Raw genomic sequence first — 115,343 nt, 5'->3', positions numbered from 1 at the left:
ATGGACGGCTGCGGCTGGCGACGCGACGCGGCAAGCAGTTCAATAGCATCGTACAGCGCCAGCGCGATCCGTTGACCGGGGCGCTCCGCGAAGATGTGCTGATGAATCAGGACGACGCGACGCGACTGGGTATCGCTGACGGCGATGCCGTCGTCATCGAGAGCCAGGCAGGCAGGATGCGGGGGCGCTGCCACATCGCGCCGATTGCCGCAGGCAACGTTCAGGTACACTGGCCGGAAGGCAACGTCCTGTTGACGCGCGGCGTTTGTGACGACGAGTGCGGCATTCCAGATTACAACGCTGAAGTCACGATTCGTCGCGACGAAGAGCCGTCGCATCAGTAGGGATCATCCGAGCGCGGCGTGAGCAACTCGATCTTGCGCGCCCAGTTCTTGCCGCCGCGTTGCGTATAGCGGACGCTGGCCGCCGCGCCCTGAGGAATGCTGGCCGGCGGCACGGCGCGTCCCGATTCGACGATTGCCGTGCGCTCGTCAAAGTCGAACGTCACTTGCTTGTCGCCATCCACCAGGGTCAGCGTCCGTGTATCGGTATTGACCGTGCCGATCTGGCCTTCGACGGTTTGTACGTCCGAGTTGATGGGTGATTGAGGCGGGCCGGCGGGCGCGTCGTTGACGCGCAGGCGGAAGATCAACATGCTCGCCAGCGCGAAGGCGCAAAGGATGATAACGATAATTCGTATGAGCTTGCTCATGCGACCCACCTGCTAATGCCATTATAGCGCAGCACGGCAAAAACAAGAGCGGGCCAGCCCGAGCATTGGGCCGACCCGCCGATGTCGTTACAGAATGCTTCGAGCAAATTACATATTCTTGTTGGCGGCCTTTTTGGCGGATCTCCTGTGGCGTTTCTTGTGATGCTTCTTGCCACCCATCTTCTTGCCTGAAGAGGCTGCTGCCGGCTTCGCGTTCTTGTTCTGGGTCGTGGTGGCTGCAAATACCGAACCGCCGGCCAGCGCCAACACCATCACTGCTGAGAGAATAATTTTCTTCATTAACTGTCCTCCGTGCGAGATTTTAGTTAGCCGATTGAATGTCGCGGCCAGGCCGCTCATCTCAACTAGCTTGCGATTACTGACTAGAGCAACGTCCGTGCCGCGGCTGCGGCCTACACGGTTGGGTGACAAATCGCCAAAAATCAGGACTTTTGCAAACGCATTGGGCGCGGCAGGTTTGCGCCCACCCCTTTCGCGTGTGGCTCTTTTGTCGGCGCAAGCAAAACAGCCACAGCACGCCCGATGAAATAGCGGTTATCAATCGCGAGTAGCGCAAGGCGGTTAGCTTGCGCGAGCCGCTGCGCAAGCTAACCGCCTTGCGCTACATGGCAAACCCATCTGAGGCCCCTCGGTCATCACTCATCACTTCCTACCGGGTCGGCTTGGGGTCAACCAGAACGGTGATTGACGAGCTGAGGTTGCGCGCGCGATAGACGCGCTCCGTGGCTTTCTGAAAATCCGCCGCCGCCGCTTTGGGAATGTCCATGAACTTCTGCGGGTTGCGATCAACCACAGGGAACCATGAGCTTTGCACCTGCACCATCATGCGATGGCCTTTGCGGAAAGTGTGATAGACATCCGGGGTCGCGAAATGAATGGCCGCCGGCTGACCGGGGACGAACGGCTGCGGCTTGTCAAAACCGTTGCGGAACTTACCGCGAAACGGCTCGCCGCGCACCAGCTGTTGGTAGCCGCCCATGCGGACTGTGTTGGCCGGCACCGGCTGACCTTCGGGCGCGGGCGGCTGGGGATAATCGCCGGGATAGACATCGATCAGCTTCACCACAAAATCACTATCGGTTCCCGAAGTCGAGACATTGAGATTGACATGAAGCGGGCCGGCTATGGTCACGTCCTCGTCGAGCGGCTCGCTTTTGTAGACCAGCACGTCAGGCCGCTCGGCGGCGAAGCGCTGATCTTCAGTCAGGTAATCCGAAGTCATGCCTTTGACGATGTAACCGAGATAAGGCACGGGGCGATTTGGATCGCTGACGTATTCATCAAATGTGCCCTCGCCCGTAGGCGCGTCACCGCCTAACCGCCCGCCGGCTTGAAAGTACATGGTCCGAGGACTTGCATCTTTCGGCGGCCAATCCGACAGCGCGCGCCATTCGTTGAGGCCGGTCAGAAACATATAGGCTTCGGGCAAAGTGGCCGGCTTGTCTTTCAGATAATGCATGAAAAACGGGAACTGAATCTGCTCGCGGAAAAACGCCGCCGTCTTGACGCCGAAGTTGAGGTTGCCGAGTTTGTCGCCATCGCCACGCGCCCAGCCGCCATGCGACCACGGCCCCATGACCAGCAGATTGGTCGCGCCGGGATTGTTCTTTTCGACGGCGCGGTAGGTGTGAAACGGCCCCATCGGGTCTTCGGCATCGAACCAGCCGCCGACGTTCAACACGGCGCACTTGACGTTGTTCATAAAGCGCCACAGCGAGCGCGGCTTCCAGAACTCGTCATAGTTGGGGTGGTCAATGATCTCCTGCCAGTACCCGGCTTCGCCGTTGAGCAGCCTTTGATTAACCTCGGCGAGCGGGCCAAGGCGCAGGAAGAAATCATAACCATCGGGCGTGCCGGAATCGAAAGGCGGGCGCTGCACGGGGGGTTCCGGCCCGCCTCTGCGCGGCCTGAATGACGAATAGAACCAGAAATTCGCCGCCAGCATGAACGCGCCGTTGTGATAGACGTCGTCGTTCAGATAATAGTCGGCGGTCGGCGCTTGCGGCGATGCGCACTTGAGCGCCGGGTGCGTGTCCATCAAGCTGGCGGCGACATGAAAGCCCGGCTGCGAGATGCCGACCATGCCGACACGGCCATTGTTGTCGGCGACGTTCTTCAACAGCCACTCGATGGTGTCATAAGTGTCGGTGCTCTCGTCTATGTCTTTCGGGCCGCGCTTGTCCGGCTTGAAGGGGCGCACCTGCTGAAACTCGCCTTCCGACATATAGCGACCGCGCGCGTCTTGATAGACGAAGATGAAGCCCTCCTTCTCGAATTCGGGCGAAGGGCCAAGCGTCGCGCGATAAAAGTCAACGCCATAGGGCGCGACGCTGTAGGGCGTGCGGGTCAGCAGGAAGGGATACGCTTGCGACTTGTCTTTCGGGACGTAGACCGAGGTGAATAGCCGCACGCCATCGCGCATCGGGACCAGGTACTCGTACTTCGTATAATGCGCCCTGACGTTATCAGCGGTTTGCGCCGCGCCGACCGAGAACATGGCGAGCAGAATCATCGCCGCCGCCATAAGCGTTTTGTAAGCTTTCATCCAACTCACCTCTAGCGATTGACCATGCCCATCAGCGCTTCAGGGTAGCGGGTGCCGGCAGCCGCTCCCTGAGGCGCGATCTCATCAATGCGGCGCAGATCATCGGCGCTCAATTCGATGTCTAGCGCGGCGATGTTCTCTTCCAGGTAAGCCCGGCGCTTGGTTCCCGGAATCGGTATGATGTCTTCGCCCTGTGCCAATGTCCAGGCCAGCGCGAGCTGTGCGGGGGTGCAGCCCTTCTCGTGCGCCATCTCTTCGATGCGCCGCACAAGGTCGAGATTCTTGGCGAAGTTTTCGCCTTGAAAGCGCGGCGCGTGGCGACGGTAATCGTCCGCCGCCAGGTCGTCGAAGCGCTTAATCTGGCCAGTCAAAAAGCCGCGCCCAAGCGGACTGTAGGCGACAAAGCCGACGCCAAGCTCGCGACAGGCCGGCAGGATTTCGTCTTCAGGGTCGCGGCTCCACAATGAGTATTCAGTCTGCAAGGCGCTGACCGGGTGCACAGCGCAGGCGCGGCGCAGCGTTTCGGCGGACGCTTCGGATAGGCCGATGTAACGAACCTTACCTTCATGAACGAGGTCAGCCATCGCGCCGACCGTCTCTTCGATGGGCGTTTGCAGATCAACGCGGTGCTGGTAGTAGAGATCAATGGTGTCGATGCCGAGCCGCTTCAGGCTGCCTTCGCAAGACCGGCGCACATAATCAGGCTTGCCGCTGACGCTGCGCACGGCGGGATTCGCCGGGTCGCGGACGATGCCGAATTTCGTGGCGATGATGACTTCATCGCGGCGGCCGCGGATGGCGCGCCCGACCAGCTCTTCGTTGGTGTAAGGGCCGTACATATCGGCGGTGTCCAGAAAGTTCACGCCCAGCTCAAGCGCCCGGCGAATCGTCGCCAACGATTCGCTGTCGTCGCCCTTGCCGTAGAACTCCGACATGCCCATGCAGCCCAGGCCGAGGGCTGAAACTTCCAGGCCGCTTTTCCCTAGATTTCGCTTTTGCATTGTTCTTCTCCAGTCGAATGGTGATTGCTGACGGTTGCCTCGCAGCTTGAAAAAGCATGCACGGTTTTCACTGTAACCGGCGGCTGCCGAACTGGCAAGAAGCGTGCCCGCCGTGCGTTGTCAGGCTGGTTAGCGAGCCGGCAAGAATGATAGTCTGACGCCTATGCCCAAGCTACGAAATCAATCCTTACTTCAACTTTTCGTTATCGTCCTATTCGCCGTGGCGGCGTTGGCGTGGGCCATCGCCGCGCCGCCGAGCCGTGCTGATAATGATGCGGAAACCGCCTCCAGCGAGTGGCCGACGCATGGCGGCAACCCTGCGCATACACAGTACTCGCCGCTCGCCCAGATCAACACGACGAATGTCAGCCGCTTGAGAGTCGCCTGGGTCTATCACACAGGCGATCACCGCGAAGACAACCGCTCACAGATTCAATGTAACCCGATCATCGTTGACGGCGTCTTGTACGCCACGTCGCCGCAGATCAAAGTCTTCGCACTCGAAGCAGCAACCGGTAAAGAGCTATGGACGTTCGACCCGTTCAAAGCCGGCGCGCAGGCCAGTTCTTTAGGCGCGAATCGCGGCGTGACTTACTGGGCAAGCGGTGACGACCGGCGCATCCTGGTCTGCGCCGGCGAGCGCCTCTATGCGCTCAATGCGCGCAACGGTCAGCCCATCGCGTCGTTCGGCAAACAGGGCAGCGTTGACCTGACCGAAGGGCTGGGCCGCGACATCAAGGGACTGTTCGTTTTGTCGAACACGCCGGGGGCGATTTACAAAGACGTGCTAATTCTCGGCACCCGCGTCAACGAAGGCCCAGGCCCCGCGGCTCCCGGTCACATTCGCGCCTACGACGTGCGGACGGGCAAGATTCGCTGGACGTTTCACACGATTCCCTGGCCCGGCGAGTATGGCTATCAGACCTGGCCTAAGGACGCGTGGCAACGCATCGGCGGCGCGAATGCCTGGAGCGGCATCAGCGTTGATACCAAACGCGGCATCGTCTTTCTGCCGACCGGCTCGGCGGCATTCGATTTCTATGGCGGCAATCGCAAAGGCGCTAACCTGTTCGCCGATTGCCTGCTGGCGCTCGACGCGGCGACCGGGCGCAGACGCTGGCATTACCAGTTCGTGCATCACGACCTCTGGGACCGCGACCTTCCCGCCGCGCCCGTTCTGGTCACGCTGCGGCGCAATGGACGATTGATCGATGCCGTCGCGCAGACCACCAAGCAAGGCTACGTCTTCGTCTTCGAGCGCGCCACCGGCAAGCCTGTCTTCCCGATCACCGAGCGGCCCGTGCCGCCCTCAGACCTTGCAGGCGAGCAAGCCAGTCGGACGCAGCCGCTGCCGGTCAAGCCGCCGCCGTTCGCCCGGCAGACCTTGACCGAAGAGAGCGTCACGGACATTTCACCCGAAGCCCGCGCCGCGATTCTGGCGCGCTTGAAAGGCACGCGCACCGGGCGCCAGTTCATCCCGCCGAGCAAAGAAGGGACGGTGATCTTTCCGGGCTTCGACGGCGGAGCCGAATGGGGCGGCGCGGCGTATGATCCGGCGAGCGGGCGGCTCTACGTCAACGCCAACGAGATGGCATGGATTTTGACGATGGTCGAGGTCGCACCGAAGACCGCGGGCGAAGCCGTTTACCGACAGAACTGCGCCTCGTGTCATGGCATTGATCGGCGCGGCGCGACGCAACAGAACGCCCCGACGTTGATCAACCTGGCCGAACGCATGCGGCACGACCAGGCGCAGCGGATCATCGAGCACGGCCGCGGCTGGATGCCTTCGTTCGCTTATCTAGCCGACGCGCAGAAGCAAGACCTGTTGCGTTACCTCTACGACGAAGAAACGGCGGGCGTCGCCTCGCCGACGAAGCCGAATGGCGAGAGGGCTAGCGACATGCCTTTCACGATCACCGGCTATAATCGCTTTCTCGACCCGAACGGCTACCCGGCGGTGAAGCCGCCGTGGGGCACGCTCACCGCCGTCAACCTGAACAGCGGCAAGATCGATTGGCAGATACCGCTTGGAGAATTCGCCGAGCTGACGAAGCGCGGCATCCCGATCACCGGGACCGAAAATTATGGCGGGCCGATTGTCACGGCGGGCGGCTTGATCTTCATCGGCGCAACCAAAGACGAAAAGTTTCGCGCCTTCGACAAGCGCACAGGCAAGCTGCTCTGGGAGACGCAGCTCCCGGCAGGCGGATACGCGACGCCCAGCACCTATGAAGTGAACGGCAAGCAATTCGTCGTGATCGCCGCGGGCGGCGGCAAGATGGGCACGAAGTCGGGCGATGCTTACATCGCCTTCGCCCTTCCAGATTAAAGGCAAGCCGCCTGGGTTTTGGAGGTGGTGAAATGTTTGATGAATACAACCAGCGCAATGAGGAACAGGAAGAGGACGAGAAAATAGACCCGCATTGGCAGATCGTCCTGACGGCGCTTTACGCGGTGGCGATGCTGGCCGCCGGCTATGTCGTACTGAGCAGATATGGCTGGTGGGTCGCGGCCATCGGCAGCATCGTCTTAACGCTTGCCGTCTTTGCCGCTTACCAGTGGATTAAGGTTTGGCTTAACGTGCGGCGGCAGGAGCGTGGTCCAGAAGATGACGGCTCGCCGATCTCACTGAATCTCAGCTCACCAGCCGCCAGCCGGTCAGAGTCGGATGACAAATAAGCGTCGGGCTCGCGCTTCAAGCCAGCAGCTTCTCGACGACTTCGCCATGCACGTCGGTCAATCGAAAATGGCGGCCCTGAAACTTGAAGGTCAGGCGTTTGTGGTCTACGCCGAGCAGATGCAGAATCGTCGCCTGCAAATCAAAGACGCTGACAGGGTCGGCGACGGCGTTATAACTGAAGTCGTCGGTTTCGCCCATCACCATGCCGCGCTTGATGCCGCCGCCCGCCAGCCACATCGCGAAGTTGCGCGGGTGGTGGTCGCGCCCGTAATTGCCTTCGGTCAGCTTGCCCTGGCAATAGACCGTGCGCCCGAATTCCCCGCCCCACACCACCAGCGTGTCGTCGAGCAGGCCGCGCTGTTTCAAGTCTGTAATTAATGCCGCTGTCGGCTGATCCGTGCCTCGACATTGCAGCGCCAGGTCGCGCGGCAGATCGTTATGTTGATCCCAGCCGCGATGGTAGAGCTGAATGAAACGCACATTACGTTCGGCGAGCCGCCGCGCCAGCAGACAGTTCGCCGCATAGCTCCCCGGTCGGCGCGATTCCGGGCCGTACATTTCAAAGACCGAATCCGGCTCCTTCGACAAATCCATCAGGTCGGGCACGCTCGTCTGCATGCGATAAGCCATCTCGTACTGCGCGACTCGCGTTTCGATCTCCGGGTCGCCATACTCCGCCGCCTTCATCTTGTTCAAGCGCCCCACGGCGTCGAGCATCTGCCGCCGCGTCGTCTTGCTCACGCCGGGCGCGTCGTCCAGGAACAGCACAGGCGTTGCGCCGCCGCGAAAGCGCACGCCCTGATAATTCGACGGCAAGAAGCCGCTCGACCACAAACGCGAAAACAACGGCTGATCGGTGTTCAAGGCATGCGCCTGCGACAGCAGCACAACGAACGCCGGCAGGTTCTGATTCACACTGCCCAGGCCATAGCTCACCCATGCGCCCATGCTCGGACGGCCCGGTTGTTGAAAGCCTGTTTGGATGAACGTAATCGCCGGGTCGTGGTTGATCGCGTCGGTATGCATGGTCTTGATGATCGCCAAATCATCAACCACCTTCGCCGTGTGCGGCAGCAGTTCGCTCACCCACGCGCCCGACTGGCCGTGCTGGCTGAACTTGAACAGCGAGCGAACGCATGGCAGTGACGACTGCCCCGAAGTCATGCCGGTGATGCGCTGCCCCTGGCGCACCGATTCGGGCAACTCCGTGCCGTGCAGGCGTTCGAGCGGCGGCTTGTAATCGAAGGTTTCGATCTGCGAAGGGCCGCCCGATTGGTGCAGGAAGATGACGCGCTTCGCCTTTGGCGCAAAGTGCGGCAGGCCGGCTAGACCGCCGGTCTTCGGGTCACGCGCCGTTCCCTCATCGCCGCCGATAGCCGCAAGCATTTCAGGCTGGAGTAATGATGCCAGCGCGGCAATGCCTATGCCTTTCGCGCCGACGCCGAAGAACTGCCGTCGCGTCATGCCCAGCGCCAGCTCTCGCTCGATGGCCGCGGCCTGGTTATCTTCCTTACACATCGTGCTACTCCCTGGTGATGGTTTCGTCGAGGTTCAATATCGCTGACGTAACGACCGTCCACGCCGCCGTTTCAGCCACGTCAAGCTGCGGGTCGAGCGGCGATTCGCCGACCTTCAATAAAGCGAGCGCCGCTTTGTTGTCGCGCCGATAAGCAGCCATCTGCTTTGCCAACAACTCGCGCAAGAGGGTAGATTCCTGCGCCGTCGGCCAGCGCGCCGTCGCCAGCCGAAAGGCGTAGCGCAAACGGCTCGCCGTGTCTTTGCCGCCTTCGCGCGCCGCGCGCACGGCCAGCGCCCGCGCCGCTTCGATATAGGTCGGGTCGTTCAGCAGCACCAGCGCCTGCAATGGCGTGTTGGTCACGGCGCGGCGCGCGACACATTTCTCGCGGTCGGGCGCGTCAAACGTCAACAGCGAAGCCGGCGGCACCGTGCGCTTCCAGAAGGTGTACATGCTGCGGCGATATAAATCCTTGCCGTGCGCCTGCTGATAAGCCTGCGCCGAGAAGCCGTCGCCAAAGGCCATCTCTTCCCACAGCCCTGCCGGTTGATACGGCAAAACGCTCGGCCCGCCGACTTGCTCGTTGAGCAAGCCGCTCACCGCAAGCGCGTTGTCACGCACCAGCTCGGCCTGCAAACGCGAACGCGGGCCGCGCGCCAGCAAACGATTCTCCGGGTCGCGCTCGCGCAGTTCCGCCGTCAGCTTCGACGATTGGCGATAGGTGGCCGAGGTGACAATCTCCTTCAGCAGCGCCTTCACATCCCAGCCGCCGCGAACGAATTCGCCGGCCAGATAATCGAGCAGCTCAGGATGCACGGGCGGCTCGCCTTGCGAGCCAAAATCTTCGCTGGTCTTGACGATGCCTGTGCCGAACAACATCTGCCAGAAGCGATTGACCGCCACCCGCGAGGTCAATGGGTGCTGCGGGTCTACGAGCCAGCGGGCGAGCGTCAGCCGATTCAACGCCGCGTCTTTCGGCAGCGGCGGCAAGACCGCGGGCACGCCGGGCGCGACCTTTTCAGTCCGGTTGCGATAATCGCCACGCCCCAGCACGAAGGTTTCGCGCGGCTTGGCCATCTCGTCCATCACCATCGTCGTGACAATGGCTTTGTCGAGCGTCTTCTTCTCTGCCCGCAAGCGCTTCAGCTCGGCATAGTGCTGGCGGTAAGCCTCGCTCGCCGCAACATTCAAAAAGTAATCGCGCACCTGCTCGGCTTCATCCTTCGAGCGTTTGCCGTTGACCGCTGACAGAATCACCATCACCGGATAGCGAATGGCTAAATCCGCGATTTCCTTTTCCGCCAGCTCGCGGTCGTAGAGGCGCAGGTCGTCGAGCTGCCCCTTGTACGGCTTGCCGAATGGCTTATAGCCGACCCGCAACGCCGCGTCCGTGGCGCACGAGCCCACGAGGTTATCTTTTAAGACTTCGACCGCTGCCGGCTTGCCATCAATGAACAGTCTGAGGCCCGCGGCTTTCGCCGTCCCCTCATAGGTGAGCGCGATGTGATGCCAGTCGCCGAAAGAGACTCTCTCGGTCGTGCGCAGGTGGATGATCTCGTCCGGCATAGTGGCGACGACGCGCACATTGAGCCGCGCCGCCCAGTGCTGAATGCCGACCAGTCCCATGTCGTCAAAGAACATCTCCCAGCCGCGCCGGTCGCTTTCGCTCGCCTGTTTGTGCATCAGCGTCAGCGGCACGTTGCTGTCGACCTTCACCCAGGTCGCGACGGTGAAATGGTCGCCGCGATTAAAGCCGCCGACTTTCCCGAAGCTCACCTGGGTTTCGCCGTCAAAGCGCACGGCAGGACCGATGCGGCCGCTGCCGAAGGTCGGGTCGCCCTTCACCGTCGTCCCGTGTTGATAGCGGCCCGATATGTCCGAGAGGCTGCCATCGAGCGGGTAATGCGCCGCCAGCCCTTCGCGGTTGGATTCGGCAACGCGCCCGACATAGGCTTTCTCCCACTCGGCTTGCGCCGAGGCGACCGCTTCGCTTTTCAGCTCGGCGTCGCGGGCGGCGATGGCTTTCGTTAGCTCATCCTGTCGCGCCTTCTGCTCCGCGGTCGGCAGCGGCAAGGTCGGTTTGGCGTTGCCTTCGCGGCCATCCAGCCCTTCCTCCGAAACCGTGTTGAAGAAGGCGAAGAACTGATAGAACTCTTTCTGCGTCAGCGGGTCGTACTTGTGCGAATGACAGCGCGCACAGCCGAGCGTCATCGCCATCCAGGTGGTCGCCGTCGCTTCCAGGCGATCCACGACGTACTCGGTTTGGTACTCTTCGGGAATCGCGCCGCCTTCAAAGTTAATCATGTGATTGCGGTTGAACCCCGACGCGATGCGTTGCTCGGTGGTCGCGTTCGGCAGCAGGTCGCCCGCCAGTTGCTCGACCGTGAATTGATCGTAGCGCTTGTTCTGATTGAAGGCTTGAATCACCCAATCGCGCCACGGCCACATATCGCGGTGGCTGTCTATGTGATAGCCGTGGGTGTCGGCGTAACGCGCCAGGTCTAACCACATCAGCGCCATGCGCTCGCCGTAGTGCGGCGAGGCGAGCAAGCGGTCGACGGCCTTTTCGTAGGCGTCGGGGGATTGGTCGGCGAGAAAGGCGTCCAGGGCTTGCGGCGTCGGCGGCAAGCCCGTCAGGTCGAGCGACACGCGGCGCAGCAAGGTGGCGCGGTCGGCTTCCGGCGATGGCTTTAAGCCTTCGCGTTCGAGTCGCGCCAGGATGAAGCGGTCAATGGCGTTGCGCGACCATGGGGCATTAGTTACAGCAGGCGGCTCAGGGCGAGTGATCGGCTGGTAGGCCCAGTGATTGCTCCAGCGCGCGCCTTCGTCCACCCAGCGCACGAGCGTCGCGATCTGCGGCTCGGTCAGGCTGTGGCCCGAACCGAGGGGCGGCATGCGAAAGGCCGGGTCTTTCGAGGTGATGCGCTTGATGAGCCTTGAATTCTGCGCGTCGCCGGGGACGATGACGCCGGGCTTTGCAAACGCGCCCTCTTTGGTGTCGAAGCGCAGGCCCGCCTGTCGCTGCTTGTCGTCGGGGCCGTGACAGGCGAAGCAGTTGTCCGAGAGGATGGGCCGCACCTCGCGGTTAAAGTCAACGGGCTTCATGCTGCTCTGCTGCGCCGCGGCGCGCGGCAGAAAATAACTCGCGGCCAGCGCAGCCGCGCACACGGTTAAGGCGATCAGGCGTATCGAGCGCTTCATGGTCAATCTCTGGCTGTCGTGTGGAATCCGGCTCGAAGAGTTTTACTTGAGAACCGCGGCGCGCGTCAATGCGCGGAGGGCCACTACCAGGGCCTATTCATTCTCGAATAACCATTGGGGGATGAACCGCCAAGACGCCAAGACCGCCAAGAAAAGCTCTGTGTTCTCTTGGCGTCCTTGGCGTCTTGGCGGTTTAAGTCCGGAGAATGAATAGACCCTAGGGCCACTACCAATCTTAATCGCCAAGCACCCCCGAAAGGCGTAAAATAAGAAGCGCACCAGATTTGCTCTCTTCATCTTCAAGTTTTCTTCATACGGTCGGAGGCTGCGACGGTGCGCCAAGCTTCCGCCTGCGGCAATGCGACAACCGGAAGCGGTTGCTCTAGCACCAAGTATGGAAAAGAAGAAACGCGAATCGCGCAAGCAGCCAACGATCAACGAAGACCTCGCCGAGATGAAGAAGCCGGGCGGCTTCATCCTGGTCGGCATCGGCGCGTCGGCGGGCGGCTTCAAGCCGATCATGGAACTGCTGCGCCGCCTCCCCGCCGACAGCGGCATGGCCTACGTCGTCATCCTCCACCTGTCGCCGACGCACAAGAGCAGCTTAGACGAGGTGCTGCAAAACGAAACCGCCATGCCGGTCACGCAAGTCCAGGACGCCGTCAAGGTCGAGAAGAACCACGTCTACGTCATCCCGCCCAACAAGAATCTGTTGCTCGAAGACGGCGTGATCCGGCTCCGCGAACCGGATCACGCCCGCGGCGACCGTGTGCCGATTGACCTTTTCTTCCGCTCGCTGGGCGAGGTCTATCGCAATAACGCCATCGCCATCCTGCTGTCGGGCGCCGGCGCCGACGGCATGCTCGGCATGCAGCGCGTCAAGGAGAAGGGCGGGCTGACCATCGTGCAGGACCCGCGCGAGGCCGTGCAGGCGAGCATGCCCAATAGCGCCATTCACGCCGGCGTCGTCGACTTCGTGCTGCCGGTGGCCGAAATCCCTGACAAGCTGATGTCGCTGTGGCAGAATGCCCAGCGAATCGTCCTGCCGCCTGCCGACGCCGCCGCGCCGCGCGACAAGGCCGACGAGGCGTTGCGCGACGTGCTCACCCTGGTGCGCTCGCGCACAGGCCATGACTTCACCAACTACAAGCGCTCGACCATCCTGCGCCGCATCGAGCGCCGCTTGCAGGTCAACGGCGTCAGCGACCTGCCCGCCTACCGGCAATTCATCTACGAACGCCCCGACGAGGTGCTGGCGCTACTGCGCGACCTGCTCATCAGCGTCACCAACTTCTTCCGCGATCACAAAGCCTTCGAGTGCCTCGCCGCTGACGTCATCCCCAGCCTCTTCGACGGCAAGAACAGCAGCCAACAGGTGCGCGTCTGGGTGACCGGGTGCGCCACGGGCGAAGAGGCTTACTCGATGGCCATCCTGCTGCACGAGCACGCCGCGCGGCTGACCGACGCGCCGAAGTTGCAGGTCTTCGCCACGGACATAGACGAAGAGGCCATCCAGCGCGCCCGCTATGGGCTTTACCCGGAAACCATCACCAACGACGTGTCGCCGGAGCGCCTGAAGCGCTTCTTCACACGCGAGGATAGGCACTACCAAATCCGCAAAGAGGTGCGCGAGACGGTGCTGTTTGCGCCGCATAACATCCTGCGCGACCCGCCGTTTTCCAAGCTCGATCTCATCACCTGTCGCAACCTGCTGATCTACCTGACGCGCGACATCCAGGATCGGGTGCTGGATATCTTTCACTTCGCCTTGCGCGACGAAGGCTTCCTGTTCCTTGGCTCGTCGGAGACGGCTGAAGGCAGGGCGGGGCTGTTCACGCCGTTCAACAAGCGCTTCCGCATCTACCGGCAGCGCCACCAGAATGGGGAAATGCCCGGCCTGCCGCTGATGCCGCAGGCCGGACGCTGGGAGGCCAGGCCCCATCGGCGCGCTGTCGCCGGCGCTGCCAGAGGCCAGTCCATCGCCGACCTCCACCAGGAGTGGCTGATGACGCATCACGCGCCCGCCAGCGCCTTGATCACCGATGATCTCGACATCGTCCACCTCTCGGGCAACGCCGGGCGCTACTTGCAATTCACCGCCGGCGAGCCCTCGCGCAACCTGCAAAAGGCGATCAACGAGGCGCTGCGCTTCGAGCTGCGCGGCCTGCTGATGACCACCCGGCAGAGCGGCGCGCCGGTCGAATCGCGGTTCGTGCGCGCGCAAATCGCCGGCGAGACGGTTCTCGTCAAACTGATGATCGAGCCGGTTTCGGTGCCCGATTCGGCGCAAACCTTTCTGATGGTCGTCTTCAACGAGTTGAAAGAGACCACCCAAGACGGCTCGCCGCTCCTGCCCGCCGACGCCGCCGCGACGAGCGCGGAACCGGCGATGGAGCCGCTGCTGCGCAACCTGGAGGACGAGCTAAACCGCACCCGCGAGCAGTTGCGCGTCACGGTCGAGCAGTACGAGACCTCGAACGAAGAGCTGAAGGGCTCGAACGAAGAATTACAGGCCCTCAACGAAGAGCTGCGCTCGGCGACCGAAGAGCTGGAGACCAGCAAGGAAGAGTTGCAGTCGGTCAACGAGGAGCTGACGACGGTCAATCATGAGTACAGGGAAAAGCTCGAAGTGATCAGCCGCACCAACTCCGACCTGAAAAACCTGATGGCCTCGACCGAAATCGGCACCATCTTCCTGGACCGCGCCCTCAACATCAAGCGCTATACGCCCGGCGCCCAGCATGTCTTCAACATCATCGCCTCTGACCTGATGCGTCCGCTGGCGCACATCACTCATAAGCTCGATTACGACAAGCTGGACGAGGACGCCGAGCATGTCATGGCGACGCTGCAAACCGTCGAGCGCGAAGTGGCGAGCGCCGACGAACACTATTACATTGCCCGCCTGGTGCCGTACCGCACCCCCGAGGACCGCATAGACGGCGTCGTGCTGACGTTCATCGACATCACCGACCGCAAGCGCGCCGAGCAGGAGCGCGAGCGGTTGTTGGCCGAGCTAGACCGGCAGCGCGGCTTTATGGAGGCGATTGTGCGCCAGATGCCGGTCGGCATCATCATCGCCGAAGCGCCGCTGGGCCGGCTGATTCTCGGCAACGAGGAGGGCGAGCGCATCTGGCGGCACGCCTTCATCGCCTCGGACGCCGTCGCCGATTACGGCGATTATAAAGGCTTCTACGCCGGCGGCCACCCCTACAAACCGGAGGGGTGGCCGCTGGCGCGCTCGATCCAGAAGGGCGAGGTCATAAGCGGCGAAGAGATAGATTACGAGCGCGGCGACGGCTCCCGAGGCTGTATGGCGGTCAGCTCGGCGCCGATCTACAGCCCAGAAGGCGAGATGGTGGCCGCCGTCATGGCCTTCTACGATATCCCCGAGCGCCGCGCCGACCGCCGGCGCCGCCAGGGCATGCACATGCTGGTGTCGGCGCTGGAAGACGAGCGGCGGCGCATCTCGCGCAACCTGCATGACCAGCTCGGCCAGCAGTTGACGGCGCTCAAGCTGCGGCTCGAATCCCTGTTCGCGGAAAGCGGCTACGCCGCTTTCCGCGAAGACATCCGCAAGGTGCAGACCCTCGTCGAAGCGATTGACCGCGACCTCGACTTCATGGCCTGGGAGCTGCGGCCTATGGCGCTCGACGATCTCGGGTTGCCGGCGGCGCTGGCGAATTTCGTTCAGGAGTGGGAAACGCACTCGCGCGTCCGCACCGAGTTTCACGACAGCGGCATCGGCAACCCGCGCCTCTTGCCCGAAGTCGAGACGATGCTCTATCGTATCGCCCAGGAAGCGCTCAACAACGTCGTCAAACACGCCCAGGCGAGCCGCGTCGAGGTGATGCTCGAACGGCGGGCTAATCAGGTGATACTGATTGTCGAGGACGATGGCATAGGGTTTGACTCAAATCAGGAGTCAGACGGCGGCCCCCGCGCCGGGCTCGGCCTGCTCGGCATGCGCGAGCGTGCCGCCCTGGTCGGCGGGCAGTTCGAGATCGAAAGCGCGCCCGGCAAAGGGACGACCGTCTACGTGCGTGCGCCGTTCCAGACCGTCGGCGAGGAGAAATGAAGCTATGACAAAGTTACGAATCCTGATTGCCGAAGACCATGAAACGATCCGCGAAGGCATTAAGCTCCTGATTAACTCGCAGCCCGACATGAATGTCGTCGGCGAAGCCGGCAACGGCCTCATGGCCATACAGAGCGCCCAGACGCTGCTGCCCGATGTGGTGCTAATGGACGTTTCGATGCCCGGCGTGACCGGCTTTCAGGCGACCGAGAAATTGAATGAGACCTGTCCGCAGGTCAAGGTACTGGCGCTGACCAGGCACCGCGACAAGGCTTACTTGCAACAACTGGTGCGCGCCGGCGCCGACGGCTACGTGCTGAAGCAGAGCCCCGCGGAAGAACTGCTGCGCGCCATCCGCGCGGTCGCCGCCGGCGGCCAATATCTGGATGCATCGCTGACCGGCAAGGTACTGGCCGGGTATGCCAGCGAACAGCGGTCGAAAGATGCCCGTCGCCAGTGGATCAGCCAGCGCGAGGAGGAAGTCATCAAGCTGATCGCCTGGGGCCACAGCAACAAAGAGATTTCCGCGAAGCTCGACATCAGCGTCAAGACCGTCGAGGCGCATCGCGCCAACGCCATGCGTAAGCTCGACATGCACAGCCGCATAGACATCGTGCGCTTCGCCCTGTTGCAAGGCTGGCTCGAAGAATAACGGGCCGCCGGGACAATCCGCGATAGATAGCCTGAAATCGCCGCCGGGCTGTCTGCCTCCCAACTCGCAAATAAACGTCAACAATATACTTATTCACCCTCCTCCCCCCTCCGGGGAATTCCCTTAGGCTTCTTCCCATGTTCCCTATTCTCCCACTTCGCCAACAAGCGCATAATCAATTTGACGCGCGGTTTCCCCTTATCGGTAACGATTATAAAAATTGGTCGCTTTGGCAGAGGAGAGGTGGCATTAAGGTTTCCTTGGCGCGTCATACCCCCCGGCGGAGATGCCATCTTGTCAGGTAGGGAATCAAACCGATGAAACAGACACCTGAAAGAATGCAGGATGACCCTGTCATAGCGGATGCCGTCAGTGGGCGGTTAGCGCGAATCGCAGAGTTGAAAGAACTATTAAAAATGGTCCGCGGCATCCCCGAAGAGATGTCGCTGCTGCATGATCTGACACAAGAGATCAGCGCCCTGCGTCAGCTTCTCGAACTACGGTATCATTGAGCGGTCATCAAGGTTTATTCAATCCGGAGTCCAGGAGAGCAACCTTGGCGAGCAATTTGGGACGCGAGAAGGGTTCCGCCAAAGGGCGGATACTATTCATTGACGATGACGACGACACCTGCGAGATGGTCAAGGTGGTGCTGAACCAGGCAGGTTACGAAGTCAATGCCGGGCGCAGTGTCGCCGAAGGCTTGTTGTTGGTCCGCAAGAAAAAGTTCGACCTGATTCTCATGGACTGGTATTTCAGCGATGGCACAGGCATCGAGCTCTGCCGCGCGGTGCGCCAGTCCGACGCGCGGACGCCGATCTTCTTCTACACAGGGATGTCTCAGGAGCAGCAAATCCAGGCGGCGCTTGAGGCCGGCGCGCAGGGTTGCTTCATCAAGCCGGTCGAGATAGAAACTTTGCTGAATACGATTGCCGCGCAGATTGACACGCGCCCGCCGAATAATGACTGAGCCGCCGGCTCTGGCCCGCAAAGCGGCGCGCTACGTTGGAACCTGTGTTTGAACGATTGGCTCAGAAGCGCCCGCTCCAGTCTCATTATACGCCCCGATCCCTGCCACACAATCGAGTCACGGAAGATCGCCACACACTCTGACGACGCATTACAGGGTTATGCCGGCATGAGCTGTTGCACGTGTTGCGGCTCGTCGCCGAGCCATTCGGGATGCTTGGCGGTGCCGTCGAAGATCGAAGAGGTCTTGAACGGTTCGAACTCGCCGCGCGCCGCCGCCCTGGCAGTCTTTGCCAGCAAAGTTGACACGTCGTCGTCACTCAGCGGGCGGAAGGTGCGCGCCGCCTCGAAGGCTTGATCGAGAATCTCAAGACTATCGATGCCAGTGATAACCACCGAAGTCGGCAAGTGCAGCGCATAATGCAGACATTCAATTGGCGTAACCGTTCCCGATTTCAGCAGAATGCCGTTGGCCATGCACTTCATCCCCAGCACGCCAATCTGTTGCTTGATCAGTTCCGGCAGGACGAGCTTTTCAAAACTGCGGTAGTGCGCGTCCATGACGTTAAGCGGCATCTGCACGGCGTCGAACTTGAAACCGTGCTCGGCGGCGACCTCCAGGGTGTAGGCATGGATGCGCGGGTCTTTGTGGCCCGTAAAGCCAATGTAACGCAGCTTACCGGCACGGCGGGCGTCTTCGAGCGCGGCGTTGGCGCCTTGCGGGTCGAAGATGCGGTGCGGGTCTTCAAAGCGCAGGACTTCGTGGTGCTGCACCAGATCGATGTGGTCTACCTGTAGGCGGCGCAGCGATTCGTCAAGTTGCTCGGTCGCGGCTTTCTTCGAGCGGCCATCAATCTTAGTCATCAGGAAGACGCGGTCGCGATAGCCGTCCTTCAGCGCGCGGCCCATGCGAATCTCGCTCTGGCCGTCGTTATAGTCCCAGCAGTTGTCCATGAAGTTGATGCCGCGATCAATGGCGGCGCGAACGATGCGGATGGCGAGCGCTTCATCAACATGCTTCAGCGCCAGGTGCCAGCCACCCAGGCCGATGGCTGAAACCTGTTCGCCGGTGCTGCCCAGTGTTCGATAGAACATCTCTGTGTCGGACATGATTATCCGCCTGCTCCCTTCCCCGTAATCTGCCGAACACTCTCGTCTGGAGTCTAGCAAACCGATAGCTGCTGAAGCACGGCGAAAATAGCGGAACCGGCGTTGACTCAGGCGCGTTGGTGCTTCCGCAGGCGATTAAGGCGGGTGAATGATAGCGCGTCACTGACTGTCCGCTTGTGAGTTTTCACCGTCATTGTCAATATTACTTCAGTGGGCGCAGCGGCAAGAAATAAACTGAAATATCCCCCGCGCGGGGAATTGTTTCAGGGGCCAAAGCGGCGTATCTTTGGCACCGAGGTTGCGGATAGATTCGACGGATGAAGGGTCGCGAGAGCAACGGAAGCCCATTTCCGCTCGCCGCCCAAAACTTGAGCAGAAGAGGTGATTAAGGTGAGCAGGAGTGTCCTTGCCCAGCCTGTAAGGCTGCACAACACGCGGCTGTTTATGTACGTTCTTCTTTCGCTGCTGATGTCGGGCTATGATGCAGTGGCAACCATGGAACATATTCGCCGCGGCGTCGCCACCGAAGGCAATCCTCTGATGGATTCGCTGATCCAGCACAACGCCGTGCTTTTCTTCTTCGTCAAGATGGTGATTACGGCGCTCGGCCTGATGTTCTGTTATAACTTCGCGCAGCGCCGCGTCGCGCAGTTGGGCATCAAGGCGGTCGCCGGCATCTACGCCTTCATTTGCATCTACCACACGTTCATCGTCTTCTTCGAATAATCCATTCTCGGCAGCCGGCCTTCACAGCGACTTGCTCTGGAAGACTTGCTGCCAGTTGAGCGTCCGGCGCAAGACGGCAAGCTCCGAGCCCGACTGATCCCCGAACAACGCTTCGAGCTGATCGAGCACGGCCAGCAACAACTGCGGCGCAAACTGCCGCGCGTGCGTCAGGACGTGTGAGTAATAGCGTATCGCCAGCCGCTCGCGCCTGTCCGTGTGAAAGGCTCGCACCTCTTCATCACTCATCGTCGTCACGTCCGAGTTCACAGGGATGACCGTGCGCGGAATGCCCTGATGCGGAGCGCCCTCGCTTTCTGTCCATCCGACCAGTAGCAGGCCGATGAAGATGCCTTGCTCATTGACCAGATCGGGACTGAAGACGGCATTCATCTCCGCGGAGCTAGAGAGTCGCGGCCCCAGCCTGCCAAATTCGGGATTGATGAGCTGCGAGTTGTAGATCAAACCGACCATCGTCGTTGCGCCCGTTGGGATCGCCACGAACTGGCCGAATTGGAAATGCTCAGGCGCGGGCGGCTCGGTGGTTTCCAAGCGGTCAAGCACCCGCCCGATGTAATCCACATGCGAATTCGATTTTATGATCCGTGCAATTTTCATAGTTAGGGTCGGAGGTCAGGGGCCAGGAGTCGAGGACAGACAGGCATATCTCGACTGCCGGCCCCCGCCCCTGAGCCCCGGCCCCTATCTCCTGTGTGCTTTGCTTGCGGCCTTGCGGGCGACGCGCAGGCGCAGCCGTTCACGCTCGGCGAATTCCTGAAAGAGCGAGTAAAAAGCTTCGCGGTCGCGGGCGCTCAAGACGGCGGCCTGGTCTGCCGCTTCAATCGCGTACGGGTAGCCGTTGCCGACGACAATTTCGCCGCGCACCGTATCCACAACGTAATCGAGCAGGCCCTGTTCATAAACCCACATGGGCATGTCGAGGCGCGACGGCGGCGCATCGGCGCTGGTCTGCAAGTAGGTGAAGCCGATGCCACGCCGCCACGCGTCGCCATACGATTCAAGAATGCCGCGCCGCGCGCAACCGAAGAACGCCGTCCGGTCGCCCCACTCCATGCGGTCTGAAAGCAGCGCCGCGTCGTGAATCTTCTGGGCATCCGGCAGATCAAATGCCGCTTGCAGCATATTCACCAGATCGCGCGCATAGCTGGTGTCAATGTAGCCGACCAGCGGCACGCCCGTTTGCTTTGAGGCGTCGAGCAGCGAGGTGATCTCCGCGACATAAAACTCGCGCTGCTCGTCGGGCAATAATTCCGCGAACGAGATGACCAGCAAGCTATCAAAGAAGACGACGGGCGGCTTCGCGACATCAAAGCCACGCGCCGCCACGCCATGCATGTAGCTGCGCAACGCGGCGGCCTCCATGCCATAGCGTCGCTTGTGAACTACCTGCTCGGATAGCTCGGTTGCGCCGCCCGTGCGCACAAGAATTTCGGTCGGCGGCAGTATCTCGAAGGTGACGTCTTTGACGTAGCCGCCGGCGGGCGTGTGCGGGTTCTCGAACCAGGCCACCTGAACGGCGGCGACCGGCACAGAGTAATCTTTCGAGGGCAGAATCTGACTGCCGTCGGCGGCAAAGGTCGTGCGGCCCGCGAGCGTTTCAAGGCTCCAGCGCCGCGCGTCTTCCTGCGCCCGCCAGTCGTGCGCGAAGCGGGCGATCAGCGAGCCATTTTGCTCAAGCTCCGCTGTCGGCAATGCGCCGGGCGCGTCTACGCCGTCAAGGCGGGCGCGCAGCTCATCACCGGAAGTGGCGACGAGCGTGTCAAGCGCCTCGGCATAGAGTTTCATCTGTTCGCGAAACTCTGTGTCGAAGTGCGCAAAGTCGGCGCGACGGTTTTCGAGAGCCGTCATGATTTTTTCGCGGTAAATCATATTTCGAGATTCAAGCCGTGAGTTGTCGGACAATGGCAAACGCCGGGACGCCGACGAAGAAGCCTAAGCGCCCGGTTGCGATAAGTCAAACGCGCCGCCGCCGCGGCTCGCTGCCTCGCGCCGCGGCCTCATTAGACTGGTGCGTGCGGCGGGCGGTTGGCGTATAATGAACTTGACCTGAAGGCCAGGTAGTTCACCCATGCCAGTTTGCGCGGATTGACAAAACCAGTCTGCTGGCCAGGAAATGACGATGTGGCCGAGATGGCTAAAAGCGAAGACCAATCGCAGCGAGGCCCTGATGGCAGCGACGACTCAGCCCGTGGTCGGCGAGATGACCGAGATCGATATCAATGAGTGCTGGCATTTGGACCAGCGCTGTTTTTCGGACGGCGAGGCATATGACCGCGAGACGATCCGCTACTTGCTGTCGCATCAGCAGGCGGTCTGTTACAAAGCCGTTTCGTCGAGCAATGAAATGCTCGCCTTCGTCGTCGGCATGATCGAGCCCGACCGTACGGGTCACGTCGTTGCGCTTGGGGTTGACCCTGAGCATCGCCGCCTCGGGCTTGGCCGCGACTTGATGCGCGCTGTCGAGCAGGGCTTTTTCAAAAATGGCATCACCACCGTCCGCCTCGAAGTCCGCACCAGCAACGATGCGGCGCAGAAGCTCTACTTCAACATCGGCTACAAGATCGTCCGCCGCATGCCGCGCTATTACACCAGCGGCGACGACGGCTATTTGATGGTCAAGAACCTCTCGTGAATTTGGATTTTGCATTTTAGATTTTGGATTTTGGATTAAGGGATAAGGCCCATCAATCTAAAATCCAAAAGGATTAAATTCTCGACAACTTTGGGCATTACTGATAGGATTAGCCTGTTCGCGGTGACGGCGGGCGTGGCCGTCGCAAGGTGTTAGATTCGAGGAGCGCGTCTTCTCTGTTCGGAACGGTCTGCTAGCTTGACTCTGATCAACTTCCGCCCGGATAGCCAGCGCGAGTTCCTTCCAACCAGTTTCTGAAGAAACTCAGGAGAGACAATGAGAATATTCGTAGGTAATCTGTCGTACACGACGACAGAAGATCAACTGGCCGATCTGTTTTCTGAGGTTGGCGCGGTCGAATCGGCGACTATCGTGACTGACCGCGAGACCGGTCGCTCGCGCGGCTTTGCCTTCGTCGAGATGGACACGGACGCCGGTAATCAGGCCATTGAGCGGTTCAACGGCACCGAGTTCAATGGTCGGACGATCAACGTCAACGAAGCGCGGCCTCGCGCCGAACGCAGCTTTGGCGGCGGCGGCGGCGGTGGCCGTGGCGGCTTCGGCGGCAACCGCGGCGGCGGTGGCGGTGGCGGTGGACGCGGCGGTCAACGCCGTGAGCCACGGTGGTAAGCAATCTACCAAAGAAAAAGCCCGGAAATTCCGGGCTTTTTCTTTGGTAGAAACAAGATGACGCGGAGACACGGCGACGCGGTGAAAGGAAGACAAGCTATTAGCCTCTGTCTTTTCCCCTCACCGCGTCGCCGTGTCTCCGCGTCTCCGCGTCACGCTTCCCGCGTCCCCGCGTCACGGCTTTAGCATCGCTTCACGCTTGGCCTTAAACTCGGTGCCCGGCTTCCACTCCGGGTACTTGTCGGCGTTGGCGACGCGATAGCCAACCGTCATCAGCAAGCGCGCATCTTCGACCGCGCCCGCCAGGTTCCAGTCCGGCTTAATCTCATCCGACGGTTTGTGGTAATCGTTCTCGGTGTACTCGTCGCGTTTCTTCATGCCCCAGCCGGCGGGCTTGCCGATGTAATCAATGCCGCCTTCGGGATCGAGCGCCGGCACACCTTGTTTGGCGAAGTTGAAATGATCCGAGCGGTAGTAAAAACCCTTTTCGGGCTCGGCATCCGGGCGCAGGACGCGCCCTCTTTCTGCGGCGGCGGTTTGCAACACGTCGTCCAGGGTTGAATTGCCGAGGCCGATCACCGTCATGTCCTTAGTCGTCCCCCACTGATTCAAGCCATCCATGTTGATTTCAGCGAGCGTCTTGGCCAGCGGATAGATCGGATTCTCGGCATAGTACTTCGAGCCGATCAAACCCTTCTCTTCGGCGGTCACGGCGAGAAAGAGGATCGAGCGGCGCGGCGGCGGCGCCGCGGATTTGAGGGCGCGGGCAATTTCGATTAATCCGGCGACACCCGATGCATTGTCGAGCGCGCCATTGTAAATCTTGTCGCCGCGCGCGTCCGGCAAGCCGATCCCTAAGTGATCCCAGTGCGCGGTGTAGATGACATATTCATCCTTCACCTTCGGGTCAGCGCCTTCGAGCTTGCCGATGACGTTATGAGAATCGATGTGACGAATCGTGCTTTCGATCTCCAGTTTCGCGTGGGCCTTCATCGGCACCGGCTGGAAATCTTTGCGCAGCGCCTGTCGTTTCAGCTCGTCAAAGCTCAAGCCGGCGGCCTGCATCAGCTCGCGCGTTTTCGGCTCGGTGATCCAGCCTTCGATGTTGACGCGCGACATATTCTTGTCCTTCGATACAAGGTCGAAGTTCTCAATGGTGAAGCTGCCCTTCGGCACAGACCACGGGTAGCCGGCGGGGCCGGAGTTGGTCTGGTTATTCCACTCGTGAACGACGAGCACGCCCGCCGCGCCCTTCTCAGCGGCAATCTCGTACTTGTAGGTCCAGCGCCCGTAGTAAGTCATGGCGCGGCCCTTGAACATCTTGTCGTCTAGCTGTTTCGGATTCTTCGGGTCGGGCACCGGCGGGTCGTTGACCAGCATGACCAGCACCTTGCCGCGCACGTCCTGGCCTTTGTAATCGTCCCAACCGTATTCGGGCGCGACCACGCCATAACCGACGAAGACCATGTCGGCGTCAAAGCCGGTCTTCTCGACGACGCGCACCGTCCGCGCCACAAAATCGTCGCCGAACTTCAACGTCATGTCGCGGCCCGCGACTTTGACCTTCATCGGCGAATCTTGTTTGGTCGTAATGCCGACGAGTGGCACTTTCTGAAAGTAAGTGCCATCGGTGTTGCCGGGCGCGAGGCCGACCTGTTTGAACTGCTCGGCGATGTAGTTAATCGATAAGTCTTCGCCGTGCGTGCCGGGGCCGCGCCCTTCGTACTCGTCAGAGGCGAGCGTCTTGATGTGGCGCATCAAGCCATCGGCGGTGATGGTGTCGAGCGCCTTGCGATCCGGCCCTTGCGCCGCGCGCCCGCCTTTCTGCACGCCGAGGGCAACGAGCGAGGTTAAGAGAACAATGCATGAGATCAACGTAAATCGCTTCATCGGTTGAGTCCCCTTCAAATGAGATGGTTTGCTGGCAGCAGATAATTATAGCCCATAGAGGCACGACACGGCGACGCGTCACTTCGCCGCCGTCTCGATGGCGTTGAACACGAAGGGCAGCGACGCGATGCTCTGGCCGCGATACTGCGGGCGGAAGCCGAACATCACGATGCGCCCGCGGCCTCGCTTGACTTCAACGATGGCTCCCTTCCCGGCGATCTTCTCTGCGCCTAGCAGCCAGCCCGACAGCAGCACCTCTTTGGCGTCGCCGTAGCGCGCAACCGTGCGCGCCTCGCTGCCTGTGGTTTCAAAAGCCGGGCCTTGCTCGAACCAGGCGATGCTCTCATCCGTCGTCCCTTCAAGCGGCGGCGCATTGCGCGTCAGCCGGTCGCTGGGGTCAAACTTGATCTTGAGGATCGAGCCGGGACAGTAGAAATCTTTCGCCGCGACGCCTTGCAGGACGTTCTTCACAGGGACCTTTAGATACTCAATGGCAAACTGCGAGGCTTCGTTGAAGGTGATGAGCGTGCCGCCTTCTTCGACAAACTTCTTCAACGCCTCGACGCCCGCCGGCGTGATGCCGCCCGCGACTTCTGCCGGGTAACGGTCACGCGACAGGCCGTTAACGATAGAGCCCGCACCCTGCGCCGGCAGAATGATGCAATCATACTTCGCCCGCAGATTACCGGCGCGCACTTCGGCGTCGAGCAATGAAGTGTAGGAGAGCTCGAACCAGTAAATCTTCTTCTTCAGTTGATCGAATATCCAGCGCGTCCAGCCTTCGTCCATCGAAGCCGCAAAACTCTTATACAAGCCGACGCGCGGCTTTGACCGGTAATCGTTTTCATTGACCGTGCCCAGCGACGGGGTTTCCTCCTTCGGCAACTTGAACGCGGAATTGACCGCAGCCACCCGGACGCCCATCAGCAGCGGCAAGGTGTGCGCCGTCACGTCATAGGGCCGGCGCGGCGGGCCGCCGGGGTATTCGCGCAAGTCCGGGTAATGTTGCCGCTCAAGCAAGGTCTTGGCGAATGCGCCATAAGGCTGCCGCATCAGAATGATCTTTGTGCCCGCGGGGTATGACTTGCCGTCGGCTTCAAACGGCTCGCCCGCTTCGGTCACCTCGACATCGCCGCGGTTCAGGATCGCGAGCAGGCGATAGTAGCCCTCATTTCGCCAGAACGAGCTCTCCATTATTGGCGGAATCAAGAAGGCGAACGGCTCGCCCGGCTGGCGTTCGCCCACCGCATCTTTGCCGACGCGATAGAAGTCTGTGAGCCAGCGCTCGCGGTAGCGCGCCGCGTTGCGCATCAAGGCGAACGCGCCCGATTGCATGTAATCAACGATGTTCGCCAGCCGCCACTCGCCGCCCGGCCAGACCAGGGGGAAGTTCCAGCTCCGCACCTTCGGGTCTACGCCGATCTGTGGCGTCAATCTGTCGAAGGGAACCGTCGTCGGCGAGGCGATGCGGCACGACGCCGTTTCGCTGAGAATGCGAATGCCGCCGTGGTAATGCTGGTAAGCGCGTGCCGGCGTCCATGCGTCGTAGACGCCGTTGATGACGACGCCGGCTTTGCCTTCAGCCGTCACCTCCCAGGCCATGGCGCTGCCCATGAGATTGACGCCCGCCTGGATCAGCGGCGGCACATTCGGCTCCCACGGCTCGGTGTATGGCGGCAGGAAGAAGCGCGAGCCGGTTTCGCCCTGCTGGTGAATGTCGTGGACGATCTGTGGCCGCCAGACGTTTTGAATCTTGTCTACAGTCATCTGCGTCTCGACTTGCGTGAAGGCGTACCAGTCGCGGTTGTTGTCGTGGCCGGTGTAATGATGATAAAGCTCCGGCGGGCCTGTGCCTTCGGCGGGCGTGCCGAGCGTCTTGTCATACCAGTTCTTGACGATGTCAACGCCATCGGGATTCAGCGACGGCACCAGCAAGACAACACACCTGTCGAGTATCTCGCGGGTTTCGGGCGAATCGTCGCTCGTCAATTTGTAGGCGATGTTCATCGAAACGAGCGGCCCGCCAACTTCTGTCGAATGGATGCCGCAGGTGATCAGCACGACGGTGCGGCCTTCGCGGATCAGGGCGTCGGCTTTGGCGTCATCGCTGCCGATTAAGCGCGGGTCGGCAAGCTGCCGCTGAATCTCCTTGAGACGGTCGAGCTTCGCCAGATTCGCCGGCGACGAGATGACGGCGACCACAAACGGGCGACCGAGCGTCGTCTTGCCGAGGTCTTCGAGCCGCAAACGGTTGCTCGACTGCGCGAGCCGCTTGAAGTAGCCGGTAATCTGCGACCAGGAAGCGAGCTTGCGGTCGTCGCCGGGCGTAAAGCCGATGACCTCGCGCGGCGGCGGCACAGGCGCGGCAGCGCGGGCCGGTCTGGGGCGCGCGGCTCTGCCGGTTTGCGCCAGCGCGCCGCTCGAATAGAGCGTAAGAAAAGCTACGAACAGGATCAGCCCGGTGAGGGGCGAAGGCCGCAAGGGGTATCGCATGGCTGTCTCCGGTTAAAAAGGTATGGCCGATCCACAGCAGCGAACCGGCCTTAAAACACTAAAGCGATCTTCAATCGGGTGTAGCGCAATCTGTTAGATTGCGCGAGTCCTGGCGCAATCTAACAGATTGCGCTACAGGGCAAACGCAATTGGAAACTGCTCTGTCCCACTGGTGAACGGTTAATCGCTCTGGCGCACGATAATCATGCCGCCGCCGACGGCCCAGACGTGCTGCGCATCCGCCGCCGCAATCCGCGATACCGGCGGGTCAAATTCCAGGTCCCTCTTCTCGCTCAACCAGGTCCTGTTGCCATCCACCGTGTGATAGACGTAAGAGCCTCTGTCGGTCAGGATCCAGCCTTCATTGGCGTTGATGAAGAACAGGTCGTGAGCGCCGGAATCAGCGACGATACGTTGCTTGGTCCAGGTTGCGCCGCCGTTTGTGGTGCCGATGATGCGGCCGGTCTCTTCTTCTTCGCGCGCCCGCGCCGCCGCATAGCCGTGATCGGCGTCCACGAAACAGATGCCATTCACGTCATACTGTTTCGCGCCTTCAGAGCCGGGCATCGTAAAGCCCTCGCCGGTCTCCAGCTCGCTTCGCTGTCTGTCCCAGGTCAGGCCGCCATTGGTCGTGTGATAGATCGCGCCCTTCGAGCCCGACGCCCAGCCGGTCGTCTTGTCGAGGAATTGAATATCATAAATCGACACCGGCAGCCGCACCTGCGCGTGCCATGTCTTGCCGCCGTCTGTGGTCATGAGCAGATCGCTTGGGCCGCCGGGGTCGCCCTCTTCGTCATCCGCGTCGACCGAAGTCGCGCCGCCCATCCATCCCGTGTCGGCGTCGGCCATGAAAATAGCGGTCGGCACTTGCTTCATGTCTGCGAGCCGCGTAAAGGCCCACGTCTTGCCGCCATCTACGGTCTTAAACATGAGGGCGTCGTTGCCTTGCGCGCGGCCGACGGCGTAACCGGTATCCGCATTGGCAAAGGCCATGCTGTTGATGCGAATGTCGGCGAGGCCGGCTTGCTCAAGAATCGTCTCTGTCCAGGTCTGCCCGCCGTCGGTAGTTTTGACGATCACGCCGACGCGGTCCTCGCGATTCTTCGGGTTTCGCATGTCGCCGCCGACGTAAACCAGGCTCGGCGAGATCACCGCAATCGAGCTGTAATAAAAACTCTCCGAGAGGTCGTTGCCCGAAAGCCCTTGCGACATCGGCGAGCGATATTGCATCACCCAGCGCGCCAGTTTCGTCGGCGCACTGGTATTCTTATTGCTATTCCCCCTGAACCATTTGCAACTGCCGGTGACAAGTGCGACACATAAGACGCAAGCAAACAGAATGAGCCGCAAGTTTCTGTGCATCAATTACCCCTCAGAAATGACTGATGAAATGAAGCGAGAGTTTAGCAGAGCAAGCATCTAAAGTGAAATCGTGATGGCCAGCTCCGTCGCCGGGCCGGTGGCATGATTTCCGGCAAAGTCTTCGGCAAAGATGCGGATCAAGTAATCGCCCGGCGCGAGCTGTGAGGTGCGCAGCAAGCCGGGCCGCGCCACGCCGTCGCGAACGCGGTTAGTGACGATGTACTTGAAGCGCGTCGGCGTGCCGTAGGCGCTGACGCCGCTGCCTGTGGCATAGGCCACGGTGACATCATCATCGCCGGGCGGCAGGCGATTGAACTCCATGTTGACGAGCGGCTGCTCGAACCCCGCGGCCGGCGAGCCGTCAGCCTTCAAGAGCTGATAACCGACACGATAGAGGCCGAGCTTACGGCTGGCGATATTGCCGTCCACACGGTCATAGGCGGCGACTCGTATCTCGATGTCGCCGCTGACGACCAGCCGCCCGCCGCGCTTCTCCTTGAACACCGCTTCGGGTTGATCGGCGGCGGCGCCCGCTTTGACCACTTCGATGCCATTCGGCTCGATCAGCGGCGCAACCGTGTCCTTGAATCCGACGAAGGGCAACTGTATGGGGTTGGCGATGGCGTTCCACGGGCCGAGATTGAGATGCACGTGGTAAAGCTGGTTGAGGGTGCCGAGAAAATCGCCGACGCGGAATCGCGCGCCGCGCCGCACACGGACACCTGCAAGCTTGCCCGATGCGTCAAGCCTTGCTTTGAATTTTTCGGGGGCTTGTAATTGCCCAGCGGCGTTGCGGCCTACGCGAATGTGGATGTACGAGAAAGCGCCGACGTGCAGCCCTTCGCCCGACTGTTGAAATCCCCAGCTCGGCAACGCGTCGGCGACCTTTTCGTCATAAACCGACAGGCACGGCTCGCCCATCACGCCGCGCACATCTAAGCCGGCATGCAGGTGATCGAGCGCCGTGCCGTTAAAGTTGCCGCGCGCTTCGCCGACGACGCCGGTGACTTCGTGCCACTGATTCTGCGGCGCGACCGGCCACGGCATTGATTGTGTAATGTTCAACACGGAACGGTCGAGCCGGGGAATGATGGCGTCGGCATTCGTAGTCAACGGCGCGGTCGCCGGCTGAACGAATGGCTCAGGAGCGGCGGCGTTATTGTCTGGCGCATCCGTTGGCGCGACCAGATCAACTTTTCTGACGAGATAATTCTGCGAATCGGCAACGAAGAGATTGCCGTCACGGTCAAGCGCGATGCCGGATGGACGATTGAACTGAGCCCCTTCGCCCGTGCCATCGGCGTAGCCGTCTCGGCTGCCGGCGACCCAGACCAACGAATCGTCAGGATTGATTCGGCCAACACCGCCGCTCTGGGCATCTGTGAAGTACACGAAGTTGTCATGCGTAGTGATCAACGCGACAGGCCGCGTGTGCCGCCGGGAGCCATTTGCGAGTCCCGCCGCCTGAGCAAGAATGTGAATGACCTGGCCGTCGGGCCTGATCTTGTGAATCTCTTCACCGCCAGTATCCGCGATGAAGAGATTGCCGAGCGCATCAACCGCGACGCCGCACGGCGTTTCAAATGAGCCGGCCAGCGTCGTGACGTTGCCATCTACTGCGATCTTGCGGACGCGGTCGTTGTAGGTGTCGGCGACATAGACGTTGCCTTGAGAATCAATGGCCACGCCGATGGGGCCGTCGAATTGCGCTTCGCTGGCCGCGCCATCCTTGAAGCCTTGCGCGCCGCTGCCGGCAATCGTCGTCACCGTCTGGTAGTCGGCGGATAATTTTCTAATCCGATTATTCGAGGTGTCGGCGATGATGAGATTGCCCGCCGCGTTAAAGGCAATCGCCGAAGGCGTGTTGAACTGCGCCTCCAGAGCCGGGCCATCCTTGTAGCCTTCGCCCGCGCCGGCAATCGTTTTTACTTCGCCCTGCGGCGTGATCAAGCGTATATGATTCGTCGCGCCATCGCTCACCAGCACATTGCCGCGCCGGTCAACGACGACGCCAAAGGGATCGGCAAAACTCGCCGCCGCGCGCGGGCCATCGGCGCTGCCGGGCGCGCCTGTGCCTGCAAAGGTGGTGACTCGGCCTCTGGTGTTGGGGTCCGTCGGTTTCGGTTTTGTGGCGTAGCGATAAATGAAGAAAGCCGCGACACTCAACAGCACGACGATGGTGAAGGCGAGAAGAGTTTTACGCATTCAGGACAGCGAGGCAGTAAGCGTTAGTCCATCGGGAGTCGCCTGGGAGCGCGGCCATCTTGCCTGCCGCGCTGCCGCATGCGAAAGCGGGCGGGCGAGACGCCCGCGCTCCCAGGCGATTGCAATCGAAATCCGCGCTAGAGGCGGCTGATGGCGTCAAGGTAGCGAACGAACATCTTTATGCCGCCTGAGGCCATGCCCCAGTCGAAGTTCTCGTTCTTGGCGTGATAGCCGTGCTCGGGCAGCGACAGGCCGAGGAAGACAATCGGCGCTTTCAAATACTGCTCCATCGTCACGACCGCGCCGATTGAGCCGCCCTCGCGCGTGAAGGCCGGCTTCTCCCCGAAGGCGTACTTCATGGCTTCGGTCGCCGCCTCGGCATAAGGCCCCTCGAACTCGCCGATGTACGGCCCCAGCGCGCCATGCGCTTCGAGCTTGACGTCCGGGTTCTTCTGGCGCACGAAATCGCGGATCAGCTTGAAGACCTGCTTCGGCTGCTGGTCAGGCACCAGCCGTGTGCTGACTTTGGCTTCGGCGCGATAGGGCACAATCGTCTTGACGCCCGGCCCCTGGTAGCCGCCGGCGATGCCGTGGACTTCAAAGGTCGGCTCGGCCATGATCGCCTTCAAGATGCGACCGGGATCATCAAAGCGCAGGTCTTTCAGCTCGTGCGCCGCCTTGAACTTCTTTGTCGTGAAGCCGGAATCCAGAAAGCTCTGCACTTCTTTGCGCGAGGCGCGGCGCACGTCATCATAGAAACCCTTGATCTTCACGCGCCCGGTATCGGCGTCGTAACATTCGGCAATCAGCTTGCACAGCTCGCCGATGGGGTTGCGCGCAGGGCCGCCGGTCAGCCCCGAATGAACGTCTTTCTCGCCGGTCTGCAAGCTCATCGTCATCGCCATCATGCCGCGCAAACCGTAAGGGATGGCCGGGCGCTTGCGCGAAATCCAGATGGTGTCGCTGACCAGGATCGAATCGGTCTCCAGGCGCGCCAGGTTGTTCTTGATGAAATGCTCGAAGTTCGGCGAGCCGATCTCTTCTTCCAGCTCCCAGATGAAATTGATGTTGAGCGGCACGCCGCTTTCGGCGGCATAGCGCGCCGCCGTCATCGCCGAAAGCGCCGGCCCCTTATCATCGGTAGTGCCGCGTCCTTCGTAACGGTCGCCGTCTTTGAAGAACGTAAACGGCGCTTTGTGCCACTCTTCGGGATTGGCGGGCTGCACGTCTATGTGGTTATAGATGGTCACGGTAGGATTGCCTGCGCCGGTCTCCAGCCGTCCAAAGACCACGGGGTTGCCCGGCGTTTCAATCACCTCGGCGCGGCCGCCGATCTGTTCCAGGTACTGGCGCGCCATCTCGGCGCCGCGGCGGATGTCCGCCTGGCGCTCAGGGTCCATGCTGATGGTCGGCACTTCGACCAGCTCGGCGAGCTTGCTCTCAAAATCATTGCGGGTGTCTTTGATGAAGGCATCGAGGGCGGTGTTGGTCGTCCCTTTAGCGGCCATGTGTCTGTCTGTCTCCTTTGGTTCAGAGATGAACTGCGGGGTCATTATGAGGAGCGCCTTCAAGCAGTGTCAAGCAAGGCGACTCGTCACAAGTCATGGTTCATCCCTGGTCAATCTTCTTTAATTCGGCGGTCTGCTCATGCTCGCCGGGCACCTCGCAGGGTTGGCAGTCGAATAAGGCGGCGCGCAATGTTTCGTAGGCGCGCTGTGCCGCTTCGCGCTCGGCTTCCGGCCCGAACAGCGCCTGTTCGCGCAGGGTTTCGAGCTTTTCAAGGTCGGGTTTTGATTGTTCATCCATGTTGCTTGGTTCTCCGCTTGGGCGTCCGCTCGAATTATATCACTCTTCGCCCGCCTTGCCGCCGCCGAGCGGCAACAAGACTGTCCCAACCATGCACTCAATCTGTCGCTCTCAGCTCGTCTGGCAGCATTTGGACGCCACGACTACAGGGAACGTCTCTTGCTCTGAATCTGGCCGTCGAAGGGACACGCCTCCACGAGAATGCTTTCCAAACCTGGGCGGAGACGCCGTTGTGAGAAAGAAGCTGCTCATAGTCGAAGATGACGCGACCGTTCGCGAGATGCTCGCCCTCATCCTCAGTGAGGCGGGTTTTTGCGTGGTCACGGCGGGAGATGGCCTGGCGGGCCTGGATTGCGCGTGGTGCGAGCGGCCCGACCTGATTCTGACCGACCTCGAAATGCCCCTCATGGATGGCATTCGGATGATCCTGCGCCTGCGCCAGGAGCCTGATTTACAGAATATTCCTGTGCTGGTGCTGTCTTCCGTACCCGCGGCGAAATTAGCGGAAGCGGTTGGCGCAGGAGCCCGCGAGGCGCTGCAAAAACCCGTACAGATGGGGTCGCTTATCGAATTGATCCGGCAAATCCTCAGACAAGCGGCGGCGGATTGATGGCCGCGCCTTCATGGGTTATCCCCGACATACTCAGAGATCGCTCGGAGCAGGCGGTCAACGGCGACCGGCTTGACCAGATAATCCTGCGCGCCGGCGCTGAGCGCAGACGCGGTGGCGTCGGCGTTCCTTTCGCCCGTGTAGAATAAGATGGCTGTCTGCTGGTCGAAGCCGCGAATCTGTCGGCACAGGTCGAGGCCGGTGCCATCCGCAAAGCTCCAGTCGAGCAGGATCAGATCGAAGCCGCCTTGCCGGGCTTTGCTCAGCCCCTCGCTAACACTCAAAGCGTATTGCACGTCATAGCCCGCCTCGCCGAGCAGGACGGTGAGCATCTCGCAAGTATCTCGATTGTCATCCACACAAAGAATGTGGCCTTTGATTTTGCCGCCCATGATAAAACAGCGGTTATGCCATCCGCCTGCGGCGGCAAGGCAAAAGGTAAAAGTGACGCGGCGAAAGACAGCCCGCCCCGCTCTTTCGCCGCGTCTCCGTGTCTCCGTGTCGCCGCATCACTTTGGCCTCTTGCCTCTCTAAAGGACGGTTACGGCGCGAGGATGGCGACGACTTCGCGTTGCGGCTCGCCGCCGGTGACGCGCGCCTCATTCTCCGAAACGTAGACATCGATCTCGCTGCGCACGCCGAAGCGGCCTTCGAGATAGATGCCCGGCTCGATTGAAAAGCAGGTGCGCGGGATCAAAACCCGTGAGTCCTGAGTTTCGAGATTATCGATGTTGGCGCCATTGCCATGGACTTCGGTGTGAATGTTATGGCCGGTGCGGTGGATGAAGTAATCACCATAACCGCCCTTCTGAATGACCTCGCGGCAGGCGTCGTCGACCTGCCAGCCGTAGACCGTGCGCCCCTCGCTGAAAGCGGCCTTGACGTACTCGGTCGCGGCGTCGCGGGCATCGCGCACCAGGTTGAAGACCTCTGTGACGTCGGTCGGCACCTGCTCACCGACAAACGAGTTCCAGGTAATGTCGGCGTAAACGGCATTCGGACGGTCGAGCTTCGCCCAGAGATCGATCAGCACGAAATCGCCTTTGTTGATCGGCGAGTGCTGCTCATGCGTCGGCTCGTAATGCGGCATGGCGGCGTTGCCGTTGACGGCGACGATGGGCGGGTCTTTCGAGACCATGCCGCGCGCCGCAAAGCGCCCAAGGATGAACTGCTGGATATCATACTCGTTGGTCGGGACGCCTTCATTGATCCGCCTGCCGATCTCCGCGAAGGCTTCCTTGACCGAAGCGTAGAGACCGCGCGCCGCCTCTTCGTGCATCGCCAGTTGCTCGTCGTTCCAGGCCGACTCGAAGACCTGCACCAGATCGGCCGACGAAACGATCTCGACGCCGAACGAGCGGATCAGCTCGATGGTGCCGCCGTCGACACGCGACAGGTAAGGGATGGTGTTGTTCGGAGAGTACTGCATGGCGATGCGCGGCGGGCGCTGGCCATTGAGCGCCAGCAACGAGCTTTTCAAGTATTCGTGAAGTTGCTGCCACGGCAGGTAGATGAGCTGGCGTCCGGGCAGACGATCCAGCACATGGCGTTCAATCGAGTGGTTGAGCTTAACCGGCTCGCCCGATTGCGGCACCAGGTAGAACCAGCGCCGCGTCGCCATGTGGCCTTCGCCGCCGAGGCCAAGAATGTTGGAGGCGATGGGGTCGCTGTCGCGGAAGCTATAGAACAGCCAGCCGTCGAGGTCGGCGTCTTTGAGCGCTTGTTGAATTCGTTCGATCAAGATGTCCCTCCACAGAAGTTAATTCCGACTCAGGGTTGACCTGCTAGATTATCACAACTGCGGCGCGCGACAGCAATACGCGGCTTGCCATTCTGAGGACGATCCGGCGCGCGGGCGTTGTCCGCCAGCCCGCAGAAAGATCAATGGCAAGCGCCGGCGCTCGTCCGGCTGGCGCTCGCGAGCATCTCGTTACTGGCGACCAGCCGCGCCCCGTGAGCCTGCATTTCGTCCAGCGCCTTTGCGCCATCGCCGGGCTGTACGTTGACGGCGCGGACGGCATCGGTCACTACATAGGTTTCATAGCCGAGCCGTAAAGCGTCGAGCGCCGTCGCCCGCACGCAATAATCGGTCGCCAGCCCCGCCACATAAACGCGATTGACGCCGCGCGCCTTCAGGTACTGATCGAGCGAGCGCCCCTCGTCATCAACGCCTTCGAACTCCGAATAGGCATCGCGCTCAGGCGTTGAGGCTTTGCGGAACGTATGCGCGATCTGCTGGCGGTCGAGCGCCGGGTGCAATTCAGCGCCAAAGGTCTGCTGTACGCAGTGTGGCGGCCACGGCCCGCCCTGGTCACGAAACGAAACGTGATTCGCCGGGTGCCAGTCGAGCGTCGAAACGACGAGCGGGAAGTGCGGCATCAAACGATTAACGACCGGCACGACTTTGTCGCCTTCAGCAACGGCGAGCGCGCCGCCGGGGCAAAAATCATTCTGGATATCGACAAGAATCAAGGCTGCGTCTTCGAATGGGTTTGCCATGTTGGGCTCCTCTGACTTTCATTTTAGCCGGGCTCCGAGGGCGAATCTACCGATAATCGCTGCTCGTGCGCCGCCCGCAAAACGTCCTGCTCTTGCTGAAGCCGAACGCTGACATTGACCGGATAACGGGCCGTCGCTTCATTCGGCAGCAACGCCTCAGACAGGCGCGCAAGCTCGCTTGCGGCGCGCGCTTGCGCCTCGTCGAGCCGCCGTTTGCGCGACACTCGCCGCCGGCTGATGGGCGCATTGTCGTCGGTCTCGCAATCGGCGAAGCGTTGATCGAGGCAGCGGCCATCGCTCATGACGGCTTCAAGCAAGGGCTGCCACGCCGGGCCGGGCGGCGGCTCATCGGCGGCGGCGATGATGTCTCGGCTGTAGCGGCCCGCGACCGTTTCGCGCCAGACCTGTTTCGCGCCGGGATAGGTCGCCTTGTCCTTGCTCAGCTTGATGCGCCCGCTGATGTGGCCGTCCTGCTCAAGCCCCACGAGCTTATAGACCGCCGACAATGCCGGCGCGTCGAACGAGGTAGCCAGCTCCGTGCCGACGCCGAATGAGTCAATGCGCGCGCCACCGGCCAGCAGCTCGGCGATGCGATATTCGTTCAGGTCGCTGCTCGCAAAAATCCTGGTCTGCTGCATGCCTGCGCGGTCAAGAATGTCGCGCACGCGAATACTCAGCGCACCGATGTCGCCGCTGTCTAGCCGCACCGCGGCGATCTGTGGCCCGTAATCACGCGCCAGTCTTTCGACGGCTGCGAGCGTGTCATAGGTGTCAACCAGCACCGTCGCGCTTTTGGGAAAGACTTTGAGGAAAGCGCCGAAGGCTTCGTCTTCCTCTTCAAACGACATCACGAACGAGTGCGCCAGCGTGCCGAATGTCGGGATGCCGAAAAGATATCCGGCTTCAACATTCGATGTCCCGATTGTGCCGCCGATGAAAGCAGCGCGGGCCGCACACAGGCCGGCCTCGCTGCCGTGCGCTCGCCGTGTGCCGAATTCGATAACGTCGCGGCCCGCGGCAGCGGTCACGACGCGCGCCGCCTTCGAGGCGATCATCGTCTGCGAAGCGATGGCCGTAATCAAGAATGTTTCGATGACTTGCGCTTCAATGATCGGCGCGGAAACGCGCAGCAGCGGCTCGTTGCTAAAAGCGATGGTGCCTTCCGGCATCGCCCACACGTCGCCCGTGAAGCGGAAACCTGCCAGATAATCGAAGAAATCCGGCGACACGCCGGCAAAGACGGGATGCTCACGCAGGTAGGCGATCTCTTCCTGGGTAAAGCGCAAACGCGTCAGGTAATCAATCGCCTGTTCCAAACCGGCGCTGATGAGGTAGCTGCGGCGCTCCGGCAGGCGGCGCACGAACAGCTCGAAGATGGCCCGCGACTGCATGCCGTTGTCGAAGTAGGCGGCGGCCATCGTCAGCTCGTAGAGGTCGGTCGCTAATGCCAGGGCGCGTTCCGTCATCTTGATAGCAACTATATGAACCGCCTGTTAGCAAGTCAACGCGACACTTGCGGCACGCCTTGAGAGTTGGCAGCGCGGTCGTTACAATCGCCGCCTGAGAGTGAACCAAGATGACAAGAGAGAAGAACGAAGCCGGCATCGGCGACCTGGTCAGCGAGTCGCGCCTCCGCGTGCGCTACGCCGAGACCGATCAGATGGGCGTCGCCTATTACGCGAATTACCTGGTGTGGTTCGAGGTGGGCCGCAGCCAGTACTGCCGCGACTGCGGTTTTTCCTATCGCGACATGGAGCGCGAGAGCGGTCTGTTTATGATCGTCGCCGAGGCGCGTTGTCGTTACAAGACGCCGGCGCGCTACGAAGACGAGCTACTGATTAAGACGCGGGCGACCGAGGTGACGCGTCGGACGCTGCGCTTCGGCTACGAGATAACCCGTGACGACGGCACCCTGCTTGCGACCGGCGAAACCATGCACGTCTTGATTAACGCCGCGGGCCGCCCGTCGAGCTTCCCCGACAAGTACCTCGCGCTGCTGCGGCAGCAGTAGGCAGTAGGCAGGAGGCAGGAGGCAGTTCACACTGCTAGACGCAAAGATATTGGTGCGAATTCATCGTATGTACATCTGCCTATCACATCAATCAATGACTGCCTCCTGCCTCCTGCTTCCTGATTCCTGATTTATGGATCGGCTGGTTTATCACAATGACGGCATCTTTGAAGTGAGCGACGCGAAGGTTGCGCCGACGCTCGCGGGTGTGTTGTACGGCTGGGGCTTGTTTACGACGTTGCGGATTTATCAGGGCCGTGTGTTTGCCTTTGAACAACACTGGGAGCGCCTGCTCAAGTCCGCTGAAAAAGCCCGCGTGCCGCTTGGTGTTGACGCCGAAGCGATGAAGCGGGCGCTGGTTGAAATCGTCGCCGCGAATAAGCTAACGCAAGGCCGGGCACGCATCACTATCCTGAAGGGCGAAGCCGGTGCGTGGCGCGGCGCTTCCGCGCGCGAAGCCGATGTAATGATCTTTACGGCAAGCGACACGGCGCGGCAGCCGTCGCCGGTTACGCTTACCCTGTCGCCTTACCGATTGCTTGCGAGCGGGCCGCTCACAGGGATTAAGCGCACGGCGATGATCGAAAATCTGCTGGCGTATGACGAAGCGCGCTCGCGCAATTTCGATGAAGCGGTGATGTTGAACGAGCGCGGCGAGATGGTCGGCGCAACAGCGGCTAATCTCTTCTGGGCGCAGGGCGACGAGCTATTCACGCCGTCGCTGGCCACGGGCGCGATAGCCGGCGTGACTCGCCGCTTCGTCAACGATCTGGCGGCGCAGGCGAAACTACATGTCGTCGAAGGGAGTTTTACAATACAGCGTCTGCTCGACGCCCGCGAAGTTTTCTTAACTTCGACGACACGCGAGATTGCAGTGGTGGCGAGCTACGACGTGAAGCAATATGATCTGAGAGAGGCCAACATCGCCCGTGTCATCCAGCGGCGCTTTGGCAATCTGACCCGCGATGCCGCAATGCTGTTGTAGCGAATCATCTCAAGCGATTCATTCCGGGCGGCGCGATCATTCAATGTAACGGCTCGGCGTGAATCGTGAACGACACCGTCGAGAGGCGGTCGCCGCGCTGGAACTGTGTCCAGATACGATAATTGCCTGGGCGCGGCATGAAGGCGTTGAAGGTCACATCGGGGCCGCCGCGCACTTTTGACCTGTCGGCCTCCGGCGCAATCTCTTCTTCGGGGTGCGAGTGGACATAATCGGCCTGGTCTTCGCTCAAGATCAAGGTGTGGCCCATCGCGCCCAGATACGGCACCAGATCACGCACCGGCGCGCCGGTCTTCGCGTCGCTCAAGTGATACTTCAAAGCCACAGGCTGGCCGGCGATCAACTGCTCGGGCTCTAGCTTCAGCTCAACCTTTATGCCGTCAACCGTCTTGACGAATGAGGTGTCGGCGACCAGATGAGCCATCGCGCCGACGAGATCAGCTTTATAGCCGGCGGTGGCAATGTGCTGCTGCAAGACCTGCGGCGTGCCATCGCTCGGGTAAAAGTCCGAATAGACTTTGTACAGCCCGGCCCGCGGCAAGCGGGTTTCGACGGTGAACGAGCCGTCGCCCTGGAAATCCGGGTGGATGTGCTGAAACTCGTTCATATCCTGGCTGACGATGAACAGGTGATAGAGCTTGTCGTGAGTGATCTGAAAATCCTTCACCTGCTGGCCGGTCCTCGGATTGAAGATGGCAAAGCGCAGCTTCAGCGGCTCATCGGGGCGCGGCGCGCGCGGCGTCGCTTCCATCCGCAGGTCGAAGGCGTCGGGATTTTCGGGCGTCACCGCCACCAGCGTCATCTGGCACTTCGGACATTTGCCCGGCTTCGCCGTGCGCACTTCCGGGTGCATGACGCAAGTGTAGCCGTCTGACGAAGGCACGATCTCGCGTGATTGCTGCGGCGTCAGCGTGACCGGTCGCGGGTCAGCCGACAACGCGGCCTGAGCGGCCAGAGTTGTGCCCAGGAAGATGATTGATAATCGAAGCCCGAGTCCCATGTTGCTCCTCATCAGAATCATTCTACACCGGCCGGCGCGCTGTCGTCGCGGCTGTGATATAATCCGGCCTCGGTTCGAGCCCCCAGAATATCCGTTTTCGCTATGAGTGTAATTTATGTCCCTCAATGATTCGGCTGAACAGTTGACCGAGGCGCAACGGCTCCGGCAAGCGAGCCAGAGACTTGCCTCGTTATTGGAGGCGGCGGACGCGGCTCGGCGCGAGGCCGAACACCGCGCGGACGCCTTGCAGAAACAGGCCGACCTGATCGATCAGTCGTCGGATGCGCTGTTGATCTGGGAGCTGGGCGGCGGCCTGACGTTCTGGAACCGCGCCGCCGAGCAACTCTACGGCTTCAGCAGCGCCGAGGCGTTGGGGCGCGTCTCGCATCAACTTTTGCAAACCGTTCACCCCGTGACGGTACAGGCGTTCGAAAGCCAGCTCGCCGAGCAAGGCCAGTGGGAAGGTGAGCTGCGACATCTCACTAAAGACGGGCGGCGAATCACCGTCGAAAGTCGCTGCAAGGCCGTCAGCCAGAACGGGCGCACTTACGTGTTGGAATCCAATCGCGACATCACCGAGCGCACGCGCATGGAGGCGGCGCTGCGCGAAAGCGAAGAGCGTTTCTCGAAGGCTTTTGCCGCCGGCCCGCTGGCGATGACGATCACCTCGTTGCGCAGCGGGCGGCTGCTGGAGGTCAACGAGACGTTCACGCGGCTGTCAGGATTCACGCGCGAAGAGGCGGTCGGGCGCACGACGCTGGAGCTTGGCGTCTGGGCCAATCCGGTTGACCGCGAAGCTGAGCTGGCCCTGGTCTCCGGGCAGGGTCAGGTGCGCCGGATCAAGTACCGCTTCCGCATGAAAGACGGCACGCAGTTGATCGGCTTGCTGTCAGCCGAGCGCCTGGACATCGGCGGCGAGCCATGCGCGCTGACCGTGATCGAGAACATCACCGAGCGCGAGCGCGCTGAAGCCGAGCTACGCGAGAATGAGGAACGGTTGCGCCTGGCGCTCGAAGCCGGACAGGTCGGCACCTGGGATTGGGACGTCACTAACGATCATGTCACGTGGTCGGATGCGACTTACCGCTTTCACGGTTTGAATCGCGGGGAATTCGGCGGGCGCGTCGAAGATTTTGCGGGGCTCATCCACGCGGACGACCGCGAGCGCATCAACGCGACGATTGGCGCGGCGCTTGAAAGTAAGGAGCCTTACTCAGCGGAGATGCGCATCGTCTGGCCGGATGGCAGCGTCCGCTGGATCGCCACCAACGGCAAAGCCCTCTTTGACGCCGACGGCAAGCCTGTGCGTATGCTCGGCGCGACGGTGGACATCACTGAGCGCAAGCTTGCCGAGCAAGCCTTGATCGAAGCCGACCGCCGCAAGGACGAGTTCCTGGCGATGCTGGCCCACGAGCTGCGAAACCCGCTCGCCCCTATCCGCAACGCCGCGCAATTGCTGCGGCGCGACGCGCCATCTGACTCGGAGCTTCAATGGGCACGAGAAGTGATTGACCGTCAGGTCGAGCATCTGGCGCGGCTGGTCGATGACCTGCTCGACGTGTCGCGCATCACCGAAGGCAAGATCACCCTCAAGAAAGAGAAAATCGATCTCATCAGCATCGTCGGTCGCGCGATGGAAACCAGCCGCCCGCTGATTGACGCCCGCAAGCACCGCCTGACGGTGGCGCTGCCTGAGCAGCCTTTGCGATTAGAAGGCGACACCACGCGGCTGACACAGGTGGTGTCGAACCTGCTGCACAACGCCGCCAAGTTCACGCCCGAAGGCGGGCAAATCTGGCTGGCCGCCGAAGCCGTCGCCGGGCAGGTGGTCTTGCGCGTGCGCGACAACGGTGTGGGCATCCCGCAGGATTTGTTGCCGCACGTCTTCGATCTCTTCCGGCAAGCCGACCATTCGCTGGATCACTCGGCGGGCGGGCTGGGGCTCGGCCTGACGCTGGTGCGCCGCCTGCTTGAGCTGCATGGCGGCAAGGTCGAAGCCTACAGCGAAGGCGCAGGGCGCGGCAGTGAGTTCGTCGTGTGGCTGCCGGCGCTGGCTGATAACTTCGAAGCGATGGCGGATAACCCAGAGGTCGGCGGCTTGCGCGAAGCAGCACGCTACCGTGTGCTGGTCGTTGATGACAACATCGATTCGGCGGAAAGTATGGCGCTGCTGCTTGAGCTTCATGGGCACCAGGTGCGGATGGCCCACGACGGGCCGGCGGCGCTCGCGGCAGCGCACAGCTTCTGGCCTCAAGTGGTGGTCCTGGACATCGGCCTGCCGGGGATGGATGGCTACGAGGTCGCGAGGCAACTGCGAGCCGACAGCCGAATGCAAAACGTCATGCTGATCGCCATGACCGGGTATGGACAGATCGAAGACCATAAACGCTCGATGCGCGCAGGCTTCGACCACCACCTGGTCAAGCCCTTAGACCTTGAGGTGCTGCAAGCCATCATCGTTTCTGACGCCCAGATCAGCGGCCAGCGGTCGAAGCAGACTTAGCGCAGTCTTCAATTGCATTTGCTCTGTAGCGCAAGGCGGTTAGCTTGCGCGAGTCCTGGCGCAAGCTAACCGCCTTGCGCTACACCCGATTGACTACCGCTCTAGCACTACCCTCGGCTTGTCCTTCAAAGCTGCAAGACAAACGCGCCGCTCGCCACGCCGTCGCTGTTGACGATGCGGATGGTGTTATCGCCGGCCTTCAACCCGAGCGCCTTGGCCTTCCCCTTCACGCGAATCGTCGAGCCGTTGATCGAACGCACGTAATCTGTCCGGTCGGCGTCGTTGATGATCAGCCGCGCGCCGCTGTCAAAGGCGCTGCCGCTAATCACCATGACCTTCTTGCCGTCCCAGCTCACCGAAGCAATCTGGGGCAGCGCCGGAGCCACCAGCTCGAACGCGCCGCGCCCATAGGTCGCCGCCTGAATCAAGCCGCTGGGGTGCGAAGCCAGCTCGGTGACGACCACCGGCGGCATGCCATTGGTGAGCGGTTGCCAGCTCGTCCCGCCCGCCGAGCGAAAGACGCCGATGTCTGTGCCGACGTAGATGGCGCTCGCATCCAGCGGATCGATCAAGACGGTGTTGGCCGGCACGTCCGGCAAGTTGCCGCTAATGTCGCTCCATGTCGCCCCGCCATCAGTCGTCTTGAAGGCGTGCCCGGCATTGAACCCCGACATGGTCAGGTAAGCGGCCAGCGGATTCACCGGATCAACTTTGATACTGGTGATCGAGCGGTCGGGCAGATGGCCGGTCACATCTCGCCACGTCGCGCCGCCGTCGCTGCTCATCATTGCGCGGCCCTGCGCCGAGCCTGTGTAAATCACACTGAGGTTCGAGCGCGCCACGGCAATCGCCGTCAGCACGTCGCGGCCTTTGTCGTTGACGCCTTTGGTCAAATCCAGCTCTCCGGCGGGCGCTTCCCACGTCCAGCCGAGGTCGCGGTTGATGAACAGCCGCCAGGTGCCGAAGTAGAGCGTCGCGTCAACGCCGTTGCCGACAAACGGCGCATAGAAAGCGACCCGCGCCGGCTCGGCGTTCTCGCCGAATGAGGTCGTGAAGGCAACCTGCGTCTCGAAGTAGAGGCCGCTGCCGAGATAACGATAGATGTTACCGCGAACGTAAGTGATGAATGCTACATTGGGGTCGAGCGGGTTGAAGACGACGCGCCCGCCGTCGCCGCTGAAGACTTCGTACCACGAGTTGTCCCTGACGTTGCGCCATTGCGTGCCGTTGTCCTGCGTCCCGCCGAGGCTGATGGCCGGATCATTGGGGTGGATGGCCAGGCTGGTGAACTGCGTCAGCGTCAGCCCTCGGTTCAACGATTGAAAGCTCGCGCCGCCGTTCACTGTCCTGTAGATGCCGCCGTCGCAGCCGATGAAGAACTCGCCGCCGCGCCCCGCAACAAACGCCAGCGCGTGCTGGTCGGGGTGCGCTTTAGACGCGCCCGGCGTGTAGTCGTAGTAGCTGCCGTTGAAGCTGAACGCGCCCGTGAGGTTCGCCCACGTCGCGCCGCCATCGGTCGAGCGGAAGAGATCGCGCGCCCCCGCGTAGAGCGTTTGCCCGTCGTTCGGGTCAGCCATCAAATAGGTGTTATAGCCGATTTGCACTGTGTCAAAGCCCGGCGTGGCGGCAGCCGTCCAGGTCGCGCCGCCGTCCGTCGAAGCGCGCAGGTTGGCCACGAGATTGTCGCCTGAAAAGCCGCCGTAGTAGGCATAGACCTTGCGCGAGTCGGCGGGCGAAATCGCGACGCGGCAATCTTGTCGCTTCTTCACGTCGAAGCTGTCGCTAGTAAAGCAGGTGGCCCATGTCGCGCCCGCATCCGTCGAGCGCGCCACGCGCATGGGCGGATCGTTGTCGGCGTCGAGACGCGATAGGCCGCTGAAAACGACTCGCGAATTGTTCGGGTCAATCGCAACGTCGCGTGCCGCGCCCGCCAGCAGCTTCGTCCAGCTCACGCCGCCATCGCTTGAAACGTAGAGTCCGCTTGAAGTCACATGGTCGGCCGCCAGTCGTGAATACTGCGCGACATAAACGCGATTCGGGTTGGTCGGGTCTACGTCGAGCTTCGAGATCGTCCCGGGCGAAGGCAGCGACGCATTGCTCACACGTTGCCAGGTCAACCCGGCATCGGTTGATTTCAAAACGCCGCTGCCGAGATAGCCGAGCTTGCTGTCGCCCATGCCTGCGTAAACGACCGCGGGCTTGCTCCCGGCAAAAGCCAGCGAGCCAACCGCCAGCTCGCTCTGATCGTCCGAGACCGCGGCGAAGCTCGCGCCGCTGTCGGTTGAGCGCCAGATGCCGCCGGTTGAGCTGCCCGCCAAAATCAGGCGCGCATCGGCGGGCGACACGGCGATGGCATTGATGCGCCCGCTGGTGTTCCCCCAGTTGCCCATGTAAGAAGAGACCGTAGGCTGTGGGCCGATGGGTTGCCAGCGCCGCGCGGCGGTCGCTTCGACGAGCGACTGTGCGCGCATGCGGCTGAGCGATTCAAGCGCCCGACGGCGCGCGTCAGCCGGAATGGTGTTGTGGGGATATGCGCGCTGATAGGCAAACCAGTCGTTGCGCCCTTCGGTGTCTTCGAACTCTTCGGACGCGGGTTCCCTGGCATCGTTTAGGTGAGGCGCGGGCGCAAGCGCAGGGCGAGATATGTCCTTCGGCTGACGAAGCAACACGTCACACATCAGCGGCGTCAGACAAACGATGAAGACGGCAAAGCGCATCACCGCGGCTTTATGTTTGAACAGCTTTCCGAACAACATCACAGATCACTTCGCGGCTTCGGCCTTCGCCGCTTCCGCCAGCGGTGTCGAGCCTGAGGCGTCACGCATCCAGCGCTGCAAACGCTCCATGTCCTTAGTCACCGTGCGCGAGCCGGCAAACAAGACAATCGCCAGCAACAGGCCGAGCAGCGGAATGATGAATAGCGCCGAGTGTAAGCCTTGCGGGGCAAACGGGCGCAGGGCCTCAAACGTCGTTTCGGTCACGCCTGCCGCCTGCGCCGCTTTCATCGTGTAGTGGCTACTCAGATAGCCCATGCCAACAGGGCCGAGCGATGCGCCGAGGACATACATCGCAAAAAAGTAGAGCGCCATTGCCGTGCCGCGCAGCGACGGCTCGATGACATCTTGAATCGTCGAATAGACCGTCGCGTAATAGACATACATCAACGCCCAGCCGATGAACAGCAGCACCGTGAAGCTCACCGTCGCGCCGGCGGGCCGGGTCAGGGCAAGGTAGACCAGCGGCACGGCTAACAACACGCAAATCGCGCCGACCAGCAGCCGGCCATTCGCTCGCCGTCGCATGATCGCGTCGCCGGCAATGCCGCCGAGGATCAATCCCGGCACGCCTGAAAGCCCATACGTCAGCATCGAGATCATGCCCGCATTCAGCGCGTCCAAATGATAGACGCGCTGCAAGAAGGGCGAAATGAATGAGCCGACGGCGTACATGTTGAAGTTGTGCAGCGCCCCCGACAGAATAATCCACCACATCGTCGGGATCGATAGCACCAGCAGAAAGGGCGAGCCTTCGCGCTTGGCGCCGCTGATCGCATGGGTTTCCGACGCGCCGCGCCGCGGCTCTTTAATCAACAAAGCGAGCCCGGCAAAAATGATTCCGGGTATCGCAGCGATGTAGAAAGATGGTCGCCAGCCCCAGTACTTGGTCACCCAGCCGCCGACGGCAAAGCCCGCCGCGACGCCGAAGGGCAGGCCGAGCATGAAGATTGCCAGCGCCTTGCCACGCCTGGAGGCCGGGAACAGGTCGCCGATCAGCGATGCGCCCGCCGGCGCGCAGCTCGCTTCGCCGACGCCGACGCCGAGCCGCATGGCGAACATCTGCGTGTAGTTCTGCGCCAGGCCCGAAACTGCCGTGAACAGGCTCCAGACGAAGACGCCTGCCGACATAATCCAGGTGCGCGTAAAGCGGTCGGTCAACCGGCCCAGCGGCAGGCCGACGGCGGCATAGAGCAGCGTGAAGGCGGTGCCCAGGGTGCCGAGCGCCGTATCGCTCAGTTGCCACTCGTTGCGCAAGGTCTCGCCGACCGCGCCGAGAAGCTGGCGGTCGAAAAAGTTCATCAGGTTGATGCCGAACAGCACCCATAACGCGAAGCTCGCTTTGTTCCTTATCGACATGCTTTGCCTTCGGTCGGAAAGAATTATGCCGGCTGGCTCCGGCCACTCTACCTCCGCCCCGCTTTATTGATGCGGGGTGTTACTCAAGCTCTTGAAGCTCTCGTGGAGTTTCATGATTTCCGGCGCCTGCTCGACGCCGCGCTGCAAATCGGTTTTGTGAATCAGACCACCGATACGGCGGCGAACCTCGCGGCGACGGTCGAGTAGTTCGCCCGACGGCTCGCGGCCCCAGGCGCGGTAGCGCGCCAGCGCGCGGTTCTCGTCGTCGGCGACCTGCAAGAGGCCGCGAAACGCCGCCGGCAGTTCCGGCAGATACTCCAGCCCGTGACAGTTCGTGCAAAAGACCGCGAAGCTGAAGTCGCGTGCCCGCGCTGCCGACCCGACCGAGTGCGCGCCGTGACAATCGCCGCACGACAGGCGCGGCACCTCGAAGTTTTTCGGGAAGTGCAGGCTGCTCTTAAACTCCGCGGCCGGCTGCTCGTGACATGCGCCGCAGATTTTCAACTGTTCGACCGCTGACGGCTTGCCGATAAAGTTCACAGCGTGCGCCGCCGCTTTGTCGCGGGCTTTGTAATCGCCGCCGTGACAGGCAACGCAGGTGATGGCGTTGCGCGAATGAACGCTCTGACTAAAGAGCGCCACGCTGCCGTCACCGCTCTGTTGATGGCAAGAGACGCAGGTGTTCACCGATGACAATGACGCACGGGTCTGTGATTCAGTCGGCGGCCTGGCTGCCGCAAGCGAGCGGATGTAACGGACGAGCGCGTTGATCTCGTCGTCGCTCAGCGCGCCGACATAAAACGGCATCGGCTCTCTGCCGAATTTGATCGTCTTGAACATCAGTTCGTCGGTGACGTTTGCCTGCCACTTCGAGTTGGTGAAGTCGGGCTGGCCATGCATCCGTCCGCGCCCGTCTTCGCCGTGACAGTCTTTACATTCGTGCATGAAGATCTTTTCGGCGTCCACCGCGGCGCGCTTTTCCTGCGCCTCGAAGGCGCGGACAGAGCAGAGCGCGGCGATCAAAGCAAAGCTCAACGCGGCGACCAGCCCTTGCAAACGTCGTGACCACATCCCGATTACTTACCCTTGAAGTCCGCCTTGCGTTTTTCGAGGAAGGCCGCGACGCCTTCGCGAAAATCTTCCGAGCCGAAACAGGCCGCTTGATTCACCGCCTCGAAATCCAGCGCCGACGCCAGGTCGCCGGTCTCGCCGTGATTGAGGCCCGCCTTGATCTTCGCCAGCGCGATCCCAGGCGAAGCGGCCAGGCGCGTGGCCATCGCATCCACCGTGGCGTCCAGCTCTTCATAAGCCACGACGCGGTTGACCAGGCCGAGGCTCATGGCCTCGCGCGCGCTGATGATGTCGCCGGTCGCCATCAGCTCGAAGGCTTTGTGATAGCCGACAAGGCGCGGCAGAAAGTAGGTCGAGCCGCCATCGGGCATCAGGCCGATTTTCACGAAAATCTGGGCGAATTTGGCCTGTTCCGAAGCGATCAGCAGGTCACAGGCGAGCGCGTAGTTGCACCCCACCCCGACCGCGTGGCCGTGAACTCGCGCAATGATGGGCTTGGCCAGCTTGCGCATGGCGATGATGGTCGGGTTGGTATGCTCGCGCAGCGACGCGGTCACATCGACGTTGCGGATGTCGCGCCCGTCAGAGATTTGCAGGTCGGCGCCGGCGCAGAAAGCATCGCCGGCGCCGGTCAGGATAAGGACGCGGCTATCATCTTCGGCAGAGCGTTGAATCGCTTCGTGCAGCAGCTCGATGGTTTCGGTATCAACGGCGTTACGGCGCTCTGGCCGGTTGATGGTGATGCGCTTGATGCCGCCTTCGAGCGTCACCTGTATCTTGTCGCTCGCCGCCATAGCTATTCCCTTCCGTGTGGATTATTGAGAACAAGAGCGGCGTTATTCTCTACCAAAGCGCTGACTTTTGCAACGTGGCCCTGACGTGGACAAACATTCGGCCTTTGCCTTAAACTCGCAGCACCAATCAACGATCAATCGGAGGCCCAGGATGATGAAACGAACGCTGCTTGCCGTTGTCTTCGTCGCGCTAGTGATGCCGCTCGGCGCGCCGTCGCTACCCAAGACCGCCGCCAGGGATGAGGCGACCATTTATCGCGATGAATTCGGTATTCCGCATGTGTTCGCGCCGACACTGGAATCGGCTTGCTATGCCATCGGCTATGCGCAGGCCGAAGACCGGCTGGAAGAACTGCTCAAGAATTATCGTCGCGCCAACGGCACGATGGCTGAAGTGTTCGGGCCGGAGGCTTACCGCCAGGACTTGATGCAGCGACTCATGCGGCACGAGGCCGTCAGCCGCGAGCGCTACAATCAGGTCAGCCCGAAGATGCGCGCTTGCATCGAGTCGTATCAAGACGGCATCCGCGCCTTTATGAAAGAGCATCCCGAACAGGTGCCGTCGTGGGCGCAGGAGATTCATCCGTGGGATGTCATCGCGCTCGGCCGCTATATCATCTTTGGCTGGCCGATTGGCGAAGCCGGCGGCGATTTAATTCGCGCGGGCATCCAGCCCGACCCGATGGCGTACCGGGGATCGAATGAGATGTTGATTGCGCCTTCGCGCACGGCAATGAATGCGCCGATTGCGGTGATCGATCCGCACCTGAGCTGGTACGGCGAGTTCCGCTTCTATCAGGTGCGCATCTATGCCGGCGATTACAACGTCAGCGGCGTCTCCATCCTCGGCGTGCCGCTGCCGAGCCTCGGCCACAGCCGCTACTGCTCGGTGGCGATGACGACGGGCGGGCCGGACACCTCGGACATCTTTGAGGAAGAGTTGAACCCGGCCAACCCGCGCCAGTACCGCTATGACGGCCAGTGGCGCGACATGACGGTGCGCAAAGAAAAGATCCGCGTGAAAGACGGCGACAAGGTGGCCGACAAAGAGATCGAGATCGAATACACGCATCACGGCCCCATCGTCGCGCACAAGAACGGCAAAGCCTACGCGATGGCGATACCTTACGCCGAAGAGGTCGGGCTCACCGATCAAGCCTACGAGATGATGTCAGCGCGCAACCTCGACCAGATGAAGCAAGCGATGGGGCATCTGCAATTGATGGCGCAGAACGTCATGGTCGGGACGGTGCAGGGCGACATTTACTATGTCCGCAACGGGCGCGTGCCGGTGCGCGCCAAAGGCACGGATCCCGGCAAGCCGATTCCCGGCAACTCGTCGGCAAACGAATGGCAGGGCCTGCACCCGTTCAGTGATCTTGTGCAAATCACCAACCCGCCTACGGGCTACATGCATAATTGCAACGTCACGCCGTGCGCGATGATGAAGAACAGCCCGCTGACGCCCGACAAGTATGCGGCGCACCCTTACCTTTACAACGCCGACTGCAAGATGCCGCGCCACCAGCGCGCCGAGATGATGACCGATCTGCTCGACGCCGCTAACAAGGTGACGCTCGAACAGGCGATAGACATCGCCTTCAACCCGACGGTGTATCACGCAGAGATGTGGCAGGCGCGCTTGAAGAAAGCCATTGAAAGCCCGGCAAAGACGGCGCTCTCTGCGGACGCCATGTCCGTCTCTGACTCGATATTGAAATGGAATCGCCGCTCGGATGCCGACTCGGAAGGCGCGCTGGCTTTTTACGCTTTTAAGAAAAGTCTGCCTGCGGACGTGGCCAAGCAATATGACCCGCCCGATAGCGTCACCGACGCGCAGTTGATTGACGCGGTGAACAACGCCGCCAAGTGGCTCAAAGAGAATGTCGGCACGACCCACGCCGCCTATGGACAATACTTCCGCGTCGGGCGCGAGGGTGGCGCGAAGACATGGCCGGTCGGCGGCGGCTCGCTCAACGGCGGCCCGAATAATGTGGCGATGGCGACGCCGCGCGCCATCTCGTTCAGGCCGGTCGGCAAAGAGATGGTCGGCGTCGGCGGCCAAACCTCGACGCAGATCGTCGTGATGTCGAACCCGCCGAAGTCTTACGCCATCATCCCGCTCGGCGAGAGCGACCATAAAGAGAGCGGCCACTGGGACGACCAGGCCGAAAAGCTCTTTAGCAAGAGCAAGGCTTATCCGTCATTCTTCATGGACAAGCCGGAACTGCTGAAGCACGTCACGGCGACGAAAGTGCTGCGCCGCTCGGCACCGGCACAGGCGGCCCGCGCTGGTCGTTGAATGAAACATAGATTAACCGCAGAGGACGCAAAGGAACGCAGAGGTGAAGAAATCCTTTGCGTCCTCTGCGACCTCTGCGGTCAAACCTTATCGCACTCCCTCAGATGAATTCAGATTCGGTCGCTGCGTGTTATAATCGTCCTCGACCTTATGAAGTTCACTATCCTTGAGCCAATGTCAACGGGCGACGTGATAGACCGCTCGGTACGCCTCTATCGCCGCAACTTCACGTCGCTGATCGCCATCGTCGCATTGCCGACGTTGATCGGCTATGTCATCTCGTTGATCTTCTGGTACGGCTATTCGAATGTAGTGCTGAACACCGCAGCGCCGGGCCGTGTGCCAGCCGACGCGATGCTGATGATGCTGGTCGGCATGGCGGGTATGCCTGTGTGGGGGTTGATCCTGCTGTTGACGGTGTGCGGCATGTCGCGCGTCGTCGGCGATAACTTGATGATGGGCGAGCCGATTACCTTTCGCCGCTGTTTCGCGGCGGTGCGCGGCAAGATCGGGCAGATCATCGCCCTCGGCCTGCTGATCATGGCGTTGATGTTCGGCGTCTACATGGTGCTGGTCTTTGTCGTGATTGCGCTGGCGCTGGTCATCGGCCTTGCCGGCGGCTTGATTGCGTCCATGCACCTGCCGCAGTGGGTGATCATTCTGTTGATGGTGATTGTCATCTTGCTGGCCATTGCCGCCGCGCTGTTTGCAATCTCGTTCATCCTGGCGCGGATCGTCTTTATGCCTCAGGTCTTGATGATCGAAGGCGAAACGGTGGGCTCGGCGCTCGGGCGCGCCGTTAAGCTCGGCAAGGGCAACTGGCACCGCGTGCTCGGCATTGTGCTGTTCACCTATTTCATCTCGCTGTCGCTGATGGGCGCGATGAGCATCACTGCCGGGGTGATTCTTTACCTGACCGGCTTCCTGCAAGGCGCATCGCTGACGGACCCTTTGTGGAATATTCTCTACACCTCGTTCAACGACATCGCGCGCATGCTGTCGCTGCCCATCTGGATCGTGTCGTTCACGCTGCTCTACTTCGACAGTCGTGTGCGCAAAGAGGCATACGACATTGAGCTGCTGGCGCGCGAGGTCGCGCCGGGCTATGTGTGGCACGCGCCGCCGCCGGTCTTTGCCGGGTATTACCCGCCGCGCGAATATGTGCAGACCAGCCCGCTCGGTCTCGGCGGCTATTACTCGCCCGCGCCACAACCTCCGCCGCCCGCGCCGCAAACTGCGCCACCAATGGCATCTGCGCCACCCGCGCCGCCGGTGGCAGTCGAACCGCCGGTTGCGCTCGGCGATGAGTTGCGCACACGATTTGAAGAAGCGGCGCACTCGGTCAACGAAGATCGGCCAGTCGCTCGCTCGAACGACACCAATCAGCAAATGCCGCCGCCTGCGCCGCCCGCGTGGTGCGCGGCGTGCGGGAACCACCTGGAGTCGGGGTCGCGATTCTGTAGCCGCTGCGGCGCGGCAGTGCCGCCGCCTCGCGGGCCTCAATGACCTGATCAACATGAAACGAGCCGCGCTCATCCTATTGTTCATCGGCAGCGTCGCATCGGCCACCGCGGCAGAGACCTTGCTCAAATACGAGAACCGCGTCGCCCGCGCTGTCGAGCAGGTCGCTCGCATCAAGAGTGACGCCGATTACGAAATGCCCGGCGTCGAGCATATCAAGGAACTCCTGCCGCGCCGCGAGCAGATCGAACATGAAGGCAAACGGCTCCCGGTAGATAACGCCTGGCTGCACACCGCGCTTGACGCTTACCAGGTGGAGGCCAATCCGCAAAATAAAACCACCAGGCTTGGCGACATCGGCGATCAGTTAGCAGCACTCGATGCCGCCTTGATCCGCGCCGCTGAAACTACGCCCGATGCGAGCGGCGGTCAGCAGGCGCGCGCCCGGCTGCGCGATATTCTCAACCGCCCCGAATACCACGAGAAGGAAGAGAGCCGCCTATCGGCTTTTATCAGGAAGGTCAAAACCAAGGTCATGACCTTCCTGGCGGAAATATGGGAAGCCTTCTGGCGCATGCTCGGCAAAGTTTTCGGCTCCGGCGCGCAGGGCAGCTTGATCTCGAAGATTGTCGTGATCGCCGCGCTTGGGGCGTTCCTCTACTTCGGCATTCGCATCGCGATGCAGATCAAGCCGCGGCGGAAAAAGGCGCGCAAGCGGACGGTGCTTGGCGAGGAGATCGAAGCCGGCACGACACCCACCGACCTGTTCGATGCGGCGATGGCGGCGGCGCGCGCCGGTGATTTCCGGGTTGCCGTGCGCAAGCTCTACATCTCGCTGCTTTATGAGCTGAACGAGCGCAACCTGATTGAGATCGAAGAGAGCGCGACGAATCACGAATACCTGGCGCGGCTGGCGACCTATGCGCCGCTCGTGCCGCCGGTGCGCGAGATGACCGACCGCTTCGACCTCTCCTGGTACGGCCTGTTCCCGACCTCTGCCGACGAGTTTTCGGCCTATCTGGCGCGCTATAATGAAGCCTTGCAGCGCGCCAAAACGCTCACGCCGGAAGCGGCAAAATAGCCGTGCCGATGCGCCGCCTAAACTAGCGCAAAATCTGCGCGCGATTGACTTTCGCGGAATGTGGATGGTACACTTAAAGGTGTCAGGGGGTGCCAGGTTTCGACAGGGGACTCCGAGGCGACAGATGCATACCGCGGCCCATGCACCGCGTTAAAAGCGTGGAAAACACACTCGCGAATAGCGAACTTGCTTTGGCTGCTTAATGCAGCCACGTTTCTGCCGAGATCGCCTGTGTTTCGGTCTGAGACGTCACTTTAGCAGGCTGCCCCAATGAACCTCGGCTCAGGGGTTCGGCGGGAAAGACCAATCTGGGCTAGCCTGCGACGATGCTTCGTTGCTTCAACGGTCGCCGCGGGCGAAACAAAGATGAAGCAACTACGTATGTAGATTCTCTCGCTGACGACCTTTGGACACCGGTTCAATTCCGGTCACCTCCATTGCGAATTGTGAAGGACGTAAAGCTGCAACCGATAGGGCGAACGCGAGCGGCAATGCTGGCCGACGGTTCGCCTGTCTTTTTTTGAAGTGAGAAGATCAACTGATGAATGACCCTCGCGCCGCCGAAGCCACTGCCCTCAGACTCGCTGAACTGTCGCACGAGATAGACGAGCTTGAATCGAGCCGCGCCGCGCTGTTGAGGCGCGTCGAAAGCTTGCGCTCAACGCTGCTCAATGCCGGCAACCGCACCACCAACATGCGCGCCAGTGTTGACCTGCTGTGCGAGCACATCGCCGGCGTCGTCACCGCGATGGCCGAGTTGCGCGCTCTGGAAGCTGAAATTCGCGACCTCGGGGTTGAGATAACCGTCAACTCGCGCGAAAGCGTCAACCTGGTCTTCGAGGCCGACAGCCTCGGCGACACGCTCGACGAGGCCGAAGAAGAGATGGAACAGCTCTCGGCGATTCTCACCGACCGCAAAGGCCGCCATTCGCGCGGCCACTGACGGTCGCGGTATGCGGAACGCGGATTTGAGAACCACGCCGTCTTCTTTTTCTGGCTCGACAGCTCGTAACCTGATTTGAAGTTCGACCTATGCCTTCCGATCTCTCATCCGAAAATCCGCAATCCGCAATCCGCAATCCGCAATCCGCAATCCGCGCTGATTCGCCCATCGGCATCTTTGACTCGGGGGTCGGCGGGCTCACGGTCTTTCGCGCCCTCGAACGCCGGCTGCCCAATGAGAGCTTGATCTATCTCGGCGACACGGCGCGCGTGCCTTACGGGACACGGTCTGTGCAGACCGTCGAACGTTACGCTACCGAAGACGCCGGCTTCATCCGCTCAAAAAACGTCAAAGCCATCGTCGTTGCCTGCAATACGGCATCGGCAATGGCGGCGAACCGCCTGCGCGAAACCCTGGACGTGCCGGTGCTCGGCGTCATCGGCCCGGGGGCGCGCCGCGCCGTCGCAGCGACCCGTAGCGGTTATGTCGGCGTTATCGCCACCGAAGGGACGGTGGCAAGCGGCGCTTATGAACGGGCGATGCTGGCGCTCAACCCGCGGTTGGAAGTGATCTCGCGGGCCTGCCCGCTGTTCGTGCCGCTTGCCGAAGAGGGCTGGCTCGACCACCCCGTGACGCGTCAGGTCGCCGAAGAATACCTGACCGAGATGCGCGCCAGCCGCGTTGACACGCTGGTCCTCGGCTGCACGCATTATCCGATCCTGCGCCCGCTGATCGATGAAGTGATGGGCGATCATATCGCCTTCATCGATTCCGGCGAAGCGGTCGCCGACGAAGTCGCGCACCTGCTCGAATCGGGCGGCCTGCTGCGCCAGAGCAGCGCGCCGCGCACCAGCCGTTTTTATGTGACCGACGCGGCGATTCGCTTTCGCCGCGTCGCCGAGTTATTCTTAGGGCGACCGTTGGAAGCGGTCGAGACTGTGGAATTGGGGACGATCTAATGGCATATAAGAGAGCGGCGGGCCGCGCTTACGATCAACTCAGGGAAGTGCGGATCACGCCCGGTTATACGAAGTACGCCGAAGGCTCTGTGTTGATCGAGATGGGCGAAACGCGAGTCATCTGCACGGCGTCGATTGACGAGCGCGTGCCGATCTTCAAGCGCGGGCGCAATGAAGGCTGGGTGACATCGGAGTATTCGATGTTGCCGCGCGCCACCGAATCGCGCACCCAGCGCGAGACCGGCGGCAAATCGCTGTCGGGGCGCACGCAGGAGATTCAGCGGTTGATCGGGCGCTCGCTGCGCGCCGTCTGCCAGTTTAACCGCATGGGCGAGCGGACAATCTATGTTGACTGCGACGTGATTCAAGCCGACGGCGGCACGCGTACGGCTTCGATCACCGGCGGGTTTGTGGCGCTGGTGCTGGCCCTGCGCAAGCTCTACAACGAAGGCAAGGTCGCTTCGCCGCTGCCGATAACCGACTATGTCGCCGCCATCTCGGTCGGCATGATCGGCGGCAATGCGATGCTTGATCTCGATTACAGCGAAGACTCGCGCGCCGAAGTTGACATGAACATCGTCCGCACAGGCTCCGGCCAGTTCATAGAAATTCAGGGGACGGCAGAAACCAAGCCGTTCAGCAAAGAGCAGATGGACGCGATGACCGAGCTTGCAACCCACGGCATAGATCGGCTCATCGAAATCCAGCGCTCGATACTTGGCCCGATACGTTGAAAGGCGGGGCAACCGCCTGTAAAATCTGAGCAGGACTCGTTAACGTTCCCAGCGTAACCCGAAAGCGAGTGGAGGAAAGATGAAGAGCATTGGTCTGTGGTTTATGGCCGCATTCATCATCAGCACGTGTGCCGTTGCCGCTTCCGCGCAAGACGGGCGGGCGTACGAAGACAAAGCCGGTGGCTACAAGCTGTCGCTTTATGGCGACTGGCGTGCGGTCAACTATAACGACGCGGTGGGCCGCGCAAAGACTGAATTCGTTTTCCGCGACCGCGCCGAAGGCTTGCTGAAAATCTCCTCGCAGCCGCTCGAAGGTGCGCTGGCCAACATGGTGCAGGCCGAAGAAGAGAACCAGCGCAGCTATCGCGCCGGTTTCGAGCGCGCCGCCAGCGAGACATTCGGCGGCGGCATCTTGAGCGGCATGCGGCTGTCGTTCTACACCACCGAAGGGCCGCGCCAGCTCGCGCATACGACCTATTTCCTGCAAGACAAGAACACGGTCTTCGTCCTGCGGTTTATCGGCAAGCGCGGCGTGCTCGACCGCAACCGCAATCTGAGCGATCAGGTGGCGCGCAGCTTCCAGCCCCTCTAGCCCAGGAGGCAGGAGGCAGATAGCAGGAAGCGGAAAGCCGCAGGCCGTTCTCAGTCCCGTAGGGACGCCATGTATATAGTTATCGAGTTGGTTTGACCGGCAAGCTCCGTAGGAGCGCGATGTCGACATCGCGCTCCTACGGAGCTTCGTCTTTATTGAACGTCTCGACTATAAACATGGGCGTCCCTACGGGACCTGGTAACTGACAACTGCCTACTGCCTACTTCCCTTGCGCCTCAGCCGCTGTCGGTCATAAACTCCATGACCGGGAAAGGGCCGCAGCTTTAGCCATTCTCACCCTTCCCTGCTCTTAACTTCTTGCTACCGTCATCGAAAGGAGATCAACCCCATGAAGGTTTATGGCACCAAGGAGATTCGCAACGTTGGCATTGTAGGTCACGGCCATGCGGGTAAGACGTCACTGGTTTCGGCGATGCTGTTTGACGCCGGCGCGACGCCCCGCTTTGGCCGTGTTGACGAAGGCAGCACCGTCACCGATTACGACGAAGACGAGGTGGCCCGCAAGACCTCGATCCATAGCGCCCTTGCCTATCTTGATTGGAACGGCACGAAAATCAACCTGATCGACACGCCCGGCTTTGCGGCGTTCATCCTCGACGCCAAGACGGCGCTGCGCGCCGCCGACGCCGCGCTCGTCGTCGTTGATGGCATCAGCGGCGTCGAAGTGCAGACCGAAAAAGGCTGGAGTTTTGCCGAAGAGTTCGACCTGCCGCGTCTGCTCGTGGTCTCCAAACTCGACAAGGAGCGTGCCAACTTTGAAGCGGCGGTCAATTCGATCACCGACGCCTTCGGGCGCGCCGCCGTGCCGTTGCAACTCCCCATTGGCTCTGAGAGCCAGTTCCAAGGTGTCATAGATCTGGTTCATATGCGCGCTTATACCTTCGAAAAGGACGGCAGCGGCAAGTCGAAAGAGGGCGACATCCCGGCTGATCTGCAAGCGGCCGCCACCGCGGCCCGCGAGCGCATCATTGACGTGGTCGCCGAAACCTCTGAAGAGTTGATGGAGAAATACTTCGCCGAAGGCACCCTGAGCGACGACGAGTTGATTCCCGGCATCAAGCAGGCGGTCTGCGAGCGCCGCCTCTTCCCGATCTTCATCGCCAGTGGCGTCGCCAACATCGGCGTCCAGTCGTTGCTGAACGAAATCGTCGAGCTCGTGCCCGCGCCCGACGAGCTCGGCAAAGTCAAGGGCCGCGCCAGCGCCGACAGCGAAGAGGAGAGCGAGCGCGAGGTGAGCGATGCCGCGCCGTTCTCGGCTTTCGTCTTCAAAACGGTCGCTGACCCGTTCGCCGGTCGCATCACCGTCTTCAAAGTTTTTTCCGGCTTGGTCAAAGCCGACGCGACGGTTTACAACTGCACCAAGAACACCCAGGAGCGCCTCGGCCCGCTCCATGTTTTACAAGGTAAGGCGCTCGAAAAGATTCCCGAAGCGCACGCCGGCGATATCGTCGCCGTCGCCAAGCTCAGAGAGACGGCGACCGGCGATACCTTCTGCGATAAGGGAACGCCCATCGTTTACGATGCCGTCAAGCTGCCGACGCCGGCCATCGCTTTTGCCATCGAGCCGAAATCGCGCAACGATGAAGACAAGCTGTCGCAGGCCCTGCACAAGATGCTCGAAGAAGACCTGGCGCTGCGCTTCGACCGCGACCCGCAGACCAAAGAGTTTCTGCTCGCCGGCTCTGGCCAGACGCACATCGAGGTCGCGGTCAACAAGCTCAAGAAACGCTATGGCGTCGAGGTGACGCTCAATCCGCCGAAAGTCGCCTATCTCGAAACCTTCAAGGGCCGCGCCGAGATCGTTGGTCGCCACAAGAAACAGACCGGCGGTCGCGGTCAGTTCGGCGAGGCGACGGTGATCTTTGAATCCTTGCCGCGCGGCGGCGGCTTTGAATTCGTTGACAAGATCTTCGGCGGCTCGATCCCACAGCAATGGCGGCCCGCGGTCGAGAAAGGGATCAAGGACGCGGCGGCGCGCGGCGCGATTGCCGGCTACCCGCTGGTTGATTTCAGGGTCGAGCTAATAGACGGCAAATTTCACGCGGTTGACTCCGACGACCACTCTTTCCAGATGGCCGGGCGCAAGGCGTTCCGCGCCGCCATCGAGAAGGTCAAGCCCGTGTTGCTAGAGCCGATCATGAACGTCGAGATTACCGCGCCGCAGGAAGCCTCCGGCGACATCCTCGGCGACATCAACTCGCGGCGCGGGCGCGTCCAGGGCATGGATTCGAAGGGCACGCAGTCGGTTGTCAAAGCGCAGGTGCCACTGTCGGAAATGCTCTCCTATCAGTCAACGCTGAACTCGATTACCGGCGCGCGCGGCTCGTTCGTCATGGAGCTTGACCATTACGACGAAGTGCCGGCGCAGATCGCCCAGAAGATCGTCCAGAAAGCGGTTGAAGAAGGCCGCGTCCGCGTCGCTGAAGAAGAGTGACGCGGCTTCTCAGGGCGAAAAGGCAAAAGGGAAACCGGCGAAAAAGGCTGGAAAATCACGCAGAATTCGCCCTTCCCTCTTTCCCTTTTCGCCCTTTCACTATTTCGCCCCTTTCACATTATGTCCGTTCTTCTGATCTTCGTTGATGGCGTTGGTATCGGTAGGCGAGGGGCGCAGAATCCGCTCGACGGGTTAGCGTCTGAGTTCTTTTCAGTCTTTGAGGATGAAATGCCGCGCCTGCCCTATGACGGGCGGATGGCGACCACCGATACGCGATTGGGTGTTGAAGGATTGCCGCAGAGCGCGACCGGGCAGACGACGATTCTCACAGGGGTGAATGCGTCTCAATTGATTGGCCGGCACCTGCACGGCTACCCTTCGCCGCGGCTGAAAGCGGCGCTCGCCGAGCATTCGATCTATCGCAAGCTGATGGCGCGAGGCCGCGTGGTCACTTTCGCCAACGCTTATACGAGCAGCTACTTCGAGAACCTGCCGCGCTTCGTTTCGGCGACGACGGTTGCGGCAATGACGGCGGGCGTGCAACTGAGAATGATCGAAGATTTGCAGGCGGGCCGCGCCGTCAGCCACGACTTCACCAATCACTTCCTGATCGAGCGCGGCTTCGCAATCGAGCCGCTGACGCCAGAGCAAGCAGGCGCCAATCTCGCCCGCGTCGCCGCCGAGCATGACTTCACACTCTACGAGCACTTCATCACCGACCGCATCGGCCATGAACGCGACCGCGAGCTGGCTTACCGTCTCGTGCGCGAGCATATCCCGCGGCTGACGCGCTTCGTGCGCGCCGTGCTCGAAACCGCTGATCTAACGCGGCAGACCGTGATGCTGACCAGCGACCACGGCAATATCGAAGACCACTCGACGCGGGTTCACACCCTGAATCCCGTGGCGACGCTCGCCTTCGGCCCGGCGCGCGAATTCATCGCCGCGCGCGTCCAATCGCTCACCGACATCACGCCGGCGATTGTCGAGTCACTGGAATCTCAAGCGGAGTGAAAGAGACCGCGTCGGCGCTGACCAGATAATAAAAGGTTCGCTGCCTGAGGCCGATCAGTCCGGTTTTGATGAACTCGCCGTGCAGGTGGCCGTAGACACAGGCGTCAGCATTGAATTCGTCAATCAATTCGGTGAAGCCGCTCGGCTCGTGGCGGTCGTTGGTTGGTGGGTAGTGCAAGACGACGATCAAGCGGTCATACTCATTTGCCCTGCCGATCAAGCTTTGCAGCGCCGCGCGCAGGCGGCCGACTTCTCGCTCATACAGCTTTTGATCCTGCTCGCTCAAGACAGAATCGCCGGGGCAATTCCAGCCGCGCGTGCCGGCGATGGCGACGCGGTTGACGATGATGGCGCTTGCTTGAAGAAAATCGATGGACGGATCAACGGCGCGGCGCAGCTTGGCGAGCGAATCCCACCAGTAATCGTGGTTGCCTTTGATCATGAGCTTGCGCCCGCGCATTCGACCGATGCGCCCCAGGTCAGGCAGGGCTTCATTCAAGCGCATCGCCCAGCTGGTGTCGCCGGCGATCAACAGCAGGTCATCATCTTGGGCCAAGCGCTCCCACGCGTCGAATATCTTGCGGTCGTGGTCGCGCCAGTGCTCGCCGAAGCGATCCATGGTTTTGTCCGTGCCGCCTGCCAGGTGCATGTCGCCAATCGCGAAGATTCTCATTATTAGGATGATACAACAGGCGAGGGTTTAAAGCGGCAGCCGCAGGCGTGCCACGCAGCCGCGCCGGTCCTGGCGATTTTCGAGCGCCAGCGTGCCGCCGTGCGCTTCGGCAATCTGCCGGCTCAAGACAAGGCCGATGCCCGACCCGCCGGGCTTCGTCGTGAAGAAGGGCACAAAGAGATTCGCTGTGTTCGACAGGCCGGGGCCTTCGTCGGCCACCGCGACTTCAAGATTACCGTTCGTCCTGCGCCAGCCAATCTGCACGCCGCCGCCTGTCTCCATCGCCGCGTCCACGGCGTTGCGCAGCAGGTTAATGAACAACTGTTCGAGCTGATCGCCGTCGGCATTAATCACCATCTCAGGCCCGGCAATCACCTTGACGTGCAGACGCGTAACCAGACTGGCGATGCGCTCGACTAGAGGGCCGATGCTCAAGGGTTGCAACTTCGGCGATGGCAGACGAGCAAGCCGCGCGTAAGCATCCATGAAGCGGCTGAGCGATGCGGCGCGCGACGAGATGACGCTCAGGCCGCGCTGCATATCTTCTTTCCAATCATCGGGCGGGCGTTCGCGAGCGACCAGGCTTTCCAGGCTGCCGGCAATCGATTTGATCGGCGCCAGCGAATTGTTTAGCTCATGGCCGAGAACGCGCACAAGGCGTTGCCATGCCTGTCGTTCTTCCTCGCGCAACGCCCGGCTGAGATCGGAAAGCACCAGCAACTGGTGCGGCACGCCACGCTCACGGAATGTGCTGCGGCGCACGTCATAGCGGCCCGCGCCGCCGGTGAAGGTCATCTGCATGGTGCGCACCTCGTCGCCGGTCAGACATTCGGCTAGCCCGAGCTCTTCCGCATTTCGGCCAATCGCTCGCTCGCCCGCCATGTCGAGCAAGCGTTCGCCGGAGCGATTGACCAGCCGCAGTCGCTGTTCGTGGTCGAAGGCGAATACCGCGACGTCAATCTCGTGCATGACGGTCTTGAGCAACGCGGTCGCTTCGAGGGCGCCGAGCCGCTGCTCGCGAAGAATCTGCCCGAGCGAATTGACTTCCATCATCGCTTCGCCGAGCGCGTCGTCAACCGAAGCGCCGCGAGCGCGGATCGAAAAGTCGCCTTCGCGCAGAGCCGCCAGCAGGTTTGACAGGGTTTGCAGCGGATAGACGACACGGTCTTTGAGCGCGAACGAAAACCCCAGCCAGAAGCCGACGATCACCACCGTCAACGTCCACTGCACTTTCGCCGTGTAACCGCCCGACCAGAGCAGCAGCATCGCCACCAGCACCGCGGGGAACCCCGCGGCCAGCGACATGAGCAGTAATCGCCGGTCGAGTCGCGGGCGCAGGCTGCGCGCCGCGATCAGGTTTCGGGTCGCCCGCGCTGCCGGCGATTGCTGACGTTTCTTGATTTCAGCGGCGAGATGGTGCTGCACGACGGAGGCTGCCTGCGCCGCCGTGGCTTCCGGCGATTCGGCGTCAATCAGGCTGTCGCTGAGCGGCTCCGTCATAAGACTTGACTGGCGTACGCGTCGGCAGGGGCAACATTAGGCACATCACAAGCCGAAGCGCTGCAAACGGCGGTACAGGGCGCTGCGGCTCAGGCCGAGTTTTTCGGCGGCGCGGCTGACGTTGCCATCACACTGCGCCAGGGTTCGTTGAATCAGGAACCCTTCGACCTCTTCGAGACTCATATCTTCAAGCCGGCGGGCCGCCTCTTTGCCGGATTGCAAGCCCAGGTCACGCGCTTCGATGACCGCCCCCAGCGACATCAAGACGGCGCGCTCGATTGCGTGATCCATCTCGCGGACGTTGCCCGGCCACGCGTACCTGAGCAAGGCTTGCATCGCCGCCTCGCTGAAACCTTCCATGTTTTTGCGGTAACGCTGCGCGTGCTGGCTGAGGAAAAACCGGGCCAGCAGCGGCACGTCTTCACGGCGGTCGCGCAAGGGAGGCAGGGGAATTTCGACCGTGTTCAGGCGAAAGAGCAAGTCCTGGCGGAAGCGCCCCTGCGCCACCTCTTCATCGAGGTTGGCATTGGTCGCCGAAACGATGCGGACGTTGGCGCGGCGCGTCTTCGATGAGCCGACGCGCTCGAACTCGCCGGTCTCAAGCACGCGCAGCAGTTTGGGCTGGTGCTTGATGGGCAGGTTGGCGATCTCGTCAAGGAATAGCGTGCCGCCTTCAGCAAGCTCGAAGCGACCGACGCGGTCATTCTTGGCGTCGGTGAATGCGCCCTTGATGTGGCCGAAAAGCTCGCTCTCGAAGACGCCTTCGGCGATGCCGCCGAGATTGACCGTCACCAGAGGCTTGCCGGCGCGCGGCGAGACGGCGTGTAGCATCTGTGCGACCAGCCCTTTGCCGGTGCCGTTTTCGCCGGTGATCAAAACGTTAGCGTCGGACGGGCCGACGCGCTGGATGATGTCTAGCACCGGCTGCATGACGGCAGAATCAGCGATCATCCGCGGCTTGCGGTCATTGCGTAGCAACTGGTTTTCGGCTTCGAGCCGCACGCCTTTGCGAAGCGCCTGGCCCAGCTCAACCTGGGTTTTGACAATGCTCAAGACGCGGGCGTTTTCCCAGGGCTTTTGCACGAAATCGCGCGCCCCGCGCCGCATGGCTTCGACGGCGACATCAACGCTGCCCCAGGCCGTCATGACGATCACCGGCAGGTCGCTGTCGACCTTCTGAATGCGCGACAAAAGGTCGAGCCCTTCCTGCCCGGAGGTAGTGTCGCGCGCGTAATTCAAATCCATCAGCACGACGTCATAGTCGCGCTCCTCGATGGCGCTGATGATCTGCGCCGGCGCATTGGCGGTTTCGATCTTGTAGCCTTCGCCCTTGAGCAACAGCCTGAGGGCTTCGAGCACGTCGGGCTGATCGTCAGCAATCAGGAGGCGCGGCACAGTGGAGTCCGAAGTTTTCATAATGTGAGTAGAACGATAGTATACCCGCAATCGCGACAAAGCGGCACCCCGCGCCGCAAGGTGCGGGGTGCCGCCGGTCGTTCAGCTTACGCTGGACTCGCTAAACAGTTCTAAGGCGTCGGCCTGGGCAATCGCAGTCTAAGCGATTTCAAAACCGCTTTCCTTCAACTCGTGCTCGGCTTTCGGCTCGTGCTCTTCGTCAACCACGCGACCGTCGAAGAGATGAATCTGACGATCCGAGTGCTTGGCATAGCGCGGGTCGTGCGTCACCATGCAGATGGTCGCGCCCTGCTGGTGCAGCTCGCGCATCAAATCCATGACCGCTTCGCCGTTGGTCGAGTCGAGGTTTCCGGTCGGCTCGTCCGCGAGCAGGATGAGCGGATCGCCGGCGACGGCGCGGGCGACGGCGACGCGCTGCTGCTGACCGCCGGAGAGCTGGCTGGGCAGGTGCTTGGCGCGGTGCGCCATGCCGACGCGCTCAAGCGCATCCATGACGCGCTTCTTGCGCTCGGCGGCCTTCAAGCCGCGGTAGGTGAGCGGCAGCTCGACGTTCTCGTAAACGTTCAGGTCGCCGATCAGGTTAAAACTCTGGAAGATGAAGCCGACTTCACGGTTGCGAATGCGGGCGCGTTCCGAAAGCGGCAGGTCAGAGACCGAGCGGTTGTTGAGCTGATAGACGCCGTCCGAGGGCGAATCGAGCAGGCCGAGAATCGATAGCAAAGTGGATTTGCCGCATCCCGATGGCCCGGCGATGGAAATATATTCGCCCTTCTTGATCTCCATGTGAACGCCCGACAGCGCGTGCGTTTCCACTTCGTCAGTGAGAAAGACCTTCGTGACGCCTTCGAGTCGAATCAACGGTGAGTCGGATGAAGACATTGTGTTTCGTTCCTCCTAAGAGTTTTTCTGAAGTCGCACTCTAGCGCAGGGCGCGCGGCCCGCGCAACCCAACTTTGGCTTACGTCAAACGGATTTCCGAGTTGTTATCCCATTGCGAGGTGTCGGAAAGAATGACGATGTCGCCTTCTTTCAGACCGTCGAGGATTTCAATCGAGCTGACAGAGCTCTTGCCCAGGCGCACCTGCACGCGGGTCGCGCCCTTGCCATCCGGCGTCAGCTTGAACAAGCCGATGGTCGCATTATCCTGGCCGTGAACCGGGCGGCTGACGTAAAGGACGTTGTCGAGCTTTTCCAGCTCAATCGTGCCGTCAACGCTCATGTCCGAGCGCGCCCCCTTGGGCAGCTCGCCTTCCAAGATCACGTCAACGCCGATGGTGCCGTTTTGCGCCGAGGCGTCAATGCGCGAGACCTTGCCGGGGATGATGCCGTTGCGCGTGTCGACCTGTACGGGCTGGCCGAAGGCGATGTCGCGCGTCTGGGTTTCAGCGATCCGCAGCTCGGCTTTCAGGCGGCTGGGATCGGCGACGCGGGCGATGTTCTGGCCAATCGTCACCTGCTGACCGACTTCGACCTGAAGCAGTTGCAGGACGCCGTCAATGCCTGCGCGCACCTTTAATGATTCGACCTGGCGGCGCTTGAGGTCAACGGCCTCTTTGAGCTGGCGCACGCGCTCGTCTTCGGCGGAGAGCCGGGCTTTCACTTCTTCCGAGGTGGCCGCGAGCCGCTGCTCTTCGATCTTGACGCGATTTTCGAGGTCGGATGCGGCGATCTCCGAGAGCTTCACTTCGAGATCGGATTTCAGGCCCTTGCTGCCGAGTTCTTTGTTCACCTCGTACTGCATCTTGGCTTTCTTATAATCCGAGCGCACTTGAAACAGGGTGGACTGCTGATCGATGATCTGCCTGCCGACCTGCGCCTTGAGCGTATTCAGGTTGGCGCCAGAGGCGCGAAATTGTGATTCGGCGTCGGCCAGGGCCTGCGAGAGCTCGGGGTTCGACAGCTCGACGAGAACGGTGTCGGCTTTAACCACCGCGCCCTGTTGCAGGAAGCGCTTCTCGACGCGACCGGCATTGATCGCCGGCACGTAGCGCACTTCTTCGGGAACCAGCGTGCCCAATCCACGCACCTGGCGGACGAAAGTGCCGCGCGTCACTGTGCCTTTGTAAAGCGTGCTGCCATCAACCGACGGGGCGGCGGGCTTGAGGCGCGAAACGCCGTAAGTCACCGAGCCAATCACCACGATCAAGACAGCTCCGTAAAGAATCTTCTTGAGCTGCTTCTTCTTCTTTGCGCCAGTCCGTGGAACGTCCATGCCCATACAGAATCCTCCGTCAACCTATAGGGAAGTTTCGTGCCATGAAAGCGGCGATGGCTAACTGCTTACACTCTCCATTTTAGCACAAAACCGCCGGAAAAAACCTAGCTCGCCGGGTGTCGCTTCCGGGACTCCTAATTCCCGGAAATGAACACCGTCGGCCCTCAATCGTTGACGACCCAGCCATCCCGCAAGTGGATGATGCGGCTGCCGTACGAGGCGTTGAACTCCGAGTGCGTCACCTGAATGATCGTCGTGCCCTGGTCGTTGAGGCGCTTGAATAATTCCATGATCTCTTTGCCCTGCTCGGAATGCAGGTTGCCCGTCGGCTCGTCAGCGAGAATCAATCGCGGGTTATGAACGATTGCGCGGGCGATGCCAACCAGTTGCTGCTGGCCGCCCGATAGCTGCGTCGGATAGAGATTGCGCTTGCCGACGATCTGGAAACGGTCGAGCACGTCGCAGACAATTGATTCGCGCTCGCTCTTCTTGATGTCCCGGTACGACAGCGGAATCTCAAGATTCTCGTAGACCGTCATGTGATCGAGCAGATGATAATTCTGAAAGACGAATCCGATGTTGCGATTGCGCAGGTTCATGCGCTTATTGCGGTCGAGCTTATGCACCGGCTGGTCGTCAAAAAAGAACTCGCCCGTCCACGAGCTGTCGTGCATGCCGAGAATGTGCAGCAGCGTTGACTTGCCGGCGCCCGAAGGCCCCATGATCGAAACGAAATCGCCCGGCTTGATATCAAACGTGATGCGCCGCAGCACAAACGTCTTGCCGATGCCCGTTTCATAGAATTTTTCGATGTTATGCAAGCTGATCATTAGCTAACTCCTATCCAACCGATCTTATCGGAGCGGCTCGTGGTGATTACTTCAAATCATAGCACCAAACCGGGGGCCGCCGAAGCAAAATCCGCTCGCCGGCAGCTCTTTATCCGGCAGCCCTATAGCCAACTGGCGTGCCACAGTGCAAACCGTCGAAATCGGCCCGTTTTTCAGGCTTTTTGCGCTTTCACCCGACTGCGGCCGGCAGCCGGATTACGTTAATGGGAATCGCTTGTTCGCTGGTGAACACCCCTGGGAGTGACAAGTGACAAGAAAGACGCCGCCGGCTAAAGCCGACTAGCAATCTGAGTCACATCGTCTTGTCACTCGTCACCGCTGAAAGCATTCCAGGTATTTGACGCCTGCGCCGGTGTTGAACAAGACGACGCGCTCCTGGCGGCCCACCTCGCCGCGCTCGATCAGTTGCTTGAGAGCCGGCAGACAGGCGGCGCCTTCGGGCGCGGCAAAGATGCCTTCGGCGGCACCGATCTCACCGACCGCCGCAAGCAACTCTGCATCTGTGACCGAAACGGCGGTGCCGCCGCTGCGGCGCAGAATATCGAGCATGATGAAATCGCCAATCGCTCGCGGCACCCGAAGGCCCGCGGCGCAGGTATGGGCGTCGGGAATGTCTGCCCCTTGACTCGCGCCCGCCGCAAAGGCGCGCACAATCGGCGCGCAGCCCTCGGCCTGCACCGTGACCATGCGCGGGCGGCGGCTGCCGATCCAGCCCATGCGCTCCATCTCGTCGAAGGCCTTCCACATGCCGATCAATCCGGTGCCGCCGCCGGTCGGGTAAAGGATGACGTCGGGCAATTCCCAGCTCATCTGCTCGGCCAGCTCATAGCCCATCGTCTTTTTGCCTTCGACCCGGTAGGGCTCTTTGAGCGTGGAAACGTCGAACCAGCCTTCCGCCGCCTTGCGCTCGCCGACGATGCGCCCGCAATCGGTAATCAACCCATCAATCAAAGTGACGTGCGCGCCGGTCTGTTGGCATTCGACGATGTTGGCGCGCGGCGTGTCTTGCGGCATGAAGATGTGTGCTTCAAGCCCCGCCTTCGCCGCGTAGGCCGCGAGCGCCCCCGCCGCATTTCCCGCCGATGGCACGGCCAGCTTTTTCACGCCCAGTTCTTTAGCCATCGAGATGGCGACCGCCATGCCGCGCGCCTTGAACGACTGCGTCGGGTTGAGCGATTCGTCTTTGATGTAAAGCTGCGGCATGCCCAGTTGCTCGCCGAGCCTCGCGGCACGCGCCAATGGCGTAAAGCCTTCGCCGAGCGTCAAACGGTTGCGCTCGTCGGCGACAGGCAAGACTTCGCGGTAACGCCACAGCGTCGGCTCGCGTCCGGCCAGGCTTGCTTTGCTCATCTGGCTAGCGGCGCGCTCAAGATCATAGGCGACCATCAACGGCTTGCCGCATTCGCAGAGGTTGAGCAGTTGCCCCGCGGCATATTGCTTTCCGCACGCCGAACAGTAGAGGTGCGTGACGTTCATTGCAGGCTCCTTAAAGTTAGATTGAAGCCGAGCAGTATAAAGCCGGCATTGCCGGGCCGCAACTTGAGAAGACCGGTTGCCGGTGTTACATTCGATTCAGCGAATACATAGACAGGGAGATTCTCATGGCAAATCGCAAAGCAATCATCGAGACCAACAAGGGCACGATCACCGCCGAGTTATATGAAGACCAAGCGCCGATCACTGCCGGCAACTTCATCGATCTGATTCAGCGCGGCTTTTATGACGGCCTGAGCTTTCACCGCTACGAGCCGAACTTTGTCATACAGGGCGGCGACCCGGAAGGCAGCGGTCGGGGCGGTTTCATCGATCCGCAGACGGGCCGCGAGCGACGCATCAAGCTCGAAGTCTCGCGCGAATTGCCGCACGGCGAGGCGGGGGCGCTAGCGATGGCGCGAACCAATATCCCGGATAGCGCCTCCAGCCAGTTTTACATTACGCTTGGGCCGGCGGCGTTTCTCGATAATCAGTATGCCGTCTTCGGTCGCGTCACCGAGGGCCTCGACGTGGTTAAGCAACTGCGCGCCGGTGACCGCATGACGCGCGTGACCCTCAGCGAATAAACCACCCGACGCCCGCGGTGTTCCTATGGCAAGGTTGGCCCGTGGATGAAGATCACCGCCATCGTCATTACCTTCAACGAAGAGGCGAACATCACCCGCGCGCTGGCTTCGCTTGAGTGGGCCGACGAGATCATCGTCGTTGACAGCGAAAGTCGCGACCGCACCACAGAGATCGCCCGCCAATTCACCGACCGCGTCGTCGTCCGCCCGTGGCCCGGCTATTCGGCACAGAAGAATTTTGCTGCCGCCGAGGCCAGCCACGATTGGATATTCAGCCTCGACGCCGACGAAGTGGTTAGCGAATCGTTGCGGCGCGAGATCGAATCGCTGAAGCGAGCGCCGGCGCCCGCGGCCGCCGGCTTCGAGATGCCGCGCCTGACGTTTTACCTGGGCCGCTGGATTCGTCATTCGGGCTGGTATCCCGACCACAAGCTGCGACTGTATGACCGCCGCCGCGCCCGCTGGGTCGGCGATTACGTTCACGAAGGCGTCGCGGTTGACGGCGCGGTCGCCAGACTGGCAGGCGACCTGCTACACTTTACGGTCAACGATGCCTCTGAACATCATCTGCGGATTGACCGCTACACGACACTTGCCGCCGATGCCGACTACGCGAAAGGCAAGCGCGGCGCGCTCGCCTCAATCATCTTCTCGCCGCCGCTGACCTTCATTCGCTCTTACGTCTTCAAGCTCGGTTTTCTTGATGGCTTGCAAGGCTATGCCATCGCCCGCTTCGCGGCGCACTACGCCTTTTTGAAGAACCTGAAGCTATGGGAGTTGAGCAAGGGTAAGGGCAAGCCAGCAGATCAATGAATGACCCGCTCGCTGAGACGTTGTTCGAGTTTATCGAGACGTTGATCAAGTGCGTCAATGCGCTGGTCAAGACGCCTGATCTCTGACATCAGAGTATCAAATCGCGCATCAAATCGTTTCTCCATCTGCTTAAGCAGGTTTTCGGTGCTGAGCCGATGCTGCTCAAGCAGGTTTTCGGTGCTGTGTTGATTCAGCGCAAGCAGATTTTCGGTGCTGTGTTGATTCAGCGTCAGCAGGTTTTCGAGGGCGCGTTGGTTTAGCCCTAATAGAGTTTGGAGGTTGCTTTGGTTCAGACCCAATAGATTTTGGATATTGCGCTGGTTGAGCCAGGATGCGCCAAAGATAGCGAATACCAGCGCAAACATTGCAGCGGTAGCCGAATTGATAGCCGCGCTCTGACTCATATGTAGCAAAGCGTACCATAGTCCGAATCGGACTTCAAATTAGTCCTTGCCGAGCACGTCGAGATACAACGCTTCGATGCGGTTGATGATCTGCTCGCGCCCGAAGCGAGAGTAAACGTCGCGCTGACCGGCTGCCGCCAGGCGGTCGCGCAACGGCGCGTCAGATACCAGATAAAGGAGCTTTTCGGTCAACTGCTGCCAGTCGCGGGGCGCGAACAGCAGGCCGCTATGGTTGTCTTTGAGAATGCCGCTGATGCCGCCGACATTCGATGCCAGCACGGCGCGCCGCGCCGCCAGCGCTTCAATCGTCACCAGCGAGAAGCCTTCATCCCAGCTCGGCACGACCACCACGTCAACGGCGGCCAGCAGCTCAGGGATGTGGCGAACGTAACCGAGATAACGAATCCGCTGAGCCGCGCCGAGCGATGCCGCCAACCCCATCAGCTCTTTAGTGAAGGGCTGGCCGTCATTCTGCTCTTCGCCGACGATGATGAATTCGATGTCGGGCCGCCGCTGCGCCACACGGCTGGCGGCGCGCACGAACTCCTCCTGTCCTTTGGCCGGCGTAATCTGCCCGATGCACGCCACCACCAGCGAGCCGCGCAAGCGAAACAGGCCGCGCGCCACGTCGCGATCCATCGGTTGAAAGCGTTCGGGGTCTATCCAGTTGGGAATCACATGAACGCGCTCGGCGGGCAGTTGCAGGCGCTCGATCACCGACTCGCGCACAGAATCCGACACCGCAATCACGGCATCGGTTTCCCCAAGCAGCCAGCGGTACAGCGTGTTGCGCTTGAGCGGCAAGTAATGATGCCGCGTGAGCACCAGGCGGGCGCGCTGGGCGTGGCGGCTGGCGAGCGCCGCCACAAGGTAATCGCGCCCGACGTGCGCGTGAATCAGGTCAATGCGATGGTCGTTGACGAGGTCGGCGATGGCATGCGCCGATTGCAGATCGAGCGAATTGCGAAGCGGCATTTCGTGCCACGAGGCAATCACCCCGGCGAGCGGCTCGCGCAGCGGGCTGTTCGGTCGCACCGCCAGATAGATGGCGTGGCCGCGCGCCGCCAACGCTCGCACCAGCCCGGCGACATGCACTTCGCCGCCGCCCATCTCGCTCGCCGAACAGACCTGAAGAATCTTCATCGCCACCCTTGCGCTTACCAAGCTTGACAATACTGCGTCGCGCTAATTTAATCCACTTGACCGCATCTCGCAAACGAAAGGCCTGAATGGAATATCTGTCACCGTACATGGTTGCGGGCTTTGTCTTCATCTTCGGCTTGCTCATCGGCAGCTTTCTCAATGTCGTCATCTATCGCGTGCCGCTCGGCGAATCGATTGTGCTGCCCGCGTCGCACTGCCCGAACTGCGACGCCGCGATCAAGCCTTACGATAACGTGCCGGTCTTGAGCTATGCCCTGCTCGGCGGCAAGTGCCGCAATTGCCGCGTCGGCATCTCGCCCATCTACCCGGCCATCGAATTGCTCGTCGCCATCCTCTTTCTGCTCGTCTTCATCAAAGACGGCAACCAGTTTCACGTCTTCGACGATCATTATATGCAGGTGCCGGCGCGTTTCTGGCTGACGCTCGTAGGCGACCTGGTGTTCGTATCGTTCATCGTGCCGCTCGTCTTCATCGATCTGCGACATATGCTGCTGCCGAACGTGCTGACGTTTCCCGGCCTCGCCGTGCTATTCGTCTTGCGAGTGCTGGCGCCTGACCCCTGGCAGATTCGCCGCACGCCGAACTGGTTTGGATTGACCGCGCAGCACGAATGGGCGCTGGCCATTGTCTGTGCCGTGCTCGGCATGGTGGCCGGTGGCGGCACGCTCTGGCTGATTCGCTGGGGGTATCAGAAGCTCCGCCACGTTGAAGGCATGGGACTCGGCGATGTAAAAATGATGTTGATGGTCGGCGCTTTTCTCGGCTGGCAATTGACCTTTCTGACGATCTTTCTGGGATCGATGATCGGCTCGCTGGTCGGCATCGGCGTGATGGTGGCGCGCGGCAGCAACATGAAGATGGAGATTCCCTTTGGCGTCTTTCTCGGGCCCGCGGCCCTGGTCGCGCAGTTCGTCGGCAAGCCGCTCATCGATTGGTATCTTGGCATGGCTTCGTAATCGGGAGCACGACATGAAAAAAACCTCTACCTGGCTGGCACTGCTTTTGATTCTGGCGCTGACCGGCTGCAACCGCGTTCCTTCAACTTCAAGCGCCGAGCAAGAGGCTAAACCGGCGACGACCGTCGCCGCCGCGCCGACGGCGGGCACTTCGGCGAACCAGCCGGTGCGCGCCCGTCACGGCATCGTCGCTTCGACCAGTCCCATCGCTTCGCGCGTCGGCGCAGAGGTCATGCAGCGCGGCGGCAATGCGATTGACGCAGCGGTCGCCGTCGGCCTGGCGCTCGCGGTGGTCTGGCCGTCGGCGGGCAATCTCGGCGGCGGCGGATTTATGATGATTCGCCGCGCCAACGGCGAAACCGAGATCATCGATTACCGTGAGCGCGCGCCGCTTGCCGCAAGCCGTGATATGTACCTCGACAAAGAGGGCAACGTCATCAAAGACGCCTCGACGGTCGGCTATCGCGCCATCGGCGTGCCGGGCAGCGTCGCCGGCCTGGCGCTCGCCCTTGAGCATCACGGCAAGCTGAAGTGGGCTGACGTGATCGAGCCGGCGCGGCGGCTCGCCGCTGATGGCTTTGAAGTCTCGTACCACACGGCCCGCAGCATGAAGGCGAGCAGCGATCTGCTGTCGCGCTTTGGGGATAGCAAGCGCATCTTCCTGCGCGACGGCAAGAACTTTGAAGAGGGCGAGAAATTCGCGCAGCCGGAGCTGGCGGCGACCCTCGCGCGCTTGAAGGCAAAAGGGCCGCGCGAGTTTTACGAAGGCGACACCGCCCGCATGATCGTTGCCGACATGCAGGCCAACGGCGGTCTGGTTACGGCGCAGGACTTGAAAGAGTACCAGCCGACGATGCGCAAGCCGCTGCATGGCACTTATCGCGGCTATGAAATTCTGACCATGCCGCCGCCGTCATCGGGCGGCGTCGCGCTTCTGGAAATGCTCAACATGCTGGAGCGCTACGACCTCGCGCAGATGGAGCCGAGCTCGTCGGAAACGATTCACCTGATGACGGAGGTCGAGCGCCGCGCCTTTGCCGACCGCGCCGCTTTCCTGGGCGATACCGATTTTGTCCAGAACGTGCCGATCTCTGGCCTGATGTCGAAAGACTATGCCGCGACCATGATTCAGACGATCAAGCCCGACCATGCGACGCCGAGCAGCGAAATCCGCGAAGGCAACCCGGTGGCCTACGAGTCGCCCGAAACCACACACTTCACCGTGGTTGACGAAGAAGGCAACGTCGTGTCGAACACCTACACGCTGAACAATAGCTTCGGCTCAGGCGTGACGGCGCGCGGCACGGGCGTCCTGCTCAACAACGAGATGGACGACTTCACGTCGAAGCCGGGCGTGCCGAATGCGTATGGGCTGCTACAAAGCGAAAACAACGCCATCGCGCCGCGCAAGCGCCCGCTATCGGCGATGACGCCGACCATCGTTTTGAAAGACGGCAAAGTCCTCTTCGCCATCGGCAGCCCCGGCGGGCCGACGATCATCAACACGGTTTTGCAAGTCATGGTGAACGTGCTCGACTTCCACATGAATCTTCAGCAGGCGATAGACGCGCCGCGCTATCATCATCAGTGGATGCCCGACCATATTCGCTGGGAGCCGTTTGGCCTGAACGCCGATACCCGCAAGGCGCTCGAAGCGCGCGGCCACAAGTTCGCCGATAAGCCTGGTTACATGGGCGACGCCGAAGGCATCATGATTGATCCGCAGACCGCCATGCGGCTCGGCGCTTCAGACCCGCGACTCGGCGGCGCTGCTGTCGGATATTGAAGGGAAAGAAGTCAGGAGTCAGGAGTCAGGAGTCAGAATAAGAACCGGAGGCGGAGCCGACTTCCTCTCCCATTCTGTCTTCTGACTCCTGACTCCTGACTTCTTTATAAATTATGACCATTGACGAACAGATCGCCTTCTTAACAAAGGGCACGGTTGATTGCATCTCGGAAGCCGACCTGCGGCGCAAGCTCGCACAGGCCGAGAAGACCGGCAAGCCGCTCAGGGTGAAAGCCGGGTTTGATCCGACCGCGCCCGACCTGCACATCGGCCACACCGTGTTGATTCGCAAGATGCGCCACTTCCAGATGCTTGGCCATCGCGTGATTTTCTTGATCGGCGATTTTACGGGCTTGATCGGTGACCCGACGGGAAGGTCGGCGACGCGCCCGGCGCTGACGCCGGAACAGATACTGGCAAACGCCGAGACCTATAAAGAGCAAGTCTTCAAGCTGCTCGATCCTGAGCTGACCGAGCTAAGGTTCAACAACGAGTGGTTCGCGAAATTCAGCGCGGCGGATTTCATCAAGCTGGCGGCGAAAGCGACCGTCGCGCAGTTGCTCGAACGCGACGAGTTCAAGAAGCGCGTTGACGCGCAGATTCCGATTGGCGTCCACGAGCTGCTCTACCCGCTGGCGCAGGGCTATGACTCGGTGGCGCTTGAAGCCGACGTCGAGCTAGGCGGCACCGACCAGAAAGTCAACCTGCTGATGGCGCGGCAGGTGCAGCAAGGCTACGGCAGCAAAGACCCGCAAGTGGTGATGACGACGCCGCTGCTCGAAGGGCTGGATGGCGTGCGCAAGATGTCGAAGAGCTACGGCAACTACATCGGCATTACCGAAGCGCCGCGCGAGATGTTCGGCAAAGTGATGTCGGTGAGCGACGACCTGATGTGGCGTTACTACGAGCTGCTGACCGACCTACAGCCCGCCGAAATCAATGCGCTGAAAGAGGCCGCCGCGCAAGCCGAGCGCAACCCTCGCGACATCAAGGCCGAGCTGGGCCGGCGCATCGTCGGTGATTTTCATTCCGCCGCCGAGGCGCAGGCGGCGTCGGATGAATTCGACCGCATATTCCGCGGGCATCACGCGCCTGAAGACACTCCGGAAATCGACTTGCCGGCGGGCGCGATCCGTCTGGCCAAGCTGCTGGCTTCGCACAATCTCGCATCATCCGTGTCAGACGCGCAGCGACAGATTCAGCAAGGCAGCGTCCGCGTTGACGGCGAGCGCGTCATTGATGTCAAAGCCGAGATAGGTCAGCAGGCGGGCGAGAGCCTGTTGATTCAGGTCGGCAAGCGCAAGTATCTGCGCGTGACTTTCAAATAGCCTGGGAGCGCGGGCGTCCCGCCCGCCGGTCTGTCGCATGTGAAGCCATGCGGGCGTCCCGCCCGCGCTCCCAGGTCGCCGTCGCCCGCGCCCCCAGGCAGCCGCAGTGTGATAAAATTTTCTTGAGGCAACGTCCGGCAGCTCGAATGCGTATCAACAGTTGATGCAGGAGAACCAATCCAATTTAACCAGGGTCACGGCGGAAACTCCGCCGCCTTCGACGACCGTCATCACCCCTCGCTCAATCACCGTCACGCCGGCAAAGACAGGAGCCGGGACTCCCGACGAGCGCATCGGCATTCGCGGCTACCTGCGCATGCTGCGCATCTTCATCTCGTTCGCCCTGTTCGGCCTGCGCGCTTTCGTCAACTCGCGTGACTGGCTGGGCCGCAAGCGCGAAAAGACCGCCGCCGAGCGACACGAGGAAGGCGCTATGCTGCGCGAAAAGTTCCTCAAGCTCGGCCCGACCTTCATTAAGACCGGGCAGACCCTGGCGACGCGCGCAGACTTGCTGCCCATCGAATACATTCAAGAGCTTTCGGCGCTGCAAGATGAAGTGCCGCCCTTCCCTTCCGAAATCGCCCGCCAGATCGTCGAGTCGGAGCTGCACGTCAAAATCGAAGACATCTTTAAGGACTTCGAGGATCGCCCGGTCGCCGCCGCCTCGCTCGGCCAGGTGCATCGCGGCCAGTTGCGCACGGGCCAGACGGTCGCCATCAAAATGCAACGCCCGAACCTCGCGACGCAGATCGAATTCGACTTGCGCGTGCTGCGGCGCATCGCCCGCTTTGCGGCGCGTTATCCCAATCTGGTTCGCGGCGTCGACTGGCAGGGCACGATTGACGAGTTCCGCGCACACATTTATGAAGAGATGGATTACCGCGCAGAGGTGCGCAACGCCGAAACCTTTCGCCGCAACTTCGAGAAGTGGCCGGACGTCTATGTGCCGCGCATCTACGAGATTTTCTCGTCGTCGCGGGTCATCGTGATGGAGTTCATCGAAGGCTTGAAGGTCACGGAGGTTGAAGCGCTCAGCGCCGCCGGCCGTAATCCGCACGAAGTCGTCAAGCTATTGGCGCGGACTTACCTGAAGCAGTTGCTCGAAGATGGTTTCTTTCACGCCGACCCGCACCCCGGCAACCTGCGCGTCATGCCGGATGGCCGGCTGGCGTTTTTCGATTTCGGCATGGTGGGCCGCTTGCCCGTCGAGTTGCAATCGCAACTGATCAACGCCTTCTTTCACATCGTCGAGCGTGACGTGCCGGGCCTGGTCGAAGATATGGTGCGGCTAGGATTCATCGAGCTATCGCCGGACGAGGAAGCGCGCTTCAAGCCGATCATCGAAGGCTTGTTCGACCGCTACCTGAGCCTGAAGCTGAGAGACGTGAAGTTCAAAGAACTGCTCTTCGACCTGGCGCACGTCATCTACGAGTTCCCTTTCCGCATCCCCGCGAGCTTTACCTACATCGTGCGCGCCATGATGACGCTCGAAGGCATCGGCACGCAGGTTGATCCGAATTTTAATTTCTTCGAAGTCGCCCGCCCCTACGCCAAGCGCTTCATGTTCATGCGCGAGGGCCGCTATCTGCGCTCGATGCTGGTCAACCAGTTAGTGCGCGGCGAAGAAGGCAACATCGAATGGGGCAAGGTCTGGAAGCTCGCCAAGATGGCTTTCAAGTATTACGTGCGCGGCGAGCACAAGTTGTAGGACGCCCCTCGCCACTCCTTCGATTAATGACGTCGATAAGAATATGGCTCTGTTTTTTTAGCTGGGCCACTGGAATTCCAGCCGTCGCGCTACCTCTGACATCCACGCTGGTATCCAGCCATTTCGTTGCTTCACAAATTGTTGCCAGCTAGCCTCCCAATCAGTCTCCACTAGCTCCGCTGGATCAAACTGAGCACACCAAGCAGCCGCACATAACCAATAGGGCTCGCCCATGTTCTTGCTCGCAACTGAACACTCAGCCCACCACAAAAGCACTCTCCGAAAATCTTCATTGCGAGCATCTTGGTTCGCTGCTGTGCAGCCTTCCACGAATGCCGAAAAAAGTAGCATTAGAGCGCGCTGATGAGGAGCCATAAATGTCATTAATTGGTTTAGCTCAGGTTTATCACTGTCGACGCTTTGATTGCATAACCAGGCCAGGAAATCTACAAAGCATGTATTACGGAATAGCTCGGTGGCAAAGCGGTCGGGGTTCTTCAGCGCCAACCGCTTGCGAATCTCCCAAGCCTCGCGGGCATGCTCAAGCGCCTCCTCGTATTGACCACCATCACTCAAATGACCGGCGTAGTTGTTTAATGACCTCGCATAGTCAGGCTCGAAGCGGTCGGGGTTCTTCAGCGCCAACCGCTTGTAAATCTCCCAAGCTTCGCGGTCGCGCTCAAGCGCCTCTTCGTCCTTGCCGGCATTACTCAAATCAAGCGCGTAGTTGCCTAATGCGCCCGCATAGTCAGGTTCAAATCGCTTAGGGTCTTTGAGGGTCAGGCGGTTATAGAGTTCCAGGCCATCCAGACCAACATCGCAAGCCTGCTGGTAATGACCGATGCGGGATAGATGGAGCGCATAAATGGTCAACTCTCGGGCATAGTCAGCCATCCGGTTCAGATCGCCCGGTTTCTTTTCAAATTTATCACGAGATTTCCCAGCCAGATACTCAGATACCATGCAACCCAGTTGAGCGAGTTGTACTGATTCTTCTTTGAATAGCGGAGCCAACAAGCCAGCCGCTTGGCTTTTGCTGACCGGCGACAGACCGACAAACGCCAACTCTGCCAACTCGGGCAAGCGGCTCGCGGTCTCGGTGCTGACTGCCACCACATCCTTGCAACAATGGGAAAACTGGCGTGACAAAGCATCCACCAAGATTTGTTGCAAGTCTGGGCGCTGAGCGGATAGGCGGGCAAGCACTGTCAGTGCATTGCGACGAATGGGTTGAGTTGCTGTATTACTTAAGACTGCGTCGAGAAGCGTGTCAGCATCGGGGCGAAGAAGAGCCTGTGCCACTAAGGCTTCGCCGAGCAGATCGGGACGCAAGGGTTGTAATCCCTGAACTTCGGGGTACAACGTGGCTAAGGCGCGAAACAAAGAATTGAATTCTCCTGTGCTGAGAACTCTTCCTCTTGCTTTGACCCAATACGGCTCGGCAACTTTGGCCGTGGCAAAGCCGCCCGCAAGGGTCGCGAGCGCAAGCAACTGCTCAGCACGTCGCTCAGGTTCCGGCCAATTGAAGTGAGCGAGGACTCCCCGCCAATAACGGCGTTCGTGATTTAAGAGCGCCTTCGTTAGCCCCTGAGCTGTGGTCGGACGCTCACCATATAGCGCTAGAAGCGCAGCCATTTGTACATACAATGGACGCTCAAAGTGGTCGGCGATTAGATCAGGAACGATACCTGGAGCGGTCACGGCGAGAGTCTGCGCAAACGCCTGTAGCGCCGTTGTATAAGCCTTCCTACGATCGTGTTCCGCTGCGTATAGCGCCGGCAGCCGGAAGGGTCCCGTCGTCGCATAACCGCTCAGCAACGCTTCGCACTGAGGATCTTTACTAGGAAGGTTGTCCCACCATTCGCCGCCATCGCGCGCGAGCAACAGCATTCGCACAGATCGGCTGCCAGGATTTTGCAGCGTGGCTTTTAGCAGTGCGAGAAATGCTGTCTGTCGAGTTTCCGCATAGTCAATGACGATCAAGAGCGGCTTGTCTAGCTTGCGCAAATCCTGCCAGTTGGCGGCCATTCGGTTGGCTTCAAGGTTGCTGTCAAGGAAGCCCGCCTGCCAACCTGAGGCGAGCCGCTGCTGACAAACCTCAAGGGCCAATCGGGTCTTACCTTGCCCACCGGCGCCCGTGATTAACCTCACAGACAGTGGCCACTGCGGATCATCTAGCCATTCATTCAGGCGATCAACATCGGGCTCGCGGGCCGGATCAAAAGGCAGCAATGCCTCTTCCGCACGAAGCAACTGGCTGTCAGCCATTCCAGCACCCGCACGCCATTGCCCAACAGGCATACGAAGTGGTCCCTGTTCACCATCAGCGGGCGCAAGTGCAGGAGCGGGCGCAATAGAGTTTGGCGCTTGTGGGAGGTTTTCGGGGGTGATGGCAGGCATGCTGCCTTTTTTCATGTCCCAGCCAAAGGCATTCGCCGCCTTTTCAGCACACGCAGCCCATGTGTTCTTTTCAAGCAGCATTTCTCTCAAAATGCTCGCTTGCTTGCGTGCCTTATTGGGATTATTAGCAATTGCTTTCAGTGCTGTTACTGTCCCGTTTAAGTCATCTGGGTGAATGTACGGCGCGGAGATCGCCCCTTTTACATCGAGAGGATAGACACACCCGGTCCCGGCACCGGGATAATCTTCTTCTAGCAGCCTATATACACCGCTCTGTTTGCTCACAATTAGAGGTACACCGGCAGCGATCGCTTCCCATGCCACCAAGCCAAAGCCCTCATGCCATGAAGGCATCAGGGCCACGCTCGCCCGACTCAGCTCGCGATAGAGTTGTTGGCGATCTTCTGTGTATGGCAAGGCGTGAAGATTGATTACTGCATCGGCGTATCCATAGGCGAATTGTTTTAGCTCGGCCTCTACCTCTCGTGGATTACGCAAGGGAGAGTCAGATGATTGGCCTTCAAAATCGACCCCACGCAAAAGTAGCTTTGGTTGATTACGCAAGGCATCGGGCATCTCGTTTTCACGAGCATCGCGGTGCGCTCTTGCGAATGCAGCGAGGCCGAGATTGCCTTGTTTGATACGGGCCGCATCATCGCTCAACCGGCCACTCAGAAAAGCCACAAAGGTATTAGGTGCATTTTGCGGATCAATTTCTGCAAGACCAGGAATCAGCATGTGAACAGGCTTCCCTTCGCTGATGAGGTCTTTCACTGCATCCCGGAGTAGCGGTCCCACCGCCAAAACCAGGTCGGCATTTTGAAACAGGCGGGCTTGCGTCTCTGTTTTTATCAGTGCTGATTGCGAGTCTTCAGCATAAGACTCATAGTGGTTATAACTCATGTGGTGAATCACAGCCGAACGGCCACCGGCAACCTTTGCCGCCGCAATCGCAGCTTCGCCGGTGATGCGGTCGTGCCCAAGCCACACCGTTTTGTCAGGGTCGAAGTCAATATTGAAGCGCTTGAGTTGTTGAACACCGGCTTCACCATGATCCTGGCCGAACGCTTTGGCGGCAGGGTCATAGGGTAAAGGGACCAGGCGCACATGCCATTTGGAGGCATCTTCGCTGGCCTCTGGAGTGTTGCTAGCGACAATACAAATAATCTGAGTACTCAGGTTGTATGCGGCACCGAACGCAGAAAGAAAATCGGTGTTAAAGCTGTTGATGCCCCCGTGCTTGCTTCCCCATTGCGTGGCGAATGTGACCAGTGTGTACATCGTTTCCCCACACTTCGTTAAAACCTTTGGAAATTACAACTTAAATCGGCTCTGGTCACTTTACGACGAGAGGTCGCCGTTCACAAGCTCTTTCTGAAAGACTCTCGGCGACCACAAGATGTGAGCGTTCGAGCTGTGCTGCTTTCCCGAATTGGTTCGGACTTCGAAGTCGTCCTCTCAATTGCTGAGCACGCCGTAGTAGCGCGCCATCCAGTACGGCAGAAGGTAATCGATGCCGGCAGATTCAATCGTCCCCCCGCCTCCGCCTACCAGATCGAATGGATTCCGCTGCCAGATGAAATCCGTCGTCACCCGATCCGCAACCGCGATGGCTGTGCAAGCGCGCGAGCTGCCGCAGGGGAAATACTTCAAGCGATTGTCCACCCACACGTCGCGCCGCGGTCGCTTGAGCCAGTCTTCCAACAGGCTGCGCGTCTCGGCGTCGCGTTGGCTGTCGGGCTCTTTCAACCCTCGATCTATCATGTTGAAGTAGGCATTCCGGTGGCTATCCAGCGCGCGGCGGAGAACCTTGTAAGCCTTCATGTAGCGCTTGCGGTTCTTCGGCGTGTCTTCGAGCCGGATGAGGTTATAAAGGTTGGCTTCGTCCAGGTTGAACTTAAAATAAGAGCCGTAATCGTCGAGGCATTCAAACGCGATGGGCGTGATAACCGTCGCGGCGTACTGCGCGCGATAGCTCACATAGGGTGATTCGAATTGCTCTGGATTGACCCGCCGGCCCACTTGAAGAAAGCTCAACTGCTGATCGGGCCGGCCCCAGAAAATCGTGCTGACCGAGTGATCCGGCATGACGACGGCCCAGTTGTTATTGAGCAGGAATGCGAGCAGCGCCGTCACTTCGGTTTGAATAAAGGCGCGGACTGCCGTGTCTTCGACCATGTCATAAGCGACGCCGAGGCCGAAGAAGACGCCGGTGTACTGATCGCGCGACGTGTGACCTACCCAACTGTAGCTATGGCCGTCAACCATGCCGTTATAAATTCCGTGGCCCGCCTCTTCGTGCGTGATGGATGAAGCAAACGCCCAGTCGGTCGGCACCAGACAGCGTGCAAGCAGATCGGTTCCAGTGACAACGCGCAGCGAGCGGATACCGCGCAGCGCCGCCCATACATTGGCCAGGGCGTCGGCTGAAGCGGTCACTTTATAGCGGAAAGCTTCGGCAGCCAGGTAATGCCCCGTCCAGGTCGCCGAGTCGCCGCCTCGCGTATAGCTGACGATTTCGTTGCTGGTGCGCGAGGCGAAGATCGGATCGATGATCGTGCCGTTGGGCATGTGGCGTTGGCGAATCGTGTTCGAGATGGCGATGGCGTCTGCTTCCGCGCCGCGGACCGGGAGGGCCGCGATGTTGATGATCATCAGGATGCCGGCGAATGCGGATTTAAGTTTGGGCTTCACCTTTAGCCTCTTTGCTCGATGGTTGATTCAAGACAGACGATGATGACTTTTCCCGACGGTGACTCGTGGCAGTCCAGAGACCGGTGACGCAACGCGTCATCCGGCAAGTCGAATCGGCAATCGTTTCGCTGGTGGGGCCATACTAACAACCCTCGAACGGGCGTGTCTAGCGCCAATGCCAGGCCGTCCTGCCGTGTTAACCCATCAAGTCAAACTTTTTTTAAATCGCATGGCGGGTTTGCGCCGCGGAATCCGATTACCTTAGCGGGATGCCGAAATGGCTGCCGGCGAAGGTCCGTTTTGTCGCAATCGGGCGGCTGGCAAAGGATACCGGGCATGAGACATTCAACGACCCGTTTGCGGCGCACAACCCTTCTTGTGCGTACAACAATTCGATCACGAATCGCCTCCGTTCTCACCCTTGCCGTGATTGGCCTTACGTTGCCAATCGTATGCGCGGCTCTGACGCCGTCGGCGGCAACTCGAAAAGGCGCAGCTCGCGGACGTGCGACCTTGAACGGCGCGCGGACGTTAATCATCGCTCACCGTGGCGGCGCATCCGAAGCGCCGGAAAACACGATGTTGGCTTTTCGTCGAGCCTTGCGCCTGGGCGTTGACGGAATCGAAACCGATGTGCGGCTAACCCGTGATCACAAGCTCGTGCTTTACCACGACGCCCGGCCCGGGCGCGTTGAGAGCGGACGGCGGGACGCGACCTGCGACCTCAGCGAATTGCTGGAGGTTTTTCAATCCGAGCCCCAGGTTGCAGGTGACCACCAGGCGCTTGTCGAAACCACGCTTGCACTGGTCCAGAACCTCGTGGGCGACACCCGCACACCGCTGGTCTCTGACCTGACTTACTCAGAGTTGTTAGCGAAACGGAATGCATGCGCCGAGAAGGATTTCGGCGGCCCCGCGATTCTCACGCTCGGCGACCTGTTCGATCAAGTGCCCGCCGGGCTGATCGACCTGGACATCAAGCCATGCAAGCAACTCGATGAATTGATAACCGAGGTAATTGGTGTGTTGCGTGGCGTCGGCGATCTTGATCGCATAATCGTCGAGCCGCCCGACCTCGCCTCGGCCCAAAGGCTTCGAGCCGCGCTCGGCCCTCGGCTCAAATTACAGATCAAGCTGCTGGGGCTCGATTTCACAGGGGATTCCGCCGCCGCGCTTGAGCGCGCACTGGCGCTGAAACCCCATTCGATCTCGGTGCCCTATTCGATGGTGACCGGGCAGCTCGTCGAGCGGGCACACCGTATAGGCGTGCAGGTTTGGGCGTGGACGGTTGACGCGCAAACAGCCGCTCAGCAGATGCAGCGGTTAGGGGTTGATGCAATCAAGACAGACTCGCCGGCGGCGCTGATCGAAGCGCACCCCGCGAGCCGTTGAAGGAACCGGCTCAGCAATCTTCTAAAAAAAAGGAGCGCATATCATGATCGAGCATGTTCAAAGATCGGCCCGCCGCCGGACAGCCCAGGCCGCGCGTGTTTTCATCTCTCTGGTTGCCGTGTGTCTATTCTTCGGTTTGTTGCAGCCGGTCTTCACAAGCGCGCATGGCCGGTCTGAACAATCTGCCAAAGAGGCAAGCCAACAACAGAAAGTTCATGCGGCGGCCGCTAATCCCGGCGACCTCGACGCGACGTTTGGAACCGGCGGCAAAGTCACGACCGATTTTGCGGGGAACCGCGACCAGGGCTTTGCGCTGGCGCTCCAGTCCGACGGCAAGGTTGTCGTCGCCGGCACGGCGATAATCAACGAAGCGCAACAGGCCGATTTTGCGTTGTCTCGCTATAACGCCAACGGCACGCTCGACACCAGCTTTGGCACCGGCGGCAAAGTGACCACAGACTTCGGCGGCAACGATCAAGCGGTTGCGGTGGCGATTCAGTCTGACGGCAAGATCGTCGTCGCCGGGGGCACTTGCTCGGACTCGGGGCGCGGCTGCACCACCTTCGCCGATGGCGGCTTTGACTTTCTCGTCGCGCGCTACAATGCCAATGGCACGCTCGACACGACTTTCGGCAGCGGCGGCAGAGTCGTCACCGATTTCAACGGCGGCATTGACGTCGCCACCTCATTAGTCATTCAAAGCGACGGGCGCATCGTTGTTGGCGGCACCGCTTGCCAGAATAATAATGGCCAGTGCGTTTTTACCAGCGGCTTTGACAACGGCGTGCAGTTTGCGCTCGCGCGTTATATGCCGAATGGCAGTCTCGATGCGACATTTGGAGCGGGCGGCAAGGTCAACACCAAAGTGTTGCTCTTTGGGTCTATCGTCGCGCTGGCCTTGCAACCGGACGGGAAGATACTGGCCGGCGGCCTGGCATTTTTGCCGCGAGGCGATTCGGATTTCATGCTGGTTCGTTATCAGGCGAACGGCTCGCTCGACACCACCTTCGGAACCGGCGGAATGGTCAATGTTGATTTCAACACCGACAGCTCAGCAGACGGACGCGAGGACGCGATTACGGCACTTGCCATTCAGCCGGACGGCAAGATCGTTGCCGCGGGGGCGAGCGAGAGTGCTGCCAGCCCGCATTTCTTCGACTTCTCGGTTGCCCGATTCAACCCGAATGGCAGCCTGGATGCTTCTTTCGGGAGCGGCGGCAAGGTGACGACCGATCTTGCCGGTAACAGCAATCAGGTCGGGTCTGGAGGCAGCGATCAGGCGGGGTCGGTGATGATCCAACCGGACGGCAAAATCCTGGTGGGCGGGGTCGCCGGCGGTGAAGTCTACATGAGTGCGACCTCTTCGACGGCCCTGGTCGTCAACGACAGCGCCGAGGCTCCTGGAGCCGATTTCGGGCTGGTCAGGTACAACACCAACGGCACGCTGGATACGACCTTTGGCAGCAACGGCATCGTCAGGACAGACTTCTTCGGGGCCAGCGACGCCGGCAGGTTTTTGCTCCAGCCGGATGGCCGGGTGGTAGCGGCGGGCTTTGCGCGGCGGTCGTTCACAGCGCCGAGTAAGCAACAACGGCCTGCGACTCTGGCCGGCAGGGCTTTGTATATGTGGATGTCGGCGCTGACGGATGCGCAGGCCGATGCCGATTTTGCGCTCGCCCGCTACGAGGCCAAGGCGGTGAATGTGAATGCGCCGACTATCACCGGCATCAGTCCCAATTCCGGCTCAACCAATGGCGGCACCAGCGTGACGATCACCGGGACGAAATTCGCGACCGGCGCAACCGTCACTATTGGCGGCGTTGCTGCCACCAATGTTGTCCGCGTCAGCGATACACAGATCACCGCCACTACGCCGGCTCACGCGGCGGGCGCGGTGAGCGTCACCGTCACCAACGCCAACGGTGATTCGGGCGTCTTGCCGCAGGGCTTCACCTACATCGCGCCGCCGGTCCCTGTCATTATCAGCGTCACTCGGCAGGGCAAGAACCTCGTCGTCGTCGGCCAAAATTTCGACAGCGGCTCGGCGATCTATCTCAACGGCGAGCGTCGCAAGACCATCCACGATGATCAAGACCCGACGACACTGATCGGCAAAAAGGTCGGCAAAGTCGTACAACTCGGCGACAAGGTGAAGGTGCGAAACTCTGACGGCACGGAGTCCGCTGAAGTCACCTACAATCCCACGCAGTAGCTGAGCCAGGTAAGAGGACTTCAGCCTGCCGGCATCTTCCGGCAGGCTGAAGTCCGGCAAGCCCTTCATCCCCCCTCGGTATCTCCGGCCGTGTTCTAATCAGTGCCTGGCAGCCTTGATTCCCGCTCTTCTCGCATCCCTACAGGGCAAGCCAGCATACAGGCTGCGGCGGCGCTTGAAGTCACCACCTCGATATGTCATAAATGACGCGCCTGCTATCTTGATTCATCGGCAACCATCTTGTGCGTAAGCTTCAAACGGGCGCGGCGCTCAATCGTCGCCGCGGCCTGAGGGAGAAGACCATGTCTGACAATAGATTCAATCGCAGAGATTTTGTTAAGACGGCAGTCGGCGCCGGCCTTGCCGTAAGCGCGCTTGGCCCGGCGGTGCGCGGGCACATCCTCGGCTCTAATGATCGGATCAACATCGGCTTGATCGGCGTCGGTGGGCGCGGGCGCAGCCTTCTGGAATGGGCCATGAAGACGGGCCAGCAAGAGACAACGCCCGCCACAGTCGTGGCCGTCGCTGACGTCTACGGCAAGCGGCTGAGATCGGCAAAAGAGACCGCGAAGTGCGACGGCTATCTGGATTATCGCGAGCTGCTGCAACGCAAAGACATTGATGCGGTGATCATCGCGACGCCCGATCACTGGCATGCGCCAATGGCCATTGAAGCGCTGAACAGCGGCAAAGATGTTTATCTCGAAAAGCCGATGACGCACACCGTCGAAGAAGCGAAAGTGGTTTATGAAACAGTTAAGAAGACCGGGCGCATCTTGCAAGTCGGCTCGCAGACGACAAGCTCTGACCAGTGGTGGAAGGCGCGCAAGGCAATCCAGGACGGAATGATCGGCAAGCTCTTAATGAGCCAGGGTTCCTACCATCGCAACTCGACGGAAGGCGAGTGGAACTGGCGCATTGATCCAACCGCCGGGCCGGACGCCAAAGGGGATGATTTCATCGACTGGAAGATGTGGCTCGGCTCCGCGCCGAAGCGCCCGTTCAACGCCGACCGCTTTTTCCGTTTCCGCAAGTACTGGGACTATTCGGGGGGCATCGCGACCGACCTTTTCTATCACGTCATGGCGCCGCTCAACATTTGCTGGGGCGAAGCGCAGTTCCCTTATCGGGTGGTCGGCACCGGCGGAACTTATGTCTTCAAGGATGAGCGCGAAGTGCCCGACACGTTTATGCTGGTGGCCGATTACTCGCAGGGGCATTCGGTCGTCCTCAGCTCCTCGATGGCCAACGACACGCACATCCCCGGCCTGATTCGCGGCCACGAAGGAACGATCATGATGGTGCCGGGCGGCCAGTTCGAAGGCCGCGTCGATTACATCACCGCGACGCCGCAGCGCATCGCCAAGCAAAAATTCAAAGACAAATACGGCACGATTGAGATGATGATTGAAACCGAGCCGCGCCAGTCACACATGGAAAACTGGTTGAGCTGCATCAAGACGCGGCAGACGCCTGTGCTGGATGCGCTGACCGCCTATAAGGCGATGGTCACCATCGGCATGAGCGTGCAGTCGTATCGCGAAGGCCGCGTGCTCTTTTTCGATGAAGCGAAGCAGAAAGTCGTCCACGAGCCGCCCGGCGCCGGAGGCACCGCAAGGGCTTAAATAGCTGAAAGCAACGCCCCGGGCTCACGAAAGCGGACGAAGGTGTCCGAGAACGCACAGTCAGAAACTCGAATACGGGGAAAAACGCGCCCGCTGGCGGCACCACGTTTGCCCTATGGTCCGCTATGGACCGAACAATTGATCCGAGTGTTAGAAGGCGGCAGATTGTGCGGCGTGTGGCGACGGCGCTCGGCCTCGTCGCCGTCATCGCGGGCGCATGGGTGTGGGCCTCGGCGTGGGCCCGGCCCTCTGTTTCACGCTCGCGCATTCGCACGGCTGCCATAGATCGTGGGCCGATTGAGGCCAGCATCACGGCTTCGGGGACGGTGGTGCCCGAGTTCGAACAGATCCTCTCCTCGCCGATTGACGCGCGGATCATCCGTGTACTTAAGCGGCCCGGCGCCGTTCTCGCGAAAGGCGACTCTATCCTTCAGCTCGACGTTAGCGAATCCGTCCTGGCGCTCGAACGATTTGATCAGGATATCGCCATCAAGCGCAACGACCAGCTTAAGACGAAGCTTGAGCTCGACAAGACGCTCTCGGACCTCAAAACTCAGTCCGACATCAAGCGGCTGGAATTCCAGTCCTTCAAGTCAAAATCGGCCCAGAACCGCAAGCTCTTCCAACAGGGCCTCTTATCGGAGGAGGCGCTGCGCCAATCGGAACTCAACGAGTCAACCGCCTCGCTCCAGCTCCAGCAAATCGAGGCCGACAAGCGCAACGCCGCGCAGACGAACCGGGCCCGCATTGACGGCCTCGGCCTCGAGATGGAGAAGCTCCAGAAGGAGCGTGCCGAAGTGCAGCGGAAACTCGACCTGGCGACGACCCGCGCCGACCGCGAGGGCGTCCTCACGTGGGTCGTCGAGCAGGAGGGCTCGACCGTCCAGAAAGGGGCCGTGATCGCCAAGATCGCCGACCTCAGTTCGTTCCGCATCGAGGCGACCATCTCCGATGTCCACGCAGGCCGGCTCGCGGTCGGACTCCCTGTGAAGGTTCGCGTCAACGAGCGGGAATTGCGGGGAACGATCTCGAACATTCTGCCGACGATCAAGGACGGCATCATCACAGTGGGCGTGAGCCTCGACGATAAGGCGAGCGGCCTGCTGCGCTCGAACCTGCGCGTCGAAGTCCTCATCGTCACCGACCGCAAGGACTCGGCCCTTCGCGCCCGCAAGGGCCCCTTCGCTCAGGGCGAGGGCGTGCGCGAAGTGTTCGTCGTGCGCGGCGACCGCCTCGTTAAGACGAGCGTCCGGCTTGGGGTCGCCAGCTTCGACTCCTACGAAGTCGTCGAGGGCCTCGTCGAGGGCGACGAAGTCGTGATCTCGGACATGACCGACTACCTGTATGCAAAGGAAGTAACCCTAAAATGATTCAGCTTGAGAACATCGAAAAAGTTTACCGAACCGAGCGCATCGAGACGGTGGCGCTCTCGAACGTCAACGTTGGCATTGACGAAGGCGAGTTCGTATCCATCATGGGGCCGTCGGGCTCGGGCAAGAGTACGCTCCTGAACGTCATCGGACTGCTCGACGTGCCGACGGGCGGCAAGGTCACGCTTAACGGCAAGCGCATCACTTCCTACGGCGACCGTCACCTGGCGCATGTGCGCAACGAGGAGATCGGCTTCATCTTCCAGACCTTCCACCTGATCAGCGACCTGCGCGTCGTCGATAATGTCGAGATCCCGCTCCTCTACCGCCGGATGTCTGGCAAGGAGCGCCGCAAGCGCGCGCTCTCGGCACTCGACAAGGTCGGCCTCTCCTCGCGCGTACACCACTTCCCATCGCAGCTCTCGGGCGGGCAGCAGCAGCGCGTCGCCATCGCGCGGGCTATCGTCGGGGGGCCAAAAATCCTGCTCGCCGACGAGCCGACCGGCAACCTCGACTCGCAGATGGGCGACGAGATCATAGACATCCTCAAGGAGCTCAACGAGCGCCACAAGACGACGGTCGTGATGGTCACGCATGACCCCCGGCAGGCTGAGAAGACCGGCCGCACCATCCGCCTCTTCGACGGCCGGCAGGTGAACTGATGCTCAAGAACTACATCAAAATCGCTTTCAAGGTGCTGCGGCGGCGCAAGTTCTTCACCTTCATCAGCCTCTTCGCCATCAGCTTCACGCTCGTCGTGCTAATGGTGGTGACGGCGATCTTCGACCACTCTTTCGGGCCGCTGGCGCCCGAGACCCGGGCTGACCGGACGCTGGGCGTCTTCAGCTTTAAGCTCAGAGGCAAGCTCGGTACAAAGAGCGGCTCGGCGGGCTACCTGTTCCTCGACCGCTACGTCCGCACGCTCCCGGATGTCGAGCGCGTCTCCGTCTTCAGCACCAGCTCGCCTGTGGCCGCGTACCAGACGGGCGAGAAGGTCCCGCTAAATCTCCGCTACACGGACGGCAATTACTGGAAGATCCTTGACTTCTCTTTTATAGAGGGCGGCCCATTGACAGACGAAGATGACCGGAACGCCAACCCCGTGGTCGTCATCAATGAGGCCACGCGAGGGAAACTCTTCGGCGGACAGCCGGCCGTCGGCAAGACCCTGGAGATCAATAATCAGCGCTTCCGTGTCGCAGGGGTCGTGCGCAACGTCTCGGCCGGCCGGTTCGTGCCGTTTTCCGACGTCTGGGCGCCAATCGGCGCGCAGAAATCCGACGCCTACAAAACCCAGATCTTCGGCGGCTTCGACGCCATCATTCTGGCGCGCAGCTCCGACGATTTCCCGGCCATCAAGGCCGAGTTCGCCTCGCGTGTCGCCCAGATGGAGGTGCCCGACCCGCAGTTCAACGAGGTCGTCTGCCGGGCCGAGACCTACTTCGAGTCGGTTTCGCGCCAGATGTTCGGCGGCGACGACGGCGGCCGTCCGGCCTTCTTGATCGGCATCATCATGCTGGGGATGGCGCTGTTTATGCTGCTGCCGGCCGTCAATCTGGTCAACATCAACGTCAGCCGGATTATGGAGCGCGCTTCGGAGATCGGTGTGCGTAAGGCGTTCGGCGCCTCGTCCTGGACTCTGGTGGGACAGTTCGTGGTCGAGAACGTCATCCTGACGTTGGTGGGCGGCCTGATCGGCTTTCTGATCGCGTGGGGAGTCCTGCGGGTGATCACGGCAAACGATCTGATTCAGTATGCCGACCTGCACATGAACTTCCGCGTCTTTATCTATGGCATGGGGCTGGCGCTGTTCTTCGGCCTGGTCTCGGGCGTCTATCCGGCCTGGAGGATGTCGAGGCTCAACCCCGTCCAGGCACTTAAGGGGGCATCGCGATGACCAAACACCTGCTCAGGCTTGTCTGGAACCGCAAGCGGTCGAACTTCCTGATTACGGTCGAGATCGTTCTCTCATTCCTGGTCCTCTTCCTGGTCATGTCGCTGGCGGTCTCCTACGGTCGCAACTACGTTCAGCCGCTTGGCTTCCAGTACGATCATGTCTGGCGCATAGACGTCAACATGGGGGGCGAGGGCGATGACGTGTGGACGCCCGAGATGAAGGCGACCTCGGATCAGGTGCTTCTCGCGCTCAGGGCCTACGACCAGATCGAGGCGGTGGCTGGCGTTCAGGTGGCGCCGTTCTCGATTGGGGGGATACACGGCATGACGCACACGAACGGCCACGATATCGAACACGACGCCAACGAGGTGACCGACGACTTCGCGAACGTCATGCGCCTGGACCTGGTCCGAGGGCGCTGGTTCCAGCGGGACGACGATACGGCGAGCTTCGAGCCGGTCGTGATTAACCAGCGGATGGCCCGCGAGCTGTTCGGCGACGAAGAGCCAATCGGCAAGGAGATGAGTCCTCGCCAGGAGGACAGGCTCGCCCGCCGCGTTGTCGGCGTCGTCTCGGAGTATCGCGAGGACAGTGTCTTCCAGGCCCCTGACAACTACCTTTTCTACCGCAAGCAGATGGGAACGGCGAAAGACAGGCCGCCCCAGAGTTTCATCATCAGGCTCAAGCCCGGAACCCCCGCGGCCTTTGAAAACGAGCTGCAAGAGAAGCTCGGGGCCGTGGCCCGCGGCTGGACCTTCGACATCCAGTCGCTCGAAGCGGCGCGGCAGCGGGCCGAGCGCATGATCATCCAGCCGCTGGTGATTGCTGGTCTGGTGGCCGCTTTCCTGATCCTGATGGTTGGGCTCGGGCTGACAGGAGTGCTATGGCAGAACGTGACGCAGCGGCGGGGCGAGATCGGCCTCAGGCGCGCGAACGGCGCAACGGCTCGGGGTGTCTGCCTGCAAATCCTCGGCGAGCTGACGCTCGTCACGACGACCGGGCTGGCGATTGGCTCGGCCATCGTCATCCAGCTGTTCGTGATCGGCGCGTCGTCGTGGATCGATAAGCAGGTCTTCGCCGGGAGCCTGGCGGCGTCTATCGCGCTGATCTACCTGCTGACGATCCTCTGCGGGCTCTATCCCAGTCTGCTCGCGACGCGCATACACCCGGCCGAGGCGCTCCATTATGAATAAAGGAGAGGGACGAGGTGCCGGAGGATCGGGCATGAGATTGCTCCATGCTCAATCCATCGATTCCCGTTCGCCATCTCCCACGGTATGATTATCGAGATCACCATGCGCGAGACCATCCTGATCGTTGATGATGACCGCTCGGTGGGGGCGTCGCTGGCCCTGCTGCTCAAGCAGGCCGGCTACCGCTCGCGCGCCGTGACCTCGCCTGCCGAGGCGCTCTCGGCGCTCGAAGCCGAGCGCGTTGCCCTGGTCCTGCAAGACATGAACTTCTCGCGCAAGACGACGGGCGAAGAGGGGCTCGATCTGCTCGCGCGGATCAAGGCGCGATGGCCAGCGATGCCGGTCGTCCTGATCACCGCCTGGGGATCGATTGCTCTTGCCGTTCGAGGGATGCAGGCGGGGGCGTCCGACTTCGTCACCAAACCCTGGAACAATCAGCACCTGCTCGCCTCGGTCGAGACCGCCCTCGGTCTCGCCGCCGCCAGCGCCCGCCCGCAGGGCGCCCTCACGCGCGAATCCGTTGATGCGCTTTACGACTTCGATTCGGTCGCGGGCAACGACCCCAAGCTCCTTAAAGTTCTCGACGTAGCCGGGCGCGTGGCGGCGACTGACGCCTCGGTCCTGATCACAGGCGAGAGTGGAACCGGCAAGGAGATCGTCGCCGAGGCCATCCATCGCAACAGCCGCCGGCGTAACGGCCCCTTCGTCAAGGTCAATCTCGGCGGCATCTCGTCTTCGCTCTTCGAGAGCGAGATGTTCGGGCACGTGCGCGGCGCCTTTACAGACGCGCGGCAGTCGCGCAAGGGCCGTTTCGAGGTGGCCGGCGGAGGAACGATCTTCCTAGACGAGATCGGTGATCTCGACGCCGCCTCGCAGGTCAAGATGCTGCGGGTTTTGCAGGACCGCACCTACGAAGTTCTGGGATCGAGCCAGACCCGCACGGTTGACGTGCGCGTCCTCTCGGCCACCAATCGCAACCTGGCCGAGATGGTCGAGCACGGCGAGTTTCGCGAGGACCTGCTCTATCGGCTGAACCTGATTACCATCCACCTGCCGCCGCTGCGCGAGCGGCCGGGGGACATTCAGGTGATTGCCGCGCGGGTGCTTGAAACCCTAGGGCGGGTCTACGGCCGCCCCGACCTGTCGGTTGACGAGGCGGCGCTGAAATGGCTCCGGGCGCAGCCCTGGCCGGGCAATGTGCGCCAGCTGCGGCACACCATCGAGCGGACGGTCCTGGTCAGCGGCCACGACCGGCTACAGGCGTCGGATTTCCAACTGCTCGCCGAGATGGAAGGCACAGCCGAGCGCCGCGGCGGCCTGCCGGACGTCGGCGCCATGACCATAGACGAGATGGAGCGACTGATGATTCTCAAGACCATGGAGTACTATCAGGGCAACATCAGCCGGGTGGCCGAGGCGCTCGGTCTGAGCCGGGCGGCGCTCTACCGGCGGTTCGAAAAGCACGGGATCAAAGAGTGAGGCTGCGGCGCAAGTTCATCCTGTACCTTGTGCTGATGCACCTGCCTTTCGCCGTCCTGGCGGCGATCCTGATCCGTCGCGACGCGCTATGGCTCTTCGTCGTCGAGGCGATCTTTGTTGTATCGCTCGTGTGGGGGGCGCGGCTCGTTTCGGCCTTTTTCGGAAGCCTCGACCTGATCCGGTCCGCCGTCCAGACCATCTCCGACCAAGACTTCACGTCGAGATTTCGCGAGGTCGGCCAGCCCGAGATGGATGAGCTGATCCACGTCTACAATCGAATGATTGACCATTTACGCGAGGAGCGCACCAGATTGCAAGAACAGCATTTTTTTCTCGACCGAGTCCTGACGGCCTCGCCCTCTGGGATCATCACGCTCGACCTCGATGGCCATGTGGCGATGGTGAATCCGAGCGCGGCTCGCATGCTCGGCGAGCCGGCCCAGGAGCTGATCGGGCGGAAACTCGCGGAGACGGGGGGAGCGATTGCGGGCGCCCTTCTCGATCTCCGGACGGGCGAGTCGCGTGTAGTCCCCTTCGGCGGGCGACGGCGTCTCAAGTGTACCCGGTCCGAATTCGCGGACCGCGGCTTTCCCCGCGCATTCTTTCTTATGGAGGAGCTGACCGAAGAGTTACGGCAATCGGAGAAGTCCGCCTACGAGAAGCTGATCCGAATGATGTCGCATGAGGTGAACAATTCGGTCGGCTCGGTCAATTCCCTCCTGCACTCGTGCATGACCTATGCGGCGCAGCTTTCGGGGGAGGACCGCGCGGATTTCGAGACGGCGATTGCGGTGGCGATCTCGCGGACGGACCAGCTCGGGATATTCATGCGGGGGTTTGCGGATGTCGTGCGCCTGCCGCCACCCCGGCCCCAGCCGGCAGAGCTTCGGCGTCTGCTTGAAGGAGTTGAGGTTCTGACGCGGGCGGACCGCGAACGGCGCCGGATCGCATGGGCCTGGGACGTCGAGCGCGCCCTGCCGCCAGTGCGGCTCGACGTGGCGCAGATGGAGCAGGTCTTCCTCAACGTGGTCAAGAACGCGGTTGAGGCGATAGGCGAGGCAGGTACGATTACAATCCGGATGGGAGTATGGCAGCACAGGCCGTTCGTGACGGTCGAGGACACAGGCTGCGGGATCGCTCCCGAAGTCCGGGCGAACCTGTTTGCCCCTTTTTTTACGACCAAGGAAAACGGCCAGGGGGTCGGGCTCACGCTCGTGCAGGAGATTCTCGCCGCCCACCACTTCGAGTTCACTCTCGACGGCCCGCCGGGCGGGCCCACACGCTTCACCATACTGTTCTAATTCCCCCGTGCGGGAAATCCTTCAGGTAACGGCCTGGCACCGGCAGGGACGCCGTCTCCGCGCGTGGACGCGAGGTAAGCGAAGCCGGCGGCGGTGGCCAGGGCCTATTCATTCTCGAATAACCATGGGGATATAAACCGCCAAGACGCCAAGACCGCCAAGAAAAGCTCTGTGTTCTCTTGGCGTCCTTGGCGTCTTGGCGGTTCAAGTCCGGAGAATGAATAGACCCTGCGGCGGTGGCAGTGTCTATGGAATTATCCGGCGATTTCTACTATAGTCTTGTCCCATCTCAGGGAAGTTCCACCTGGCTCAAATAAAGGAGGGTTCATCATGATTCGCTCGACGCGCACGCGGAGGCTGCTCGTTCTGCTGCTTGCTGTTTGTCTGCCGCTGACGGCCCTGGCGCAGGATGAGAAACAAGACGAAAAGAAAGGCGACAAGACGGAGGAAGGGCTGCCGCTCAAAGCGACGGAGAAGATCGAGTTCACGACCGACGAAGGCACCTGGATGTCGCTCGACGTCGCGCCGGATGGCAAGACGATTGTCTTTGACCTGCTCGGCGACATCTACACGGTGGCGGTGGCCGGCGGCGAAGCGCGGCGCATCATTGGCGACATCTCTTTTGAGAGCCAGCCGAGGTTTTCGCCCGACGGCTCGAAGATCGTTTACCTGAGCGACCGCAGCGGCGCGGAAAACGTCTGGGTGGCGGACGCCGATGGCGCGAACCCGAAGGCAATAACTAAAGGCCGCAACCAATCGTTCGTCTCTCCGTCGTGGACCGCCGACGGCCAGTACATCATCGTCTCCAGGTCCAGCGATGCGATAGGGACCTACGCGGTCTGGATATACAACCGGGAAGGCGGCTCAGGCATGCAGGTCGGCCCGCCCGACCCGCCGCTGCCGCAGCCCGGGTCGGACGAACCGGCCCGCCCGCGCCTCAACCGTATGGGCGCCGTGGCTTCGCCCGATGGCCGCTACTTCTATTACGCGGCGCGCACAGGGGCATTCACTTACAACGCCGCCTTCCCGATCTGGCAGATCACGCGGTTTGATCGCGACACCAGCGAAACCTCTACCATCACCAGCGCGCAGGGGAGCGCCATGCGCCCGCTGTTATCGCCCGATGGCAAGCACCTCGTCTACGCGACGCGCTACGAGACAGGCACGGCGCTGCGTGTACGTGATCTGGAAACGGGCGAAGAGCGATGGCTCACCGATCAAGTGACGCGCGACGACCAGGAAGCACGCGCGACGCGCGACACGATGCCCGGTTACGCCTTCATGCCGGATGGCAAATCGCTGATCGTGCCCATCGGTGGCAAGATTCGCCGCGTCGATTTCGCGACCGGCCAGGCGGCGGTGATCCCCTTCACCGCGAAGGTCGAGGCCGAAGTCGCCCCGCGCATCCACTCCAACTACCGCGTCGAAGATGGGCCGGTGGTGCGCGCCCGTTTGATCCGCTGGCCGGCGCTGTCACCCGATGGCCGCCGCGTTGTCTTCAGCTCGCTCAATAAGCTCTGGATTATGGACCTGCCATCGGGCACGCCGAAGCGGCTGACGAACGCTGCGGCAGGCGAATTCATGCCGTCCTGGTCGCCCGATGGCCGCCACATCGTTTATGTGACGTGGGCCGCTGACGGCGGGCAGATCCAACGCGTCGCCGCCGACGGCAGCGCGCCGCCCGAACGGCTGTCGCGCCGCGCGGCCTTCTACTCTTACCCCATCTACTCGCCCGACGGCTCGAAGATCGTCTACCTGTCGGGCGCGACCGACGACCAGCTCTACGCAGACCTGCGAGAGCAAGAGCCGGACATCCCCTACGAGAGCGACCTGCACAAAGCGGGCGGCGAGATCACAGGCATCGGCGGGTCTGCCGTACTCGATCTCAGGTGGATTCCGGCGGCGGGTGGCGATTCGACATTGATCGGCTCGGCGCAGGGCGGTCGCTATCCGCATTTCACCAACGACCCGACGCGGGTCTACCTGACGACTAACAGCGGCCTGGCTTCTGTGCGACTGGATGGCTATGACCGCCGCACGCGTGTGAAGATTACCGGCAGCGCCCCAGGCCCGTTCCCGCCTAACGCCGACGCAATCCGCCTCTCTCCGGATGGGCAGCAAGCCTTCGTGAACCTGCAAAACCGGCACTACCTCGTGATGATCCCGAGGGCCGGCAAAGAGACGGTCAACCTGAACATCACTGCGAGCGGCCCGTCATCTCTCCCTGTAAAGAAGATGTCGGCGGAAGGCGGCGATTACCTTTCATGGTCCGCGGACGGGAAAGCAGTCGTCTGGGCATGGGGCACGAAGCTTTACCGCCAGAGCCTGTCCGCCGAAGCGCCCGAAGTGACGGATATCGTCGTCGAGTCGCAACGCGCACGGCCCAAAGGCACGGTCCTGCTGACCGGCGCGCGGATCATCACGATGAAGGGCGACGAGATCATCGAGCGCGGCGATGTCGTCATCACCGATAATCGCATCGCGGCGGTCGGCCCTAAAGGCATGGTGCAAGTGCCTGCGGGCGCGAAGGTGATTGACGTGACCGGCAAAACCATCATCCCCGGCTTCGTCGACGTTCACGCGCACATGTGGCCGCCGCGCGGCGTTCACCAGACACAGGTGTGGCAGTACCTGGCGAATCTGGCTTATGGCGTGACCACGACGCGCGACCCGCAGAGCTCGACCAACGACGTGTTCGCCTACACCGATCTGGTAGACACGGGCGAGATCATCGGCCCGCGCGTCTACTCGACAGGGCCGGGCGTCTTCGCAAGCTCCGGCCTTGATAGCCGCGAAGCGGTGCGCCATTTCATCAAGCGGTATAAGGAGGCTTACCGCACAGACACACTGAAGAATTACATGACCGGCGACCGGATCGTGCGGCAGTGGGTGGCGATGGCTTGCAAGGAGCTCGGCATCACGCCCACCTCAGAAGGCGGCCTGGACATGAAGCTCGACCTGTCGTTGATGGCCGACGGGCTTTCGGGCAATGAACATGCGCTGCCGATCCACCCGCTGTATAACGACGTCGCGCAGTTCGTCGCCAGGACGAAGACGTTCTACACGCCGACGATACTGGTAGCCTACGGCGCGCCGTGGAGCGAGAATTACTACTTCGAGACGACTGACGTGCATGGGAACGCGAAGCTGCGACGGTATATCCCACACGAATTGCTCGACACCATGGTCAGGCGCCGCCGCCAGTGGTTTATGCCCGAAGAGTATGGCCACAAAGGCATCGCCGAAAGCGCCGCCAGGGTTGTGCATGCCGGCGGGCGGGTCTGTCTCGGCGGGCACGGACAGCTCCAAGGGCTCGGCTGCCATTGGGAGATTTGGAACCTGCAATCGGGCGGGCTGACGCCGTTTGAAGCGCTGCGGTCGGCGACGATCTTCGGCGCCGAGGCCCTCGGCCTACAGCAAGACCTCGGCTCGCTGGAGGCGGGTAAGCTGGCCGATCTGATCGTCCTCGATAAAGACCCGCTGAAGGACATCCATAACACGGATTCGATCCGCTACGTGATGAAGAACGGCGAGCTATTCGAGGGCGACACGCTCGATCAAGTCTGGCCGGTGCAAAAGAAACTCGAAAAGCAGTACTGGTGGGGCAATGATCCTGTAGCAGCGAAGTAGCTGGCCTGTTGCGCCATCATTGTGGTCGCCCGGCAACGGCTGGGAAGTGGCGCTCGACGGTCCGGACTACGCGGTGTGGCGGAAGAAGAATTAAGGTGCCTTATCAGAACGTTTTCGCTTGAGGGAGAGGTTTGCGTTACCTATCAACATCCTTAATTTCCTTCTGCTGATTACGCCATGAAAATCCCTTCTATGGCTGCGCCACCGCAATGACCTTGGGGTTATGAATCCTTCGCCTAGCTTTTCCGTCTAGTACCGTTGGAGGCACTTTAGGGCCGTTTTCAGCGGGATTTTAACGTTTTCCGGTCAGACTTTTTCGCGTCTAGGCAAAACTGTATGCCAGCCGGCGGAGCCGCTGAAGGCATTAAGGGTCTCAAGAAGCGGCTGAACTGAACTTGCTTATACCGCTTTCCCTCCAAAGGTCAAGCGGATGCCGGTCGTAAGCAGTAGGTCATTCTTCTTGATTCCAGGAATCGGGTTGCTCAGATACCGGTCACTCAATGTAATCTGCCAGCTCAATGAACGGCCCAGCCTGGTCACCGCGGCCGCGTCAAATGTCGTTCGATATTCTCCGCCCTCACTCAGATTAGGATAGAAGACTAACCTTTCACTCAAGGAGGTGCTCTTCGACAGCTTATGTGAGAGTTCTTCGCCCATCAGGATTTCTCCTGATTTCCGGCTAAGCCCCGTAGAGAAATATTCCTGGTTTAATGAGCCCCCGCCGAATAAATCAACCCTTGTCCTCTCTGTCTTCTTAGCATGAAATCCGAGGCCACCCCCCAAGACGAGGCGCAGGTCAAGTTGTTGGAATTTGTCATGCTCAAGGTCTGTTAGGGCGAAAGCGAAGAGTCGCTCACTTAAATTGAAATCATAACGAAGACCGCCACGGAGCGCTTTTGCAATCGTCACCGTCTCATCGGTCGTCTTGTCTTTGTTCTTAGCAAGAAGCGACGCGGCATACACGCTCAGTCTATCCCTCGGTGTCGTACGCGCCGCCTGCATACTAAGACTGAAGGTCGTCGTATCCGCATTGCCGCGGGTTACGCTCAGTCCCGCATCAACCAATCCGCTCCAGAAGTCACTGAGCTTTGGATGGCGCAGGCGATCTATTTCCGCTTGATAAGCCGCCTGTTCTTCCTTTGACCTTATTAGCTCTATGGCCTCTTTGGAGATTGTCACCTTACCGGCTTGCGTGGTCTGAACCTCGATTCTCCCCTGAATGGTCGCTACCGTGCCGACGATCATCTGCCCATCTTTCAAGGTGATATACAAAGGCTGATCTGAGGATATGGCTTCTATGGCTGTCCATTGAACCTTCACCTCCCCGACGAGCTCGGATTTGATGCTCAAGCTCTCCTTATCTGATTTCAAGATTGTTCCGCTTAGGCGATCACCGTTCTTAAGGTTGAGCTGATCGGCGAGCACATCCGCTGAGAGCATCCCACTGGTCAGAATGAGAAAAGCGACTACTTTGTGCATAGTTTTCTCCTTTGTTTAAGCTCAGTCGCGCCTGATCATACCACAAAGATTGGCGCAAACCTGGGAAAGAAACCAATGAGTATTTAGGAAGGCATTTAGCGGGCGGTTCCGCCAGGCGCGGACCTCACCCGCAACCGCATCGGTGACGTTCGAGGTCGGCGTCGGAGAGACCCCGACGCCATAAACCTCCTCCAGATGGCCCTGAATCTCGCGGGTCGTCATCCCGCGTCCTACGGCGCAACTCAGACAGAGCCAATAGAGTTTTCGCATGTGAGCCGAACAGCTGAAGTGCGATAGCGATGCTTGACAGTGCCCAGGGGTATCTTTATAGTTACGCCCGTAAAACGAGGTTATGCGCTTTTCGTTGATTCGTGGCCCTAGCTCTTATGTGTCGTAATGTTTGTGTGGTGAAGTTGTAAATCAAAAGACCTGACATCGTCAAGTTCCTAAGCCTCTAGGTTAAGAACGGAGGGCATTATGGAAGCCGCAGTATTCGCCTACCCTGGGGTTGGGTTCAGCCTGGTTTCGACAATCCGACGGAGTCCCGATTACCTTAGCCGGCTTTCGCTTGTTGTGTCGAGCGCACGAAGCAGTGAGATCGTGGCGGTCGATAACTACTCCGAGATGGTGGCCTTAATGCCCGACACCGAAGCCAAAATTGAGATGTTGACTCAGGCTAAGGAAGAATGTAAACACATCCTTTTGCTGGAAAAGTTAGCCGGATATGTAGGATTTCCTATTTGCGAGGTTCCTGGCAAATCACAGTGGGATGCATTTCGCCGTCATTTTCATTCGTCGGCTAATAAGCAGAACCTGGCGGCCTGTCTTATCATTCAACACCTGATGATTGAGAGTTTGGCTATCGGTCTATACCAGGTTTTTGCCAGCTCCGCGAATGGCGACGCTGGGACACAACGCATGGCAGCAAGTCTTCTTCAAGATGAGCTGAGGCACTTGGGGGTCGGGGTCGGGCAGATTCAGAGACTGATGCGGGAGGATTCGGACAGGGTTCATGAGGCCCTGGTATGGGCACATGGCAAGGTCATGCCCGGCCTCTTCGATGTGCTGGATGAATTATGCGAACTCCTCAGCGTCAATGGCGGGTTGGGGTGTGACACCCTAGTCGGGCACGGCGGCTCCGTTGATCTCGCGCTGCTGAAGCTCGCCCCGCTTAATCATTATAGCCTTATGCTCAATCAGGTCGGCTTCGAAAGGCGGGTAATCGATTCACTCATCGCTATGGCCTCCGATAGGACATAAGGCTAAGGCTAACCGGCCCAACGCGATTACCGCGAGTGCTAAACGCTCATTATCGTACGCACACGGTTACACACATGGGGATAGTAGGATGAACCCATACGGACACCACTGTCGGCCGCTCCTGGTTCAGCTCCTCGAAGGCCTGGGACTTGACGCCAGCTACGAACGGTCAAAGGGAGATTATTTGTGGCGGCGCGAAGGCGAGCACCTCACCCGCGTCCTTGATCTCGTCGGCGGTTACGGCGTCAACCTGTTCGGCCATTTGCATCCAGAGATCGTGACGTACGCAAAGCACCTTCTCGAGAACGACGTCACCGGGTTCGCGCAGTGCTCAATACATGAGGGGGCCGGCCGGCTGGCGCAAGTGCTGACCGATCAGGTTGGCCCATACGCTGTCGTACTGACAAACTCCGGAACCGAGACGATTGAGGCGGCCTTGAAGCATGCTCACCTTGAGCGCGGACGCTCCCACTTCTGGGCCGTTCAGGGGGCCTTTCACGGAAAGACCCTCGGGGCCGTCCAGCTTACCTGGAGCTATCATAAACCCTTTACAGGGCTTGGGCCGCCAGTTCGGTTCCTTAACCCTGACGATCCGGAGGATTGGAGAGACGCAGAAAAGGAGGCCGCGAATGTTGCGGCAGCATTCATCGAACCGATTCAAGGCGAAGGCGGGATTCACCCCCTGGGCCCGCCCTTTACTGAATGGCTCAGCGCCACATGCGCTGAACACTCTATCCCGATTGTCGCTGATGAGATTCAAACGGGAATGGGTCGCACGGGCACTTTCCTGGCCTCGGAAGTACTCGGTATAGTTCCCGATTACATCTGCCTGGGTAAGGCGCTCGGTGCTGGAATCGCGAAGATTGGCGCCTTGTTGATCAAGCGTGACCGATTCCTATCCGAGTTTTCGATGATTCACTCCTCGACCTTCGCGGAGGACGACTGGAGTTGTCTGATCGCGGCCAAGGCGCTGGAGATCATGACTCGCGACGACCTGCCGCGATGTTGCGCAGAGGCCGGGAATTATCTGCTTGTCGAGCTTGAGTCACTCCGCAAATGCTTTCCCGACCAGATACGCGAGGTTCGTGGCAGAGGGTTGATAGTCGGAGTCGAACTACAAAAACAAGCGACCATGGCATCACCCACATTGCACATGATCTCCGAGAGCGGCCACCTCGGTTACGTCGCCGCAGCCTACCTCCTCAACGTGCATAAAATACGTGTCCTGCCTACGCTGAGCGACCCGATGACGCTTCGCGTAGAGCCCTCGGCGTACATTCAACGAGAACAGCTCGACCACTTCGTTGATGGGCTCCGGGCGTACTGTCAGGCGGTGGCGGCTTCAGACTTTGCTCACCTGATTCGACACCGCGTTGGCTTGGCCGCCAACCCCTTAACCAATTACAGTCACATCCGGCGCTACAAACGCGACGAACCCCGCACCCCTCGGCGCGTCGCTTTTCTCGGACACCTAATCACACCCGATGACGCGCGGGCGTGCGAGCCATCATTTGAGCAACTGAGTAGCTCCCAACTTGAAACGTTTCTCGATGAGAGCGGGCGACTGCTGGAGCCGACCATCCTTCACCAGGAAAACCTCTGTTCCGCCCTCGGCACAGAGGTGCACCTGAGCTTCATCGCGCTGAGCCTAGCGACGAAGCAGTTCGTCAAAGCGCGGGCCGACAGGGATGGGGCTTGGATAATGAGCAAGATTAAAAGTGCGGCGGAACTAGCGAAAGAAGCCGGTTGCCAGGTCTTGGGGCTGGGCGGGTATACGTCCATCATGACGGGCAACTGCCTTCGACTGAAAGTCAAGGGTATCGCGCTCACCTCCGGGAACTCACTGACCGTCGGCATGGGAGTCCGCGCGTTGAAGTCAGCCGCGCACCGTAACGGCGTTGACCTCAGGCGGTCGCGAATGGGGGTGGTCGGGGCGCTAGGAAATATCGCAAGCACCTATGCGCTTTGGATGGCTCCGGAGGTCCGCGAGGTCCTGCTGATCGTACGCGACCCAAAATCTGTGCGCGTGGCCCATATGAAGGAGCAGCTCCGGCGGGCCGCGCCAGGAACCTTGCTAGAAGTCACCTCTGATCTCACGGCCCTGCGTCATTGTTCGCTCATTGTAAGCGCCTCGAACGCGGGAGGGGGGCTCATTCAACCCGAGCAGCTGGGCCCGGCGCCGGTTTTGATTTGCGACATCGCTGTGCCCGCCGACGTGTCTCTCAGGGTTCGAGATTGTCGGCCGGACGTGATTGTCTTGCAGGGGGGGGTTGTGCGATTGCCCTTGAGCGACTCGTTCTACATCCCAGGGGTGCCCCTGGAGCCCGGATACGTCTTCGCTTGCCTAGCGGAGACACTCCTTATGGGCCTGGAGTCAGTCACTTCTCACGGCTCTTACGGCGAAGTCACCATCGAAGGAGTCCGCAACGCGCTAGCGCTGGCCGACAAGCACGGCTTCGCGCTCGGGGCTTTACAGACTCCCTTCGGGACCGATTCGATCATCCCGCAATCAGCCGAGGGAAGGCTCGTGCGCTAGCGCCCGGGGTACAGGGGTCCCCGTGTAGCATTGGCTCGACGCTCCTGGTTCCCACAATTGAGCCACTGAGCGGCCTTCCGGGCGAAACCGAGGGAAAGGACCTAAGGACGTGACGAGCACCAAAGCAAGGTATGGGGATGCTATTCAAGCCTCACCTCCACCCGCGGAATACAAGTACGAAATGTATGACTCGGTCGGCGCGGTGAATACCGAGCACTGGAACTCCGCCTCATGTCATACAACAAGCCTCTTCATGAACCTGGGTTTCATTGCGGCGGTCGAACAGAGTATGTCTTCACATGCAGCCTTCCGGCACGTCATCCTCTATGATGAACAAAGCCGGCCCGTGGGATGCGCCAGCTTCTGCATTTACCGGGTGGACCTTACCACCTTGGCAGGACGAGTGATAAAGGCACTGGCCGGGGGGATCCGCCGCGTCTTTCCTTCTTTTGGTTACGTGACGATGCTATTCTGCGGGCTTCCTGTCTCCATCGGTCAGAACTCCGTGGCGCTCATCAGAGAATGCGACCCCGGCCGGGCGGTGGAAACTCTCGACGGCATTATGGGAAAGCTGGCCAAGCAAGAGGGCATTCGGTTCAGCGTGTTTAAGGAGTTCAGCGCCGAGGAGTGTAACATGATGGACAGACTGCTCCCGCATGGGTATTGGCGGTTTGAAACACCGCGCATGCATTTCTTCCCCCCCCGATTCCGGAGTTTCGAACGATACACCGACGCGCTCAAATCTCACTATAGATATGATATCAAGCGTTCGAAGCGTAAACTCGCCGAGTCTGGTTTTACAATAACGCGCCTTCGAGACGGAGAGCAGATAGCCAAAGTGTATACGAGCGAACTCCACCGCCTCTACGAGAACGTCGTATCGAAAGCGGAAAACAAGCTCGAAGTATTGCCGAAGGACTTCTTTCGCGAGGTCGCCAAGCGATTTAGCGGCGCAGTCTCTCTGACTCTGATTAGTAGCGATGACCGGACCCTGGCGTTTAATTATTCTCTTTCTGCCGGAGACTCATACTGGTTCTTATTCTGTGGCATTGACTACCGGTTTAACCGGCAGGCAGACCTCTATTTCAACTTGATGTATCAGGACTTGGAGAATGGATTTCACGAGGGGGTCAGCTCAGTCCAGGTGGGGCAGGCCTCCGAGCACTTCAAAGCCCGCCTGGGGTGTGAATCCGTGCCGCTGTTCTTCTATATAAAAACAGACGGCGTCCTGCGCATGTTAATCAGGTGGGGCAGTTTCATCTTATTTCCACCGCGCCCGCCTGTCGTGAGATTTGACGTCTTCAAAGCTCAACGACGGCCGTGACCTCCCCACCGCGGGTTCACGGAGAGGGGAGACTTCTTCGTTTCTTCCGAACGATCTGTACGAGGGCCTATAAAAAGGATTTTGTGATGGGAAACAACTGGTGGGCTGAGTTCCGTCGGCTGCTGAAGGATCAGAAGAGGTCGTTCATTGTGCTTCTTAGTTCGGTGCTGTTCATGATCCTGTTTTGTTACGGTGGCGACCCGAAACATTTCGACGGCCATTTCCATTTACAGGAAAGGCAACTGGATGGGGGGATGAAAGTATACCGCCTCGGGGACTCTCCCTCCGACCCGACTCCCTATGACATGTACCGCATATTCTACATGTTCGGCTCGGCGTTTCTCTGCTTTTTCGTGCTGCCTTTGCTCGTCGTGGTCTTGGTCCTCAAAGAGTCTCCCCGCAACTATGGCCTACGATTGCCAAAAGACTACCGGGACCTGGTCTTCGCCTTGATTTGTCAGACTGTGATCGCGGCGTTGTTCTACTTCGTTTATTGCCGAGACCCAGCGCAGCGCCTGATCTTCCCATATTCCAAATACCTTATTGAAACCAAGAGCGTAAGCCTCTTCGTCTTATACTCCGCCTGCTATTCCTCTTACTACGTCGGGTGGGAATTCTTCTTCCGCGGCTTCATGCAACTCGGCACGGAAGCACAGGCCGGCGCGCCTGTCTCCATCATGTTACAGGTGATTCCGTCGGCGATCATTCACCTGGGAAACCCAATAAGCATGCCTAAGACCGTCGAGGAGACGTTCTCGGCTGTCATCATGGGGATCATTTGGGGAGTGATGGTGTGGCGGACCCGTTCCGTTCTTCTCCCATTCTTGATGCATTACGGTGTTGGCATAATGTTCGACGGGTTTATAACGTTTGGCCCTGCAACATGATTAGAGGGTGCGCTTCTCCGTTGAGCCTCGTCCTGAAAAGGCAGATGTTAAAAGGCAGCGTCTTCCCGTCCGTAGCAATGAGATGACGGATGCGATATGCGATTAAGACCTCTTGAGTTTGTGCACGTCATGGCGACGGCGTGTCTCGGCGTCGCCACGATTGCGGCTGGCGTGACCGGCTGGTTAATCGAATGGGGCGTGCCCGCCCTCTGCTTTGCGTCATTACTTCTGGTGGTCGCTTTGATGATCTGGCTGGCGAAGCGCGAGTTACATTTATCCAAAGGGATGAGGCTCGTGCTGAATTTCTATCCTGTCCTCACCATCGTCGTGGTATTCGAAGCATTAGGCAGCTTGTTGCCGGCCTTCAAATGGTATGACGGGGACGAACCGCTCATTCTTGCTGACCGGGCCCTGTTCGGCCAGGATCCGACGGTCTGGCTTGAGCGTTTCGTAAGGCCGGCTCTAACCGACCTGCTCTACCTGGCTTATGCCAGCTATCACCTCCTGCCGGTGATGCTGGGAATAGTGCTTTGGAAAAAAGACGAAGCCATTTTCAAGCAGTTCGTTTTTTCTATGACGCTAGCCTTCTTCGTCAATTACGCGGGTTACTTTCTCGTCCCCGCCCAAGGCCCTCGGTTCGCGCTGGCTCATCGGCAAAGCGTGACCCTTGAGGTGACTCCGGTTTCACAGGCGGTGAAAAAGACAATGGACCTGTTGGAACATCCTAAATTGGATGCTTTCCCTTCCGCTCATGTTATGGGGGTTGTTTTCTGTCTCATCTTCAGCTTCGTGCGTCAGCGGCGTTTTTTTTACGCCGTCCTGCCGCTGGGAATACTTATCATAATCTCCACGATTTATTGCCGATATCATTACGTGGTAGATGTCATCGGCGGCGCACTCCTCGCCTCAATACTTTTTCCAGTATCTGAAAGACTCTACCGCCGGCTCAATGCGTGGCGAGGCGTCAATGGAAGAGCGGAGACACCGAGACCTGATTTGGACTTGCAAGCCCACTGAAGACGTTATCCTGCTCGCCTTGAGAGGCGGACCACCAGTAGCCCATCTTAAAGGCAGGCTTTCTGTCTTTCCGGAGGAGGGCCTTGGGCCGTGGCCCCCTCAGGTTAGAAGATGGGACGATCCTCCGCCGCTTGCCGCTCTTCTTTCCCTGCGCCTGGGTTGTCTAGCTTGCGGCGAGGTGTTCTTGTCTTTCTTCCAGGGGCAGCCCCGCCCATTGGCTGCATCAGAACGAAATCGCGACTAACATACACTCGAACCCAATGGGTGAGATAATGTCCCTCAGGCAATGGCCGCCCTGTCTTGAAGTCCAGCAAATACCATGGGCGGGTGGGTTCAAGATGATGATGAATGTGGCGGTTGATGTTAAACATCGGGAGCCAAACTTTGTACTCGTTGGCGAAGTTGGGATCGCCGAGGTAGCTATGGTGCTCAATAGCGCCGCGGATGGTGACCGGCACGAGAGAAGTAAAGCCGCTGATGGCAAGTGTCTTCCAGATCATTTCCGGATGGCCGAACTGCCGCCAGAGACAAATCACCGCAACCGAAAGCGCCGCTCCGGTGAGGATGCGTGCGCCCCGAACGTAGGGCTTTTTTCCGCGCACCGCATCGATAAAATAAATCAAACTCTGCACAGCCGGGTGTGCCAGCAACAGGTCGGGCCATCTCTTTGACCCAGCGCTTTCAAACGTTCCGCGGGCAGGATCCAATTCGCTGTTTAACCAGCGATGATGAGCCAGGTGAGACCCGCGAACAAGCTCCAGCAGCCCAAACATCAACATCAGCCCTTCAAAGAGGCTGAGGACGGCAAGATTGTGGCGGTACCGGCGAAAAGGAATGCCATGAAAATACTCGTGCAGAAGAATTCCGATCCGGTGCCCGATCATGACAGACGGAATGAAGGCCACCCAGAATGGCACCGTCAACAATAACCCAAACAGCCATGCCGTCAAGACGACAAGACTGATATGAGTGAGAGCCGGTGCGTAAGCATTGTTCAACAGTCGGTCCAAGCGCGCGCCAGACTGCCGGGATCGCGTCTGCGAAGGGTCTGGGGAGCGGACTGCCGAATTCATAGTCTTAGAAGTTTCCCTCAACATTCATCCGGCGGTCAACACAACACCTCCTTGAGTCGTGCCCAGTAAAAGAACCGCCTCCTTTGGGATAAGAATTCAGGTGCTAAAACTGATCCTCGCGAAGGAGGCTGCCGAGAAAACTCTACTTTGGAAATGTTCACAAACAGGGGAGCTTACGGCGGGGAAAACGTTGGCAAAGGAGTGACACACCGGCAGGAATCTTGAATGGGCGGGATTGCTTGTAAGTGGTTAAAATAGAAAGAGGCGGCGATCGGAATCGAACCGATGGATAAAGGTTTTGCAGACCGATAAAAGCCGCTTGTCCTCCTTAGTCCTTGTTAGTATGTGTTAGTAAAATCAGGCTTTTACGTCAGAGTCATACTAGCACATACTTCCCCATCTATGCACGTGCCCGCTACACTATTCGCTACAGTTCCACAACCCTTCAGATTAACAACTTTAAGAAATCCATTTTCAGTGGCATCATATCACTGGCGTTGAATGAATTAATGATGTTCCGCTTTTACCTAATCATTCAGCGAGTCTTACAAACTGCTGATTTTTCAATGTTGTAATTTTAGCTGTTTTAATTGATACTTAAAGGAGAAATAGCCAATTGTAGTAGAGAGATATCTTAGCATCAATCAGCTAAGACAGTTAGGAGCGCTTAATGACAGTAGAAAACGAATCATTTGATCTCGATGTCCTGACTTCCATCCTAGGAGCATTAAAACGGCTGGAACCTGAAGAACGCGCCAGAATGCTTTACACTGTTCAGACATTCTTTGGAATCGAGTCTAATTTAAAAAGTGCTGCTACACAGGCCCAGAACAACACACCTCAGCCTGCGTATGCATCTGAAGGCAGTTTTTCTGAAGACCGTTCAATGTCAGCTAAAGCATTTATTTTGCAAAAGCAGCCTCGGACAGATGTCGAGAGGATAGCCTGTTTGGCCTACTACCTCACACATTACCGAGATACTCCCCATTTTAAGACTATTGATCTAAGTAAAATAAACACTGAAGCCGCTCAACCTAAGTTCTCGAATGCAGCAAGAGCAGTAGATAACGCAACCAAAACTGGCTATCTAGTCCCTGCAACAAAAGGAAATAAGCAGTTAAGTGCTGCTGCGGAACATTTTGTACAGGCATTGCCCGATCGTGAAGCTGCCAAGGCTGCAATGGCTGCAGCTAAACCGCGGCGTAAAAGCAGAAAGCAATCTCAAAAGAAAGCTGAAGAAAGTTAAAAAATTGGCACCTGAAAGCGAAGCAAAAAGGAATCGGTCACAACGTCTCGCAATATATAACCATAAGGGTGGCGTTGGCAAAACGACACTTACTGTGAATATTGCAGCCGCCCTTGGATTTCTTGGCAAAAAAGTTTTACTGGTTGATACGGACCCCCAATGCAACCTTACCTCATACTTGATTGAAGCTTCCGTTGTGGATGACCTCCTTGATAATTCGAGCGGTCCAAGTGGCAAGACTATTTGGTCGGCACTGAGGCCAATTTCTGAAGGCACGGGTACTCTACAAGCTATTGAACCGATTGAGTTGAGCATAGGCAATGTTTTCCTTCTACCGGGTGATATTCTACTTTCAGAATTTGAGCGTGACCTAAATCAATTCTGGAGCGAATGTTTTGAAGGCAGAATCAAAGGCTTTAGAGGTATAACGGCTTTAAGCCTACTCGTGAACTCGGTTGCTTCAAAACATAATATTGATTATGTTTTTTACGATTTAGGTCCTAACATTGGCCCTCTGAATAGGGCAGTATTGCTGGACTGTGATTTTTTCATTGTCCCTGCTGCCTGTGACTTATTCTCTATTCGTGCTCTTAAAACGCTTGGGCGAACACTATCAATGTGGATACGGAATTGGAAAACCATTTCCGAGCTAGCACCTGCCGATATATATCTACTCCCTGGAAGGCCTCGTTTCCTTGGGTATATCCCGCAAAGATTTCGTGTCTATAGGGGCCAAGTTACGCAAGGACAATCAAGTTATCTCTCAAGAATTGAAAAAAGCATTAATAGTGAAATCGTTACTGTCTTACGGCGAGTAGATACTGCACTTGCTTCAAGCTCAATGACAGAAAACAGGATTGGTCAAATTAAAGATTTTGGGAGCTTGGCAGCGGAGTCTCAAACACAGGGAGTTCCCATCGAAAATGTTAATGCAGGAACAGCAGACCAGCGAGCAGAAGCAAGTAAAGCTTTTAGGGATATAGCTAGACGGATTATTTCCCGAACAACGAAAAAGTGACTTGCCATGCCAGACATTAAAATAACAAAGGCTGAAGCACGATTGATTGAATCGTTAGTTCAGCATTACAAGTCAAATTTAACTATATTCGAAACCCTCATGAAACAATTGCAGGTTTTGATTCCGGCGAATACTGATCTGTCTAAAAATGTACATTCTTTTAAATGGCGGACAAAAGACCCATTACATCTTAAAGATAAACTCACCAGAAAGATGAAGGAATATAAGCAGCGAGGGGCCGATTTTGATATCAACAAAGAAAACCTTTATACAAAGATTAATGATTTGGTTGGAGTCAGGATTCTACATCTTTATACTAGCCAGATTAAGGATATTAATGAAGCACTTCTCAGACTTCTTGAAGCAGAGCATACGTTCAATCTGATAGAGGGACCAAGTGCTAGGACGTGGGATGATGAATCGCGAGCTCTTTTCGAGACATTAGGGATTGCCTCAATTGCCAGCCCCTCAATGTATACGAGCGTACACTATATTTTTGAAAAACTTAGCTTAACCAAGGTCACATTTGAGATACAAGTTCGCACACTTATGGAGGAAGTATGGGGGGAAGTGAATCATACAATCAATTATCCTCATCATGTAAATAGCGTTGCCTGTAGAGAGCAAATAAAAGTTCTTGCACGGGTGACATCAAGTTGTACGAGGCTTGTTGACTCCATTTTTACTACGTTCAAAGATTTCAGCTCAACTACACCAGCGCAAGTAAGCAATCGTCGCCGCAATACATCTCGTCCAAAACCTACATCAAAGAAGCAATCAAAGAAGCGGTAGCTTCCGGGCTCATTCTATCTTTATCTATTGTCCATTGAAAAATTCATCAGTAGCTTTCAACCTCTTGTATCCCCGGACGAGTTCTAGTGTTCTTAATTTTGACAAGGCATTATTAAATCCCCCACCATTAGCTTCATACCCTGACTGTTTAGCAATTTCTTCTTTAGATAATTCCTCCGGATAGGCATTAATTAAGGTCGATAGAATTGATCGTTCAGCTTTCCCTAATTGATTTAACCAGTGTTGAATAAGTTCGTAACCAGAAGGGAGTCGTTGATAAGGAGCGGTAGCCAATCCAGCCTCAGTTATCCGGATGCTATGACTTTCTCGTTCGATATATCCTTTAGTCCTTAGTGCACTCAGGTAGTTGTTGAAGGTTCCCCCTCGGTGTGAGTAACCGCTCATTATCGCAATTTGAGCTTTATTGCGCCCCTGTGGGTACTGTGCAAGAACTGATAGTATTTTCCTTTCTCCACTTGAAAGTTGATTGATACTCTTCTTCGAGTGCTGAGTTATTGAAGTAGGAAGATCCTGTTTTCTAGTTACATCAGAAAGGTTCTTTCTGATCTTAATTTGATTCTCAGTAGCTCCGGCCAAGCCCAAACATATCTCTCTTGCAACTTGAACTAACTGAGAACCTATATCACTCAGTTTTTCAGTTATTTTTTCAAGGCGGCTAATATTTGGCTCCGGTAAAATCGGAACTTCTACTTTCTTTACTTTTGCTTCGAATTTAGCTTGCTGAAGTTGGCGTGTCAGATCAGCAATACGTGCATGCAATTCTTTTAAATTACTTTCTTGGGGTTTATCAATAAATGATTGAATACGCGCTTGTATTCTTGCCAAATCTACTTTTGCAAGTTTCCTAGGTGATTCTAAAGATACGCCCACTTTTGGTGTTGCAGATGAATCGAATGTCTCTCGCTTTCGCACTCGTACTTTCTTAAAAACATCCAACCATCCTGGACTCCAAAACCATGCTGTACCGATGGGAAGGGAAGGCAAGGATTTCATCAATTCTTCACGTTCTTCAGGAGTGCCATGAACTTTTATCCATTCATCGATAGCACTACGATCTTGTGGCGCTATAGTCCGAAGTGCAACCAACACTTCGACTTGCGTTAACACGTCTTTGTTCAAAACGGCAGAGCGTTGTGTGACTAATGTAATTCCCAATCCTTTTGCTCGCCCGCGTCGAACTAAATCTTCGACTGCTCCAAGCATACGTTGTTGGCCTGGCAATGGTCTTTGTGGAGCGAATAAGTCAGCTTCATCCAAGACAAGATGCAAAGGCTTTCGGTTTCGTAGGTAAAGACGTTCGGCAAAATCTGTCATAAATCTCACCTGTTCGTTTTTTCTCATTAATGATAAATCCAAGATGGCAGATAAACTCTCATCAACAATCACATCTGCAATGCTGCCACCGGCAGTATTTTCTAGCGGCAGGTCTCCATGCTCGCCACCAAGAACAATTATTGGGAGTCCTGGACTCTTACCGTTTGAGCCTGCTCGCAACCCCCAACAAACCCCAACTGGGTCCGCGACTACAACCTGAAGATTCGATTTAAGAAACTCTTCAACTAAGACGAGGGCCGTATAAGTTTTCCCTACACCACGTTTAGCAAGAATGGCGAAGGTTTGAGTTACAGCCTCCACCGGTAAGACCAAACTTGGCGATAAATGCAAGCCTCTCATCATCTACCCCTTTAGAGTAATTAGCAGCCACTCGCTAGACTTATAACACTAGCTTTCTTAAGTACGCAAAATATGCTGGAGGTATTGATAGAATATCTTCACGCTAACTTACATGGCATTAGATTTGAGCTATGATGAAGGAATAAAGCCACCCTCAATGCGCTCTCTTGCCTTCCGTTCAATCCGTCTTTGCTGTCTATTACGCGCAGCGCATTGTGGAGAGCAATAATGTTGCCAATGCCGCTTCTGCTTAAAAGGGGTCCCACAAACACACTGGCCAATTTCAAGGAGGCTATTTGATTCGCTCAATCCCCGGTCTGCAAGCGCAGCTTTCCTTCTCGATAGTCCTGCGCGGGAACGGCAAAGGTCGCTACAGTAAATCGCATCCTTACGTTTAGACGTAACCTCAAGGTTACAAAAAGCACATTGGCGGGTTTGAGAAATAACATGTGGTTTACGGCATTCAAGGCTACAGTAGACTTGCCGCTTCTTCGGATGAAGACCATTAAGCATCGCTTGCACTGCCTCATCTCGCGAAGTTGAGATTGTCGTTTTCTGTCCATAAACACTATCTGCAAAGTTCAAAATTGGAGTGAATAAGGGATAGTACCAAATGGCGAAACTAGCCAGTAAAAATGGCGTTAGCGGCATTCCTAACGGGATTCCATAAAGGCATTCAAACCCCGTTTAGCTATATCAAAAGCCGTTGCAATCGCTCGTCAAAAGGATTGAAGAAAAGGGGAGGCGCATACCTCACGTCGCCGGAGCGCAGAAACCTCGCATCGCCGGATTCGTTCCTTGCGCTTGCGCAAGATGCGCTTGCATCTCCGCCGATTCTTTTTCGATCTGGCGCAACTCAGCTTGTGCTGAGTCCCAAATTTCCTTTTCGCTCTGCATTTTCGTTTACCTCCTCACGCATTTTGCGTATCACTTCAGCGGCGATTGCAACGGCTTCCGGCGCATACAAGTTTTCCTCTAGCGGCGGCGTCCAGCCTGCATGTTGGTGGCAACGCCAATCGTTTTTAGCCATAGGATACCGCAGACTTCGCCGTTGATAATTGCCGCGCATCGCCTCATTTTTGCGCCTCAAAATCGCCTATGCATGGGGTAACTGGCCAGCATGAGGTTGTTGCATTTCCTCATCGCTATCGCTCACAAAAAATCAATGCCCGGCGTAACCTTGAGGTTATGACTTGTCCATTCGCGCCTGCTCCTGTAGAACGGCACGGCCAGTGGCAGTCATTGACAGCAGAGCCTTGCGGCCTTCGTCGCGGTCGTCTGCAACTGGCGCGGCTGGTTTGACCTTGAGAGCTTCGCGGCCCAACGCCGTTTTCGAGAGCAATTCATCCTTTCTCGCTTGAGTTATAACGCCGTCCTTTTCAGTTGGAGTATCTACCTTCGGTTTCGTTTCTGCTGTTGAAAGAATCCCTCAGTTGGCAAGTGGCCGTCGCATTCCGTTTTAATGAAGTTCAAAAAGTTTTGCCAGTGGCGCAAAACCACCTTAATGGTTGGTGGCGAAAATTGCATTCCGCTAGAATCGAGCTTGTCACACCACCAAAGCCGAAAGGCTCGAATAGCTGATGCCATCAATTCTGCCTGCTTATTGGGATGCCTTTTACGCAGATTTTCAACGGCGATTATTACTGCTTTTTCAACTCCTAACCTATCTTCCGGCAATTGAAGATCAAGGTTGATATTACAGCATTCAAGTAACGCAGCCCGTATTGCTGTAGTGTCTTGTGAAGTCTCTTGATTATTCTCTGTAGAGTTTGGCCCATTACGCCCAGCTTGTTCGGCACTTTCCGCTTGACTTGCTTGGCGTATGCCGCCCACCTTGTTTGGCCCATTTGACCTCACTGATTTTCTAGTTTGGCGCATTTCGCCCAACTGCGCGTAAACGGCTGATAAAACAGCGGTTTCCTTAACTCGAAAATGTACCCTCGCAGGCATTTTGGCTAGCCGCTCTTCAATGAGCCCCGCGTCGCGTAACTTCTTTCTTGCAGTGTCTTGCTCACGACGGGAAAGACCAATTTCTTGCTCCCACTCCTGATGGCTTTTGTAAAGCCATCTCTCAGGGTCTTTTGTTCGGTCTTTCCAGTACCATAGTTGCGACAGCATAAGCCCTGCTGTAACTGAGCCTGAGATTTTGACAAAGATCGGATGAAAGGCGATGGGATGCCGCAAAAGCGGCTCAATATCCTCTAGCCGTAACGCTTTTTCGTCATCGTCTTTTTCATCTTCGATCATCGCAGGTGGAAAACTCGATGGGCGTAACCTTAAGGTTACGCCTTCGCCCTCACTTCTCTCTCTCGATACGAGACTCAGAAAGAATGCGGGTAATCTCAGATGCAGGCACGACACGCCGAGTGCCTAACTTACAAGTGGCAATTCTTTTCTGTTGAATCCACTTCCTGATTGTCCAACTGGATAGAGCAAGCAATTCAGCCGCTTGCTCTATGCTGTATGCCCGTTCCGTACTACCAGCTATCGCATTTGTAAGACTTGTTGACATTCGCGCCTCCCTGCAATAAAATACTCGCCTAGCCAAACACTGACAATTATAGGCGCATTTTGGTTAGTTTCCAATAAACTTGATAGAAAAGGTATCGTTCAAAAATGAAGCGACAAGTCTTACAAGATAAGACGGCCAATCGGACAAGGCCGGTGCCTAAACTGCTAGGCCGGATCATTGAAACCGTAAATTTCGTCTCGCCTGAAATCGAAATTCAAGGGATTGACCTCAGCCATCCCGATTACAATAACCTCAATAATTGGATAAACGGGCGTTATGAGATTCTAAATGGTTACATTGAATCCTTAGCTCAAACGAATGGGGTTTATCCAATAAGCACAGGGGAAGTTGTTAAAGAGGTATCCTCCGCTGATGTAAACCCTTTTGATTTGATCTTGCCTTTCTTTGGTACGCCACGCGATGAGCGGAATTTATCCTCCAAACAGAAAATCACTGCTATCGAGCATTTTAACCAATTTGTAACGTGGAGAACAAATCTGCGGCTTATTGCTCAGGCAGACTTGCGAAAGGGTAAAAGTTGGCATTTGCCTATTGATGGTGGAGCTACTTGCTACATAGATAGAGAGGGACTTATCCAAGTCGAATTGGATTTATTTTCACAGGCTCTTCAAGGCGTCGAAATATCGCGTATCAAAGAATGCTTGATATGCCGCCGCCTGTTCTGGGCAGGGCGCATAGATAAGAAATGCTGTTCAGATCGTTGCACAAACATCTACAACACAAGGCAGAGCCGTCTTAACAAGCAAGAAAAGAAAGATCAGTACAAAATAGCTCGCATAGTCAAAGCGGAAAGGCGGGAAGCTAAAGCCCAAAGCCCTTCACGAAAATAATGCCCATAACCTTGAGGTTACGAGTCAGGAGAAAGGAGACGGCATGATGAGGAAGTGAAGCGGCGGTATACTCCGGCTACGCAGCTATGTGTCGCTGGAGTAGATAGGTTAGAGGTTGAACGCTTTCTTGTGGCTTGTGACCACGTAAAGGAGACTACTCAGCCTACTAAC

The 115,343-nt window shown here is 59.4% G+C and carries 88 protein-coding genes, 1 other RNA gene and 1 pseudogene (1 of these 90 running past the window's edge); 49 read left to right on the top strand and 41 right to left on the bottom strand.

The window, feature by feature from the left end; all coding sequences use genetic code 11:
- Positions 1-344, top strand: partial view of an FdhF/YdeP family oxidoreductase gene (locus tag VJ464_25090; protein ID HKQ08420.1) — the 3' end only. The gene continues 1,906 nt to the left of window position 1, outside the view; 344 of the gene's 2,250 nt are visible here — the last part of the coding sequence; the start codon falls outside the window, past its left edge; it ends in the stop codon at positions 342-344.
- Here VJ464_25090 and VJ464_25085 read toward each other — a convergent pair.
- The 4 genes from VJ464_25085 to VJ464_25070 form a co-directional block, all read right to left on the bottom strand.
- The gene (locus tag VJ464_25085) at positions 338-712 is read right to left on the bottom strand and encodes a hypothetical protein (GenBank protein HKQ08419.1); all 375 of its coding nucleotides are present in this window, start codon (positions 710-712) and stop codon (positions 338-340) included. The genes VJ464_25090 and VJ464_25085 overlap by 7 nt on opposite strands.
- 108 nt (positions 713-820) lie before the next feature.
- Positions 821-1,012 carry a hypothetical protein gene (locus VJ464_25080; protein HKQ08418.1) on the bottom strand — a complete coding sequence of 64 codons (192 nt, stop codon included), beginning with the start codon at positions 1,010-1,012 and terminating at the stop codon, positions 821-823.
- A gap of 370 nt (positions 1,013-1,382) precedes the next feature.
- The gene (locus VJ464_25075) at positions 1,383-3,278 is read right to left on the bottom strand and encodes a CocE/NonD family hydrolase (GenBank protein ID HKQ08417.1); all 1,896 of its coding nucleotides are present in this window, start codon (positions 3,276-3,278) and stop codon (positions 1,383-1,385) included.
- 11 nt (positions 3,279-3,289) lie between these two features.
- Positions 3,290-4,279 carry an aldo/keto reductase gene (locus tag VJ464_25070; protein HKQ08416.1) on the bottom strand — a complete coding sequence of 330 codons (990 nt, stop codon included), beginning with the start codon at positions 4,277-4,279 and terminating at the stop codon, positions 3,290-3,292.
- A 163-nt stretch (positions 4,280-4,442) separates the two neighbouring features.
- On the opposite strand from VJ464_25070, the gene VJ464_25065 reads away from it, so the two are divergent.
- Positions 4,443-6,611 carry a PQQ-binding-like beta-propeller repeat protein gene (locus VJ464_25065; GenBank protein ID HKQ08415.1) on the top strand — a complete coding sequence of 723 codons (2,169 nt, stop codon included), beginning with the start codon at positions 4,443-4,445 and terminating at the stop codon, positions 6,609-6,611.
- Positions 6,612-6,643: 32 nt separating this feature from the next.
- Positions 6,644-6,961, top strand: a complete 318-nt coding sequence (locus VJ464_25060; GenBank protein HKQ08414.1) for a tripartite tricarboxylate transporter TctB family protein — start codon at positions 6,644-6,646, stop codon at positions 6,959-6,961.
- Between the two features lie 16 nt (positions 6,962-6,977).
- Here VJ464_25060 and VJ464_25055 read toward each other — a convergent pair whose 3' ends face one another.
- Both VJ464_25055 and VJ464_25050 read right to left on the bottom strand, forming a co-directional pair.
- The gene (locus VJ464_25055; protein HKQ08413.1) at positions 6,978-8,480 is read right to left on the bottom strand and encodes a DUF1501 domain-containing protein; all 1,503 of its coding nucleotides are present in this window, start codon (positions 8,478-8,480) and stop codon (positions 6,978-6,980) included.
- Positions 8,481-8,484: 4 nt separating this feature from the next.
- The gene (locus VJ464_25050) at positions 8,485-11,679 is read right to left on the bottom strand and encodes a DUF1553 domain-containing protein (GenBank protein HKQ08412.1); all 3,195 of its coding nucleotides are present in this window, start codon (positions 11,677-11,679) and stop codon (positions 8,485-8,487) included.
- Positions 11,680-12,073: 394 nt separating this feature from the next.
- Between VJ464_25050 and VJ464_25045 the strand changes: the two genes are divergently transcribed.
- From VJ464_25045 to VJ464_25030, 4 genes are all read left to right on the top strand, one after another.
- On the top strand, positions 12,074-15,757 hold the full coding sequence (locus tag VJ464_25045) for a chemotaxis protein CheB (GenBank protein HKQ08411.1): 3,684 nt from the start codon (positions 12,074-12,076) through the stop codon (positions 15,755-15,757).
- A 4-nt stretch (positions 15,758-15,761) separates the two neighbouring features.
- Positions 15,762-16,409, top strand: coding sequence for a response regulator transcription factor (locus VJ464_25040; protein HKQ08410.1), 648 nt, complete (start codon positions 15,762-15,764; stop codon positions 16,407-16,409).
- A gap of 317 nt (positions 16,410-16,726) precedes the next feature.
- Entirely contained in the window at positions 16,727-16,921 is a 195-nt protein-coding gene (locus VJ464_25035) for a hypothetical protein (protein ID HKQ08409.1), read from the top strand.
- A 44-nt stretch (positions 16,922-16,965) separates the two neighbouring features.
- On the top strand, positions 16,966-17,379 hold the full coding sequence (locus tag VJ464_25030; GenBank protein ID HKQ08408.1) for a response regulator: 414 nt from the start codon (positions 16,966-16,968) through the stop codon (positions 17,377-17,379).
- Positions 17,380-17,537: 158 nt separating this feature from the next.
- On the opposite strand, the gene VJ464_25025 is transcribed toward VJ464_25030, so the two are convergent.
- On the bottom strand, positions 17,538-18,488 hold the full coding sequence (locus tag VJ464_25025) for an aldo/keto reductase (GenBank protein HKQ08407.1): 951 nt from the start codon (positions 18,486-18,488) through the stop codon (positions 17,538-17,540).
- 390 nt (positions 18,489-18,878) lie between these two features.
- Between VJ464_25025 and VJ464_25020 the strand changes: the two genes are divergently transcribed.
- Positions 18,879-19,214, top strand: coding sequence for a DUF5658 family protein (locus tag VJ464_25020; GenBank protein ID HKQ08406.1), 336 nt, complete (start codon positions 18,879-18,881; stop codon positions 19,212-19,214).
- Between the two features lie 21 nt (positions 19,215-19,235).
- On the opposite strand, the gene VJ464_25015 is transcribed toward VJ464_25020, so the two are convergent.
- The gene (locus VJ464_25015; protein HKQ08405.1) at positions 19,236-19,829 is read right to left on the bottom strand and encodes a hypothetical protein; all 594 of its coding nucleotides are present in this window, start codon (positions 19,827-19,829) and stop codon (positions 19,236-19,238) included.
- An 84-nt stretch (positions 19,830-19,913) separates the two neighbouring features.
- Complete coding sequence (locus VJ464_25010; GenBank protein ID HKQ08404.1) at positions 19,914-21,080, bottom strand: DNA double-strand break repair nuclease NurA; 1,167 nt, start codon at positions 21,078-21,080, stop codon at positions 19,914-19,916.
- Between the two features lie 319 nt (positions 21,081-21,399).
- On the opposite strand from VJ464_25010, the gene rimI reads away from it, so the two are divergent.
- Both rimI and VJ464_25000 read left to right on the top strand, forming a co-directional pair.
- Complete coding sequence (gene rimI, locus VJ464_25005; protein HKQ08403.1) at positions 21,400-21,864, top strand: ribosomal protein S18-alanine N-acetyltransferase; 465 nt, start codon at positions 21,400-21,402, stop codon at positions 21,862-21,864.
- Between the two features lie 276 nt (positions 21,865-22,140).
- Positions 22,141-22,494: an RNA-binding protein gene (locus tag VJ464_25000; GenBank protein HKQ08402.1), complete on the top strand. Its 354-nt coding sequence runs from the start codon at positions 22,141-22,143 to the stop codon at positions 22,492-22,494.
- A 174-nt stretch (positions 22,495-22,668) separates the two neighbouring features.
- On the opposite strand, the gene VJ464_24995 is transcribed toward VJ464_25000, so the two are convergent.
- The 6 genes from VJ464_24995 to VJ464_24970 all read right to left on the bottom strand — a co-directional run bounded on the left by VJ464_24995 (position 22,669) and on the right by VJ464_24970 (position 32,250).
- Positions 22,669-24,384 (bottom strand): M20/M25/M40 family metallo-hydrolase, encoded by a 1,716-nt coding sequence (locus tag VJ464_24995; GenBank protein HKQ08401.1) that lies wholly within the window; start codon positions 24,382-24,384, stop codon positions 22,669-22,671.
- A 78-nt stretch (positions 24,385-24,462) separates the two neighbouring features.
- Positions 24,463-26,877 (bottom strand): M14 metallopeptidase family protein, encoded by a 2,415-nt coding sequence (locus tag VJ464_24990; GenBank protein HKQ08400.1) that lies wholly within the window; start codon positions 26,875-26,877, stop codon positions 24,463-24,465.
- Positions 26,878-27,057: 180 nt separating this feature from the next.
- Complete coding sequence (locus tag VJ464_24985; protein ID HKQ08399.1) at positions 27,058-28,239, bottom strand: YCF48-related protein; 1,182 nt, start codon at positions 28,237-28,239, stop codon at positions 27,058-27,060.
- A 57-nt stretch (positions 28,240-28,296) separates the two neighbouring features.
- Complete coding sequence (locus VJ464_24980) at positions 28,297-30,444, bottom strand: gluconolaconase (GenBank protein ID HKQ08398.1); 2,148 nt, start codon at positions 30,442-30,444, stop codon at positions 28,297-28,299.
- A gap of 137 nt (positions 30,445-30,581) precedes the next feature.
- Entirely contained in the window at positions 30,582-31,952 is a 1,371-nt protein-coding gene (locus VJ464_24975; GenBank protein ID HKQ08397.1) for a M20/M25/M40 family metallo-hydrolase, read from the bottom strand.
- A gap of 100 nt (positions 31,953-32,052) precedes the next feature.
- Entirely contained in the window at positions 32,053-32,250 is a 198-nt protein-coding gene (locus VJ464_24970; protein HKQ08396.1) for a hypothetical protein, read from the bottom strand.
- A gap of 232 nt (positions 32,251-32,482) precedes the next feature.
- Here VJ464_24970 and VJ464_24965 point away from each other — a divergent pair, with 232 nt between their 5' ends.
- The gene (locus VJ464_24965; protein ID HKQ08395.1) at positions 32,483-32,860 is read left to right on the top strand and encodes a response regulator; all 378 of its coding nucleotides are present in this window, start codon (positions 32,483-32,485) and stop codon (positions 32,858-32,860) included.
- Between the two features lie 11 nt (positions 32,861-32,871).
- Here VJ464_24965 and VJ464_24960 read toward each other — a convergent pair whose 3' ends face one another.
- The 4 genes from VJ464_24960 to VJ464_24945 form a co-directional block, all read right to left on the bottom strand.
- A complete protein-coding gene (locus tag VJ464_24960) occupies positions 32,872-33,252 on the bottom strand; it encodes a response regulator (protein HKQ08394.1) in 381 nt (126 codons plus the stop codon).
- A gap of 149 nt (positions 33,253-33,401) precedes the next feature.
- A complete protein-coding gene (locus VJ464_24955) occupies positions 33,402-34,601 on the bottom strand; it encodes a Xaa-Pro peptidase family protein (protein ID HKQ08393.1) in 1,200 nt (399 codons plus the stop codon).
- A gap of 140 nt (positions 34,602-34,741) precedes the next feature.
- The gene (pncA, locus tag VJ464_24950; GenBank protein ID HKQ08392.1) at positions 34,742-35,359 is read right to left on the bottom strand and encodes a bifunctional nicotinamidase/pyrazinamidase; all 618 of its coding nucleotides are present in this window, start codon (positions 35,357-35,359) and stop codon (positions 34,742-34,744) included.
- A gap of 23 nt (positions 35,360-35,382) precedes the next feature.
- On the bottom strand, positions 35,383-36,825 hold the full coding sequence (locus VJ464_24945) for a nicotinate phosphoribosyltransferase (protein ID HKQ08391.1): 1,443 nt from the start codon (positions 36,823-36,825) through the stop codon (positions 35,383-35,385).
- A gap of 110 nt (positions 36,826-36,935) precedes the next feature.
- Here VJ464_24945 and VJ464_24940 point away from each other — a divergent pair, with 110 nt between their 5' ends.
- Positions 36,936-37,370 (top strand): thioesterase family protein, encoded by a 435-nt coding sequence (locus VJ464_24940; protein ID HKQ08390.1) that lies wholly within the window; start codon positions 36,936-36,938, stop codon positions 37,368-37,370.
- 133 nt (positions 37,371-37,503) lie between these two features.
- Positions 37,504-38,355, top strand: coding sequence for an aminotransferase class IV (locus VJ464_24935; GenBank protein ID HKQ08389.1), 852 nt, complete (start codon positions 37,504-37,506; stop codon positions 38,353-38,355).
- Between the two features lie 40 nt (positions 38,356-38,395).
- Here VJ464_24935 and VJ464_24930 read toward each other — a convergent pair whose 3' ends face one another.
- The gene (locus tag VJ464_24930; GenBank protein HKQ08388.1) at positions 38,396-39,373 is read right to left on the bottom strand and encodes a heavy metal-binding domain-containing protein; all 978 of its coding nucleotides are present in this window, start codon (positions 39,371-39,373) and stop codon (positions 38,396-38,398) included.
- 115 nt (positions 39,374-39,488) lie between these two features.
- On the opposite strand from VJ464_24930, the gene VJ464_24925 reads away from it, so the two are divergent.
- Positions 39,489-41,876 carry a PAS domain S-box protein gene (locus VJ464_24925; GenBank protein ID HKQ08387.1) on the top strand — a complete coding sequence of 796 codons (2,388 nt, stop codon included), beginning with the start codon at positions 39,489-39,491 and terminating at the stop codon, positions 41,874-41,876.
- Between the two features lie 125 nt (positions 41,877-42,001).
- On the opposite strand, the gene VJ464_24920 is transcribed toward VJ464_24925, so the two are convergent.
- The 4 genes from VJ464_24920 to VJ464_24905 all read right to left on the bottom strand — a co-directional run bounded on the left by VJ464_24920 (position 42,002) and on the right by VJ464_24905 (position 47,874).
- Complete coding sequence (locus VJ464_24920) at positions 42,002-44,632, bottom strand: hypothetical protein (GenBank protein ID HKQ08386.1); 2,631 nt, start codon at positions 44,630-44,632, stop codon at positions 42,002-42,004.
- Between the two features lie 6 nt (positions 44,633-44,638).
- Positions 44,639-46,009, bottom strand: a complete 1,371-nt coding sequence (locus VJ464_24915) for an MFS transporter (protein HKQ08385.1) — start codon at positions 46,007-46,009, stop codon at positions 44,639-44,641.
- Positions 46,010-46,072: 63 nt separating this feature from the next.
- Entirely contained in the window at positions 46,073-47,080 is a 1,008-nt protein-coding gene (locus VJ464_24910; GenBank protein HKQ08384.1) for a c-type cytochrome, read from the bottom strand.
- Between the two features lie 5 nt (positions 47,081-47,085).
- Positions 47,086-47,874, bottom strand: coding sequence for an enoyl-CoA hydratase (locus VJ464_24905; GenBank protein ID HKQ08383.1), 789 nt, complete (start codon positions 47,872-47,874; stop codon positions 47,086-47,088).
- Positions 47,875-48,025: 151 nt separating this feature from the next.
- On the opposite strand from VJ464_24905, the gene VJ464_24900 reads away from it, so the two are divergent.
- The 10 genes from VJ464_24900 to VJ464_24855 all read left to right on the top strand — a co-directional run bounded on the left by VJ464_24900 (position 48,026) and on the right by VJ464_24855 (position 59,415).
- The gene (locus tag VJ464_24900) at positions 48,026-50,176 is read left to right on the top strand and encodes a penicillin acylase family protein (protein HKQ08382.1); all 2,151 of its coding nucleotides are present in this window, start codon (positions 48,026-48,028) and stop codon (positions 50,174-50,176) included.
- Positions 50,177-50,350: 174 nt separating this feature from the next.
- Positions 50,351-51,682, top strand: a complete 1,332-nt coding sequence (locus VJ464_24895; protein ID HKQ08381.1) for a hypothetical protein — start codon at positions 50,351-50,353, stop codon at positions 51,680-51,682.
- A gap of 10 nt (positions 51,683-51,692) precedes the next feature.
- Positions 51,693-52,718, top strand: coding sequence for a DUF4129 domain-containing protein (locus VJ464_24890; GenBank protein HKQ08380.1), 1,026 nt, complete (start codon positions 51,693-51,695; stop codon positions 52,716-52,718).
- A gap of 85 nt (positions 52,719-52,803) precedes the next feature.
- Positions 52,804-53,158: a transfer-messenger RNA gene (gene ssrA / locus VJ464_24885) on the top strand.
- Positions 53,159-53,259: 101 nt separating this feature from the next.
- Entirely contained in the window at positions 53,260-53,661 is a 402-nt protein-coding gene (locus VJ464_24880; GenBank protein ID HKQ08379.1) for a hypothetical protein, read from the top strand.
- A gap of 89 nt (positions 53,662-53,750) precedes the next feature.
- The gene (murI, locus tag VJ464_24875; GenBank protein HKQ08378.1) at positions 53,751-54,620 is read left to right on the top strand and encodes a glutamate racemase; all 870 of its coding nucleotides are present in this window, start codon (positions 53,751-53,753) and stop codon (positions 54,618-54,620) included.
- The gene (gene rph, locus VJ464_24870; protein ID HKQ08377.1) at positions 54,620-55,354 is read left to right on the top strand and encodes a ribonuclease PH; all 735 of its coding nucleotides are present in this window, start codon (positions 54,620-54,622) and stop codon (positions 55,352-55,354) included. The genes murI and rph overlap by 1 nt, the downstream gene beginning before the upstream one ends.
- A 79-nt stretch (positions 55,355-55,433) precedes the next feature.
- Positions 55,434-55,946: a hypothetical protein gene (locus VJ464_24865; GenBank protein ID HKQ08376.1), complete on the top strand. Its 513-nt coding sequence runs from the start codon at positions 55,434-55,436 to the stop codon at positions 55,944-55,946.
- Between the two features lie 349 nt (positions 55,947-56,295).
- Positions 56,296-58,401 (top strand): elongation factor G, encoded by a 2,106-nt coding sequence (fusA, locus tag VJ464_24860; protein HKQ08375.1) that lies wholly within the window; start codon positions 56,296-56,298, stop codon positions 58,399-58,401.
- Between the two features lie 228 nt (positions 58,402-58,629).
- On the top strand, positions 58,630-59,415 hold the full coding sequence (locus VJ464_24855; GenBank protein HKQ08374.1) for a peptidase: 786 nt from the start codon (positions 58,630-58,632) through the stop codon (positions 59,413-59,415).
- Here the strand turns inward: VJ464_24855 and VJ464_24850 are convergent.
- The 7 genes from VJ464_24850 to VJ464_24820 all read right to left on the bottom strand — a co-directional run bounded on the left by VJ464_24850 (position 59,372) and on the right by VJ464_24820 (position 67,546).
- Positions 59,372-60,088, bottom strand: coding sequence for a metallophosphoesterase (locus VJ464_24850; protein ID HKQ08373.1), 717 nt, complete (start codon positions 60,086-60,088; stop codon positions 59,372-59,374). The two genes, VJ464_24855 and VJ464_24850, sit on opposite strands and share 44 nt — an antisense overlap.
- Positions 60,089-60,115: 27 nt before the next feature.
- Positions 60,116-61,588, bottom strand: a complete 1,473-nt coding sequence (locus VJ464_24845) for an ATP-binding protein (GenBank protein ID HKQ08372.1) — start codon at positions 61,586-61,588, stop codon at positions 60,116-60,118.
- Positions 61,589-61,633: 45 nt separating this feature from the next.
- On the bottom strand, positions 61,634-63,004 hold the full coding sequence (locus tag VJ464_24840) for a sigma-54 dependent transcriptional regulator (protein HKQ08371.1): 1,371 nt from the start codon (positions 63,002-63,004) through the stop codon (positions 61,634-61,636).
- 138 nt (positions 63,005-63,142) lie between these two features.
- Entirely contained in the window at positions 63,143-63,883 is a 741-nt protein-coding gene (locus tag VJ464_24835) for an ABC transporter ATP-binding protein (protein HKQ08370.1), read from the bottom strand.
- Positions 63,884-63,962: 79 nt separating this feature from the next.
- Positions 63,963-65,222 carry an HlyD family efflux transporter periplasmic adaptor subunit gene (locus tag VJ464_24830; GenBank protein HKQ08369.1) on the bottom strand — a complete coding sequence of 420 codons (1,260 nt, stop codon included), beginning with the start codon at positions 65,220-65,222 and terminating at the stop codon, positions 63,963-63,965.
- Between the two features lie 161 nt (positions 65,223-65,383).
- Positions 65,384-66,049, bottom strand: coding sequence for an ABC transporter ATP-binding protein (locus VJ464_24825; protein ID HKQ08368.1), 666 nt, complete (start codon positions 66,047-66,049; stop codon positions 65,384-65,386).
- Positions 66,050-66,382: 333 nt separating this feature from the next.
- A complete protein-coding gene (locus tag VJ464_24820) occupies positions 66,383-67,546 on the bottom strand; it encodes a threonine synthase (protein HKQ08367.1) in 1,164 nt (387 codons plus the stop codon).
- A 125-nt stretch (positions 67,547-67,671) separates the two neighbouring features.
- Between VJ464_24820 and VJ464_24815 the strand changes: the two genes are divergently transcribed.
- Both VJ464_24815 and VJ464_24810 read left to right on the top strand, forming a co-directional pair.
- The gene (locus tag VJ464_24815) at positions 67,672-68,130 is read left to right on the top strand and encodes a peptidylprolyl isomerase (protein ID HKQ08366.1); all 459 of its coding nucleotides are present in this window, start codon (positions 67,672-67,674) and stop codon (positions 68,128-68,130) included.
- Positions 68,131-68,175: 45 nt separating this feature from the next.
- Entirely contained in the window at positions 68,176-68,943 is a 768-nt protein-coding gene (locus VJ464_24810) for a glycosyltransferase family 2 protein (protein HKQ08365.1), read from the top strand.
- Here VJ464_24810 and fliD read toward each other — a convergent pair.
- Together fliD and VJ464_24800 are read right to left on the bottom strand one after the other, a co-directional pair.
- Complete coding sequence (gene fliD, locus VJ464_24805; GenBank protein HKQ08364.1) at positions 68,937-69,308, bottom strand: flagellar filament capping protein FliD; 372 nt, start codon at positions 69,306-69,308, stop codon at positions 68,937-68,939. The two genes, VJ464_24810 and fliD, sit on opposite strands and share 7 nt — an antisense overlap.
- A 78-nt stretch (positions 69,309-69,386) precedes the next feature.
- Complete coding sequence (locus VJ464_24800) at positions 69,387-70,490, bottom strand: glycosyltransferase family 4 protein (protein ID HKQ08363.1); 1,104 nt, start codon at positions 70,488-70,490, stop codon at positions 69,387-69,389.
- Positions 70,491-70,576: 86 nt separating this feature from the next.
- Here VJ464_24800 and VJ464_24795 point away from each other — a divergent pair, with 86 nt between their 5' ends.
- The 4 genes from VJ464_24795 to VJ464_24780 all read left to right on the top strand — a co-directional run bounded on the left by VJ464_24795 (position 70,577) and on the right by VJ464_24780 (position 76,289).
- Positions 70,577-71,467, top strand: a complete 891-nt coding sequence (locus tag VJ464_24795) for a prepilin peptidase (protein HKQ08362.1) — start codon at positions 70,577-70,579, stop codon at positions 71,465-71,467.
- Between the two features lie 13 nt (positions 71,468-71,480).
- Positions 71,481-73,253, top strand: a complete 1,773-nt coding sequence (ggt, locus tag VJ464_24790) for a gamma-glutamyltransferase (protein ID HKQ08361.1) — start codon at positions 71,481-71,483, stop codon at positions 73,251-73,253.
- A 113-nt stretch (positions 73,254-73,366) separates the two neighbouring features.
- Positions 73,367-74,581 (top strand): tyrosine--tRNA ligase, encoded by a 1,215-nt coding sequence (tyrS, locus tag VJ464_24785; protein HKQ08360.1) that lies wholly within the window; start codon positions 73,367-73,369, stop codon positions 74,579-74,581.
- Between the two features lie 163 nt (positions 74,582-74,744).
- A complete protein-coding gene (locus VJ464_24780; GenBank protein HKQ08359.1) occupies positions 74,745-76,289 on the top strand; it encodes an AarF/ABC1/UbiB kinase family protein in 1,545 nt (514 codons plus the stop codon).
- A gap of 57 nt (positions 76,290-76,346) precedes the next feature.
- Here the strand turns inward: VJ464_24780 and VJ464_24775 are convergent, their stop codons facing one another.
- Positions 76,347-79,970 carry a glycosyltransferase gene (locus VJ464_24775; protein HKQ08358.1) on the bottom strand — a complete coding sequence of 1,208 codons (3,624 nt, stop codon included), beginning with the start codon at positions 79,968-79,970 and terminating at the stop codon, positions 76,347-76,349.
- A 177-nt stretch (positions 79,971-80,147) separates the two neighbouring features.
- Positions 80,148-81,383: a hypothetical protein gene (locus tag VJ464_24770; GenBank protein ID HKQ08357.1), complete on the bottom strand. Its 1,236-nt coding sequence runs from the start codon at positions 81,381-81,383 to the stop codon at positions 80,148-80,150.
- 300 nt (positions 81,384-81,683) lie between these two features.
- Here VJ464_24770 and VJ464_24765 point away from each other — a divergent pair, with 300 nt between their 5' ends.
- From VJ464_24765 to VJ464_24720, 10 genes are all read left to right on the top strand, one after another.
- A complete protein-coding gene (locus tag VJ464_24765; protein HKQ08356.1) occupies positions 81,684-82,775 on the top strand; it encodes a glycerophosphodiester phosphodiesterase family protein in 1,092 nt (363 codons plus the stop codon).
- A 43-nt stretch (positions 82,776-82,818) separates the two neighbouring features.
- Positions 82,819-84,987, top strand: coding sequence for an IPT/TIG domain-containing protein (locus tag VJ464_24760; GenBank protein HKQ08355.1), 2,169 nt, complete (start codon positions 82,819-82,821; stop codon positions 84,985-84,987).
- A gap of 302 nt (positions 84,988-85,289) precedes the next feature.
- The gene (locus VJ464_24755; GenBank protein ID HKQ08354.1) at positions 85,290-86,612 is read left to right on the top strand and encodes a Gfo/Idh/MocA family oxidoreductase; all 1,323 of its coding nucleotides are present in this window, start codon (positions 85,290-85,292) and stop codon (positions 86,610-86,612) included.
- A gap of 125 nt (positions 86,613-86,737) precedes the next feature.
- Complete coding sequence (locus tag VJ464_24750; protein HKQ08353.1) at positions 86,738-87,982, top strand: HlyD family efflux transporter periplasmic adaptor subunit; 1,245 nt, start codon at positions 86,738-86,740, stop codon at positions 87,980-87,982.
- Positions 87,979-88,644: an ABC transporter ATP-binding protein gene (locus tag VJ464_24745; protein ID HKQ08352.1), complete on the top strand. Its 666-nt coding sequence runs from the start codon at positions 87,979-87,981 to the stop codon at positions 88,642-88,644. Before VJ464_24750 ends, VJ464_24745 begins: the two co-directional genes overlap by 4 nt.
- A complete protein-coding gene (locus VJ464_24740) occupies positions 88,644-89,879 on the top strand; it encodes an ABC transporter permease (GenBank protein HKQ08351.1) in 1,236 nt (411 codons plus the stop codon). The genes VJ464_24745 and VJ464_24740 overlap by 1 nt, the downstream gene beginning before the upstream one ends.
- A complete protein-coding gene (locus tag VJ464_24735; GenBank protein HKQ08350.1) occupies positions 89,876-91,072 on the top strand; it encodes an ABC transporter permease in 1,197 nt (398 codons plus the stop codon). Before VJ464_24740 ends, VJ464_24735 begins: the two co-directional genes overlap by 4 nt.
- Before the next feature lie 102 nt (positions 91,073-91,174).
- On the top strand, positions 91,175-92,551 hold the full coding sequence (locus tag VJ464_24730; protein HKQ08349.1) for a sigma-54 dependent transcriptional regulator: 1,377 nt from the start codon (positions 91,175-91,177) through the stop codon (positions 92,549-92,551).
- On the top strand, positions 92,548-93,852 hold the full coding sequence (locus VJ464_24725; protein HKQ08348.1) for an ATP-binding protein: 1,305 nt from the start codon (positions 92,548-92,550) through the stop codon (positions 93,850-93,852). The genes VJ464_24730 and VJ464_24725 overlap by 4 nt, the downstream gene beginning before the upstream one ends.
- Positions 93,853-94,182: 330 nt before the next feature.
- Positions 94,183-97,482, top strand: a complete 3,300-nt coding sequence (locus VJ464_24720; protein HKQ08347.1) for an amidohydrolase family protein — start codon at positions 94,183-94,185, stop codon at positions 97,480-97,482.
- 399 nt (positions 97,483-97,881) lie between these two features.
- Here VJ464_24720 and VJ464_24715 read toward each other — a convergent pair whose 3' ends face one another.
- Both VJ464_24715 and VJ464_24710 read right to left on the bottom strand, forming a co-directional pair.
- Positions 97,882-98,961, bottom strand: a complete 1,080-nt coding sequence (locus VJ464_24715; GenBank protein ID HKQ08346.1) for a DUF481 domain-containing protein — start codon at positions 98,959-98,961, stop codon at positions 97,882-97,884.
- A gap of 93 nt (positions 98,962-99,054) precedes the next feature.
- Positions 99,055-99,189, bottom strand: a pseudogene (locus VJ464_24710) (transposase).
- 249 nt (positions 99,190-99,438) lie between these two features.
- Between VJ464_24710 and VJ464_24705 the strand changes: the two are divergent.
- The 5 genes from VJ464_24705 (at position 99,439) to VJ464_24685 (ending at position 105,985) form a co-directional block, all read left to right on the top strand.
- Complete coding sequence (locus VJ464_24705) at positions 99,439-100,221, top strand: ferritin-like domain-containing protein (GenBank protein ID HKQ08345.1); 783 nt, start codon at positions 99,439-99,441, stop codon at positions 100,219-100,221.
- A gap of 88 nt (positions 100,222-100,309) precedes the next feature.
- Positions 100,310-102,757, top strand: a complete 2,448-nt coding sequence (locus VJ464_24700) for an aminotransferase class III-fold pyridoxal phosphate-dependent enzyme (GenBank protein HKQ08344.1) — start codon at positions 100,310-100,312, stop codon at positions 102,755-102,757.
- Positions 102,758-102,866: 109 nt separating this feature from the next.
- Entirely contained in the window at positions 102,867-104,081 is a 1,215-nt protein-coding gene (locus VJ464_24695) for a GNAT family N-acetyltransferase (GenBank protein HKQ08343.1), read from the top strand.
- An 86-nt stretch (positions 104,082-104,167) separates the two neighbouring features.
- Complete coding sequence (locus VJ464_24690; protein ID HKQ08342.1) at positions 104,168-104,968, top strand: CPBP family intramembrane glutamic endopeptidase; 801 nt, start codon at positions 104,168-104,170, stop codon at positions 104,966-104,968.
- Between the two features lie 96 nt (positions 104,969-105,064).
- Positions 105,065-105,985 (top strand): phosphatase PAP2 family protein, encoded by a 921-nt coding sequence (locus VJ464_24685; GenBank protein HKQ08341.1) that lies wholly within the window; start codon positions 105,065-105,067, stop codon positions 105,983-105,985.
- A 104-nt stretch (positions 105,986-106,089) separates the two neighbouring features.
- Here the strand turns inward: VJ464_24685 and VJ464_24680 are convergent, their stop codons facing one another.
- On the bottom strand, positions 106,090-106,995 hold the full coding sequence (locus tag VJ464_24680) for a fatty acid desaturase (GenBank protein HKQ08340.1): 906 nt from the start codon (positions 106,993-106,995) through the stop codon (positions 106,090-106,092).
- A 733-nt stretch (positions 106,996-107,728) separates the two neighbouring features.
- Here VJ464_24680 and VJ464_24675 point away from each other — a divergent pair.
- The 3 genes from VJ464_24675 to VJ464_24665 are packed head-to-tail and all read left to right on the top strand — an operon-like array spanning position 107,729 to position 110,114.
- Positions 107,729-108,304 carry a hypothetical protein gene (locus VJ464_24675; GenBank protein HKQ08339.1) on the top strand — a complete coding sequence of 192 codons (576 nt, stop codon included), beginning with the start codon at positions 107,729-107,731 and terminating at the stop codon, positions 108,302-108,304.
- Entirely contained in the window at positions 108,219-109,322 is a 1,104-nt protein-coding gene (locus tag VJ464_24670) for a ParA family protein (GenBank protein ID HKQ08338.1), read from the top strand. The genes VJ464_24675 and VJ464_24670 overlap by 86 nt, the downstream gene beginning before the upstream one ends.
- Before the next feature lie 6 nt (positions 109,323-109,328).
- On the top strand, positions 109,329-110,114 hold the full coding sequence (locus VJ464_24665) for a RelA/SpoT domain-containing protein (protein ID HKQ08337.1): 786 nt from the start codon (positions 109,329-109,331) through the stop codon (positions 110,112-110,114).
- Between the two features lie 24 nt (positions 110,115-110,138).
- On the opposite strand, the gene VJ464_24660 is transcribed toward VJ464_24665, so the two are convergent.
- The 3 genes from VJ464_24660 to VJ464_24650 form a co-directional block, all read right to left on the bottom strand.
- Positions 110,139-111,812, bottom strand: coding sequence for a helicase HerA-like domain-containing protein (locus VJ464_24660; GenBank protein ID HKQ08336.1), 1,674 nt, complete (start codon positions 111,810-111,812; stop codon positions 110,139-110,141).
- Positions 111,813-112,562: 750 nt separating this feature from the next.
- A complete protein-coding gene (locus VJ464_24655; GenBank protein HKQ08335.1) occupies positions 112,563-112,706 on the bottom strand; it encodes a hypothetical protein in 144 nt (47 codons plus the stop codon).
- 495 nt (positions 112,707-113,201) lie between these two features.
- Positions 113,202-114,056: a hypothetical protein gene (locus VJ464_24650; GenBank protein HKQ08334.1), complete on the bottom strand. Its 855-nt coding sequence runs from the start codon at positions 114,054-114,056 to the stop codon at positions 113,202-113,204.
- Between the two features lie 417 nt (positions 114,057-114,473).
- On the opposite strand from VJ464_24650, the gene VJ464_24645 reads away from it, so the two are divergent.
- On the top strand, positions 114,474-115,172 hold the full coding sequence (locus VJ464_24645) for a hypothetical protein (protein ID HKQ08333.1): 699 nt from the start codon (positions 114,474-114,476) through the stop codon (positions 115,170-115,172).
- The last annotated feature ends 171 nt before the right edge of the window (positions 115,173-115,343 follow it).

The organism is Blastocatellia bacterium, assembly GCA_035275065.1.
In the GTDB taxonomy this organism is placed as follows: Bacteria; Acidobacteriota; Blastocatellia; order UBA7656; family UBA7656; genus DATENM01.
This window is presented reverse-complemented; position numbering and strand designations above follow the sequence as displayed.

What these genes read in the sequence shown, in the direction of transcription:
- VJ464_25085 (HKQ08419.1), bottom strand. Translation starts at nt 712, where the DNA reads ATGAGCAAGCTCATACGAATTATCGTTATCATCCTTTGCGCCTTCGCG.
- VJ464_25080 (HKQ08418.1), bottom strand. Translation starts at nt 1,012, where the DNA reads ATGAAGAAAATTATTCTCTCAGCAGTGATGGTGTTGGCGCTGGCCGGC.
- VJ464_25075 (HKQ08417.1), bottom strand. Translation starts at nt 3,278, where the DNA reads ATGAAAGCTTACAAAACGCTTATGGCGGCGGCGATGATTCTGCTCGCC.
- VJ464_25070 (HKQ08416.1), bottom strand. Translation starts at nt 4,279, where the DNA reads ATGCAAAAGCGAAATCTAGGGAAAAGCGGCCTGGAAGTTTCAGCCCTC.
- VJ464_25065 (HKQ08415.1), top strand. Translation starts at nt 4,443, where the DNA reads ATGCCCAAGCTACGAAATCAATCCTTACTTCAACTTTTCGTTATCGTC.
- VJ464_25060 (HKQ08414.1), top strand. Translation starts at nt 6,644, where the DNA reads ATGTTTGATGAATACAACCAGCGCAATGAGGAACAGGAAGAGGACGAG.
- VJ464_25055 (HKQ08413.1), bottom strand. Translation starts at nt 8,480, where the DNA reads ATGTGTAAGGAAGATAACCAGGCCGCGGCCATCGAGCGAGAGCTGGCG.
- VJ464_25050 (HKQ08412.1), bottom strand. Translation starts at nt 11,679, where the DNA reads ATGAAGCGCTCGATACGCCTGATCGCCTTAACCGTGTGCGCGGCTGCG.
- VJ464_25045 (HKQ08411.1), top strand. Translation starts at nt 12,074, where the DNA reads ATGGAAAAGAAGAAACGCGAATCGCGCAAGCAGCCAACGATCAACGAA.
- VJ464_25040 (HKQ08410.1), top strand. Translation starts at nt 15,762, where the DNA reads ATGACAAAGTTACGAATCCTGATTGCCGAAGACCATGAAACGATCCGC.
- VJ464_25035 (HKQ08409.1), top strand. Translation starts at nt 16,727, where the DNA reads ATGAAACAGACACCTGAAAGAATGCAGGATGACCCTGTCATAGCGGAT.
- VJ464_25025 (HKQ08407.1), bottom strand. Translation starts at nt 18,488, where the DNA reads ATGTCCGACACAGAGATGTTCTATCGAACACTGGGCAGCACCGGCGAA.
- VJ464_25015 (HKQ08405.1), bottom strand. Translation starts at nt 19,829, where the DNA reads ATGAAAATTGCACGGATCATAAAATCGAATTCGCATGTGGATTACATC.
- VJ464_25010 (HKQ08404.1), bottom strand. Translation starts at nt 21,080, where the DNA reads ATGACGGCTCTCGAAAACCGTCGCGCCGACTTTGCGCACTTCGACACA.
- rimI (HKQ08403.1), top strand. Translation starts at nt 21,400, where the DNA reads ATGGCAGCGACGACTCAGCCCGTGGTCGGCGAGATGACCGAGATCGAT.
- VJ464_25000 (HKQ08402.1), top strand. Translation starts at nt 22,141, where the DNA reads ATGAGAATATTCGTAGGTAATCTGTCGTACACGACGACAGAAGATCAA.
- VJ464_24995 (HKQ08401.1), bottom strand. Translation starts at nt 24,384, where the DNA reads ATGAAGCGATTTACGTTGATCTCATGCATTGTTCTCTTAACCTCGCTC.
- VJ464_24990 (HKQ08400.1), bottom strand. Translation starts at nt 26,877, where the DNA reads ATGCGATACCCCTTGCGGCCTTCGCCCCTCACCGGGCTGATCCTGTTC.
- VJ464_24985 (HKQ08399.1), bottom strand. Translation starts at nt 28,239, where the DNA reads ATGCACAGAAACTTGCGGCTCATTCTGTTTGCTTGCGTCTTATGTGTC.
- VJ464_24980 (HKQ08398.1), bottom strand. Translation starts at nt 30,444, where the DNA reads ATGCGTAAAACTCTTCTCGCCTTCACCATCGTCGTGCTGTTGAGTGTC.
- VJ464_24975 (HKQ08397.1), bottom strand. Translation starts at nt 31,952, where the DNA reads ATGGCCGCTAAAGGGACGACCAACACCGCCCTCGATGCCTTCATCAAA.
- VJ464_24970 (HKQ08396.1), bottom strand. Translation starts at nt 32,250, where the DNA reads ATGGATGAACAATCAAAACCCGACCTTGAAAAGCTCGAAACCCTGCGC.
- VJ464_24960 (HKQ08394.1), bottom strand. Translation starts at nt 33,252, where the DNA reads ATGGGCGGCAAAATCAAAGGCCACATTCTTTGTGTGGATGACAATCGA.
- pncA (HKQ08392.1), bottom strand. Translation starts at nt 35,359, where the DNA reads ATGGCAAACCCATTCGAAGACGCAGCCTTGATTCTTGTCGATATCCAG.
- VJ464_24945 (HKQ08391.1), bottom strand. Translation starts at nt 36,825, where the DNA reads ATGACGGAACGCGCCCTGGCATTAGCGACCGACCTCTACGAGCTGACG.
- VJ464_24940 (HKQ08390.1), top strand. Translation starts at nt 36,936, where the DNA reads ATGACAAGAGAGAAGAACGAAGCCGGCATCGGCGACCTGGTCAGCGAG.
- VJ464_24935 (HKQ08389.1), top strand. Translation starts at nt 37,504, where the DNA reads ATGGATCGGCTGGTTTATCACAATGACGGCATCTTTGAAGTGAGCGAC.
- VJ464_24930 (HKQ08388.1), bottom strand. Translation starts at nt 39,373, where the DNA reads ATGGGACTCGGGCTTCGATTATCAATCATCTTCCTGGGCACAACTCTG.
- VJ464_24925 (HKQ08387.1), top strand. Translation starts at nt 39,489, where the DNA reads ATGTCCCTCAATGATTCGGCTGAACAGTTGACCGAGGCGCAACGGCTC.
- VJ464_24920 (HKQ08386.1), bottom strand. Translation starts at nt 44,632, where the DNA reads ATGTTGTTCGGAAAGCTGTTCAAACATAAAGCCGCGGTGATGCGCTTT.
- VJ464_24915 (HKQ08385.1), bottom strand. Translation starts at nt 46,009, where the DNA reads ATGTCGATAAGGAACAAAGCGAGCTTCGCGTTATGGGTGCTGTTCGGC.
- VJ464_24910 (HKQ08384.1), bottom strand. Translation starts at nt 47,080, where the DNA reads ATGTGGTCACGACGTTTGCAAGGGCTGGTCGCCGCGTTGAGCTTTGCT.
- VJ464_24905 (HKQ08383.1), bottom strand. Translation starts at nt 47,874, where the DNA reads ATGGCGGCGAGCGACAAGATACAGGTGACGCTCGAAGGCGGCATCAAG.
- VJ464_24900 (HKQ08382.1), top strand. Translation starts at nt 48,026, where the DNA reads ATGATGAAACGAACGCTGCTTGCCGTTGTCTTCGTCGCGCTAGTGATG.
- VJ464_24895 (HKQ08381.1), top strand. Translation starts at nt 50,351, where the DNA reads ATGTCAACGGGCGACGTGATAGACCGCTCGGTACGCCTCTATCGCCGC.
- VJ464_24890 (HKQ08380.1), top strand. Translation starts at nt 51,693, where the DNA reads ATGAAACGAGCCGCGCTCATCCTATTGTTCATCGGCAGCGTCGCATCG.
- VJ464_24880 (HKQ08379.1), top strand. Translation starts at nt 53,260, where the DNA reads ATGAATGACCCTCGCGCCGCCGAAGCCACTGCCCTCAGACTCGCTGAA.
- murI (HKQ08378.1), top strand. Translation starts at nt 53,751, where the DNA reads ATGCCTTCCGATCTCTCATCCGAAAATCCGCAATCCGCAATCCGCAAT.
- rph (HKQ08377.1), top strand. Translation starts at nt 54,620, where the DNA reads ATGGCATATAAGAGAGCGGCGGGCCGCGCTTACGATCAACTCAGGGAA.
- VJ464_24865 (HKQ08376.1), top strand. Translation starts at nt 55,434, where the DNA reads ATGAAGAGCATTGGTCTGTGGTTTATGGCCGCATTCATCATCAGCACG.
- fusA (HKQ08375.1), top strand. Translation starts at nt 56,296, where the DNA reads ATGAAGGTTTATGGCACCAAGGAGATTCGCAACGTTGGCATTGTAGGT.
- VJ464_24855 (HKQ08374.1), top strand. Translation starts at nt 58,630, where the DNA reads ATGCCGCGCCTGCCCTATGACGGGCGGATGGCGACCACCGATACGCGA.
- VJ464_24850 (HKQ08373.1), bottom strand. Translation starts at nt 60,088, where the DNA reads ATGAGAATCTTCGCGATTGGCGACATGCACCTGGCAGGCGGCACGGAC.
- VJ464_24845 (HKQ08372.1), bottom strand. Translation starts at nt 61,588, where the DNA reads ATGACGGAGCCGCTCAGCGACAGCCTGATTGACGCCGAATCGCCGGAA.
- VJ464_24840 (HKQ08371.1), bottom strand. Translation starts at nt 63,004, where the DNA reads ATGAAAACTTCGGACTCCACTGTGCCGCGCCTCCTGATTGCTGACGAT.
- VJ464_24835 (HKQ08370.1), bottom strand. Translation starts at nt 63,883, where the DNA reads ATGTCTTCATCCGACTCACCGTTGATTCGACTCGAAGGCGTCACGAAG.
- VJ464_24830 (HKQ08369.1), bottom strand. Translation starts at nt 65,222, where the DNA reads ATGGGCATGGACGTTCCACGGACTGGCGCAAAGAAGAAGAAGCAGCTC.
- VJ464_24825 (HKQ08368.1), bottom strand. Translation starts at nt 66,049, where the DNA reads ATGATCAGCTTGCATAACATCGAAAAATTCTATGAAACGGGCATCGGC.
- VJ464_24820 (HKQ08367.1), bottom strand. Translation starts at nt 67,546, where the DNA reads ATGAACGTCACGCACCTCTACTGTTCGGCGTGCGGAAAGCAATATGCC.
- VJ464_24815 (HKQ08366.1), top strand. Translation starts at nt 67,672, where the DNA reads ATGGCAAATCGCAAAGCAATCATCGAGACCAACAAGGGCACGATCACC.
- VJ464_24810 (HKQ08365.1), top strand. Translation starts at nt 68,176, where the DNA reads ATGAAGATCACCGCCATCGTCATTACCTTCAACGAAGAGGCGAACATC.
- fliD (HKQ08364.1), bottom strand. Translation starts at nt 69,308, where the DNA reads ATGTTTGCGCTGGTATTCGCTATCTTTGGCGCATCCTGGCTCAACCAG.
- VJ464_24800 (HKQ08363.1), bottom strand. Translation starts at nt 70,490, where the DNA reads ATGAAGATTCTTCAGGTCTGTTCGGCGAGCGAGATGGGCGGCGGCGAA.
- VJ464_24795 (HKQ08362.1), top strand. Translation starts at nt 70,577, where the DNA reads ATGGAATATCTGTCACCGTACATGGTTGCGGGCTTTGTCTTCATCTTC.
- ggt (HKQ08361.1), top strand. Translation starts at nt 71,481, where the DNA reads ATGAAAAAAACCTCTACCTGGCTGGCACTGCTTTTGATTCTGGCGCTG.
- tyrS (HKQ08360.1), top strand. Translation starts at nt 73,367, where the DNA reads ATGACCATTGACGAACAGATCGCCTTCTTAACAAAGGGCACGGTTGAT.
- VJ464_24780 (HKQ08359.1), top strand. Translation starts at nt 74,745, where the DNA reads ATGCAGGAGAACCAATCCAATTTAACCAGGGTCACGGCGGAAACTCCG.
- VJ464_24775 (HKQ08358.1), bottom strand. Translation starts at nt 79,970, where the DNA reads ATGTACACACTGGTCACATTCGCCACGCAATGGGGAAGCAAGCACGGG.
- VJ464_24760 (HKQ08355.1), top strand. Translation starts at nt 82,819, where the DNA reads ATGATCGAGCATGTTCAAAGATCGGCCCGCCGCCGGACAGCCCAGGCC.
- VJ464_24755 (HKQ08354.1), top strand. Translation starts at nt 85,290, where the DNA reads ATGTCTGACAATAGATTCAATCGCAGAGATTTTGTTAAGACGGCAGTC.
- VJ464_24750 (HKQ08353.1), top strand. Translation starts at nt 86,738, where the DNA reads ATGGACCGAACAATTGATCCGAGTGTTAGAAGGCGGCAGATTGTGCGG.
- VJ464_24745 (HKQ08352.1), top strand. Translation starts at nt 87,979, where the DNA reads ATGATTCAGCTTGAGAACATCGAAAAAGTTTACCGAACCGAGCGCATC.
- VJ464_24740 (HKQ08351.1), top strand. Translation starts at nt 88,644, where the DNA reads ATGCTCAAGAACTACATCAAAATCGCTTTCAAGGTGCTGCGGCGGCGC.
- VJ464_24735 (HKQ08350.1), top strand. Translation starts at nt 89,876, where the DNA reads ATGACCAAACACCTGCTCAGGCTTGTCTGGAACCGCAAGCGGTCGAAC.
- VJ464_24730 (HKQ08349.1), top strand. Translation starts at nt 91,175, where the DNA reads ATGCGCGAGACCATCCTGATCGTTGATGATGACCGCTCGGTGGGGGCG.
- VJ464_24720 (HKQ08347.1), top strand. Translation starts at nt 94,183, where the DNA reads ATGATTCGCTCGACGCGCACGCGGAGGCTGCTCGTTCTGCTGCTTGCT.
- VJ464_24715 (HKQ08346.1), bottom strand. Translation starts at nt 98,961, where the DNA reads ATGCACAAAGTAGTCGCTTTTCTCATTCTGACCAGTGGGATGCTCTCA.
- VJ464_24705 (HKQ08345.1), top strand. Translation starts at nt 99,439, where the DNA reads ATGGAAGCCGCAGTATTCGCCTACCCTGGGGTTGGGTTCAGCCTGGTT.
- VJ464_24700 (HKQ08344.1), top strand. Translation starts at nt 100,310, where the DNA reads ATGAACCCATACGGACACCACTGTCGGCCGCTCCTGGTTCAGCTCCTC.
- VJ464_24690 (HKQ08342.1), top strand. Translation starts at nt 104,168, where the DNA reads ATGGGAAACAACTGGTGGGCTGAGTTCCGTCGGCTGCTGAAGGATCAG.
- VJ464_24685 (HKQ08341.1), top strand. Translation starts at nt 105,065, where the DNA reads ATGCGATTAAGACCTCTTGAGTTTGTGCACGTCATGGCGACGGCGTGT.
- VJ464_24675 (HKQ08339.1), top strand. Translation starts at nt 107,729, where the DNA reads ATGACAGTAGAAAACGAATCATTTGATCTCGATGTCCTGACTTCCATC.
- VJ464_24665 (HKQ08337.1), top strand. Translation starts at nt 109,329, where the DNA reads ATGCCAGACATTAAAATAACAAAGGCTGAAGCACGATTGATTGAATCG.
- VJ464_24660 (HKQ08336.1), bottom strand. Translation starts at nt 111,812, where the DNA reads ATGATGAGAGGCTTGCATTTATCGCCAAGTTTGGTCTTACCGGTGGAG.
- VJ464_24655 (HKQ08335.1), bottom strand. Translation starts at nt 112,706, where the DNA reads ATGCAGAGCGAAAAGGAAATTTGGGACTCAGCACAAGCTGAGTTGCGC.
- VJ464_24650 (HKQ08334.1), bottom strand. Translation starts at nt 114,056, where the DNA reads ATGATCGAAGATGAAAAAGACGATGACGAAAAAGCGTTACGGCTAGAG.